We start from the raw sequence: 115343 nt of genomic DNA on the forward strand, positions 1-115343 counted from the left end.
TCAAGGTTCACCAACCGATATTCTTCAAAATAAAGAGAATGTTATTGATAACCCCCACTCTTCAATTCACATAGTGAATAAGGAAAGAGTATATATCAATGGAATAATTCCGCTGTACACACCGGAATTAGGTGATGAATTAGAATTAGATAACTGGTGTGTTATCAGTTATGATAGTTGGAATGAGGCTATAAAAAATAAAAATTCTATTGAAGGGCGATTATTGTATAAAGATGATCTATTTCACATTAAGGCCAACACAAATTTCAAAATTGGTTATGATGAAGAAAAAGATGAATTCTTATTTTTTACTGATCAAGAATCATCTGACCTGTATAGATGGCAATCGAATGGTTTAATAACAAAAGAAATCAAAAGTCTATTTTCTTCCTTTTATCACAATCTAGAAGATGAAGATACAAGAGATCTGTACACCTACGATATTAAAGAAGCGGTAGAGTTTCTTCTAGATAATCAAGGAATTTCATACGTGCATGCCCTACTTAATGATGAGATTATATTTCAGTTGATCGACTCTTCTGGGCTAGAAAAACCTTCATCAAAGATTATTGGAATAGGAATTGATATTCCCATCGATACAACTGATACAATAACAGAATACAAGATTTTAAACTTTAGTCGATTATCAACTTTTGATGTCCATTACATTGAAGGAATCAAATTGTACCAGTATGATTATGTTGATGATATGGGAAAACTAGATAAAGATGTTCGCGACATCGTGACAGAAGTATATGGAGCTACACCAAGTGAAGTCAAGTACAGATTAAATTTCATGACGAAATTAAAATTATAAAATCCGCCCAACACTGCAATCCACGTCAAGCCGCTGTCACTTCGAGTCCAGCAGGGTAGGAGGGTTGATGCCCGGCCACTGTTCCGAACACTCGGATGGCCAAAAGTCCTCCGCAGGCTCCGGAGTTTTGGCCATGCTCGCTTATCGGCGCAGTGGCCTTTCAGTTCCGATTGAGTATCTTAGTGGAGTCAAGGACGCGGCCTGCGTGGGCTGCAATCGTTGGGCGTAAAAGAATAAATATTATGACTTAGAATACGTTCGTTCATCGTCGTTTTGGGTGCGAAAGAAATAAATAATATGAATTAGAATACGTTTGTTTCCTTTACTGGTAGCAATATTGCCGAGTACAATAAATTCGTAGCTTTAGAAAATTACGTTTTATTGTAATCTTCCTGATAAAATTTTAAAGTCAATGGGACTGACATTAAATGCTCCTCGTGATTCAAGACTAAGCGTAGAAAAGAAAATATTAACTCATTATGAACTTAGATGAAAAGAAAAGGCTTGCTTTATTAAAGAGAAAGAATCAGTTTAGGCTAGAGGCACCTAAATATCTAAAGAAGCTTGAGAGTATCTATGGCGCAAATTCTAAATTTGAAATAGTACAATTAGAAGATGTTGAAGAGATTCATCCTCGATTAAGAGCTTTAGGCTACGTCCAGAAGTTCAGTGCTAGATACTATGTAGATGATTGGACACATATAAAATCTATCTTACACGACTTGTCGCCAAAATTAAACAGTACTAACTATTTTACTATTCAAAGCTTATCGAAGTACTGGTTCATTAAAGCGGATACAGCATTCGTTATTGAGAATTTTAAATCCATTTTGGAAATAGATGGAGATGGATTTGAGGTATATGACCTAGGAATAAGAAATGGTCTTCGACTAGAACTATATGAACATTATTATATGTTTGAGAACGAAAAAATTTACGGCTTTGGGTACGAAATAGATTTGTGGGGAGAAGATTGGATCAGCCTTTTAATTGACAAATGAGACTTTACTCTGTCAATAAATTTAGTAGTTGAGGTACAAACTGCTTTGCCCCAATAGAAATTACAATTAAGGTTACAAAATACTCAGTTAGTTTTTATTAAGTCAAAGGGTAGTAGTGAAAGAAAAATTAATCCGCCCAACACTGCAATCCACGTCAAGCCGCTGTCACTTCGAGTCTAGTAGTGTAGGAGGGTTCATGCCTGGCCACTGGTCCGAACACTCGGATGGCCAAAAGTCCTCCGCAAGCTCCGGAGTTTTGGCCATGCTCGCTTATCGGCCCAGTGGCCTTTTAGTTCCGATTGACTATCTTAGTGGAGTTAATGACGCGGCCTGCGTGGGCTGCAATCGTTGGGCGAAACATGCAAAAATCTCGCTATCAAATCAGTCACCAAATTTTTAAAAATTGTACTTTGAGAAAGATCGTTCTTCTAGCCATATTGATCACTTCATTATTGAAATGTAATGGAAAAGGTGAGAAAGGAGAATCGACTAATTTAGTGCAAATTGATGATTTGCAAGAAACAAAAATAGAAACCAATCCTAATAGGTCAATTGATTCTGCTGGGTTTGGTCAGCAGTTAAATTTTATTGAGGCAAATTTTCCATACTCTTTGGCTGATTTAAATTGTTCTAAATCAAATAGCATACTAATACCTGACAGTGTATTACTTATCGTAAATGAAAGTATAGCCGAATATTTTGAGTCAAATGAAAGCGGTCGAGGTCAAGGAGAGTATCTATCAACAGTATTAGTTAGAAGAAATTCAATTCAATTTTATCAGAATATTTTTGAGCACTGGTCAGGTGAAATTAATTCGAATTATTTTCTATTGCTTAATGGTGAAGTAGTCATACCAACTACAAACTTAGATATTCATGCTCTCTATAATTTGGTAGGAAATGAAATACGGATTAGTAATCTAAACCGGAAGTTCTTTAGTAGTTTCAAAGAAGTAAATTTTGATTATTTAGATTTAGACGGACACTTTGCAGCAACTAGGTTAATTCATAACGGAACATATAACGCTTTAGAAACTCATTCATTTAATATTAATAAGATTCGAGATGGATTAAAGGTGGACACAATTAATATGACGACAAGAAAATTTGAGAAGTCATACTCTAAATCCGATGAAAAGTGTATTAGCAAGAGTTACATTTCTCTATTCATGTCAAACGAAATCAATACACTGCCAAGTGGAGATTACGACGGCGATGGAATTAGCGAATCATTGCTTGTAGAGATGTTTCTGGATGCTCCTAAGAAAGACACTACAGTAATAATTTCTAGAGGAGTTGACTATGGCGTTGTTGCATGAAGATTTAAGACAAAGCTTGCGCTCATAAAATATTTAATTAAGCATTTTTTAGTTGAGAAATCGGCATGCCATGGGCTGTCATATGATTGAGTGCTTTGATTTTAATTTTGTTTTCCTGCGTTTGAGTTTCAAGTGATCGAGAGTAGTGGGTTGGACCAAAGATGGTTTTATAACGGTACATCGCCGTCTCAGATAAACTTCGTTGGTGGTAATCGGCTTCTTTTTTCCATTCTGCCCTTCCGACTTCTTCTATGCGTTTAATAAATTGATTGCGAGGATAGTCATCGGCATCACCCGGTTCCTCCCAATACCATTTCACCGCGCCTCTCTGAGGTGGAATGACAGGCCAAATATCTCGCTCCAATAAACCATCGTAGCAACTCTGTGCATCATAAGCACCATCAAGGTAGACCTCATCGATTTCGGCTTCGACCTGATCGAGAAGATCATTTACCTGAGATTCATCGCTCTCGGAGTTAGTCGTCGTGATATGGCAATGAATAAAGCCAGTGCAAGGATCAACACCCAAATGAAGTTTACGCCAGGTACGACGCTTGCTCCATCCGTGCTTGCGGCATTTCCACTCGCCTTCACCGTAAACCTTGACTCCCGTCGAGTCTATCGCAATCGTGATCGGGCCGCTAGCTGGAATCGCAAAAGGACTAATGTTGAGAGTGCGAAAACGGCGGTTAACCTGTGTAAAACTTGGTACTTTCAGGTGCGCTAGGTCCATGAGTTGAAGCAGACCCACGGTAAAACCACGAGACTGTCGATAGGGTAACCGAAAAATAGTCTTGATCATCATAATGGCCTCGATACAGGTATCACTATAAGTTTCTTGAGCACCTCTCTGGGCTGGCGAGTCACTATACCAATTTTGGGTGACCGACTCGTCAATAATAAACGTGATGTTACCACGATTTTCCAGGGCTTTGTTGTACTCCGCCCAGTTGACTACCCGGTAATCCTGCTTATCTTTTACTTCAAATCGCTCGTCCTTCTTTATCTTTGACATGGGCTGGAAATCTATTGATTTAGTTGTCGTAAACCAAAGATATGGGCTCCAGCCCAAATTTATACTAGCCGTTTATGAGGGGAATCAGGCCCGATTCATGCAACAACGCCGTTGACTATTATGGAATACAAAAGTGGGCTGCCGAAAACACACCCACATTATCTATCTCAAGTGACAACAGTAATGTCAATTCACTAAACATCTTAAATAGATCATTTATTTCAGGTGTTTCTTATTCATGCAATGTAGGAAATGTTGATGACAGAAAAGGCGACGAACTAGTAATAGTGTTTTACCAACCAGATTATTCAAATTTGGCGACTATGTATTTATTCTCTTACTTCAATGAAGAATGGGACGTCATAAGTAAGTGGACTGTAAGAGAAGACGATTTGAATGGTCACGATCATGTAACAAGAGGAGATAATTTTGGAGAAATAGAAATAAGGACGCTTGATTTTGAAGCGATAGTGCATGACACAGTCATCAAATTGAAAGACTTTGATTCTCGGAATTTGCCTTTCGAAATCAAAAAATAAAATTCGCCCAACACTGCAGCCACGCCAAGCCGCTGTCACTTTAAGTCGAGCAAAGTAGTAGGGTAGTTGCCCGGCCACCGGTCCGAACACTCGGATGTCCAAAAGTCCTCCGCAAGCTCCGGAGTTTTGGCCATGCTCGCTTATCGGCCCAGTGGCCTTTTAGTTCCGATTGATTAACTTAGTGGAGTTAAGGACGCGGCCTGCGTGGGCTGCGTTCGTTGGGCGAAATCGAATTAATACTATGACTTAGAATACGTTCGTTCATCGTCGTTTTGGACGCAAAAGGAATAAAATTAAAGATTATTAATGATATGGAAAATAGTGATCAGTTGTTTTACCAAGCACAAGAAGTTGTTCAAAGAAAAAATGACGATGGACAATTAGAACAACTAATCAAACAAGGCTTAGATGTCAATAATATAGATGAGTACGGAATGTCCTTAGCGGAAAGGGCAACCTTTGGTGCTATTAATTATAACGCATTGTTTACACTGTGGAAAGCCAAAGCAACTCCTACTACGGATTACATCAAGGAAATTTTTGATCAATTCGAAGATGGAAAATCAGTTGCGGATTTATATGATGAATCAGAAATGAGCATAAAGATGCAAAGTGCATTGGAATTAAGTGAAAACTTTTCCGCGAGAAAGTTGAAGATCGAAAGTGCATTGCTTACAATCCATGAAGAAAACAATAACTCTCAAAATTCAGATCTAATATTAAGTATTGTGCTAAAGCCATTCCTTTTTGAAGGTACAATAATTGAGACCACGATGGAGTTCGTTACATCTGTTCACGACGAGATGAAAAAGAATCTATTTGTAGGAAATGGCTATAGTTTTATTGGAGAGCCTATATCATCATCAATTTATATCCAAAATGTTCATAATCCGGTTGACTTACAGAGGCTTTATATTAAGAGAGGTAAAAAGTACTACACTGTTTCCGCCGATCTATACTTTGATTTTGCGTTTGAAAATGCAACCTACCCAAACGAGTTAGTCACTTTCAAGTTTAAGACTCCACTATAATATCCGCCCAACACTGCAATCCACGTCAAGCCGCTGTCACTTCGAGTCGATGGCTTTACTACGTCCAAAGCCCGGCCACTGGTCCGAACACTCGGATGTCCAAAAGTCCTCCGCAGGCTCCGGAGTTTTGGCCATGCTCGCTTATCGGCCCAGTGGCCTTTCAGTTCCGATTGAGTATCTTAGTGGAGTCGAGGACGCGGCCTGCGTGGGCTGCAATCGTTGGGCGTAACGTGTGCTCTGAATGGAACTACCAACTATTGATTCAATCAAATAATTTCAAGAACCAATGCTGTGAGTAAGATGATGGTATGGCCCATCACTGGCGATTTACAGGAATAGCCAGTAAACTACCCCGAGGTGCTTTGATAGCAATTGATAGGTGCTGAACGTCGTGGGAGAAGGTCCGACAAGATCGGATCATGTGAGAATAGAGAAGATGAACGAAAGTGAACCTTTGAAGAAGCGTCGAGAGAACCAAACTCCATCACAACTGTCGGTCTGTTGCTGCCGAAGGATTAAAGTATTGCGGGTTACCTGTTTACTAGCGTACGGTGGACGGTGTATAGAAGGCATGATCTCTATTCAGGCTTATTCACGGAACAGAGGAAGCCAGAGTTGAATGTTAAGAGGAAGGCACAAGTCGGTAGAACATCGGCAAGGTCGAATATCGAAGTCAGCTGCTGGTGGCGGATTCAGTCGTAGTAGTGATGAAGATGCTGTAATGGCATTGGAGCGAAGGGCTGGACGTGTACAGTCTGGTAAAAGTATGACAACGCCGTCGGGTCGCAAGGTCCGACATAGGAAGATCAACTGGCACCGGACACGAGGACTATCTAAGTTAACCCCAAAACACTTTCTGGATGCTTATCAAAAAGTAAGGCGAAACGCAGGAGGACCAGGAGTTGACGGTGTGACGTTGGCAGACTTTGCCCTCGATCTGACCGGTAACCTGTATACTCTGTGGAATCGAGTAACCTCGGGTAGCTATCATCCGGCTGCCGTAAGACGAAAAGGAATACCGAAAGGGAATGGACAGACTCGCTATCTGGGCATCCCGACGGTTGGAGATCGAATAGTTCAACAAGTTATAAAGGACCGCATCGAGTACATACTGGAAGCCGAATTTATGGATTGTTCGTACGGGTATCGTCCAGGGCGGAGCCAGCATGATGCGCTCCAAGTGGTTCGGTTGGGCGTACGGCAAACGAGTTGGGTTGTGGATCTGGACGTGTCCAAGTTCTTTGATGAGATGCCGCACGACCTGTTGCGCAAAGCATTAGACCGGCACATCACCGACAAACAGACACGGGACCTTATCGATCGCTGGCTGGAGGCACCACACCAAGATGAGGAAGGACAATTACACTATCCGCAAGGAGTTGGTACTCCTCAGGGTGGGGTAGTGAGTCCGCTGCTATCCAACTTGTTCCTGCACTATACGCTGGACAAATGGATGGCGATTAATCGACCGGAGGAAAAGTTGGTACGCTATGCCGATGATGCCATTATCTTTTGCCACTCCCGGACAAGAGCGGAGATGGTCAAGAGACTGGTCGAGGAACGCTTCCGAGCGTGTGGTCTGAGGTTGCATCACGAGAAAACGAGGATAGTATTTTGTAAGAGGAGTAACAATGCTTCCTCCCACGAGAATATTAGCTTCGACTTCTTAGGCTATCGGTTCAAGCCTTGCTCAAAGAGAACCCAAAGCGGGAAACTGTTCACTTCTTTTGATGGGGCGATGAGTCCTAAGAAGAAGAAACTAAAGACCGCTGAGTTCCGAGCGATGAAGTTCCACCTGTGGAACACGACGACACTGGAAAAGATAGCTGAGGTGCTGAACCCGATCTTACGAGGAATACTCAACTACTATGGCCGGTTCAACCCGCACGGGATGGAAAGTGTGATGATGGCGGTTAATGACCGGTTATGCAAATGGGCTAGCCGGAAGTATAGGAAAGTAGGCAAATCAATCCACCGAGTGAGAAAATGGCTGCGGACTACTGCCACCAGGCGGCCGGAGTTGTTCGCTCATTGGCAGTGGGGATTTACCTATATTTAGCTTCGGTACGCGAAGAGCCGGATGATGGGAGACTATCAAGTCCGGTTCTGCGAGAGCCTCGGGGGGAAGTGCCCCGGGGCTACTCAACAAAATAAATACTATGACTTAGAATACGTTCGTTCATAGTCATGTTGGGCGAGAAAGGAACAACAACTGTTATCTGAATTAACTTTACAGGATATAATGGATTTCAATCTTTATCAGTTTTGGGATAGCAATAGCACAAGCAACTCAAGATTGACTAACAAGTCAATCAAAATGGCTGAACAAGAACTAGGTGTAGATCTTCCTGAATTATTTATAGATCTACTTAAGGTCCAAAATGGAGGATACACAAAGGGGTTTGCCTATCCTATGACTATTGAGACTTCATGGTCGAAAAATCATATTCCTCTCTACGAACTGTTTGGTATTGATTTATACCACGGGCCGGGAAATTCTTCAAATATTTTGTACTCAACCTACATGATTGAAGAATGGGGCTTACCTGAAAAACAGGTTTTGCTATCAGGTGATGGACATTGGTGGATAACGCTGGACTATCGTAAATCTACTATACCTTCTGTAAATTGGATTGATTGTGAATGTAGCGAAGACATACATGTTGCAAACAACTTCACAGATTTTATTAGGATCGACTTCGTTTATCTACCAACCTATTCGCCTAACCTGAACCTAATCGAGCGCCTGTGGCACTTTATGCGGGTTAAGATATTGAACTCAACTTATTACGAGAAGTCTAGTGAATTTAAATCGGCCATCGTTTCATTTCTGGGTGGGATAAAATTGTATAAGGAAGAATTACGTAGCCTACTGACTTTAAACTTCAGGACAGTAGGAGGCACTTCCGTGCATTTGTCCCAAACCTCTTCGTGATGCGTATACTCTGCGACATTGGAGACAAACCAAATTTCTTAATTGATGGTCACGGGAAATCAGTGGACTTCAACGAAATTGAAAAAAGCGAAAACCTAAATAGAATTTATCGTTTTCAATTCAAACAAGCACCAAAAAACGGACAACTCGACCGAGTAATTTCGGCTATTAAAAAGCGACCTGAAATAGGACTTCGGTTCTACGGAGACTATTCCGAAGAATTAATTGATTGGGACAGTCTGATTGAAATTGAAAATCTTCAAATTGATTTGTGGGAAACGAATGACTTAAAAGAAGTAAGCAGACTTAGGAATTTAAAAAGACTTGGAATAACTAAGAATGTAAAATCAAAGGTTTCATTAGAAATCCTTGAACCCCTGCAAAACTTGGAGACTTTTTATACCTCAATTTCCAAGAACATTGAAACAATATCAAAGCTTCCAAGGCTTGAATTTTTAAGTCTAAATGAAATCAAAAATGACAATCTTGATTTTCTGACAAAGCTGAATAACCTTAAAACCCTATGGTTATCATTGGGTAGCTTTAAGGACTTCTCGGGATTATCAAAAATCGAGAAATTGCAAAAGCTTCAAGTTCATCAAGTTAGGGGTTTCGAAAGTGAAGTTATCAATCCAATACTTAAAGACTGTTCACAGCTATGGGCTCTGAAACTTGACAACTTAAAGGGAATCAAAAACCTTGACTTCATCCCGAGTATGCCCAAAATAAAGTACTTATCAATGGAAGGGATAAAAAACCTTGACACCTATGCACCAATCAGAATTTCTAAGACAATGGAAACCATAGCAGGCTACAATTGCAGACCAGCTGATAAATCCCTTAATGGATTAAAAAGACTAAAAGAAATTTGGTTAGGAGACTTATATACAAAAAGTAAAATCGACAACTTATTGAATGACAAGGACGCAGAGAATATTTGGATTAGGGGTAAGAACTTGAAAGGTTTGGGTAAGCTTAAAAATCCGTTTGAAATAAAATAAAAAAAGCACGATTGCCCAACATTGGCTATACGTAATGCGGGTTTTGGTACTAAATTAAATGTAAATAAATATTAACAAACACTCGGCTAAAATGAATGTGAAGTCCATTTTATCCCACACTACGCATAGCCGAGACCGTTGCTCGAGAAAGACTAAATATTATGCCGTAGATGATACTCGAAGAGGCTGGTGTTGAGTACAAAAAGAAGACTAAATGACGATGAATTTGGAGTTATCCGACGATATTGTAGAGTTGCAATCTGGTATGGTAACTATATGGATCTTAGGCGGATACAGAGTGAAGTTGAATAACTTTGAGGTCCATATTATAAACATGAGAACCAGACACATTGCAGTAGCTACTGTAGCGATGTTAAAAATTCAATGGATTAAGAATGGAAGGAAGGCGAAGCGCATGCTGAAACCTAAAATACAAGAAGACGGTATGCATCAGATTCAGCTTCATAATGTTGATAGCGTCGAAGTCCGTAGATCAAATCTCTTCTTTACCTCACTTTTTCAGAAGCCGCTCCGGAAAGATCAAATTAGACTTGTAATTGAATAATGAGTACAAGGCTACCTACGCCATCTTACTAATCATGGTAAGGCACAAAGCCTCAGGTTGAGCGAAGAAAAAAATACTTTAAATACGGAGACCTTTAAAATAATAGTAAATTTCACACTGTTTTAAATTATGGACTGGAATAAGAACACCCTGCACTTTCAGAACAGCGACTTGAGAGGAACAATATCCTTAGTTCGAGAAGCTGGAAGAAGAACACCTATCTCAACCGGATACGCATCGCATTGTCAAATTGATTGTTCAAAGATGCAATACTCGTACGTAATCTATTTGATCGACCGGGATGAGTTACGCCCTGGGGAATCTTGTTCAGCTCTGCTTAAGTTCAAATTCGGCTCAATCAGCGAGTTGGGGTTAAATGTTTCCGTGAAATCCAAGTTACAATTGAATGAAGGTAAAAGAATTATAGGCATGTTGGATAATCTAATACTCTGCATAGAATAACCTAGGACAATCAATATTATAATCACCCTATACTATGCAAAATTGCTAAAGTAAATAAATCAAACTTGCTAGTTTCATCATCTTGAAAATGATAATATTACTCGCCCAACATCGCAGCCACGCCAAGCCGCTACCACTTCGAATCAATTAGGGTAGGGGGTGGATGCCCGGCCACTGGTCCGAACACTCGGATGTCCAAAAGTCCTCCGCAAGCTCCGGAGTTTTGGCCATGCTCGTTTATCGGCCCAGCGGCCTTTTAGTTCCGGTTTAGTATCTTAGTGGAGTCAAGGACGCGGCCTGCGTGGGCTGCAGTCGTTGAGCGTAACAGAATAAAGTAAAACGCTCGATGACGTAAATTGATCCATGTGAGTCGAAGAGACGCCATACATAAACACCTCGGGATATTCGGTTTTGTGAACTTTAGTTGTCGTCGAATATAGCTAAAACTAATAGTGACATTTGTTGATGAAGTTGTTGAAGATTAATCTAGGTCAACGGTATGTTGTGTCCAAGAATTGTGGACATTTGAAATTAGAATGCCATTGATGTACAGCAACCTGAACCTACAATTTATTTCGTAGATAGGCGTTTATATAGAAACAAATTAATCATGATATATAAAGTGATCCTATCTATAATTTTGCATTTTGTAAGCATAGGGCTTTACGCACAGACCATAGTTCTACCACAAGTATTTACTATTAAAAATAATATTGATACGATAATTATTACGGAATATGGTACCCAAGTGAAGATTGAGAGGAACTCTATCGAAACATCTGATACTTCGATGAATCTTGTAGATGAATACAGTATTCACATACGAGAAGTTATTGATAATCTAGGCGCGGTTGTAAATCAAGTATCGACAAATAGCAATCGAGGGATCCTTATATCCAATGGCATGTTATACATTACGGCTTATGTAGGCGATCAAGAACTTGAATTGAGATCGGATCGAAAAATTGAAATTAGAACACCAGTTAGTGCTGGCAATTTTGATATGGGATTGTACTCTATTTCATCAACTGACGAGTGGACTAAAATGACAAGTGAAATCTCTCTTGATACCTGTCCTTCTTTTATTATGACCGTGTTGACATACGATTCTATAGTTGATAAAAATTCCTATCGCGTATGGCAAAAGAAAAACAACAGGGTCGATGGACTGTTTGGAGGAACAAACCGACCTAGACAGCAAGTTTATACTATACCTATCCCATACGACACAGTGTGGAATTGTGATAACAATGAATTATCTTACTATAATTTTAATATTCAAGATTTTGGTTGGTACAACATCGATAAGCTTGCCAAAATTAGAAAGCCAAGAAGTATGTCAGTTGTTTGTAGAGAAGGAATGAGAGTAATCGCACTTGTAGATAAGAAAAATATAGTAATTAGGTTTAATGAAAGTAAAAGCGAAGTATACCACTTGTCAAATTACCCATCTACATTAGGATCGACGGTGATTAGTTACAAAACTGTAGAAGATGACAAGGTTTTGTTTAGTGTTTATTCCATGAAGAAATTTAGATCTAGATTAAATATGCCGGAACCAAATGTGGTATCTAATGCTGAATTTAGGAAAATAATTAGACAATTACATTAAGAATATTATTTAGAGATAAACACTAACTTCTATACTCTGTACAGCACCTCAAGATATATGGAAGACGCTACTTGACTTTATTAACTCAACTCGTTAATAATTAATATAATCCGCCCAACACTGCAATCCACGTCAAGCCGCTGTTACTTCGGGTCGAAGGCTCTATCATGTCCAATGCCCGGCCACTGGTCCGAACACTCGGATGGCCAAAAGTCCTCCGCAGGCTCCGGAGTTTTGGCCATGCTCGCTTATCGTCCCAGTGGCCTTTCAGTTCCGGTTTAGTATCTTAGTGGAGTCATGGACGCGGCCTGCGTGGGCTGCGTTCGTTGGGCGAAATCGAATAAATACTATGACTTAGAATACGTTCGTTGATCGTCACGTTGGGCGAAAAGAATAACAATTGGCATTGGATGACGTCCGTTCATCTTTCTATTTAACGGATTCTGACTATACTTGGGCTTTGTAGATCGTCGTTATTAACTGCTAGAGTTGGGTGGGAACTTTAAAAGCACATTCAAGCTATAGCTTATGAGAGTAATTGTAATTCTATTGACCTTGTTTCCTTGTATGTTAATTGGACAAAGTGATTTCTATGTACAATGGATGTCAACAGGTAAGCCAGTTATGGGTATGTATAATTACTTTAAATTGTATGGAGGAGATAACTACCGATATGGGCAAATTTCACCCAAAATTTATGCTGCGGACTTCGTTTCTTTGGATACTATAACTTACGAATCAAGATATAGATTCAAAGAACTCAAAGTTACATTAGATACTTCCGGGGACTACTACAGATTCACAAACAACCTCAGTGACGTCATTAAAATTGAGATTGTAGATGAACAAAACAAAATTCTTTTTGAAGAACTTTTTGAAAACTCTCCGTTATCGGCAACAGTTTCTTTAAACGGAAAGCATAGGAGTACTTCAGATATAGATACGATTTCGTATCAAAGATTGATTCAGGGGCAAGGACTCACTGCGACTGTAGACCGTGATGATATCAATGCTAAATGCTCTATCTTACGCTTTAATCTAACATTGAGTAGACACAATTTAAATACAACTTATGAATTCTGTGATAGGAATTCTTTCCGGAGTTGGCTAAACAGACTAAATAGGGATGAACTAATAGGGTCCGTTATTATAATCCATAATATCTATTATTCTTGTTCAGGTGCTGATGATAGTCAGAAAGCTAATCCCCTTATATTGTATGTCAAGAGGTGAATCAAAAGATAGTGTAAACATGAACATACATAATCTTACAATAGGAGTAAACCCTAAGGTTATTAAGACACTATCTGTAATTATACCTGTTATCAGACCTTTTTAAGTAATTATGTTAATTTCTGCATTTCGCGGCGGGCAATAATTTATAACAGTCCGAAAAACTTAATTATTCAATCAACTTCCTAGCTATCACGGCTCAATAATAAATAATATTACTCGCCCAACACTGCAATCCACGTCAAGCCGCTGTAACTTGGAGTCAAGCAGAGTAGGAAGGTTGATGCCCGGCCACCGGGCCGAACACTCGGATGGCCAAAAGTCCTCCGCAGGCTCCGGAGTTTTGGCCATGCTCGCTTATCGGCCCAGTGGCCTTTTAGTTCCGATTGAGTATCTTAGTGGAGTCAAGGACGCGGCCTGCGTGGGCTGCAATCGTTGGGCGAGAAGGAATAAATACTATGACTTAGAATACGTTTGTTTATCGTCGTGTCGGGCGTAAAGGAATAAATTCTATGACTTAGAATACGTTCGTTCATCGCTGGTAATTACGATATAAAGTGAGTAATTACGTTTACAATCTTTTATTAAATCTATCACTATGTTCTGGAAGCGAAAGCCAAAGTGTCCAATAACAGAGCAGGATCGGCTCTGGATTGAAGAGAGACGCGGCCTGCGTGGGCTGCAATCGTTGGGCGCAATCAAAATAGAATATGAATAGAATAATTGAAAATAGTTTAAAGGAAATTTCAATTAGAGGTAGAATGGCACTAGGTATAAAGTGCTTGGAAATAGTATTAGATAAGAATAACCTCATTCACAAAAAAGATATTAAAGAATTACTTACAGTTTTGTGGGGATTCATAAGTTCAGAAAGGTTGGACTTATGGAGTGAAGAGATAATTGATTACGACCCAAAATCATTAATTGAGGACTATGAAAATAGTAACTTTGAGGATTTTAGATTTCTATCTGAAGTAGAAATAGAAAGAATGTATTGTATTTATAAGAATTCAAAAAGCGAGGTTTTGGAGTTAATCGAATTGGTCATTGCTATCGGAACTGGAAACTTATATGGCGGGACTGGTGAATACAGCAAAATGACGTTGATTCCCACGATTCAAGTTTTGAATATAATGGCAAGGAATAACTACCAAACTCCTAAATTAGCAAATTTTGAAAAGTCAAAGTACTCAGAACTCCATGGCTGGGGCACTAAAAGGGAGAAGTCATTCTTTGATTAACTTCTGGAATGAATAAGAATAGGTGGTTAAGTGACAACTATGAACAATTTATATCTTCTGATTTGCTAAGGATATCTGAAGATATGTCTAAAAATGGAATTTGACAGAGAGTGACTTTTTATGTAAGCAAAATAATATATGTAAGCGATGTAAATGATGTGATATGGTTTAACTTTTCAGTTATATAGCCATATATTATAGTTTAATCCATGCGTGTTCAATGTGATGAATTGTAATCTTATTCACCCAATTCTTGCAAATGAAAATGTTGATCCTAGCTCATGTGGTGAAATACTAAAAAGTACACTGAAATACAAAAAGAGTACTATAGAAAATTACATGAGCCAATCTGGCCACAATTATGTTAATAATCTTGTAGAAAAAGTGTTCGATGATTCAACAAACATTGAATTATAGCTCGGTCGAACTGGATATTTAGGACAATCATTGAGATAATACTGGATTAAAATAAATTTAATTGAAATTATCTCATCGTGTTTAGTTGGAATAGAAGATTAATTATAATTATTCTTGACTCGCCCAACTTCACAGCCATTAAGGCTCCTTAAGAAATAAAATTATTCGCCCAACACTGCAATCCACGTCAAGCCGCTGTCACTTCGAGTCGATTGTAGTATCACAACCAAAGCCCGGCCACTAGCCCGCACACTCGGATGGTCGACAACTATGAACAATTTATATCTTCTGATTTGCTAAGGATATCTGAAGATATGTCTAAAAATGGAATTTGACAGAGAGTGACTTTTTATGTAAGCAAAATAATATATGTAAGCGATGTAAATGATGTGATATGGTTTAACTTTTCAGTTATATAGCCATATATTATAGTTTAATCCATGCGTGTTCAATGTGATGAATTGTAATCTTATTCACCCAATTCTTGCAAATGAAAATGTTGATCCTAGCTCATGTGGTGAAATACTAAAAAGTACACTGAAATACAAAAAGAGTACTATAGAAAATTACATGAGCCAATCTGGCCACAATTATGTTAATAATCTTGTAGAAAAAGTGTTCGATGATTCAACAAACATTGAATTATAGCTCGGTCGAACTGGATATTTAGGACAATCATTGAGATAATACTGGATTAAAATAAATTTAATTGAAATTATCTCATCGTGTTTAGTTGGAATAGAAGATTAATTATAATTATTCTTGACTCGCCCAACTTCACAGCCATTAAGGCTCCTTAAGAAATAAAATTATTCGCCCAACACTGCAATCCACGTCAAGCCGCTGTCACTTCGAGTCGATTGTAGTATCACAACCAAAGCCCGGCCACTAGCCCGCACACTCGGATGTCCAAAAGTCCTCCGCAAGCTCCGGAGTTTTGGCCATGCTCGCTTATCGGCCCAGTGGCCTTTTAGTTCCGATTGAGTATCTTAGTGGAGTCTAGGACGCGGCCTGCGTGGCTGCAATCGTTGGGCGTAACAGAATAAATACTGTGCCTTAGAATACGTTCGTTCATCGTCGTGCTGGGCGCAAAAGTATAAATACTATGATTTAGAATACTTTCGTTCATCTCTGTATAAGGCTAGAACGAAGCATTAACAACGATGGCTTGAAAAGTCTAAAATATTTTGATTCATCGATTATAAAATTGTGCGGATTCCTTTGGTCGTAGAAAATTGTATTGACATCAAAACTTTAAGGCATGTCAAAATTATGATTAAAGAGTAATCTTTTGTTTCAGAAAATGATATCCAGTATGCATAGTTGCTTAATAAGATTCTACGTAATTTTTTTGATAATAATTGGATGCTGTTATAATTTGAAATGTTGTAGTTGTCTACAACCTACAGTTAACCTTCCACTACCAAGTAAATTTCTTGATGTTATTGTCCCGCCTCAAATTTCGCAAAGCAGGGAAACACAAGAGTTAATTGTTTTCCATGGTACTTTGGTTGACTATTACATTTTAGATGATAGTAAAGTGATATTGAAGTATTCTATCAACCATGTATATACTGATACGGCGATAAAATCAATAGAGGTTGTAACAAATATTGGAACTGATGCTTGTGGTTACTTTGATGAAATTGGAGGGGAATCAATCATAACAGCTATGCTGCAAGGTGACAGATACTATACCGCCCGTGAAGATTGCGCTAGGAATATTTCAAGAAGAGCTAACCCAACGATTTTCAAGTATTGGCTAACACTACTCAATACCTTGACTATGGGCAAAGATGGAGACTATCATTTTAGACAAAATAAATCAACGCACGATGAAATAAGAAAAGACCTAAAGCCTAACTTACCTGGCATATTATTTTCGATCAAAAATGGAAAGCTGAATGGAGGATTCCAAGTTTACAGTCTAAAAGGCGATTTGCTAGTTAAGGGGAGATATCGGAATGGTGAGAAACATGGAAGATGGTCTTATTTTGAAGCTGGGCTAACCTGGGATTTATCGTATTGGTATTCAACTCTCACAAAGATTAAGTACAAAGGTGGACAGCTAATGAAATCAACGACAGATATGGAATATACTCCATTTCAAATGTAAACATTCGTCCAACTTGATAGCCATCAAAGCCAACACAGTTCCATAACGAATAGAATTATTCGCCCAACACTGCAATCCACGTCAAGCCGCTGTAACTTCGAATCAAGTAGGGTAGAAGGGTTGATGCCCGGCCACTGGCCCGAACACTCGGATGTCCAAAATTCCTCCGCAGGCTCCGGAGTTTTGGCCATGCTCGTTTATCGGCCCAGCGGCCTTTTAGTTCCGGTTTAGTATCTTAGTGGAGTCAAGGACGCGGCCTGCGTGGGCTGCAGTCGTTGGGCGAAACAAAAAAACGAGTGAATGATTGAAATCCTAAAGATTTTTGTAATAATTAGTATGTTGACTTCTTGTGAGGATAGATGTTACGGTAATCACCTTAGTCTAACCGTTCAGGGTAAAGTCGATAGCTTAGAATTTAGCTACTGCGAATCATCCGTTATGTTCAATCATCCGTATTATGATTCAGTTGACACTATGAAATCCCATTTCGAAGGAAATATTGAGCCAGATTATGCTAGAGATAAATGTATGACTTCTTTTAAATTATTTTTTGAAGGTAACATAGAAACTATCAAAGGGGATACTTTCAGTAATTTTAACGCAGATGGTAATCACCACTATATCATCCTCAATAATAAAGTCATTTACGAATTTAGTAGCTAATCAATTAGGTATACATAATGCATCTATTATTATTACTCGTTTGACAGGCAACAATCGTTATGAAAATTACAGAGAACATTCTGATAGCCAGGGAAGCAACATTTCTATTTGATTTTACGCAAGACTATAGAAATAGGCTTAGCTGGGACACTTTTCTTAGAAAGGCTATCATTCTCAATAATGCACAAGAAGTGGGTCTTGGTGTCAAAACATATTGTGAATCCGCCAGCGGAGTGGGAATAGAGACAGAGTACATTTCATTTAATAGACCAAATGTTACAGCTGTGAAAATGACGAGTTCGAATTTAATCTTTAAGGCATTCTCTGGTTCGTGGCGCTTCAAGAAGGTACATTCATCAAGCACTAAGGTGATCTTTACGTACTCCTTCGAATTCAGATGGCCTTTTAAATTAATAAGTAGGTTTATAGGGTATATTCTTGCGGCTAATATGCGCGGAAGGCTTTCAGATCTTAAATTATATGTTGAGAGGGAATATCAAAGTAAGGCTACAACCAATTAAAATATATCATCCGCCCAACACTGCAATCCACGTCAAGCCGCTATCACTTCGAGATGATGGCACTATTACGTCCAAAGCCCGGCCACTGGTCCGAACGCTCGGATGGCCAAAAGTCCTCCGCAAGCTCCGGAGTTTTGGCCATGCTCGCTTATCGGCCCAGTGGCCTTTTAGTTCCAGTTTAGTATCTTAGTGGAGTCAAGGACGCGGCCTGCGTGGGCTGCAATCGTTGGGCGAAACGAATAAATACTATGACTTAGAATACGTTCGTTCATCGTCGCGTTGGGCGAAATCGAATAAAAACTATGACTTAGAATACGTTCGTTCATCAATGTGCTGGACAAGAAGGAGTAAAAACTATACAAAAGATAACGATTTTTGATCTTAATCTTAGTCGATACAAGAAATGCATATAACTTTAATCAGCATTTAGGAAATATCTAGATCATGACCAATAAGTTTAAGTTCTTTAGTGTCGTTTCAATCGTCGTTACTATTGTTATCTCTCTACTCGTCACTAAACTCTATTCAGATGAACTGAATAATGGTGGAGATGTGATGATCGTCTTCATTGTACCAATAATAGTTATTTTAGTAGTTTTAGTTGTCGGTATGTTAGTATTAGCTTCTCGGTATACGAACGTACGAAACTCACTACTACTAACTCTACTAGTGATTTTAATCCCTTGTACTGCTTTATTGGTCACGAGGTACAGAGAGATTTCCCGTAACGATGGAGTTCTGATTTCTACATTACAATATACACATCACTATGATTTAAGAATGCTATTTAAAAATAATGGATCGGTCAAGCTATATAATGAACACATGCTGGGAACGGACTATAAGTTCTCAAAGTATACTGTTCAAGGATCAAATATTATTTTGCGAAAACCGGTTAGAATAAATAGTTATATAATTGGAGATACAATTAGAGTAGGCCCAGATTATATTTATTTACAATTCCATAAGTCTGACGGCACATTAAACTTTGAGGACTCAATTGATGTTTCTTGGAACGTAGATGTGAAGAATATGGTTGTTCAATAAAATATAAATAAGTCAGTTTAATAACGTAATTGAAGACTATAGTCGACTGTAATTTCACAACAAGATAATTGCGAGAGTTAACGAATCATTCGCCCAACACTGCAATCCACGTCAAGCCGCTGTCACTTCGAATCAAGCAGGGTAGAAGGGTGCAGGCTCGGCCACTGGTCCGAACACTCGGATGTCCAAAAGTCCTCCGCAAGCTCCGGAGTTTTGGCCATGCTCGCTTATCGGTCCAGTGGCCTTTCAGTTCCGATTGAGTATCTTAGTGGAGTCAAGGACGCGGCCTGCGTGGGCTGCAATCGTTGGGCGTAACGAATAAATACTATGACTTAGAATACGTTCGTTCATCGCCGTGTTGGGCGCAACGAAAAAAAACTATGAATAAATCAAGTCAAGGACTCGCATCATTAGCTCTATTTAGAGAACTGTACGAAGCTAAAACAAATGTTTACGAAGTTATTAAGCACTTTGTTTTGAGTATTTGTAAGCGTCACAATCTATATCAGTTTTCAGAATTTCAAGTTGGAGAAAAATTAAATTCTGATTATGGATTTGACATTCCAATTGCAGTAGTCAAAACATCCATTAAAAGGATAAAAGGGATTGAAAGAAATCAAGGTAAATTTATTTTACCGAAAAACATTAATATAGATGGAAACAATAATAAACTTAAAAGTATTGGTAATACCCATGAAGTAATATTTAATAGGTTAGTTGAGTTTATACAAATCAAAACTGACGAAAAATTAGATGAGAAAGAAAAACAAGAACTGATTAATGGATTCACAGAGTTCTTATTAGAAGATTCTACGTCTTCTAAGTATGCATCATACATTGGCGCTTTTGTATTAGAATGCTCGCAGGAGTTGAGCTTGTTCAAACAAATGCAGAGAATTAAGGAAGGAGTGATTTTATACTCTGGTTTGAGATTTAATACAAACTTGAATGAACTGGGCCAATGGAAAAAGCCTATACTTGTCTTTCTGGATACTGAAATTTTATTTCATGCCCAAGGTTTGAATGGAAAAATGTTTACCAAGCAATTTAACGATTTCTATGATTTTGTTAAGGAGATCAATTCAATTAAGAAATTAGTTAAATTATGCTATTTCCCCGAGACTAAGCGTGAAGTTGAACATTACTTTGCAACAGCATCTTTAATTGTAAGAGAAGGAAGTGCAAAGGGACCAATGAAGCCTGCAATGGCCGAAATAGTTAATGGCTGTGAAAATAAGGCAGATGTTTTGATAAAAGAGTCAAGTTTTTTTGAGAGATTAAAAGGTTTGGGGATTTATGAAGATGACTATGAAAACTATTATAATGTTGACCATCAAAAATTTAACATAGCTAGTACTGCCTTGTTGACTGAATTGCAAAAGAAATCAGATAACCCGAAACTTGAAAGAGCCGTAGAAACTCTTAACAAGATTTCAATAAGAAGAGGAGAAAAAAATCCTGTCATCTTCGACAATTCTGGATATGTGCTTTTAACGGGTAACAGAATGACGCTAAATATAGCTTGGGATGAAGAAATGAGGCCAAACCATACTGTTCCACTCGCTACAAACTTAACTTTTATAACAAGCAGATTCTGGTTCAAGCTAAATAAAGGATTTACTTCATCAGCTCCATCCTCTTTTAGTGTTATAAACAATGCTCAAATATTATTGTCAAGTAGATTAAATGATTCTGTTTCAAAAACGTATCAAATGCTTAAGAATCAGCATAAAGCGGGAACTCTTAGCGACGATCAAGTTATTAGCGCAATTGTTAAATTAAGAACTGAAACTAGGAAGCCGGAAGATATTTTAGTAGATGAAGTTAATGATATTTTGGATACGATTAAAGAATCTGACATTAGTAAGTACGTTAGTGAAAAAGAACAATTAGAAATTGACATTAGAACTAGAGACTCAAATATTAACTTTCTTGAAGAAAAATCATCTCAACTTCAAAACGAAAACCTAGGGATGAAGGCTAAATTTGAGAGTAGTCTAAAGAGTGTTAGTGCAGAAAAGAGAAAGTTATTAAAAGAGAAGGAAGAGAGATTAAAAATATTAAACTCAATTAAAGTGGCGGCAGATATTGCCGTTGAAGATTGGACTCAAAGAGCAGATAATTTGATGATATCTGGCTTAGTAATTTATATATTGGTACTAATCGGAGCAGTAGTATATTTTGGTTGGGATATAATGGAGCCAGTAACTTATTTGATGGGAGCAATAGGCGTAGTTGGTCTAGCAATATATTTAATTAAGACGGGCCGAAACTTCAATGTTTTTAAGACTAGAGATAAATATCTTGGAGTTAAGTTTGAGGATGAATACAAGAAAAGAGATTTTAACTTGAAGTCTTTAGAGGATTTGAAAAGTGAAATAGACCAGTTGAAAAATGAATTGGAATGAAAATGCGCAGAACTTCACAGCCATCAAGGCTTTTTAAAGAATAAAATCATCCGCCCAACACTGCAATCCACGTCAAGCCGCTGTTACTTCGGATCGAAGGCTCTATTACGTCCCAAGCCCGGCCACTGGTCCGAACACTCGGATGTCCAAAAGTCCTCCGCAGGCTCCGGAGTTTTGGCCATGCTCGCTTATCGGCCCAGTGGCCTTTTAGTTCCGATTGAGTATCTTAGTGGAGTGAAGGACGCGGCCTGCGTGGGCTGCAATCGTTGGGCGTAACCGAATAAATAATATGTACAAAACTACGATTGTCTAGCATTTCGTAATACCCGACAAAATCAATGGGCGAACTGTTTATAATTAGTCATAAAGTTTTAACCGCCGTTACCTAAGTGTCTTACGATAATTATCTAACTCTAAGTATAAGTTACTATGAAATCTTTCTTTCTGGCCACTTTTTTTGCTTTCTGTAATATTAATATATATTCTCAGTCTACAATTCAAACGGGAGATACACTCTATGTATGGGCAGGTGAAAACCTTCTACTTAGAAGTGAACCTTCAGCAGATTCTGAAGTACTACAGAGGATGAAGTTGGGCGATATTCTTATTGCAAAAGAAAACTATAATTTCAACAGCGCTGCAGATTTTAAAGTTAGTACTCTTGTGGAAGGTGTTTATTTAGAAGGAGGCTATATTAAAGTCACCATTGATGATGAAATAGGGTATGTTTTCTCAGGTTATGTTTCAGACAAGGAAGCGTATGCAGCTATTGATAATGTAGACCATCTTCATTATGATGACCTGGCATCTTATATCTCTAGAACTTGTGAGATGACTGATTCAAGTAGTCAGAAAAATGAATTCGGAACAATTGTGAACACCAAATTTGGCGAGAATGTAGAAATTAGTAGAATCTGGAATAGAGCATCTTCTACAACCTACATTCTAAAAGATTGGACTGTAAATGAGGTTCTTTTGTTAGTACTTAATTCATATAGATTAGACCAAAACGATGTCTCTTTGCCGAAATTGATTTCTTACAAAAGAACGGATGGATTTACTATCATTGAAATTGATTTAGGAGAAATCGAGAACACGTTTACAATTTTTCGGTCTGGTCCGGTCATTTTAGTAACTCACTATTTGTCTTGTTAAAAGTGTTTTACATGAAATTGTGACGTCGAAACCGACACAATTCTTTAATAGGATCATCCGCCCAACACTGCATCCACGTCAAGCCGCTGTCACTTCGAGTTCAGCCTTTTATTACGGTTCATGCCCGGCCACTGGTCCGAACACTCGGATGGCCAAAAGTCCTCCGCAAGCTACGGAGTTTTGGCCATGCTCGCTTTTCGGCCCAGTGGCCTTTTAGTTCCGATTGATTATCTTAGTGGAGTCAAAGACGCGGCCTGCGTGGGCTGCAATCGTTGGGCGAGAAGGAATAAATACTATGACTTAGAATACGTTTGTTTATCGTCGTGTCGGGCGTAAAGGAATAAATTCTATGACTTAGAATACGTTCGTTCATCGCTGGTAATTACGATATAAAGTGAGTAATTACGTTTACAATCTTTTATTAAATCTATCACTATGTTCTGGAAGCGAAAGCCAAAGTGTCCAATAACAGAGCAGGATCGGCTCTGGATTGAAGAGAAACTTAAATGGATAAATCTGAACTTTATTAATCTTCAAAAGCAGCCTACATTTCTTTTGAATTCTCAATACTTTCCAGTAGAATTTGATGGTACCTACGAAAGTGCCGAAGAAACTCTCAATATACTGTGTGATTACTTTCAAATTAGTTCGCACCGAATTAAATTCGGAATTTATAAAGATGATCCAAATGAACCTCGAAGTAAAATAATCGTCAATCGTGATGGTGGAGGGTCAGCAGGTCTATATTATCAAGATGATAATATTGGCAATATCTTACTAGAAGAGAAAGAATTGTTAAATCCTACATCTATGATTTCTACGCTAAGTCACGAACTGAGTCATTATGTCATTATGGAGGAGAAGGGATATTACTTTCAAGAATCAGAGAATGAAATACTAACCGATCTCTTATCTATTGCGTATGGATTCGGCTTATTTATGGGAGCAAGTCGATTTACTTTTAGTCAATGGCAATCCGATGATGGATGGGGCGGTTGGTCTACATCAACTAAAGGCTATCTTCCATCACAAATTATAGGTTACGCGCTTGCTGAATTGCAGAATTATAAGGATGATTTTCATCCAAATTGGCTTAGTGAGGTCAGTGGTAGCTTCAAGAAAGACATCGTAAAGGGGCTAAAGTACATTGAATACAATAGGCAAATTTGAATAGATAGAAGAATGTAAACATCGAACAAGTAGAATTAAGCAGAAAAGTAAACTCGTAGTATCAGGTCGTAACCTAATAAACATGGTCTTATTATCCGCCCAACACTGCAATCCACGTCAAGCCGCTGTCACTTCGAGTCGATGGCTAGTCTACGTCCAAAGCCCGGCCACTGGTCCGAACACTCGGATGTCCAAAAGTCCTCCGCAAGCTCCGGAGTTTTGGCCATGCTCGTTTATCGGCCCATTGGCCTTTTAGTTCCGATTGAGTATCTTAGTGGAGTCAAGGACGCGGCCTGCGTGGGCTGCAATCGTTGGGCGAAATACAAACAGTGAGTTAGTATGAATGATGATTATAATAAGATTGAGCAAATGAAAAAAGATGGACAATCCTTACTAGAGACTGTAAAGTATATTAGGAAGAAGTATAGATGTTCTATTAACGATGCGAACGAAATTGTACTGAATTCACCTGCGTGGATACACTATAAAGATGAATTTTATTCATTACAAGATAGTTTTCATAGCTTACTTGATCAAGTAGCTGATGAAATTGAAGAAGAAGATGGAAAAGTTTCATGGATCTTCAATATAGACCAAGACAAGGATTAGACTCTACGGACTCTATCATCCCTAAATGGGATAAATTTTTTATAATGAAAATAGAAGTATAATCGTACATTTTGCATCATTTTTTTCGGTCTACACCAGTGAATATATTTACTTGTTGGGCGAAACGGAATAATGATGAGCATTCGAAGTCGGTTGCCGCACTAAGTGTTTGGATAAACAAAATACTTTAAGTACCGGCTAATTTCTGCGGCACCAATATTTCGTTTCAAAAATTAGAATGAAAATATGAGGCAAACAATACAACTTATTTATTTAGTCATACTCGTTGTGATTTCTATGAATCTAAATGGTCAATCATCTGAAATAGTTACGCTGGATGAAAAGAATTCCTACCAATATAAAAGCTATTATAAAGATGGGAGCTTGAAATCAGTTATAGACTTTTATGCCAAAAAACCATATTCGTCGGTCGAAACATTTGAACTCAAATTAGAAGCATATAAAATAAAATATCATGGAGAAAGTAAAGAGTTTTATGAGAATGGGCAACTTAAAGAAATCGTGGTTTATGAGAGAGGAAAGGTAATCCAATTTATGAAACAATATTTTGAAGATGGGGAGGAACTTTCGGTACATACAGAGTCATTGCCAGAATTTCAATTTATTATTGAGAAGCAAAACATTTGGCTGAACAATAAAATTAAAGAGACTGAGGAAAAATATAAAATTGATCTTGAAGGGCAGGGTGTGATACTACTTGAAATCAGTAAAGACGGCACAATCAAGACAGTAAAAGCCAAGACAGCCATCGAAAGTCATAGGAAATATCTCATTGAGATTGGCGAGCAAATTAAGGTTACAAAACCGGCTATGAAGAATGGAGAACCGATCGGGACAAGATTTGCTTTTCGTATAGCAATGTAGAGGTGTTGAATGCACTATATGTGCAAAGGTGTCACCTTGGTAGAGGCTAATATGATTTGCCTAACAGGACAGCGGTTACGCCTCGTTAACAAATAAAAGTACTCGCCCAACACTGCATCCACGTCAAGCCGCTGTCACTTCGAGTCAATGGCTCTGCTACAGTTCGTGCCCGGCCACTGGTCCGCATACTCGGATGTCCAAAAGTCCTCCGCAAGCTCCGGAGTTTTGGCCATGCTCGCTTAGCGGCCCAGTGGCCTTTTAGTTCCGATTGAGTATCTTAGTGGAATTAAGGACGCGGCCTGCGTGGGCTGCAATCGTTGGGCGTAACGAATAAATACTATGACTTAGAATACGTTCGTTCATCGTCACGCTGGGCGAAACAGGATAAACACTATGACTTAGAATACGTTCGTTTATCGTCATGTCGGATCCAAAGGAATAATGCTAAATCACTAGATTGCGTTTATTGATCTTCCTATAATGCCAAAGGTATTTTTGAGCTGAACGGACAATCGTTGAACTTTCGCCTACAAGGAGTAACGAATAACTAGTATCACTGTATAAGATATGATGATAGATACATTGACAAGAATAGGAAAGCACCACACTAATCACTGTGAAGATTCATGTGGAAATTTTCAAATCGATGAAAGTCGGTTCCTAATCGCGGTTTCCGATGGTTGTTCGATGGGTACTGAAAGTCACTTTGCGTCGACTTTATTCATGAAAGTGCTTAAGGAGATAGCCAAGGTCCACTATAACTTAAGTTTCATCGGTAAGAGTGAACCAAATATTGATGGTCTTTTAATGGTGATTTTGAAAGGACTTTTTAATAAAGTCAAAATGATTAGAGATACACTTCAGCTTGATAAATATGAATTATTGGCTACCTTGATAGTAGCGGTGTTTGATAGTAAGACCAAAGAGGTATCTGTTATTACAATAGGCGATGGTTTAATCTCTATTGATGACAAGATATATGAATACGACCAATCTAATCGACCTGATTATGTTGGCTATCACTTAGACGAAATCTTTGAGGATTGGTTCAGCGACCAAAGGCAAATCTTGTCTACGACATTTGAAAAATCAATATCAATATCATCAGATGGTATATTTACTTTTTCGGATGACTTCGATGAGCCAGTGAGAAACATCAGGCAAAGACAAATAATTGCGGATTTAATGATACGCGTAAATCCGGATCAACGAAGTATACAAAATAAAATGGATGGATATTTGGATAATGAAAACTTATCAACAAATGATGATGTCGCAGTTGTAAGTGTTTGTCTATAAAGTCAAAAGTAATTATCGACAAAATTCAATTTTGATCTGGTAGATAAGATCCCATCGAGCGATAGGGTGAAATTTACTATCATCCGCCCAACACTGCAATCCACGGCAAGCCGCTGTCACTTCGAGTCGAAGGCTGTATTTCGTCCAAAGCCCGGCCACCGATCCGAACACTCGGATGTCCAAAAGTCCTCCGCAGAGCTCCGGAGTTTTGGCCATGCTCGCTTATCGGCCCAGTGGCCTTTTAGTTCCGATTGACTATCTTAGTGGAGTCAAGGACGCGGCCTGCGTGGGCTGCAATCGTTGGGCGAGAAAGAATAAACACTATGACTTAGAATACGTTCGTTCATCGTCGTGTTGGGCGAAAAAGTAAAAGACAATAACCCTACAATGGAAGATGATAGATTAAATGAAACAATAAAATTACATTCTGCGGGTGCAACTGTTAGACACAATTCGCCATTTGAAGAATTGGAATCTTATAAAAACGAAATTGAAATAGACCAATCATTCCGAGAAGAATGGGTGATTCCTTTTTATTTTGAACTTCATAGAAATGATGAAGAATGGGTTAATAGAATAGTCGAATTGCGCCCTAAAATAAGTGATGAAGTTATCCACAAAAATTTAGGTGATTTTAATTGGCGAACTCGTTCAACAGGTGCATTCTTCGCTGCCGTTAAAGATAAAAAGGAGTACATCGAAATAATCGGAACTCATTTGTTAAAAAGTGAAGTTTGTTATGCAGGAAGAACATATGCAAAAGTCTTAGCTTATTTCAATGACGAAAAAGGAAATGAATATTTAGAGAGATACTTAGAATATTATCTTAAACGAAAAGACCTCTATTTTGATCAAGGCAATATCTTCCAAGCGGTCAAATATTTAGATAAAATAAATGGAACAAATAAACTTGACAGATTTGTTGATGATTGGAAGGAATTCTCGAAAGGAAAATTCCAGAATGAGGATAATGATGATGAAATGGAAACAGATGATTTGAAAAAGCAAATAGATACAATTGAAAAAATAATAAACACGGCAGCCTATAAAACAAGCCGCTAATTTAGCTTCAAGAAAGACATCGTAAAGCAGCTAAAGTACATTGAATTCAAAAGCTAACTTTGAATAAATAGAAGAATGTGATCATCGAGCAAACAACAAGCAAATAGAAAAGTGAACTCATAATATGAGGTCGTAAAGCAATGAAGAAAGTCTTATCATCCGCCCAACACTGCAATCCACGTCAAGCCGCTGTCGTTTCGAGTCTATTATAGAACTACGTCCAAAGCCCGGCCACTGGTCCGAACACTCGGATGGCCAAAAGTCCTCCGCAGGCTCCGGAGTTTTGGCCATGCTCGCTTATCGGCCCAGTGGCCTTTCAGTTCCGATTGAGTATCTTAGTGGAGTCGAGGACGCGGCCTGCGTGGGCTGCAATCGTTGGGCGAAATCGAATAATAAGAATTAAAGGACGTGGACAAATCTCTGAGCAATCTAATAAAGATGATAAGTTTACACATGGGAAGCCAGTACTAATGAATAGACATAATAAGCCGTCGAGTGGAGCTAAGAGTTAAATCACTTGGTATTCAGGATTGTAATATAAAGAATAAGAGTAATTACCATGAAACACAATGATACGATACTGTATAAATGGATTGATTTTTTCTCAGTTGTTTCAGTTGTTTCAATGTTCTTCTGGTACTACAATAGTTTTGAAGGCGGAGCATTCATATATTTATTTGAATATGGACTTCTGCTTTTAATTATGTTTTGTATCTACATTTCGACTTTAATCTTTATAATCTATAGAGTGTTAAATGGCAAAGGTAAAATGATGTTTCTTAGTAAAGTTTTCCATGTTTCTTTTGCTGTTCTACTTCTTACGACGACTATTTATAACTCAGAGCTATTTAAATCAGCTGTAATAATAAAAGCTATAATGGTTGATGACTTATATTCGTACACTCTCGTGTTTAGAACGGATGGTGGAGTGACTACAGAAATTAATGGTATGTTTGGTTATACTGAAACAATTAATGGAAAATACCATCTGAGTGACTCACTAATCATATTCGATATTCAACCGTATGATAAAGGATTTCTAAAAGATACCATGCTAATTGATCCGAGCTCTAATGCACTTTACATGTATAAAGACTCAAACGGACAATTTATAAAAAAGAAAGACTGGCTGTCCAATTTTGACATAATTGAAATGTCCCAGTATTAAACTAACAGGCGAAATTAAAACAATCATTCGCCCAACACTGCAATCCACGTCAAGCCGCTGTCACTTCGAGTCGATTGTAGTATTACGTCCGAAGCCCGGCCACTGGTCCGAACACTCGGATGGCCAAAAGTCCTCCGCAAGCTCCGGAGTTTTGGCCATGCTCGCTTAACGGCCCAGTGGCCTTTTAGTTCCGATTGAGTATCTTAGTGGAGTTAAGGATGCGGCCTGCGTGGGCTGCAATCGTTGGGCGTAAAAGAATAAATACTATGATTTAGAATACGTTCGTTCATCATCGTGTTGGTGGTAAAAGGAATCAAAAAAGTATACTGACGTTCGCTGATCTTTGTGTACTTTTCAATAAATAGATTAAAATATGAAGTCATGGCAATGATCGTAAATAAAATGCTAAGGGTAATACCTAAGAAACATAAAATAAAGGATATCGATTGCCATGCAATTTGTTTAAATTTAGCTGAAACAGGTGGGGAACTTTGGGAAAAAGTAATTTACTTCGTCAATGAAGAGGAAAATTGTTTAGACATAAAATACAAATCTAGAAAAGGTAAAGGCAACCTCGGTATTGAAGACAAATCTAAAGATTTTGACATTTGGACAATCGAAAATTATGAAGGAGGGGTAGATAATATTTACTTTTTAAATTTTAAAGAATATGGACTGAAGATGCCTTTTGAAACTATCAATTTATATGGCTTTGATGAGTTACGGTTAAGGGGTAATCACGTCAACCTGAAACAAGATTTTTACCCAATGTTTTTTCATTTTAATAATGACAAAGCACCATATCAATTAGAAAACGTTCTGAAAAATTGCAAAGATGATTATGTATCATTTGATGTAAATGGTATTTATTCTGCTGGAACAATTTATAGCGTAGGAGAAGAGTTTTCAAGAATTCCTGAATTACAAACAAAAGAAGAATTTCATAAGCCAAGAAGTGTTTCTTATTGGGAGGCAAACTTTTTGATATTGAATTATGAACTTAATAAATTAATACAGGAGGCGGTAAATAATAAGTTTTCTTCTATCGAATGGGATAAGTCAAATTTATCAGAAATTCAATTTTGCTACAAAAAGAGAATTGTGAAGAAAATTGAGATTGGGGAACGATGGAAGTTTTTCAACGCTGAATTCTTTGACAATACGGTAGAAAAAAAACTGGATAGATTACTCTTCATTGTGGAAAAGAGGATTAATTTAATAGAGAATAGTGATGAGGAAAATGTATACCCGTCGTTGCAAGCAAAAATTGGCAATGACGGGTACGCGGAGGCCTTAAGCGACATAGTAATTAATTATGTTAGAATTACTGTAAGATGAATACAGGATTGAATATTATCCGCCCAACACTGCAATCCACGTCAAGCCGCTGTCACTTCAAGTCGATTGTAGTATTACGTCCAAAGCCCGGCCACTGGTCCGAACACTCGGATGGCCAAAAGTCCTCCGCAAGCTCCGGAGTTTTGGCCATGCTCGCTTATCGGCCCAGTGGCCTTTTAGTTCCGATTGAGTATCTTAGTGGAGTCAAGGATGCGGCCTGCGTGGGCTGCAATCGTTGGGCGTAAAAGAATAAATACAATGACTTAGAATACGTTCGATCATCGTCACGTTGGGTGAGAAAGAACAAATACTTTGACTTAGAATACGTTCGTTCATCGTTGTGTTGGGCTAAAAAGAATAGTAAAATCTATAGCTCACTTCTGAATTTAGTATGGCAAAAGTAATTATCCAAATAGCAGTACTTCTAATCCTTATCACTTCATGGAGTTGCGAGAGAAAATTAGACCTAAACGGCCATTACCATGTTGAGAAGCTATTAACTCAAAGTGATTTAGATGTACAACATATTGAGATAGTCAATGATTCGGTAGTCTATTTATATTACTTAAACGAAAGGGTAGGTCAAGGGAAATTATCTCTAAAAGATAGTATAATTTATCTACCAAGTGGCCATGGTATCCGTAAATACGGGATAGAGAATTTTACAACTTTAGAGCTTTCTTTCGAGGATTCAATAGCCTATACGCTTCAGCGAGTAAATAATAGTATCAAGCATCAGAAAATTGATTATTACAATAGCACTGGTTTAGATATCAACTTGCCTTATTGTAGTTATATAGAATCTGATTACCCCGCGAAACAATTATGGTTGCCAACCTACATTGGTCCAGTTACAAATGTTGGTGATACTCAGATAAAATATTCGCACGGTTATAGGGCGAAATCATTAAGTAATATGCATGAAATATGGCTAAAGGTAGCTCAACATAGAGTAAAGCTTCCGGAAAGGCTAAGAGACAGCGTTGCGGTCATATTACACGTTGATGAATCAATTTCTGCTTCTTTAGTTGATAGTGTTGTAAAGCAATATGTTAAACAAGACATTGGAAACTTTTATATGACTTGTCAGGATGAAAATGCAATTGATACATTCAAAACTATCTTGATTAAACATTTTGTCAATGTTGATGAGATTTTGCAACAAGAAATCGAAAGAGCACGAAAAACAGAAAGCCGTAGACAGTTTTATCAAGAAGAATTTATAGATAGACTTGGTTCAGTAACGTTCGGCCATTTATCTCTTTCGGATAACCTTAATTCAGAATTTAGCAAATTCGAACTTCAATTTTACAGCGAATTAGTTAATACTGATATATACGAGTATGAAGTGACTAACTTTCTTATCAAACTTTATAAATACCATTTAGAAAGAGCCCATCAAGGCTACGCTATAAACGGAAACCACGAAAAGTTTTCGAAAAGTTTGATAAATAGATACTTAGCCATGTACGATTTAGAAAAAAAGGAATTTATTTCGTCAGGCATTGTTGAGTACCTTATTAATAACAAATTAGTCACGAATTACGATAGGGCAGAGTATGCTGATCTTGAAGAGACAAAGAGATCGATTATCTTAAGAAGATAACATCCGCCCAACACTGCAATCCACGTCAAGCCGCTATCACTTCGGGTCGACGGCTCTATTACGTCCTAAGACCGGCCACTGGTCCGTTCACTCGGATGTCCAAAAGTCCTCCGCAAGCTCCGGAGTTTTGGCCATGCTCGCTTATCGGCCCAGTGGCCTTTCAGTTTCGGTTTAGTATCTTAGTGGAGTCAAGGACGCGGCCTGCGTGCACTGCAATCGTTGGGCGCAAAAGGAATAAATACTATGACTTAGAATACGTTTATTCATCGTTGTGTTAGGCGAAGAAAGTATAAAATAACGCACTTGATGACATTCGATGATTTAGGTGTTCGACTAAATAAAAGAGAAAGAGTATGGATAATATAAAAGAATATTTAGATCAGTACGTTCAATCAATTAGGCCACCCGCCGAAATTAGGCCTAACCTCGATATTAATTACAGTATTGAGAATCATTCAGTTTATATAAATGAGGTACGACCAAGAGACTATGGGAATTTAGCCGATTACCGTTCATATCCAAATGTAAAATTCACATATGTTAAATCAAGAAACATCTGGAAAATCTACTGGATGAGGGCAGACTTGAAATGGCATGCGTATACACCGGCGAAAGAAGTGAATACTATTGAGGACGCTATAAAAGTATACGATGCGGATGAATATGGCTGTTTCAAAGGTTAAAACGCAAACGTTACTTGGAAGTCTCAGAGATGTGGCTCTGCTTCCGTATGCAGATCAAAGCATAAGCGAATAACAATGAAGCCAAGCAAGCAATGTTTCTTATCAATTAGCAGAGACAATTCAAAGAAAATTTCCGAATCTATATTTTTATTATGCCGGAATTATTCCTACAATTGATAGTGAATTCAGGTCTGATTTGACACCACAGAATTCTACAGTCTTTGCCCAAACTGGAGGGGATAGTGTATATTACAGTTATCTAGAAGTGTCATCTGATTGCACGTTGATAGTACTGACAGTTCCATGCAATTATACTGAGGATATTAGCGAAGCAAATATCATTTTAGCCGAAAGCCTTACCGAATTCTTAGGATTGTAATATTATAAGGGGTGGTTTAGTCTGGAGCAGATTTGTTACAACTTTCAAAAGCAGAATCGTACTATTGTGAATCTTATTTCGACGGAAACATACCTGAAGATGGTGAGATTCGATTTATCAAAATGCTAAGGGAAAATCTTGAATACGAACACGTCAAATTAATTAAAGAAAGACTCGAATTCTTAAAGTCTAATTATTTCAGCATGCTTGCATTTAGATCTGACTATAGAAATAGGCATAAGGAGTTGTAGTCACATGACGTTATTCGCAAAGCCGACCGCTGTATGAAAAGTAAAACAATGACAAGAGTCAGAATAACTTACGAGAAATAAAAATCCGCCCAACACTGCACTCCACGTCAAGCCGCTGTCACTTCAAGTCGATTGTAGTATTACGTCCAAAGCCCGGCCACTGGTCCGAACACTCGGATGTCCAAAAGTCCTCCGCAGGCTCCGGAGTTTTGGCCATGCTCACTTATCGGCCCAGTGGCCTTTTAGTTCCGATTGAGTATCTTAGTGGCGTCAAGGACGCGGCCTGCGTGGGCTGCAATCGTTCCATGCAATGTAAAAAACAGAGACAGTGAAAAGAAGCTATTATGATGATCAATTTAGTGAGTTCAAGAAATTAGAAGTCAACCATATCCTGGGCGAATTAAGCCTAAATCATTCATTTGATCTAAACGATCTACAAAAGAACGCATGGGTTTCGCAAATTCAACTACTACAGGAAGCTATCGATGATAATATTAGAGGTAAAATTTATTTTGAGTTTGGAATTCCCAGAATGGGTAAAAGAGTTGATAATATTTTAATTATCAATGGCATAATTCTGGTCGTAGAATTTAAAATCGGTGAAAAGTCTTACCCAAAACATGCCGTTGAGCAAGTACTCGATTATTCAATTGATCTACAGAACTTTCATGAAGGGAGCCATTCTGCACTTCTAATTCCGGTACTAGTCTGTACGAAGGGGTACGAGGAGAGTTTCTCTTTAGAGTTCATCAAGAATATTTCAAATGTAGTGAAGTTGAATGCTGAGAACCTAGGTCCATTTATTAAATACATAGATGGATTAGATGTTAGTTCTTGTCTAAATGTAGGGGCATGGGAAAATTCTAGCTATAAGCCCACTCCAACAATCGTCCAAGCAGCTCAGGCATTATATAAAGGGCATAATGTCGACGAGATATCAAGGTCTGACTCCGGAGCGATAAATTTATCTAAAACAGCGAACTGTCTTAGCTCAATAATAGAATCCTCGAAGCAAAGTAGACAAAAATCGATATGCTTTGTAACAGGGGTTCCAGGAGCAGGTAAAACCTTGGCTGGTTTAAATATTGCAACAAGTCGAATGAAAGTTGATGAGGATGAACATGCAGTATTCCTTTCTGGAAACGGCCCTCTAGTCGATGTATTAAGAGAAGCGTTAACGCGCGATGAAGTCAGAACAGGAAAAAGCTCGGGAGTAATCATCACAAAAAAAGAAGCAGCAATAAAATCGAACGCTTTCATCCAAAATATTCACCACTTTCGAGATGATAATTTAAGGTCAATTAAGCCGCCAGTTGAGAAAGTCGTAGTATTTGATGAAGCCCAACGTGCATGGACAAAAAAACAAGCTTCTGATTTTATGTCTCGTAAGAAGGGAGTTTCAGATTTTGATATGTCAGAACCGGAATTCTTAATCAGCGTAATGGATCGGCATAGTGACTGGTGTACCATAGTTTGTCTCATCGGTGGTGGACAAGAGATAAACACTGGTGAAGCAGGATTAGAGGAATGGGTAGCTTCTCTAGGTAATTCGTATACTGATTGGAAGGTCTATTTTTCGGAGCAGATTGTTCAAGATCAAAATTACTTGAGGACCACCGAGTCTATATCGTGGCTAAAGTACAACGGAAATAGAGAGACTAACTTACATCTTGCTGTCTCAGTTAGATCATTTAGATCCGAACGGGTGTCAGAATTCGTACAAAGCTTACTTGATGTTAACCTGCTACGATGTCAGCAAACTTACGAATCGATTCACAAAGAATTTCCTATCGTGGTGACTAGAAGTTTAAAGAAAGCAAAGCAATGGTTAAGATTCCGACGAAGAGGAACAGAGAGGATCGGAATAGTATCATCGTCAGGAGCTAAAAGGCTAAGAACTGTTAGCGTGGACGTTGCTCATTCAATAGTACCTTCCAATTGGTTTTTAAACACAAGTTCTGACATTAGGTCGTCAGACTTTCTAGAGGAAGTTGCAACTGAGTTTGATATTCAAGGTCTAGAAATAGATTGGACTTGTTTAGCATGGGGAGCAAATTTATTTCTTGATGAAAATAATGAATGGAATTTCAGAAAACTGAGTGGGACCAAGTGGCAGAAGATCAAGAAGGATGTTGATCAACAATATTTGTTGAATTCATACAGGGTGTTGCTGACTAGGGCGAGACAAGGTATGATCATCTTTATTCCAGAAGGCGACTCAAGAGATCAAACACGAGATATTCGTTTCTATGATGGAACATTTGCTTTCCTAAAAGCAATTGGCTTACAGGAAATTTAGATGCATGGAACACCGCAGCCGCGTCAACCCACGCGGATCGCCGGTGGGGTGGAGCCTAAGTTTCGGGGGAGGGACCATCTTGTGCTTTGCCCTATCTTTGGTGGTGCGCGCGGGCTGCGCGACTGCAAACGTTGGGCGTAACAGAATAAATACTATGACTTAGAATACGTTCGTTCATGGTCGTGTTGGGCCAGAAAGAAACAAACACTATGCCTCAGAGGACGTTCGTTCACTGTTGTGTTAGGCGGAAAATGTACAGACTCCTGACAGGCGAAACTTAAAAATGGCCTAACCTGTTACTATCGATTAGAAGACAAAAGATGTCAAAATGGTACTAGAATCACCACTAACTAACGTACAGCTTGAACTGATGAAGATGTTTAGTCATGATCTTGATGATGATGACCTGATCTCTCTTAAACGGACTTTGGCAAATTTCTTTGCTGAGAAAGCCAGCGCTGAGATGGATAGGCTTTGGAAGGAGAAAAACTGGTCTGATCAAACTATGGAGAACTGGCTAGAAGGAGATAAGGAATTCAGCGAGCAGTGAGAGTTGTATTAGATACAAATAGCCTGATCGTTTCAATTGGTCGAAAATCTAAATTCCGTCCAATATTTGATTCACTTCTCCACGGTCAAATCACTTTGGTCGTTTCTAATGATGTTCTTTCCGAATACGTTGAAATACTAGAGCAAAGAACAAATGCAATAGTTGCAGAAAACATTGGTAACTTCTTGATGAGGTCGCCTGACGTGAATAAGATTGAAATATATTTTAAATGGGCCGCAATATACGCGGATGCGCATGATAACAAATTTGTCGATTGTGCACTCAATGGAAATGCTCAATTCATTGTGACTGATGACAAGCACTTAAATGTTTTGAAGGAAACTGAATTCCCAAAGATGAAAGTCATCAGAACCAGAGACTTTTTGAATATGATTAGTGAGCAGGATGGATTATAGGCAGGGCTTCATCACGATCATCCATTACCGATGGAGTGTTGAGTAATCGAATCTAGATAACTAGGCTCCTTAACCAGCAAACATATACGGATAACCAAATCTATATGGGTGAGTAGATCTATGATTGGTCTAATTAATAAAATCTGCCCAACACGGCAATCCACGTCAAGCCGCTGTTACTTCGAGTCGATTGTAATATTAAGTCCATAGCCCGGCCACTGGTCCGAACACTCGGATGGCCAAAAGTCCTCCGCAAGCTCCGGAGTTTTGGCCATGCTCGCTTACCGGCCCAGTGCCCTTTTAGTTCCAATTGAGTATCTTAGTAAAGTTAAAGACGCGGCCTGCGTGGGCTGTAATCGTTCTGCGAAATCAACAAAACAAGCTATTGAAATATAATTTTCCCCTCTTCCTTAAAAAACTGATGACTCCAATCGACCATCAATTGTAAGAGTGGATTTAAACTTTCCCCAAAATCGGTTAAACTATATTCTACTATTTTTGGCTCCTTACTTTTAATCTCTACTCTAACTATTAATTTATCTTTTTCGAGTTTTTTCAGTTGATCTGTAAGAGTTTTGTCAGTGATTTCGGGAATCAATTTTTTGATTTGGTTAAACCGAAGCTTCTCCTGACTAAGATACCAGAGTATTGGTAATCTCTATTTCCCACTAATGTATCGATTGACTAAATCCATAGAGCAATGAAAGCTCTCATTTCTGACGGATAATCTAATTTCTTTTCCTTCAAATTTCATAAGACAAGTTTATACTATCCATGTGGATAGTTATTGTGTAGGTAGTTTAAGAAACATAGTTTTGCGCTTCACTAAGAAACAAACCATGAAGACAGCTATCATAATTGGATACGGACCTGGGGTAAGTCACTATGTAGGTCATCTATTGGGAGGCAGAGGTTATCGACTAGGCATCATAAGTAGAAGTAAAGATAGACTAGAAAAATATTCCAGCTCCAACATGATAAAAGGAGTTTCTACTACGTTTAGGGTGGCAGATGCATATGATACGGACAGATTACTGCAAGCAGTTAGTGAACTTGTCGCTGAACTTGGAGGTGTTGATCTCATTATCTATAATGCTGCTGCGTTAAAGATGCGTGGTATTTTAGAGGATAATATATCAGAAATGTTAGATGACTACAAAATTACTGTTTTGAATGGTCTTGAGGTAGTTAAAAGTAATATTCAACATCTATCTGACAAGAGGGGTACAGTAATTTTCACAGGTGCTGTTTTTTCGGAAAATCCTAGTTCTGATTTTGGTTCCCTGTCTTTAGGAAAGGCTTCATTGAAAAATCTTGTCTACCAACTTAACCCATTATTGAATAAGCACAATATAAATGTGGGCTTGATAACTATCATGGGCCATATGCATGAAGGTGCAGATAAATATCACCCGAGTAGTGTCGCAGAGAAGTATATTGAGTTACTAGACGACCCCTCAAAAACTGAAATTATTTACTAATGGATATAATAATCACTTTTATAGAAGGTTGGAACTCTCCCCACTCAGACAGAAGAGGTGAACTAATTAGATTGTCCACCTCTAAAGATATCATTTATAGTGATACTCATGTTCCTGAAGAAATTATTGGTAGAGATAAGCTAGTTGGATTGGTGACTTTATTTCGAAGTAGAATAAGTCATAAATTAACTATAGTTGATGACATAAATTGTCACCACAACCGCTTCTATTTTCGTTGGAGGTTGATCGAAGATCATCATACGCTATCAGATGGTGTCTACTTTGGAACGATAGATGCTTCCGGGAGGATTTCTGAACTCATTGGATTCATTGATAACTTTTATGGATTCAGATGACCTACAATAGGCTCTATCAGAAAATAGGGCAGACCGTAAATCCAACTTTATTGACAAAATAAAATTCGCAGAACACCGCAGCCGCGTCACCCCCCGCGCGGATCGTCGGTGGGGCGGAGCCGAAGTTTTGGGGGAGGGACCATCCTTTGCTTTGCCTTATCTTAGGTGGGAGGCGCGGGCTGCGCGGCTGCAAACGTTGGGCGTGACGAGGTCGGTCAACAGACAAACTTGACAACGTACAAGAGACATACTTGACACTTTTAATTGGCGAGATTTGATTAAAAATCATGCCATTTAAAAGCAGTTCATCGATGGACCAACAGCAATCATTCATACGTGATTGCCTAACGGACGAATATTCATTTTCAAGTCTTTGCAGAGCCTACAAGATTAGCCGCCAGGCGGGGTATAATCTCGTAGCTCGATACCAAGCTGAAGGAGATAATTGCTTTGCACAGCGATCTCGTCGTCCATCATCCAGTCCGAATGCGACGCCGGATTATATAATTGACCGAATCAAGTTCTGGCGTTTGCGAAAGGATAAGAATCAATGGGGAGCCAGGAAGATTCGGGTCAAACTCTTAGAGGAGTATATTGAAGAGGCGGTGCCAAGTACAACGACTATCAATAATATTCTGAAACGTGAAAAGCTGATTACTCCTAATAAGAGAAGGCGTTTAGTTGAGCCCCAGCGTCCGGTGTTTGATCCTTGCGCAAACAATGAGATATGGTCCGTAGACCATAAGGGTAAGTTCTACCTGGGGAATGGCAGAAGATGCTCTCCAATGACAGTGTGCGACTCTAAAAGCCGCTACCTACTCTTAGCTAAAGGACAGTACAAGGAGACATGGTGGGATACTCAGAAGGAGCTCTAAGCTCTTTTTCAGCGCTATGGACAACCTGAGTATCTACACAGTGACAATGGTAGTGCTTTCGCTAGTATCCAGAGCCCGCGGGGCTTTGGCTCTCTATCTTATTGGTTGTTAGATCACGATATAGTGCCAGTGTTTAGCGATCCTGGGAGCCCTTCACAAAACGGGCGTCACGAAAGAATGCACCGAGATTTAAAGGCGGAATGCTGTAGTCCAGGTCAGGTCGACCTAAGGACTCAGAATCGCTCTATGAACTTATTTGTGAAGGAGTATAACGAGATGCGGCCTCACGAAGCATTAGACATGCGGACACCCGCTGCAGTACATGATTGGTCGTCGAGACAGTATAAGCAGAAGGTACGTGCTCCTGAATATGGAGCGGACATGTCAGTGCGTAAGGTGTCATTGAGCGGCGCTTTGCGCTGGAAGTCCTACGAATACCTTAGTATCTGCAACGCACTAGCGGGGAAGTACATCGGAGTAAAGTCATTACCTAATCGAGTATACGAAATCTACTATCGGCAGGAATGCTTAGGATGCTTTCAAGAGGGTAGTGAAGTGGTCAATGGTCGATATTACCTGTTGAGTTCAGATCGAGATTTACCGGAGCGCTATCGGGACACGAAGGCTCGGAAACGTCGATAGTAGATAGAGAACGTCTGATGGCTATGTATCTCTCTGAAGCTAATTTAGGCGGCAAAAAAATCTTTATCAGGGTAGGGTCAAATGAAGGAAAAGAGATGATAACGGATGCGGAAGCAATCTTTACTAAATTTGAATCTCAAGCAATGGATGATAATTCATTAAATTTTGCAATCATAGCAGGAGGAAAATCCAATGGTGGGCACTGGAATATGACTTGGAGAGAATCTTTTGCATTATGCTATCCTTGGTTAACGGAATTAGAATAAACCCGTGTCAAAAAATTGATACACACCTACAAAAACAATCCCATTCGTCAGTCCTTACTGCGCACCTGCGGCAGCGCCTGCTTATCTTTAATATGTATGTGATCAATGATTTTAGAGGCTTACTTCTTTCGTTCTATTTGTCGCTTTAATTGAAACTTTTCACGTATCTTTCATCCGCATCAGCTACACCCCTATGTCCGTCAAAAACTGGAAAGATTACCTTTTACAAGTATCCCTGATCATTGTTTCCCTATTCATCGCCTTCGGGGTAAACCGCTGCGGCGATAGGGCACGTGACAATAATAAACTGGAGATATACCAGGATGCCATCACGGAGGAAATCGCCTACGAGATCGACGCCACGCAGAGCAATATCGCCGACGCACTTAACGACCTGGAAGACTTAGGGACGGGTATCGATCTGCTTAGAAACAAAAACCCGGAATCCCTCCCTCAAGCCCTCGAAGCCATCGGAACTGTTTTGCAGCGCGGCGTCTTCCGTGGCTTCGAGCCGATGGTTTACGAACAAATGTCCGCCGCCGGCGACCTGCTGCTTATTGAGGACCTTGAATACCGCTCCTCCCTCGCGTCGCTGTCCGCTTTTCGTCGTGATTACGTCCAGCAAGACCTAGCCCGTCACGACGCCATTACGCTGGAAACCATCGCGGAGATCGCCGAGTACGTCGATCTCATGTGCCTGCGAAGCGTCGAGCCCAGCAATATGCGTCAGTGCCTTCCGGACCCGGAGCGTCTATACCGTGAAATGGGTTCCGACTTGGCCAAACTCACTCGCCACGCCGAACTCCGCGCCTTTCACCTTAATCTTTATCTGAAGTCCTTGCAGAATATGGAAAAGCGTATTGAGTAGCAGAGGGCGCTGCCGCAGGTGCAATTAAATGGGGATGAACCAGCCAGGCAAACTGATTGGCCAGTTGATTTATACGGACTTCTATCGAAATTAATGGCTACTGGCCGCTCCATGTGTGAGCCGTATTTGCAGCGGTATCAACTTGTCCCTAGTACTGCTTTTCGGCAATTACCACCTGAAGGGTCCACGGAGGCCCACCTTGCAAAAGTCATATTGTTTTCCGAAATTGCTGTTACCACGCTTTCTTGGGACGATTCCTCGTCCCTTCAACCAAGTCAGCGCGAGTTTTCAAGCGATTCATCCTTAGTGGAACGGTAACTAGTTAGATTGCCAATTTAGAGCGATTTCCGTGGATCCACCTCAATGCAAAAAAAATCACCGGCAGTGGGGGCAAATAATGAAAAGAATACACCGATGCGGGAAAGCGATGCAAGTATTGACACAATCAAGGCCAAGTCCAAAAAAGGGTCATCAAAGAAAGCGTTCAAGAGCAAAACCTTAGATACGTATCTGAAGAACCAGAGTCGTTTGTTGATGAGCTCAATCTCCATCGCGGACAAAAAGGCGTCCATTTTGATCAGGTTGAATACTGCATTGGTATCAAGTTTGATCGTATTTGAAAGCTACTTTAACGTCAATCTGAGTTTGAATCAATACTTCGTTCCAGTTTTGATCATAGGCTTATCCATCTCATTGCTGTTCGCGATACTCGTTGCCAAACCTTTCAGTTACAAACTTTACGCCGTCCTGAACAAAGTGGTAAAGAGTAGCTACCCGAAACTTGAAGAGAATAACTTCTTCTTAATCGACGACGTCTCTTTCAGCGACTACGAAGCGTCGATGGAAAAAGTCGTTGAGTCTCAGGACCTCCAGATAGGTAACTTGACACGGTTTAATTTCTTCATGAGTAAGAGTATATCCCAAAAGTTTGTTCTGCTAGAAATAGCCTATACGATCTTTTTCCTGACTCTGTTCAGTGTCCTCGTTTTATATTTATTTTCCAAGTTTGCTTGAGGTTTGGGACTAGCTATCACATCAGAATGAAATGGAGGTTGAGAAGTGAATTGGACCTGTAAGGAATTGGTAATACAAGACTGATTAAAGCATCGAATCATCACAACTGGAGCAATTAGTGATACGCAGTATCGAGAGAGCCACTTGGCATCGCTGGTTTTATTTAAAGTAACCTAACAGATTCAGTTAAAGTGATCATAATAAAGGACTGGCTGGCATACTTGCTGGACTTTCCACGATGTCCCATCTTTATTTTCACTGTCGAATTTACACCAGCAAACACCCAACCATGAAAACCCTAACTCTGCTATTCTTCTTTTCCCTAAGCACCATGCTATCTGCCCAACCACTCTCTCAACAGTTAGGTGGCATCAAGACCGATTTTACCATCTACTTCCAGAGTCAACAAGTGGAGGTGCTCGACCAAGTAGTTATCAAACGCGGATTAAGCAATTACCAGTACGAAACGGATGGCATCTTGGAACACGCGTACGGTTTCGGCTACGGCTTGCAGACCTACCGCTTGGAAGTGATGTCTCCGGTTGATTTTGAGATCGAAGAGCGACGTAGAAAGTCCCATTACCGGCTCGTTTTCTTCGGGGAGGACGGCACTAAACTACTCAGTCGTTATCTCTCAAGATCCCACCTTTTCGTACTGAAGGGTGACGTCAATTTCTATTCCATTAACCTGGAGGATATTCCAATGCTGCTGCTCGACAACACCGCGAGTATTGATATTGAATTCGTCTACTAGATTCAAGGATTCGAGTTTGAATCGTTATTGCACATCAACCCCTTTCTCGGTCCTTACCGTGCACCCGCGGCAGCGCAAAATTGCCAGCTCAAACATAATCATGAGCCCAAAATTGCACGGACTCATTTCACACCAACTACCGGCTTCGTCCAAAACAGGCCAGGGTTATGCGTCCGGTAGGTAGTTACGTTGACGTTATCCGCCCAGGTCTCAACTGCTTTGGCTGGTAGCTCCTGAGCTGTTCCGGCCGGCCGGAGTTCTACGTAGACACGTTGCTTATTCGTTGCACTAGTTTCGTACCCATAGGTGCTGTGTAGTGGCGTAGCAAAACGATACAGATTTTTGGCCATGTAATACCCGAGGTACCATTCCTTGTCGGTGGTGGCGCGGTAGTTCCAGTTTGCGTCGGGGTTGATGAGCAACGGTTCGTCGTTGATAAGCCGTTCGCGTACTTCCGGGATGCTTAATAAAGTACCCTCTTCGTTCATGACGTAGGCGTTTTGCGTTGGGTCCAACCAGACCCATTTATCCAGGTGTTGGGAATAGGCCGTGTTGATCACGTGGCAATCAAAATCGGTGGTATCCCGGGGAAGGCACGTCACGAAGCGGGAAGGAATGCCCATCGCCAGATACACTTCATTCAGTACGACGCCGAGTCCGCGGCAATTCAATGTGCCTTTGCCCGCCCCACAGGTGGTGATCAGGGCGTCTGCGTCCATGGTGGTGGGATTATTTTTGCCTCCATCGTGTTCAACGGCGTTGTGCACCCACCGCATGAGGTTAAGCATTTGGGATATATCATTGCCCTGGCCGGCAATAGAATCCAAATGGTATTTCTCTCGCAAGGCCAGCAGGTAGGGGCTATCGGCAGATGCATAGGTAAAGTTGGGGATATCCATCCGTTCATCAGTATCGTAGGCTGCGTAGGCTTTCAATACCTGAAGTTTGGATACCTCGTAGACGATACGGGTAAAGGCAGAGTCCGTTCCGCGAACCACCACGAAGTCAAAGGCTTCCCCTTCTTTCAACGTGTAACTGATGGAGTCCAGGTCAGATATGAACGTGACGCTTTCGCCCAGTTTACTGGAGGAAAATTGGTCCGGGTACAGTTCAGGAGCCAGTCTCCAACTTTCTGTCTCTGCATCATCTCCATTCCTCAGGGAAATAACCGTGTCGGTGGAGTAGAGGACGGGTAAGTTGGCCTGGCCGTTAAGCACAGTAGCAAATACGACGGCAAAAAAGAGGAGTAAATAGCGTGGCTGCATGGTGTAAGGTTTAGATGGTCGTGCCTTAAGGGATTGTTCCAGCACGTTAATAGGATCAGGTGGAAAGTGATAGCTCCCCATCCGTAGACGGTCTAACATCCGGATTCCGTGAGTGATAAGCAAGGTAAATTAGTTGGTAGGCGGGATTTCGGACAACTTTAGTGGGCTAACGGTAACGCTCAATTATCTATAAAAATAAAAGAGTATCAATGCTTAACAAACCACCAGGGCCGAAGGTCCGATCCACCTTAGCGTAGGATGGAGTAGGCCGCAGGGCCACGGAATCCTACGTATTCGTTCAATCCCACCGCAGGGCCACGGAATCCTACGTGTTCATTTACCACCGCAGGGCCACGCAATCCCACGTATTCGTTCAATCACATCGATCGGCCTCGGATTCCACGTGTTCGTTAAATCAAATATCACATATCACCAATCCAATATCACATATCCACCGGGCGCTGCCGCAGGTGCAAAGCTAAGGATGGAGTGCACAAAGACATATCCGAGATGATGTGGACAAATGAGAATAGGAGCGTAAGAAACTCCTTACCTTAACCGACAAACAAGCTAGGCTGATCAGCCCCGAAGTCAATGACCACACCTTCCAAGAAGAACCAAACCCGAATGACGCGAATGATGAGGGTGTACGCTGCCGTACTACTCTTCCTCTTCGTCGGCCACCTCGACGCGCAGGCCTATTTCGACGATCCGGACGACCTCGTAAGCGCCGTCAACCGATCTACCGACGGCGGCACCTTCATCGTTTCCGACGGCACCTACCGAGATTTTGAAGCGACCGTACAGGTAGTGGGCACTGCGGATAAACCGGTCATCATCAAGGCGGAAACGGTGGGTGGTGTGACCCTAACTGGAGAGTCCAAGTTCGTGCTGAAAAAGTCCGCTCACGTCGTGCTACAAGGATTTGTGTTCGATGCGAAGGGAGACGAAACCCTGGTGAAGCTGGAGGGGTGTAACCACATCCGTATCACCCGCAATGTATTTGAGTTGGAGACTTCGGAATCCATCAAATGGGTATTCATCGGGGGCGTCTGGAACGATAATGTATTCCCCTTCGAGTACCCCAGCCACCACAATCGGATCGACCACAATACCTTCCAGAACAAGACTTCGCCCGGCCACTTCATTACGGTGGATGGTTCGAATGACGCGACCGGTTCCACCAAGGTCTACTACCAATCTACCAACGATACGATCGACCATAACTACTTCCGCAATAACGGACCGCGGGCGGTCAACGGTCAGGAATCGATCCGGGTTGGATGGAGCCAAATGTCCCTCAGCAGCGGCCACACCATTCTGGAACGCAACCTGTTTGAGGACTGCGACGGCGACCCGGAGATCATTTCGGTTAAGACGTGCGATAACGTCATCCGCCACAACACCTTCATCGCCAGCTACGGGACACTTTCCCTCCGCCACGGCAACCGGAATAGGGTAGAGGGCAACTACTTTTTTGGCGACGATAAACCCATCAGCGTATCCGCCACCGGGTCGCTGTTGCAAACTGGCGGTATCCGAATCTATGGTACTGATCACCTCATCATCAATAATTATATGGAGGGTTTGACCGGCACCCGCTGGGACGCTCCTATCACTCTCACGCAAGGAGATGCTATCGATGGGGAGAGCTCCAGCCTGTCCAAACACTTCCGCGCGGAGCGGGTGACAATCGCGTACAACACCCTCGTCAATAATAGCCACGGGATTGAGATCGGCTTCGATAACGCCAATCGATACAATAAAGGGCTAAAGGACATCACCATCGCCAACAACCTCATCACCGGATCGGAAAATAGCCTGGTGGCCATCGTCGATCCCAACAACGACCAGGGAGATGAGATCACCTGGTCCAATAACCTGATGTACCCCACGGGCGAAGCTTCCCTACTTACTGGCGCCACTACCACCACCTTTGATGAAACCGCGGTTGTAAATTTAGACCCGAACTTGACCTTCGACGAATACCTCGGCATCTGGCGGTCAACCCAAAATACCCCCACCTTCGACCTTACTAACGGGATGGACCCCGTCGCACAGGATATCGACGGCCATGCCAGAACCTCCCCGAGCACCGTGGGCGCTGATCACTACTCCCTCGAATCCATCCGCTACCCACCCCTCACCCCTGCGGATGTGGGCCCCAACGCTTACGAGGAATCCACCACGTCAACCTCTCCTGAAACGACCGTCTCAACAATTAATGCCTATCCCATACCCGCCAATAACGTCCTCCAATTGGATAACCTGGATATCCGCACGACGAGGATAGACATCCTAAACCTCAACGGTCAGATCGTCCTATCCACCAACCTCCCACGCACCGCAGGTGCCGCCAATTTAAATACTGCCCTCCTACCAAACGGCATTTACGTCCTAACTGCCTTCAACGGCCCCCAACTATTACAATCGAAGAAGATCGTCATCCACCACTAAACAAGGGCCGAAGGTCCGGTCCACCTTAGCGTAGGATGGAGTAGGCCGCGAGGCCACGAAATCCTACGTGTTCGTTCAATCCCACCGCAAGGCCACGGAATCCTACGTGTTCGTTCAATCCCACCGCGAGGCCACGGAATCCTACGTGTTCGTTCAATCGAATTTCGCATATCACATATCGCATATCGCATATCACCTATCCAATATCCCCACCTTAGCCAAATACATTCCACCCCACCGAAGGATTCCCACCTACCTTGCGGTCCAACCACCAAACCCAACCCACACCATGATAAAACCCATCTCCGGGCTCCTCTTCGCCCTATCCCTGTGCACCCTTATTGCTTGTAACGACGACGACGGCATGGCCTGCACCGAATCCACCTGGTACCAGGACGCCGACGGTGACGGCCTCGGTAACCCGGACGTAACCGAATCCGCCTGCGAACAACCCGAGGGTTTCGTGGCGGATAATACCGATACCAATGATGCCGGTGGCGCCGTAGGTACCCCCATCAGCGCCTTCGATGAGTTTAACCAGGACGCAGTTACCATTTCTTTTGATGGCGACGAGATCAACATCGAAACGACGGGAATCCCAAACCATACGTCTCCCTACTTCGAGGAGACGGACCCTCTGTACATTTCACCAGTCGTGGCCGCAGCCCAGACGCCCGGCCGGATTGGCGAGCGCAACCTGTCGGTCACCCTACCGGCCTCGCCGGAATTGGCTGCCTCCAGCACGGCTACCGGCCTCGGACCAATTGGTATATCCGTAACCGGTGTCCCCATCTTCAACGATACGGAAGGCCCCAACCGCCCCCTAGAACTTGAGATCGCGGAAACCTTCGATTACGCCGGTGCGCACAACGGCCCCTCGGGCTACCACTACCACGTCGAGTCGATGGACGTACCGGAAAATACCGTGCTGTCTCACGACGACGAGAAGCTCGTTGGCATCATGGCGGATGGCTTTCTCATCTACGGTCGCCGCTGTAGCGCCAGTAGTGATTACCCCGGTGATCTGGATGAATCCGGCGGCCACAGTTCCGCGACCCAGCACAGTAGCGGCCAGTCCTTTTACCATTACCATATCATCAACGAACTGTACATCGGTAACCTGATCGTGCTGTTCGGGGTAGACCTGAAAGGAACGCCCAGTACAATTATGTAGGGTGGACAATGCGTTCTGCCCCTCCGCCATCTTGATTACCGATTTCCACGAATGCTGCCAATGACGGGCCAGGTTTCCCTCTTGCTATTACTCACCTTGTTCCTTTCCGCTTGCGGTATGGAACCCGCTGTGGTAGCCGTTACCTCAACAACCGAGCCGCAACCCGTCGAGGCAGTGATCCCGGATACCACCGTCGATAAGGCACTACTTACTTACAACCCTCAAGGAGCGGTGTGGCTACTTGATGCGTCACCCTATTCAGGCCATGCGGTAGTTGCCTTCCCCGATGGTTCACTTGAAGAACGGATGGGTTTTATTGCCGGCAAGAAACACGGTCCTGCTTCCCGCTGGTTTGCTGATGGCCACTTGCGGCAGGAAGCCCACTTTGTCCATGGAAAATTACACGGTGATAAGAAAACCTGGGCCAAGGAATCCGGCCACGTATTGCTAGCTCACCTTCACTACGAGCGGGGTAAGGCCCACGGCGAACAACGAAAATGGTACCCCACCGGCGAATTGTATAAAGTCCTCCATCTCGAAATGGGTAGAGAAGAGGGTCTCCAGCGCGCCTTCCGTAAAAACGGTGAATTATACGCCAATTACGAAGCCAAAAACGGCCGGATCTTTGGCCTGAAAAAAGCCGCCCTCTGCTACGGCCTGGAGAACGAAACCGTGGTGTATGGTCAATAGAATGCTGATGGTGCTCGCCATGCTCCAGTTACTATCCTGTAACGTCGACTCTGAGGTCAACGGTAGTAGGGTAGACCGCCTTCCCTTTTACCAGGAAGCTACGTTCACTCCGCTCTGGATGGAAGCAGGTGTTGCTCCGCCCGATACCTTTCACCGCATTGGGCCCTTCGAACTCCTCAACCAGGAAGGCGAAACCGTAACCGAGCAAACATTTGCCGGCAAGATCTACGTCGCTGATTTCTTCTTCACCGTTTGCCCCGGCATTTGCCCGAAGATGACGGATAACATGAAACTCCTCCAGGACGAGTTTCTCGACGATGACGAAGTGCTCCTGCTTTCGCATTCCGTCACCCCCAAATACGATTCCGTCCCGGTCCTGAAGCGCTACGCGGAGGAGAAGGAGATCGTCTCACGCAAATGGCACCTCGTCACCGGCGACCAGCAGGCAATCTACAAACTCGGCCGCCACGACTATTTCGTCGAAGAAAGCTTGGGGCTCAAAAAGGGTGAGGACGATTTCCTCCACACGGAAAACTTCGTCCTGGTGGACAAGCACCGCTACATCCGGGGCATCTACAATGGCCTCAACAAAACCTCCGTCAACCAACTCATTGCGGACATCCGTACCCTGAAATACGAGGAGTAGACCGTCAAGCAACGAAACCCTATGCGTTCGTTAAATCACCTATCGCCTATTAAAGTCCTAGGGCCGAAGGTCCGGTCCACCTTAGCGTAGGATGGAGTAGGCCGGGAGGCCACGAAATCCTACGTGTTCGTTCAATAACGTGAGGCCACGAAATCCTACGTGTTCGTTTAATAACGCGAGGCCACGGAATCCTGCGTGTTCGTTCATTCCAACTGCAAGGCCACGAATTCCCCCATGTTCGTTTAATCCCATCAATTACCCCGCACCCGCGGCAGCGCCCAAACGACCTATTTGTCAAAACACCAACAATCATTTACCTTAGCCCCACCTACACACGTCTTCGCAGCATTCACCTCAATTTTCCAAACCGGCAACGCAGATTGCCGCAGATGTTTAATGCTGTCACCTCATGTTTTCATACTATCGCACCCTTGCCACTACGTTGGTGATCACTGCCCTGATGGGGCTACCTGTTTACCTCACCGCACAGAACGTCGATTACGAAGCATTGGTAAATAGTTACCAGGCCCAAAACATGTGTAACGATCTGTTCGGAGACGAAGACTATACCTGGAAATCGTGGTTTAGCGACGATGAATTCACAACGGAAGTCGGCGGTGCCTGCACTACGCAGGACGCCAACGGGAGCACCACCGTATCTGGACAATTCACTCGTATCGTAAGGAACAATATTGCCGCTACGGAACTCCGGGCAAGATTAGATGCCTGGGAAAACGATGAAAACCCTCGGTGTGAATTCGACAACGGGGATGACTGCCGCACGCAAACTACATGCGTCTATCCCTTTACGGACCCGTTGGAAAATACCTGGCGTATCGGTAATGAAACCTGCGGTAGCGGCAATTACAGCATGGGCATCAACTATCGGTACCGCTATACGACAATCGACCTGCGATTAGCAACCGATTTCGTTGATGAGCAATTACTTGCCGGCGGTTCAAGACCCTTCTGGGGCGCCGTCGGCAACTGGGCTAACGGGGGGAGCGACTGCGCCGCCTCCGGTACCATCGGAGACAACGCTCACTCCAACCTGCGCTTCACTACCAGGTGTAAAGAGACGCTCACGTTCGACTGGCGCGTCTCCTCTGAGGTCGACGGCGACTACCTTCAGTTGTACAAAAACAACGTCCTCGTCCGGCAGATCTCCGGGCAAACCAGGTGGGCTACGGTCACCATCCCGCTCGATGCCGGGTACAATATTATTGAATGGCGCTATCAAAAAAATGGTAGCATCAGTGCGGGCGAAGACCGGGGGTGGATCGATCATATCCGCCTTCAGGATGCGACCTCCCTTAATCCCGGTTCTATAAGTGGCACGCAAACTATTTGCTCCGGCGGCAACCCAAGTAATTTGGCCTCCACCGCTGCCGGTGTTTCATTCGGTACTAATATTTTATATCAGTGGCAGATTAGCATCGATCAAGTTAATTGGCGCAACATCGGTACGGCTACTAACCTTAGCTATAACCCGCCTGCTGGTTTGTCCCAAACGGTTTACTACCGCCGCCGTGCTACCGATAATTGCGGCATAACTGGTTTTTCCAACGTAGTCACCGTAACCGTCAAGCCACTCCCTAACGGCAGCCTTACCGGAGACGCGACCATCTGTGAGGGCAACTCCGCCAACCTCACCTTTACCGCGACTTCCGGTACGGCGCCCTTCGACCTCGTGTTTAACGGTACCAGCTACCAGAACCTCACCTCCGGCACCCAAATTCCCGTCACGCCAACTACGACCACCATTTATTCCCTTAGTTCCGTTGTAGACGATAATGGCTGCGTTCGCACCAGCGGTCTGGGTACGTCGGCAACGGTGACGGTAGAGACTAATTCCACCCCGCCAACAATCGCGCCGGTCTCCCCGGGCGTCTGCCCCAATACCAATATCGTCCTATCTGCAAGCGGTGGCATCGTCGGGACGGGTGCAGTAATTCGCTGGTACACCGGTCCGAATGGTACGGGCTCCTTGCTGGGTTCGGGGCCGACGGTCACTGTATCGCCTACCGTTGAGACCACGTATTACGCCCGTCGCGAAGGCAACTGCAACACGACGGCCGATGCCTCGGTCACCGTCTCACCAGCGCTCTTCGGGTACATCCCGGTCGGTACGGAAACGGCGACTTCCAGCTGCACGGACAACGATGGTTGGACTCATTTCGTCACCGGCGGCGGCGTAATCATCCTTTCGATTAAGGGTGACTTTGCCGGCGCCACCGTGCTCCCACAGGTCAGTGTCAGGAACAATGGTACGTTCTACGTCGAGTCCACCGAAGCTGGCGATTGTACCCAGGGTAACTCTCCCGGCGAGCGCCGCTACGAACTGCCCCGCTCCTGGAACGTCGATTTCACCGGCACGCTCAACGGTACCTATGACGTTCGCTTCTACTACCCAAGCAGCGAGCGCATGGCCATGGAGACTGCCGCCGACGAGTATATCACCGCCAATCCGGATTGCAACTACACCTACAAATACGCTACGCCGAACGGCTTCCGCCACTTCAAGAATGTAGGCGGTCCGTACGTCGCGCCACAATACGATGAATCCATTTCGCTTGCGAGCACGAGCGGCTTGGTAGCCGGCATCGAGTACGCTGAATTCACCGGCATCACCAGCTTCTCGGGCGGCTCGGGCGGTATTGTCCTCTCCTCCGCCGTCGTCCCCAACGACGTGGCTTTTCTGGACGACGCCACCAACGGCTACCCCTCCATCCAGGCCGCCATCGATGCGGCTACGGACGGCCAAACGCTGTTCATACTCGGCGGCAACTACAATGAGACCACCGATTTTGGCACCAAAATGCTAACCGTAAAAATCGGAATGCCCCCCACCAATAACTAGGGCCGAAGGTCCGGTCCAATTTAGCGTAGGATGGAGTAGGCCGCGAGGCCACGGAATCCTACGTTTTCGTTCATTTCCACCGCAACGCCACGTAATCCTACGTATTCGTTTAACAACATTACGAGGCCACGTAATCCTACGTGTTCGTTCAACATCGCATTCCCCATTCCCTCGCACCCGCGTCAGCGCCTAAACGATCTAATCAGGATCAGGGCGCTGCCGCAGGTGCGAAGTTTTTTAGGATGAGCGAAAAAGGGGGCACAGGCCAACTCCAAGTGCTGCCTTAATAAGTTAGAGGTATTTTACGGCCGGGGAGGATGCCAGAGCAGTTCGACGGGCAACCATCACCTAAGCCCATACCAAATGGAGACCGTCACCATTGACATCAGCCGCGCCCTGCGGGAGCAATTCATCGATCATTTTGCGGGCGTAGCAACGGAAGAAGGTTTCCTGCTGCACAATCACCTCGTGACGGGAACACTGCAAGACTTGTCCTTCGGCGGAAAGGCCACCGTACTCTCGTTCAAATACGGTATTGAGCAGGCCTTCATCTTTTCATCCGTGAATCCGGTCAATAGTGAGTCTATCCTGCTGAACGTGAACCTTTCCGCCAGTGAAATGGCCAAGGAAATAAATGGGGAAACCGTGGTGTCTTCGGTCCGAAACGATAGCGCCATGGTGTATTATCCCGAGAACACGAAAGTGCGCCACCGGCTAAATCGTGGGGAACGCGGAGAAAATATCATCATCCAACTGCACGCCGATTTCTTAAAGACGTTTTTCAGCGAGCATGAAATAGCTCGGTATTTGCGTGCCTCGTCCTACTACAGTTTGTGGCTCTCCGTTCACCAGGAACAACTGATTCGCCAGCTTTTCATTGTAGAGAATAAGCTTCAATCCTTTACCAAACTGTCCGCCTTCCTGGAGACCTTTTTCAAGGCGCTGGATAAGCGGATCGACGGTCTGGCGGCCCTGAAAGTTTCGGACGATGACGTGGCGCGGATCCGCATCAGTCTTGAAACCCACGCTGCTAATGGGAAACTATTTACGGTTAAGGTTTCCGAACTCGCTAAAGCTGCGGGGATGAGCACGACGAAGTTTAATCACGCATTTAGACTGCTTTATGACCGGTCGCCCAAGCAATTTCTGATGAAGGTGAAAATGGACTTGGCACTGGAGAAATTGAAGAATGGTACGGATAGTATCGCCAATCTCAGCTACGAAATCGGGTATGCGGACCCGACTAAATTTACCCGCGCTTTTAAAAAGTATTTCGGATATGCTCCGAATAAAATTAAAAATCAAAAGGGTAAGTAAAACGACCAAAAGGGTAGGGGAGCCGGTCCATGCCCACCGGATCTTTGCCCTATGGAAAAGCATAGATCAGTATTTGTTACCGGTGGTTCCGGGTTCGTAGGTAGCCACGTTATTCCCATTTTAGTAGAGCGTGGTTTCGTCGTTTATGCCCTGGCCCGAAGCCCTAAGGCGGTTCAAAAAGTAGTAGCGCTCGGTGCCGTGGCCGTGGAAGGCGATCTACTCGCGCTATCCGGGCAGGTCGAAGCAGCACTCAAAAAATGCCGTTACGTGCTGCACGTAGCGGCCTACATGAACATCACCGTGGACCCGGCGCCTTACTACGCCATCAACGTGGAGGCGACCAGGGACCTGCTGCGCAAAGCCGAAAAGAACGGCGTTGAGAAATTCGTCTACATCAGTGCGGCCCCGGTCATCAGCGGCTCCCCGATCATCAAAATGACGGAAGCGGCCGCCGACAATTGCCTGCCGCCGGAGTTGTACCCCAAAACGAAGGCCATTGCCGAACGGTACGTACTCGAACGGAATGCTGCACATTTCTCTACCATCGCCCTCCGCCCGCCCGCGATCTGGGGCCCGAATAATCCTCATTATGATGATCTTCTCGAAAACGTCAAGAGCGGTAAGTGGCGGTGGGTGAATGGGGGTGAACACGTGTTGTCCACCATCCACGTGAAGAATTTGGCCAGTGCGATCCTGGCGGCATTTACCAGCCCCGAGAGCGGAAAGGCCTATTTCGTAACCGACGGTGATCGCCGACCCCTTAAAACATTTTTCACCACCTTGTTGAATGCAGAAGGCCTGGACCCCGGCGAGAAACGTCTCCCGCTCTGGATCGCTACGGCCGCGGCTCATACCTTTCATCAGACGTATAAGCTTTTCGGCCTCAAGTCTAAACCGCCCGTCGCCCCACTGATGATCCGACTGATGGGTAAGGAATTCTCAGTGGACGATAGCCTGGCTCGCGCGGAGCTGGGGTACCGCAACGCAATCACATTTGAAGAAGGGATCGAGGAGATCAAACGTTTAAAACGGGAAGCACAGTTGGCAGTTGCCAACGTAGTCTAACCAACTACAAGGAGAACGCTATTTTGCGGAGGATTAAGGATTTTAGTCAACCCAAATAAGCTGACTTAGTAATGACCTTGCAACTCACCTACGAAGCCCACCTGCTCCCCCAGGATTTGAAGAAGTTTGGAGCAGAACTTGCCGCCCTTTCTCAACACCAATTTTCAGATCAGGACCTCCACAAATACCTCGATGATAACCTGCCAGCGGTAGAGATTACGGGTTCAAGGGTTCAATTCTCTTTCGACCCCAAGCAACAGCGTGTACTGACGCTCGTGGAACTGGACATTCCTGGTCAGATTTTGGACGAAACCGTAAAAGCGGTGATCGAGGAAACGAACGCGCAGCTTTCGGATGGTTGTTACGAAGAGCCGGAACGGGTAGCCTTGCCCAGCGGAAGCCTCGAAATTTTTCTGGCCGACCCTGGTAGACCCGTGCACCCAATTAAGGTATCGAAGTTGGCTGGTGCCCCGCTCCCGAGACTAAAGAAGGAGAAGAGCAACGCCAAGTATGGCAAAAAAATAGAAACCTACCTGACCGCCGGCGACTTAATGGGAATCCGCCAATACTACCAGGATGGAGGTAACCTGAACGCCAGCAACAAGTGGAATACACCACTGTTGCTAGCCTCCATTCTAGGCCCGAATGAAGAGATAGCTCTCTTCCTGATGCGCCAAGGTGCCGACGTTCACCTTGTCGGCGACGATGGAGAATCCGCGCTTTTCAAAACCGGTTTCACCGGCTACGTGGAAGTGGCCCGGCAACTCCTCCAAATGGGCCTGGACGTCAACCAGAAATCCCCACAAAGTGGAATGACACCCTTAATGGTGGCCGCCAACCGCAACCACCTGGACCTGGTAAAACTACTGGTGGAGAACGGTGCTACCATCAACGTATCCTGCGACAACGATCACACGCCCCTCACCTACACCTCCTCCCCGGCGGTAGTGGAATATCTCCTCAAACAAGGTCGCACCACGTTTAGTGCAAAAGATATCTCAACAGCATTAGAAAAGGCAAAGTGGGAGCTGGAGGACGTCAAAGACTACCAGACGGAAGAGGTAATCAAAGAACACGAAGAGATTGTGGATTTGCTGGCGGGGTTTACCAGCTGACAATCATCAGTTCATAAATACCAGCCCCAGCGGGGCGTCTATTGTAGCGTGGGTTAGAGTTACCGTAGGTAACGGAGGCCCACGTTTTCGTTGCCGCAACCTAGGTCAGATTTACCCTAGGCTATTGCGCCCCACGTTTTCGGTACCGCAGCGTGAGTCATAATTACCGTAGGCTATGGCGGCCCAAGTTTTCGTTGGCCTGAAAAGGCATTTACCCACCCACCAAACTCCCCCAATCCCGCATCCACCCAGCAATCCCCACCAGTAATTGCTGACTGAATGTTTAGACTGACCGCCTCACTGTGTTTCCTATTCTTGTTGTCACTTCAATCTTGCTCCAAGTACGAGCCGGTCACTTTTGCAAGTCCGTACAGTAGTTCGGAGGCGATCCGGCAGGAGGTAGCTAGCGACACGGGGAACATCTTTCGCTTTGAGCCGGCGGCGAAGCAATACGCCTTCATCGGCCAGGAGGAACTGGCCATCGCTATGTGGGACAGCAGCCGGTCAGCACTCAAGCGGGCCTACGGTTGGGAAGACCTCGATACCTTTTCTACCGATCAGGTGATGAGGGATTTCCCCAATACCATCCCCGCGAAAAAAGTTATTCTTGAGCAATCAGCGAGCCATCGGTTTACGATACTGAACGAAGCGCACCACAACTCCCAGCACCGCGCTTTCACGCATTCCCTGCTGGAGGACCTGTACGACCAGGGGTATCGCCACCTCGGCGCGGAGGCCCTGATCGTAAACGAACCGGCGGGATTTATTGATGATCCCCAACAAATATCAACAGAGAGCGGAACGTACGTGCAGGATCCCGAATTTGCCGAGATGCTTAAGCACGCCGTCGAGTTGGGGTACAAACTCTTTGAGTACGAAGCCAACGATACCATTTACGGTGCCGACCGGGAAAGGGTGCAGGCCGAAAACATCCTGCGCTACGCCGAACGGTTTCCGAATGACAAGTTGGTCATCCACAGCGGGTTCGGCCACCTGATTGAATCGGAGACCAACAAGTACACCGAATGGCCACAAATGGGTAGACAGCTTCACCTGCTCGGTGGCGTGGACCCCCTGACGGTCGATCAGGAACGCTATCATCCGGCATCCAGCCCCGCATTCGAACAGGCGCTCTACCGATCGGTCAGACCGCAGGAAGCCGTCATCCTCACGAATGGGGCGGGGGAGGCCTTCGGTACCAATGGTGCGGACCTCAGCGTATTTCATCCTCCAGTTGGTCTGACTTCGCCGTTGAATAAATTCCGTATTGACCGGAGTATCGCGCTGGACTTTCCCGTTCTGGTCCACGCTTTTCGGGATACGGATGACCTGTCCGTTGCCATTCCATTTGCCGTGGCGGAGGCCACCAGCCATGAATTCAGTATGTCAACCGCATTAGACAAATCATCCGTCATCATCCTCCAGCAGGCTGATGGTATTTCCATTCGGCTCATGCGGAGTGGGTATCAGGCCTTGAATTAGGACATTACATTCATTTTATGTGATACAACAGTCGTCCCACACTCCACACCAAATCTAGCCAAAGGGATTCATCTATCGCCACACCGTACTCATGCTTACTGCAGGGTGATATCTTATCCTTGCCCACCTCCCAATTCCTTCGCACCTGCGGCAGCGCCCAATTGTGCATATAAATTGGTTGGAGGAGCAAATATTTACTTGCGCTCGCAAAGGACCCGCTCGCCGTTCATCACGCGATCAATGACGCGCAGGCTACCGTCTGTTTCCTTTTCGAAATTAAATTCAATGGGGTAGACGCGGGCGAAGATGGCCGTTTCTGAAGCTGGGTACAGCTTGATGGTCGGCGCCCCCTTCGCCTCGCCGTAGAGCTGACTACCGCGGAGAACGATGCTGGAGACCCCACCATCCGGATAGGCATAAGTGCCGGTAAATTGCTGCAGTTGCGCGGTCGATAATTGGGTGATGGGGCGGAGGGGCTCATTGAGGGTTTCCGGCGACAGGGCCGTGCGGCCAAGCTGGTAACGCAGGCCACCGATCTCCATGTCAGCCCCGGACGTATTGCCAATAATGGCCACGACCACGCGCGCATCGAGGTAAATCGTGAGGTAGGTGCTGGTGCCAGACTGGGCACCACCGTGGCGAACCACGCGACCGAAATCCGCGCTCTCATGGACGTACCAACCCAAACCGTAGGGCGTGTCGTGCCGCGCTATGTCGGGATACTTTCGCATACTTTTTAGTTCGGCCTCGGTGAGTAATTCGTTATCCAGAATTGCCTGGCCAAAGCGTAGCAGGTCCTCCGCCGTGGAGTGGATGCCGCCGCCGGCGTACTTGTTGCTGAGGTTGTCCTGAGGGTCATCCTGGAAGTCTCCGGTGGCCGTCATCCCGTAGAGGCTGGATTTGTTGGGATAAGATTTGCCGGCTACCTCGATATCCGTATTAATCATGCCCGCGGGTTCCCAGACATTTTTTCGCATATAGGCGGCGTAGCTGTCTCCGGTGACGGCTTCGATAATTGCACCGAGTACCGTATAGCCATAAGTCGTGTACTGGAATCCCTTCCCGGGCTTGAATCGCAGCTTGCGGGTTTGGAATATATCCATGGCGGCCGCGCTGTTCGGGTATTCCACAAAATTCACGAACTCCTTTTCCGAAGCGTATGCTTTGATGCCGGAAGTGTGGTTGAGCAGTTGCCGTACGGTGATCTTATCCTTACTCCGAATCTTACTGTCAGGTAGATAGGTATCAATCGAAGCGCCGAGGTCCAATTTGCCGGCGCGGGCGAGTTGCAGGATGGCGACGGCCGTCATCGGTTTGCTGATGGAGGCGATGCGGTGAAGCATATCCTTGGTGGCGGGCGTCCGTTCCGCTACGTTCAGGTAGCCGCCGCCGCCGGCCCACCGGATCTTGTCATCGATGAAAATGCCCGCTGAAAGGCCGGCGAAATCCCTGGCTTCAACGCTCTGGGCAATGATCGCATCGGCCTTGGCCACGAGCTCATCCTGCCGATCGAGCGGTGTCTGTGCTTCCAGGGAAACCCCAACGAGGAAGAAAAGCAGGAACAGGGTAGCGACGAGGCTGAATTGGGTAAGCAAATGGGGTCGGGACCCGGAAGCGCCTCCGACGGAGTTTTGGTCGTGATCGAGTTGGCACTGGAGAAGGGTAGCGGTAGTATTTTTTGTAGTCTGCATGGTAGGTTTCTTTGTTGGTGATGCAGTAAAACTAGGTGCCCGAACCCGGCCAACAAGGTATTAACTTGCCAACTGCACCGGGGCTTTGCCAACTGCACGGATGACGCAACGACGCTCCTTTTCTTTGCTGAAACGGAGCCGTTCTAGTCACGTGACAACCGGCGATATCTACTTATGAAAATCAGTTGCCCACCATTCATCTTGCTCTTCTTTCTAGGGCTACTGCTGTGTTCGTGCGACGTACAGGAGGTGCAACTGTTCCCGGTAGAGCGATCCATCAAACTGGGTGACGATGCCACTTGGTCGGACCCTGACCTGGACGATGCGGACTGGATCAGCGCGTCCGGCGTCGAGGGCCACACCAACTACTGGGTCCGCTTTCGCACAAACTGGACGGCGGAGCAACTGGCTGCCATCGAAACGAAGGGGCTGCGCATCGTTTCCATCGGCACCTACGAAGCGTACTGGGATGGTGTCGCTATTGGCGGTTCGGGCGTCGTCGGGACGGATGAAAATACCGAAGTACCCGGCCGCTTCACCTCCTATCTCCGGCTGCCGGATTCACTGGATCTGGCCGGTGACCACGTGCTGGCCCTGCGGGTGGCTCACTTCCACGGCCCGCCCTACGCCAGTTGGCACACTTTTTATCTCGGGGAGTATTTTCAGCTGGGCCGAACGGGCCTGCTGGTAGCCGCCTGTATGCTGATTCTCGGCGGCATGTTTCTCTCGGCCGGTATCTACTATTTACTGCTGTTTTTCCGGGGGCGCGACCCCGCCCGACTGATCTTTGGGCTGATGTGCCTGCTGTTCTTCGGCTTGCTCATCATGGAATACTGGAAATTTCTGTACGCCTACGAATACACCTTTCACTACACGCGCTTGCTGGCCATAGGTATTATGACTTTGATCCTGGCGCTGCTCACCCCCTGGTTCTTTCTGGTCTATTTCGATACGCCGAAAAAGCGCTGGTTGCTGCTGTTGTACGCCGCTAGTCTGGGCCTTTACCTCACTACGGTAGAACTGCGCTACGATACGACGGTTCAGGCCATGAGCATTGTTGCCTGGCTGGCGACCATCCTGATCACGGCCTTCGCGGTATGGAAGAAGCTACCGGAAAGCCGGCTGCTGCTCTTGATCTTGCTGCTATTTTACGCTATCCCGTGGGTCGTTGCCCAGCGCACGTTCAACCTGCTGATCTTTGACTACGACATCAGTCTTTTCCTCAGTTTTGCGCTACTGGTGATCGTCCAGCTGTACTTACTCGCCCGGCGTAGTCAGACCCAGCAACTTGCCTACGAAGCTGGTTTGACGCGCGCGAGTAGGTTAGAAAATGAACTCTTGCGCAAGAATATCCAGCCGCATTTTCTGCTCAATACCCTGACCTCCCTCATCGATTGGGTGGAGGAATCACCCGCGAAAAGTGTGGAATTTATTGAGGCATTATCCGAAGAATTCATGCTCTTTCACTCGGTCGCGGATAAGGAAAGTATTCCGCTTAGCCAGGCCCTGTTGTTGTGTCGGTCCCATTTGCGCGTCATGGAATTCAGGAAGGAGATCAGCTACGAATGGACCGAAGCCAACCTCGACCCCGAAGCCAAGCTGCCACCGGGCATTTTGCTCACGCTAGTGGAAAATGGCGTTACCCACTCCAAGCCAGATGAGCAGGGGAGGGTGCGCTTCCATTTACGCGCCGAAACCGCCGCGGGTTCCGGGGCCGTCACTTACGAGCTCACCGTCTTCGCGCGCCCGCACGCTACCGCCCGGAGTACCGGCACGGGTACCGGCATGGCTTACATTCACTCCCGCCTGGAAGAAAGTTTTGGCAGCCAATGGTCCCTCACCGACGGGCCAATTGAAGGCGGATGGCGTACCACCATCACCTTTCCAATCACCTGATTATGCACCTGTTGATCATTGAGGACGAGAATCGCATTGCCCGCCGCGTGCAACGCATGGCCACCGACTATTTTGGCGACCAGCTAACGGCGCTAGCTCACCGTGATTCCGTCAAGACCGGCCGCGCCTATCTGGATGAACATCAGGTTGATCTGTTGTTGCTCGACCTCAATCTGAACGGCGAGGATGGCTTCACCGTCCTGCAGGAGATGACCTCTCTTTCCTGCCACGTCGTCATCGTATCCGCCTACCACGACCGCGCGCTGGAAGCCTTTGAATACGGGGTGCTCGATTTTGTCCCCAAGCCCTTCAATGCCGCGCGGCTTTTCCGTGCCTTCTCCCGCACCAGTGATCGGACCGCCCAGCCGGATGCCCCGCTGAAGTATCTGTCGGTCCGCAAGAAGGGTGCCATTAATCTGCTCCCGGTAGCCGAGATCAGCCACGTGCAGGGCGCCGGTGTGTACGCGGAGATCGTCCTCCTGAATGGCACCACATTCCTGCACGGCAAGAGCCTGGATAAACTGGCTACCTTATTACCTACGAGTTTTCACCGCGTCCACAAATCCTACTTGGTCGATTTGCAGCAGATCCGTCAGATTCGCATCGAAGGTGGCGGCAAATACACGGCCGTCCTCCAGAGCGGTACGGAATTGCCCGTAGGTAGGACGAAATATAAAGGTCTTCGTGATTTGGTGGGTTAGGGGGAGTTGTTGGGTATTACGAGATCAGGAATATCTGGGCGCCCCGACAAAGTACGGGACTTACTGCGTGGCGCTGCCGCAGGTGCGATGTTTTGGGATGGAGAAATAATGGATGGAGTCGAACCAAGGTGCCCACCCAAGGCCAGGGGCAAAAAATTGTACATTTGGACTAAAACCCAGCTAACGTGTCCGCACCCCATTTCCACAAACTACTCTTCGTATTCTTAGGTGTATTTGCCTTTCACCTAAATGGTCTCCAAGCCCAGGAAGCCGAACTGACCGAAAGCCAGGGCAAACTGATCGACCTACTTTATACGGTGGAGGATTTTCAACAACGCTTCGGTGTTGCCTTGCAGAATAATCCGGACTTCCAGTTTATGGAAGAGGATGCTTATTTCATCAAAGTAGCTAGCCAGGAGGTTCCTAATTCTGCCCTTTCCCGCCACTATGAGGCTGTTAGTGCCGCCGTCGCCTCTATGGCTCCAGCGCGGATTGATAGTCTGATTACACTGATGGAATCCCCCCATGGCGCGGCCATCCGCGAGCTGTTTTTGGCGGATAACCACTACGTAGAACACGGTATGGCGACTTACGTAAATGATCTGGTCAATTTTGCTTGGGAAGAAACGAATAGACGGGATAGTGTCCTCTTCGAAAAGGAATTCCCGTACCCCTTGTCGGAAATTTCTGATGGTACGTACACAAACGTCATTGCACCGGGAAAAATAGCTCAAGTGGAAAGGAATGGCCCAGTTCAGACCGAAAGATTACAAGGCCAGGAGGTGAAATTGGAGTTGAAGTGGCTCAACAACAGCCGTTACGAACTGAAGAATCCTGCCGGTAGCCTTTTCCCGAATGGCGAGCCCGTAACGGCCAATATTTTTCATATCGATGGAGACGAATACCACTTCATGGTGCTACTGCCCAATGGGATTTACTTAGAAAACATTTTGCAACGCAAGTCCTATACTTCCTACGCCGACGAAATCAAGTCATTCCAGTGGGGATTGAATGATGAGTATTACGACGAGTTCACAACCCCGTTACCACAAGAAGATATTGCTGACTTTAGGGCCGGAGGTGGCCACGGCTTCTTCCCCGTCAGTGAATCAAATAGAGTGACCGCCAAGTTCTCGCAGAACAGTAACGCCGACCAAATTGTCAGCATGGAAACCAGCAGTGGGGAGCAGAAGGAGTACCAACTGTACGGTACCGCAGCCTTCCAGTTAAGTGGTAAAGACCAGGAGCTCCAGGTCTTCAAACCCACCGCCCCGGAAAGTGACTATCTCTTCATCCCCTTCACCGATCTAACCAATGGTAGCGACACCTACGCCGGTGGCCGCTACATCGAGGCCAAACTACCCAGCGACGGCAATATCGTCATTGATTTCAATCAGGCTTACCATCCTTACTGTGCCTATACGACGGGTTATTCTTGCCCCATCCCACCGGCCGCAAACCATCTGGAATTCAAAGTAGAAGCCGGGGTAAAACTGCCGATTAAAGAATAGAATTGCCTGTGCCTAGGAGGTAAGGAGCCCCAGCGGGGCGTCTATTGTAGCGTGGGTTAGAGTTGCCGCAGGCAACAGAGACCCACGTTTTCGTTGGCGGGTTAGACCGGCCGCAAGCAACGGAGGCCCACGTTTTCGTTGGCGCAGCGTGGGTCAGAATATCCTCAGGCAACGGAGTCCCACATTTTCGTCGCGTCCTGCGTTCCCATTATACGCCACCCATGCGTTGTCATTCTTGTTACAATCACCCCAACAATCTACCTTAAAAGAGACGTTTTCACCACTCCCCACCTTTCCAGTATAAGGATCATATTGCCTGAACTCCTTCGTAATTAGTACACCCGCCCACCCATGACCACCCAAGACCTCCAAACCATACTAGAAATCCAACTCCCGGATGACTATCTAGCCTTCCGTGGTGATGATGTCAATACCGCCACCACAATCGAATTCCGTTTTGACGATTGGACGTTCTGGCCACTCGAAAAATGCGCCACGCGCACGCAGGAACTCAGAAAAAGCAAGGCAATTCCCGAGGTAGCTTTCGCCTTCGCCGACAACGACAATGAGGAAGTGCTTTTCTATTCTGATCCGGATAAAACGACGACCGCTATCAAGCACCTAGATAGTGACGGCGACCTCTCTTTCTACGCGTTCTCGTTCTGTGAGATCACTCTTTACCCCGTCACGCAGCGACTCATCGATGAGATTGACGATGACAATTGGGAGCAACAAGACTTCAGTGCACTCGAGCAGTGCCCCGGGAGTCTGGTCGATTACGCCAATGCATTGATGACCTCGGAGTACGACGAGTACTTCTCCGTGGATCGAAACGAATTTGCACTGTCCATCTACCTCAGAGCGGCGGCACACCACCATCCGGAAGCCGCGCACGAGATCGCGAACTACTATTATTACCAGGATGAAGTAGACGTTGAAGCCGTAATCAAATGGCGGAAAAAAGCCATAGCTTGCGGCAATACGGAAGATATCTACGAATTGGCTGATTTCATCATCGACGAACAGCCAGAGCAGATAGAGGAAGCGATCGCGCTATTGGAAAGCTTACTCACTAACCGTTGGTATCAGGAAAGGGCGCTCCTAAAATTGTCGAGAATCTATATGAGAGGGACTGGTGGGCAGCAGGATTACCAGAAAGGAATTGCTCTAGTAAATAAATGCGTGGACCTCGGCAACGATAACGCGCTGGCGGATCTGGCATTCTACTACTTTAAAGGAGTAGGCGTGACCAAAGACGTCAAGAAAGCACACCAAATGTTGACTCAAGCGGAGGAGAACGCCCTGAGTAAGACGGGTGTATCGGTTTATAAGGATTTCATCGATATCCTCGAAAAGGAATTAAAAAGGTAAGGTGTAGCCGGTATACAACTAGCCAACAACGCACTTAATTTCCTGTTAATCACTCATTTGGCTTCTTTGCCAACCGACTCCTACGACCTATATTGAGGGCAACACCACACACCAAACCCATGAAATACACTTACTACCTTTTGCTCCTCGCCCTACTCATCAGCGCCTGCGAAGACGAAGACATGCTTAGCCCCGACCCCGGATTACCTGAGGAGGAAGAAGAAGTCGTCAACGTCGTTGACTCTTTCGAGCTTAACCTAGTTGAACTACCTGTCATCAACGAATCGGGCAACTTTAGCGTGTTGGACTTCACCACCCAGATCCCGGGCTTTATTTGGGGGACGACCTACCGCCGGGAGGCCGAAAAGAACGTGCTGTTCTCCTACAACATTAGTGACGAAACCTTTCAATACTTCACGCCGCCCGGTGATCTGGGCATTCTATCACCCCGGTGGACCGTCGCCGGGCCGGACGGAAAATTGTACCTGTACTCCACTGGCTTCATCTACAGTGAGGTCGCCGTATTCGAAATTGAAAGTGAGACCTGGTCCAGCATCACCATTCCGGAAGGCGTGAATCGTGTGATTGCGGATCTTAACAAGAAGGATGTCTGGATCGCCCACGGCGCCGGCGTATCACGTTACCGAAACGGAGAATTACTTACCTACGACGATACGAACTCAGGTTTGCAAAAGGTAACCTCCGGGGCTAACACTTCCTTCTTCGGCGGCCCTATGGCGGTGGACTCCGACGGTGTAGTGTGGTACGCCAACCAGGGGAGACTCTTTCAATTCCGGGACGAAGCGTGGACGGAACACCCCAACTCACCTTTCACGGATATCACGAGGATCTCCCAAATATCCCCAGCGGAGTCAGGTGGCGTATTCGTCAAGGTATCCTTCGGCGCATTGACGCAAGTTAAATTCAATGAAGTGGTGAATACGTACACCAACGAAGAACTGACTGTACCCAGCCGCCCGGCGTTCGACATTATTGAACGCGGTAGCGACGAAAGTATCATCTACTCCCACACCAACGGCTTTTCTTACTACAGCCTTTCAGCGGATACCCTCATTATTATCGACAATACGAATAGCGAACTTCCCCAGGGTCAATTGAACCTGTACATGGAGCGGGACGCTAACGGGGTGATTTGGTTCGGCGGACACAACGTTTTTGGTACGCTACCGGATGAGTGGTAGTCTTGCATCCATCGCTACATCTAGCTCATTTTTACTACAGAGCGACAACCTATCCTTGCCCACCTCCCAATTTCTTCGCACCTGCGTCAGCGCCCCATATTGAGTTTGGTATTGGATTGGGGGTCAAGCAGTCACTTCCGCTTGCAAATGACCCGCTCGCCGGTCGTCACGCATTCAATGGTACACAAACCGCCATCTTTCTTCATCTTTAAACCGTTAGGCGCTGCCGCGGGTGCGATGTTTTGGGATGGAGGTGCTAATGGGGACTTAAGGTATTAGACCCTATGTCTATGGCTCACCCCGCCCTGGTGATAAAAGGCTATCGAATTTCGCCTAAGCTTGTCCCGAACCAACCTAAACGTAAGAAGAACTGACTTATCGTATGATCAACTCTGCTGTACGGCTTTGCCCTTGTACAAGTAGTTCTACAAAGTAAATTCCCCGCGCCAGGTGGGATACATCCAGCTTGATTGTTTGGGTTCCCGTTGTCGTCCTCGTCGCTTGTCTTCGCACGAGGATCCCTTCTGAATTGTAGACTTGTAGTGATACTTCCTCCGGGGATAATGATACGAAACGAACGTTCACGAATTCCGCCGCTGTTGGATTGGGGAAGAGAGAATAGTCGATAGATAGATCTGAGGCGGTTGAACCAACGCTATTTACTAAGCCAACATTTCGGTACAGTTTTGCAGTGAGCTGCTTACCGTTAAAATCAACGGATCCAGTGATGAGTACGTCTTGGGCCTCGTCACCATCTACGTCCGCAAAAGCGATGGAGCTGTACCATACGCCGGTTAGCGCTTCATTCTGGGCCTCCGAGAAAATTGCGTTTCCATTGTTAAGGTAAAGTTTTGCGTGTGACTCGTTTATTCCACCAGTTACGATAAGATCCTGATCGCCATCACCATCAATATCCGAGCAGGCTACGCTACCATAGAAATGGCCTTCAAAGGGCAGACCGGAGAGCAAGGTGAAGTTGCCCGCAGCGTCGTTGAGGTAGATCTCGCTGATTGGCTGGTTCATTCCGTTAGATGAAGATGTACCAGAAATTATCAGGTCCGGTGCATCATCACCATTTACATCTGAGAATACGACGGTACTGTAGTGAAGATTGGTGATGGCAGTTCCCGTCTTTTCCGAGAATCCCCCATTCCCATCATTCAAAAACAGTTTGGTACTGGATTGTAGGTTCGCGTCTCTTCCTGTAATTAAGACATCCAGGTCATTGTCTCCATCTACGTCCGCAAAGGCAGTAGCACTTGAGGCTACCCCGGTGAACGGGGTGCCCTTTACCTCGACGAAGGTCCCCATTCCCTCGTTCTTGTAAAGTTTTGCTATTCTCTCATTTTTGGTGGATCCGGTCAGGAGTAGGTCTTCGTCTCCATCTCGGTCTACGTCGCCAAAAGAGACCGCGCTTGAGCCAACACCATCGAATGGGGTGTTGGACTTTTCGGTAAAGACACCCGTTCCGTCGTTGAGGTACAATTTCGCGATTGGTTCTGTTCCATGCCCAGTAAGGAGAAGATCTTTATCCCCATCACCGTCGACATCAGAAAATGCGGTGGCACTGAATTGTACCCCCTCCAAAGTGGTGTTTTGCTGCACGGAGAAATTCCCTTCACCGTCATTGAGATATAGTTTTGAGATGCCTTCTTCGTCATTATTCCGACCGGTGATGAGCAGGTCGAGATCGCCGTCTGCGTCCACGTCCTCGAAAGCTACCGAGCTTTGTATTACGCCATCAAAGGGCGTAGATGCAAGTTCTCGAAAGTACTGTGCTTGCAGTGAGTATGTGGTCATCAGCATCGACAAGATGAAGCAGTATTTAAAATTCATGGCCTCGATTGATGAATTAAAATAGTAGGTGGATCATTGGGTTCGCGCTCTCGCACGTGGCGGCTTTGATTGCGTACGCCCTAAGCCTAGTGGAAGTGAATTTACAAATGACCACGGTGATTTACCAAGTTTAGGTGTAGGATTGCTGGGAGGTAGATTCTACGGCCATGCGGGATGAAACGAATACGTAGGTTCCACGGCCATGCGGGATGAAACGAACACGTAGGATTCCACGGCCTCGCGGGATGCAACGAACGTGTAGTTACCCACGGCCTCGCGGTATAAAACGAACACGTAGGATTCCACGGCCTCGCGGCCCGTTCCATCCTACGCTAAGGTGGATCGTCCCTTCGGGACTGGTGCCTTACATTTAAGCCATGACACCCGATACACCATCATTCGTTCTCGATTTCATCCTGGGATTGAGCGTAGACAAAAAGTGGCAGGATTGGGCTTACCGGAACTATACCTCCGGCCACGAGCACGAATCCTTAATGGAGCTTATCGTGCTTCAACAGCCCATTAACCAGTTTGAAGCCAAAGAGATAGTTCAACAAATATTCACGGATATGAAGGTTGATGCTGATGACGTTGATTATTGGGTGGCCCAATACGTACGCTACATTGAAAGTAGACTAACTTATACTTCCATGGAAGACGTTGTGAAACAGCTCTTCCCCCTACACCAATTGTATATTGATTTACACCTGCCACCAGTTGGGCTGCAAGAATTTTATATGCTTTACAATGGCTTGCAGGATCTCATTTCCGATGGAGTGCAATGGTATCATGATCAATTGACTGAAGTCAATTATGAGGATGTGGCGCGGGCTGCATTTGCGCGGTTTAGGTTGAGGAAAGATGCATAATTAATAGGATCCTAGTAAACAAACCCAAACATGCAAAAATTAATATTAGGGTGGTTAATCACAGTCTGTATAGCCGTCTCCGGGCATGCGCAAACCGTAGACTCATGTACCGGCCGGGGCAAAGTAGTGGTAGATTCTTTGCTGCCGAAATCCAAAGCGTCTTATGCGGATCACACATGGCGAGACGTATCGGACTCGCAAATACAAGAGGTTGCTAGGTATTGCACTTTAGGAGATAGCGCATTTATGAAGTTGATATATTACGATTATCTTTTCGGCTATTTCGTCGATTTAGGTGTTGACCTAAATACACGCTGTGTAACTGCCAAATTTGTAGAATCCTCGGATATAGAGGATGGAATCGATAGCACCGTCGTGATTGAAACTCTTTTGACAATTGATAAAGCTATTCGATCTGGGCAGACCATCTACGGTGAAGTTGTATTAGACTTCCTTGAATACCGTCGTAGCGCCTATAGATTCGGAAAACCAAATCCGGAACCTCGCTCATTCAAGATTAGATTTGAGGCAATCCATAGCGATAATTGTCAGGAATTAGGAGTGCGTTGAGTTATCTAAAGTATTCGCCTGTCGAATAAAGTGTTAGTTGATGATTTTTACAATTAAGTTGATAAATATGAATTTAGACCATAGCAAGTTTGATTAACTTCCCTACAATGCCCCTCTTCACCGCCGACCTCATCAACTCCTCAAAATTCCACAAATACCTTCCCCTCCGGTATGGTATCTATGCGCTGCTATTTGTTTTGGTATGGTTGCTAATCGGCGCCCCAGCGAGCTGGTTCAGTAATCAAGGGGCTGACTTTATATGGGCAGATAAACTGGGCCTGGATGTCATCCACTTGCTTATTGCATTGGTTGTCACGGTAGGCATCGCCTATGCTTTGCACGAAGGACATCGTGATGTCCGTAGCCTGGGCACTTTAGATATTTATCAGGATAAACTGCGTGTTCACTACGATGGCCATCCGTCTAAAGAATTCCTATACACCGACGTTACCAATCTGACGATCCGCCGCCGTTCCTCCTGGCAACATGAGGGGCGAAAGGAGAACTATCTCGTCGAATTCGGTAGCGTGGTTGAATTTCATACCATCCACGACACCTATTCCTTCGAGTTCCACTTACCATCGGAGACCAAGAATAAAGAGTTTGAGGCCATGATACACACTCTCCAGCAACGCCGCGTAAAATTCTTATATACCTCCGTGTAATCCAGCCCCAGCGGGGCGTCTACCGTAGCGTGGGTTAGAGGTGCTGCAGGCAACGGAGGCCTACGTTTTCGATGGATCCATTAGCAGAAGTCCCGAAGGGACGGTCCAACTTAGCGTAGGATGAAACAGGTCGCGAGACCGTGGAATCCTACGTATTAGTTTATTCACGCACGGCCCATGCGCTCCACAGTATTCGCTGATTCACCCACCAACAACGGACCTCTACATCCTCAGCCCCCTAAGACAACCGATCCTTCACCTCCTCAATAATCTCCACCGCCTTCGCCCCCGCCTTCACCAACCACCGGGCGCTCGGGTCAACGGCCACGTGGTGGACTACAATTTTCCATCCGTCCCCAACCAGGCGGAAGTGGTCAGTTACGATTGAGGTGGCAATGGAGAGAGGGGCAGCCTGAGCCTCCATCACCAGCAGGACGTAGGTAACCTTGACGTCGCCTTCCACCTCCCCGGGGAAGAACCGTACGTTATTCACCAGATGCCGCTTTAGCGTGACTTCGGATTTGAAGATATTGGGTAGGTCTTCCCGCATCGCGGCGTGGCCCTTTCCCGTACTCAGGTCGCCGGTGATTTGGCCTTCTTCAACGTAGTAGGTCAAGGTTTCTTCCACGTCCTTTTTGTCCGCCGCCATGTTGTAGGCGTGGATGACGTCGAGGATTTCAAAACGGGTGTCGGCGGAGATTTGCATGTTGTCATTTGTTTGTTCGTACGTTTTAATTGTCGATAACCCATCTTGTTTGCGGCTGCGGATTGTTTTGACGTTTATCATTCCATATTTGTGAAACCCAATAACTGCTCCTAACCATTTGCATCGCACCTGCGTCAGCGCCAAATAAGGCTAAGTCGGGCGCTGCCGCGGGTGCCAGGAAAGGATCGAGTAGAAGGACTGGCGGTTGACCGATTGACCCTACCTTAGTGTCTAGACACCACTTGAAACTTGATGACTGAGCAACAACTCCTGAAAGAAGCGACCGATCTTTACCACCAGGAAGGGCGCGAAGCCGAGGCCATCACTGCCTTCCGAAAACTGCTGGCGGCCTACCCGAAAAACTCGGAAGCTTGGGCCCACCTCTCCACGATGTGCCGGCAAATTGGGGATTACGACGCCGCCATCTCCGCCATTGACAGGGCTATCTCACTTGCGCCGGAAGATGCTTGGCTCAACGAGCAAAAGGGTAGTCTGCTCGCCAGTATCGCGAGGATGCCGGCGGAAAGTCAGCACTATTTCGACGAGCGTACGCGAGAGGCCTTTCTGATCACCGCGTACCCCACGAAAAGCCACTTATTGCTAGCGTTGGACCGGACCCTGGAACACCTCCTCCACCTGATGGAAAAGGCTGGGAAACCAACTTTCAAGCCGCGCCTGAAGCTGGCGATGAGTAAAACAAATATCGGAGCTCACAAAGATGCTATCACCATCCTCACCGGTCTGCTCGACGGCCCCCCGCCACCCCGGATGAACCCTGCACGCTGGCAACGGCAACGCCTGAACCTGGACAACCACATAGCCAACAATCTCGTGGCGCTTGGCCGGTACGCGGCCGCGGAAACCCGCTATCAATCCGTAATGACCAACCAGAAGGACAACTACCTGACGGGCCTGCAATTGGTCAAACTTTACGAAGCCAGCGCCGAGCCCGCGAAACGTAAGGGCCTGCTTCAACAACTCTATAGCGACAATGAGGCGCGCTTTAAACGATCCCCCGAACCGGCGTTTCTCTTTCGTAAAATAGCGCTGTTGCGTGCCCTGGACGAACCAAACCGGTTAAAGGAGTTGGAGGCAGATTTTGCCGCCCTACCCACTGACCGGGAATACAATCAGCAGGCTATCAAGGAAATGCGCGCTACCATCAACGAGATCCTAGGTGATGCTGAGTAGGGGGGGATTGCTAGCCCTGGAGGGGCGTCTATTGTAGCGTGGGGATGAATTCCCCACGTTTTCGTTGGTTGTCTCGTGGATGGTTCCCCACGCTTTCGTTCGTCGTGTTGTGGATGTAGACCGACGATTGCGACTGTTGTAGCGCGGGTATCTCCCTAACTCCCCGCCACCCGCTCCCCCTGACCCGACAACTCCACCACCTTCGCAATCCGCCGCGCCCGCGTATCCGCTCCTTTGGCCAGCTTGATCCACCGCAACGCGAAGCGCATCCGGGCGGGGGAGAGGGCGTTAAAGAACTCCTCCGCTACGGCGTTCTGGGCGAGGGCGGCCTTGAGGTCATCCGGCTGTATAAGCGCATCGACATCATTCAAAAAATCCCACAAGCCGGACGCTTTGCCCCGGGCCACTGCCGCCCGCCCCGGTTCGGCCATGCGCCCTTCCTTCTCCAGTTTGGCGACGCGATCCTTGTACGTTTTCGACCAGTGCTCGACGCGGCGGGGGGAGATGAGCTGCATCGTCCGTTCGTCGTCGAGCTTCATGCGCCGCCCGTCCATCCACCCATAGGCGAGCAGTTCGTCGAGCATCTCCGAATTGGAGAAATACTTACTTGGCGTCGATTTCTTGTAGGTGACGAGCCACACGGAAGCTTCCTGGGCGTAGTTGGCGGCGAGCCATTCGCGGAGTTGGGTGGGGGAGGTGATTTCGATGCGGTTGGGTGGGGTGGGCATTTGGGGAACGGTATTTGGTGGGGTAACGGTGAATGATGCCGGAGGTTGTTGCGTACAGTCCCGGAGGGGCGTTTATTGTAGCGTGGGGATGGTTCCCCACGTTTTCGTTCATCGTTAGATGGGTCAACCCCCACGTTTTCGATTAATATTCGACGTATCAATCCCCACGTTTTCGTTTGTCATTGGGCGGGACCAATCCGCGTTTTCGATGATTCCACGGTCAAACATCGTCAAACGAACGCGTAGGGTTTCACGATTTGGCATGATTGAACGAACACGTAGGGTTCCACGGTCTCGCGACCTGTTCCACCCTACGCTAAGGGAGACCGTCCCGTTCGGGACTAGTATTCGTGAAACGACGGAATTGTCGAGACAGGCCTACCTTACCAACGCGCGTCAATTCTCCCCCAAATGCCAAAAACAAAAATCTTCACCGCCACCTCCCTAGACGGCTACCTAGCCGGCCCCAACGGCGAACTCGACTGGCTCGAAACCACTCCCAACCCCACCCAAAACGATATGGGTTTCGTCGCCCTCATGAACGAGATCGACGCTGTCGTCATGGGCCGCACGACGTTTGAGACCGTCCTCGCGTTTGGGGTGGAATGGCCCTATGCCAAACCCGTATTCGTCCTGAGCAATACCCTAAAAAAGGTGCCGGCGGAGCTAAGGGATAAAGTATCTCTAACCCGTGGCACTCCTATGAAAGTCGTAGATCAACTCCATCAGGCTGGCTACGAAACGCTCTACGTGGATGGCGGCGCCACCATCCAATCCTTCCTCCGTGACGATTTGGTGGATGAATTATGCATCACGACCATACCCATCCTGCTGGGTGGCGGTGCCTCCCTCTTCGGCGAATTGACCGACCGCCTAACCTTCGATCTCGTCAAGGTCGAGGTATTCCTGGAACACGTGGTACAAACCACCTACCGCCGCACCCGGTAATAGTCCCGAAGGGACGGATCACCTTAGCGTAGGGTGTAACAGGTCGCGAGACCGTGAAACCCTACGTATTCGTTTCCCAACGCAAAAATCCCAGCCCCAGCGGGGCGTCTACCGTAGCGTGGGGGTCAACCCCCACGTTTTCGTTACGGCCCACGTTTTCGTTGCCCCCCACGTTTTCATTACCGCCCACGTTTCCGTTGCTTCCCGCGTTTCCGTTGATCGAAACATGGTCGTCAATCCCGCCAATTTCGATTCCCAAAGAAACCCCTCTCCCAAAAAATCCCCCCGAATTTGAACGCCCACCCCCCCACGGGGTATACCACCCCAAAAAACCCCATGTCCCAACGCCTCGCCCTGATCATAATCCTCCTCCTCACCTTCCTCGCCACCCAAACCCTCTCCGCCCATTCCGAACCCCATTTCCCGGCACCTGCGCGAGCGCCAAACTTGTCCCGCATTTTATCGGGAGCAGCGCCCGCAACCCCTAAAACCCTATTACCACTAAGCGCCCCGGAACCATTCGTGAGCTTGCTATTTGAGCAACACAACCCGGAGTATTACGCTAAGCAAGCAGCAGACTGGGAAGCCATCGCCACCGGCGAATGCAGCGACGCCAACGCCATCTGGAACTACTACAAGGCCGCCCACTACGCCAACCGATTTGCGGAGGGGACGTACGACTTGCCCGACATCCTCGCCATGGCCGAAGAGCGGTTAGAAGCGAACAGTTTTGAACTGAATTACCTGCGTTTCGCCGATGCCAAGGACCCAACCCTGCGCCACGCCCACCTCGTACGGGCCAACGCCGCCGACCCCAACCGGCTGGAGGCCGCGACCGCGCTCTCGGCCTACTACACGATCATCGGACAGTGGGCGCGGCGGGACCAAACGCTGATCGATATGCACCGGCGGCGGGCCATTCCGGAAGGGGTGATGGAGTACAACTACAACCAGCTGATGAGCGTAGGCCAGAACGGGGTGTTGCTCACCTACGGCGACGCCGATACCTACCCCAGTTGGCTCCTCCAGAGCGCCTACCGGGTGCGGCCGGACGTACACGTGATCAACTACAACCTGCTGGTGAATTTTCCCGCTTACCGGGAGGTCGTTGTGGACCGCCTCGGCATCAAACTGCCGAAGGGTCGGGAACCGGATACCGACCCTTTTGCCCTGCTCGCCCGCCAAGCAAATGACGTGTACGTCGCCACGACCGCCCGCGAAACCCTACCCGCCGACCGCGCGAAGGACTTTTACCTGACCGGCCTCACCCTCCGCATCAGCGAAAAGCCGCTCGATAACCTGGACCGGATCGCCCAACTCTACCGCCACACCTGGCGGCTCGAACAGCTGCGCTTTCCCTTTGCCGAAGGGCCGCGGCAGCGCGTCGCCGACCAGCTCAACCAAAATTACCTGCCCGCTCTGCTCACGCTCTACGAAGCCGAACCGAAACTGGCCGATTTGAAGGATTTGATCTCCGGCATCGCTGACCGCGCCGGGGTCTCCGAAACAGTCAATAAAATCATCGCGCCGGAAGCCGCGCTGCCCGCCCTCGCCGGGGCCGACGTGGACCTGCGGGCCAAGGATATCGCGAAAGGATTTTCCTACGTGCCCTCCGGAAATTATACGGATGTTCGCGATAAATCCACGACCAGCATTAACGGCTTTTACGCGGGTGAAACGAACGTCACCAACGCGGAATACCAAAGCTTTTTGGAGGACCTCCTGCGGCAGCGCGATTTTGATCTGTTGAGTAGGGTAGAGGTCGCCCGGCCCAACCTGGATACGCTGAAAAAAGCCTTGCTGGAAACCGCGGATGCGGAATCGTACGTCAATATGATCATGGGTGTCGACCCGCGCTACGCCGCCCACCCGGTGGTTAACATCAGCTACGAGGCCGCGGAATTGTACGCCATCTGGTTGGCCCAGGTCTACAACAGCGACCCGAAAAGGCCGGACGGGCGCAACGTTCGTTTCCGGTTATTTGAGGCCACGGAATACGCCTACGCGGCGCAGGGCGGCCGGGAGTACGCGCCCTATCCGTGGGGCGGGCCGTATTACCGCAACTCTAAGGGCTGCATCCTGGGAAATCTGAATATGCTGCACCCGGTTTCGCTGGAAGAGACCAAGATTTTCCGCGAAAAGATCTCCGTTTCCACTTATCTCTCTCCCAGGAAGCGGGCCGAAATCCTCGAACGAACGAACGTGGAGTGTGAGTACGACGACGATGGCGGCTTTTTAACCGTGCAGGCCGATGCCTATTACCCCAACGACTACGGTTTGTACAACATGGCCGGAAATGCGGCCACCATGGTCCACCCGGAAGGGACTGCCGCCGGAGGAAGCTACCTCGACCCCGCCGAACGCATCAAGGTCGGCTCCACCCAACAACTTGCTTTGCCCCACCCGGGCGTCGGTTTCCGGCTCATCATGATGTACGTAGATTAGCCAATACCTTGACCGACCGCCAACTACTCATCGCCGCCAGCCAGGGAGACCAGGCCGCTTTCACCGATCTCTACCGGAGGTACGGAGCGCGCCTCTACGCCTATTTCCTGCCCCGCGCCGGTAGCGATGCGGCCCGCGCCGAGGACTTGCGCCAACAAGTTTTCCTGCGCCTGTTGGAGAGCCGGGCCTTCCGGGAGGCGCGCGACAATGCTGTTTCCGCGCCCGACGATCTTGGTCCGCTACTCTTCCACATCGCCGCCAATTTGCTTAAAAATGAGTACCGAGGGACGGAGCGTCGCCTCCGCCGACAGGGGGAATTCGCCGCCCGGCAACCCCTTTTTGAGCAGCGAGATTCGGAGCCGGATAAACAAGCCTTACAACGCGCCATCAGCCAATTGCCCGAGCCGCAACGGCTCTGCGTCGACCTCCGTTTCCGCCAGAATTACTCCATTGAGGAGATCGCCGATGCCCTTGATTGCGCGCCCGGCACCGTCAAAAGTCGCCTCCATTACGGCCTCAAAAAGCTCGCCGCCATCCTCCGCCCTACCACGACCAACAAATAATTATGGATTACCTCGATTACCTCGCCGACCACCGTTACGATGAGTTGCCGCCCGCCGTCCGCGACCAAATCAGCCGTGAGGAGTACGATGCTCACCGGGAGCTCAGTCAGCAGTTGAGTACAGGTCAGTCCTCCGCGTTACCCGGTCCGGCGCTGCTCGCTGCCTTCTCGAATGCAACGAATGTGGCGCCGCTCCCGATAAAAGGCGGGACGAGTTTGGCGCTCGCGCAGGTGCAGGGAAAAGGGGAAGGGCAACGCAAAGAAAGGACCTCCATCTGGCCCTTCGTCGCCGCTGCCGGCTGGTTGCTGTTCCTGCTGGCGGGAGGTCTGTACGTATCCCGCCCAACCGAATTGGTGGAACTTGCCGCAGTAGTACCTCCCCCCGTCATCAGGACGGATACCGTACGCATCGCCCAAACGGATACCCTATACCTACCGAAGTATAAATACGTGACCCGCATCGTCCGCGATACCGTCTACCGGCCATCTTCGGAACCGATCTACGTCACCGTCCGCGATACGGTGTATCGGGCCGCCCCGCCGGCGGAGGTGTACCGGGTTTCCGGGAGTAAGAATTTGGAAGGTAGGGAAGAGTTGTTGCGGTTGATGATTTCGGCGGAGTGATAGTCCCGAAGGGACGGTTCCCCTTAGCGTAGGGTGGAGTAGGCCGAAGGGCCACGGAACCCTACGTATTCGTTTGCCGATATATGCAAGCCAGCCCCAGCGGGGCGTCTACCGTAGCGTGGGGGTCAACCCCCACGTTTTCGTTGGACGTTACATGGGTTTCACGATTTTACGTGTATTATCAAATACGTCGGGTGCCACGGTTTCGGATGATTACACGAATGCGTAGGGTTTCACGATATGGCGTGATTGAACGAACACGTATGATATCCACGATATGGCGTGATTGAATCAACACGTATGATATCCACGATACGGCGTGATTGAACTAATACGTAGGGTTCCACGGTATGGTGTGAATAAACGAATACGTAGGGTTCCACGGTCTCGCGACCCGTTCCACCCTACGCTAAGGTGGCCCGTCCCATTCGGGACTGGTATTCGTTCATTAACTAGTAACCATCCAGCCCCGGCGGGGCGTCTATCGTAGCGTGGGGGTCAACCCCCACGTTTTCGTTTATTGTATTGCGATTGTCAACCCCCACGTTTTCGTTTATTGTATTGCGATGATCAACCCCCACGTTTTCGTTTATTGTATTGGGATGATCAACCCCCACGTTCTCGCTTTGTCGCAGCGTTACGGTCAATCCCTACGGTTTCGTTTATCATCCCAAGCTCCATTACCCACCTCCACCGCACCCGCGGCAGCGCCCTTGAAATCGGTGAATGAACGTACATTGAGATTTAATTTTTGTACATCATGCGCCACCTATATAAGCTCTGCCTCGTTCTGCTAACCCTCCCCGCGTGCGCTCAGCAGTCTGCGTACCAAATCAACTCCTACCAAACGGAAGGTCGCAAGGCACCCAACACCCACTACCTCGGGGAAGCGTGGTTGAACCCGTTGATCCACGACGATGAGGATTTGGGGTATAACATTACGAAGGCGACCTTCAAAGCCAATTCGACGCTGGATTGGCACCGCCACGCCACGGCCCAAGTGTTGGTTATCGTTGAAGGAGAGGCCTATTATCAGGAGCGGGGGAAGGACCCAGTCATCTTGAGAGAGGGCGACGTGATAAAATGCGACAAGGAAACCGAACACTGGCATTCCTCTACCAAAACGAGTGACGTGACCTACCTGGCGCTCTACGGTGGCGGCGCACCTACTACCTGGACGGAGGTGGTGACGCAGGAGTATTACGATGAGGTGGCAGCGCGACTTTCAAAGGAGTGAAGGTTGGAATGATATTAACCAGAATCCGATAGATTTTACCAGACGAGGCAAAGGACCAACGATGGTTGAATTGTATTTTGGTGTCTTCATTGCACCTCGTTATCAACTCATCCATGCACCACCGGTTTCAATTTGTGAGTACAATCCTGCTACTTTGCCTACTCTCCTGCCAAACCAACCCCGCTCCTTCACCCAATGACCCGGCACCTGCGCGAGCGCCAACCTCGTCCCGCATTTTATCGGGAACAGCGCCCCCTGAATATGCTAAATTGGCCGCTGAGGTACGCGCGGAAACCGAACGGGTATGGGCGGCCTACGAACGGTACGCCTGGCCGCACGATAATTTACTGCCGCTCAGCAAAAGCTATCGGGATTGGTACGCGGAGCCGATCTTCATCTCGCCGATTGACGGTTACAGCACGCTAAAGCTGATGGGACTCGACGAGCAAGCTAACCGTATTGAAAGGTACGTGGCGGACTCGATCAGTTTTGACCGGGATATCGACGTGAAGGTATTTGAGGTAAATATTCGCGTCCTGGGCGGTTTGTTGGCGATGTACGCCGAAACAAAGAACCCCGCCGTACTGGCCAAAGCAGCCGATTTTGGTGACCGGATGCTACCCGCCTTCGACTCACCAACGGGAATGCCTTACTACTACGTGAATTTAAAAACGGGAAAACCGAGCGGTGCGATAGTGAATGTGGCCGAAGCGGGATCGTACTTGCTGGAATTGGGCCTGTTGAGTTATTACACGAACGACGCCAAATACTACCAAACTGGAAAGCGGGCGACGCTGGCCCTCAATACCCGCCGGTCAGTAATCGGATTGTTCGGCCGCGACATAAATGTGGAAACGGGGGAGTGGACGGAAACCAATAGCATGGTGGGTGCCTACGCGGATAGCTACTTCGAATACTTATACAAAGCTTATCTACTGTTTGGTGACCCCGAGTTGAAGGAAATTTGGGACGACAACATCAGCGCCATCCAAAACTACCTGCCCGACGAGCAGGATAGTTTGCTTTGGTACCCGCGCGTCACGATGGAGACTGGCGAGGTCACGCAAACGGAAATTACGCTGTGGGATGCCTATTTCCCCGCCCTACTGGTATTAGCGGACGACGTGGATCGCGCAAAACATGCGTTTAATGCATGGGACGTCGTCGTCACCAAACACGGAATGACACCAATGGTGTACAACTATGCAGCAGATACCGTCGTGAATGGCTACCACCAATTGAACCCCGAAGTAATAGAATCCGCCTATTACCTGCACGCCGCCACGGGCGACGAAAGGTACCGGACTTTTGCCCGAGATTACTTTACCCGGTTAAAGGAGTGCTGCCGTACTGAGGTAGCATTCACCCACCTCAAAGATGTGCGCACGGGCGAGCGGGATGATGAAATGGCGACGTTCTTCGTGGCAGAGACGCTCAAGTACTTCTATTTGCTCTATGGTGGCAGTGAAACAGTTGGGCTGGATACCCACGTGTTCACCACGGAGGCACACCCGTTTGCTAAGAAAGACATTATTAAGGCTGGGGAACGTTTGGGCTTTTAAAGTTGAGAAAGTTGGTATGGTCTACGTTAATGAAGCAACCATCGTTTGGCCCTAAATTTTTCTGCTTCCGAGCATTTTGTATCTTAGTCTGGCAATACATAAATATGAGACAAAGCGACGAAGACCTCTACGAAAAGGCCGCGGAGAAGGTGAAGAACAAAAAAAGCTTCTTCTACCACCTCTTCGCCTACGTGTGTACGCTCGGACTTTTCTACGCCTTAATGTACTTCGAGAACAATGGAGAGATCCTGCCCGTCCTCATCATCGGGATCACCTGGGGTATTGGGCTGATCTCTCATTATTACAGCGCTTTTGGAGCCGAAAATCTGGGCGTCCTCGGTATCGATGAAGATTGGGAAGAAGATGCCCTGGAGAAGGAAATTGACCGGTTAAAGCGGAAGCGAGAGTTGCGGGAGGAATTGCGGCGTGAAAAGGAACTAGCCCGTGAGGAGGAGCAACTTAAGCTCCGGGAGCTTAACGAGAATTACAACCACAACGATCTGATCTAATGCCTGCGGCGGAACTGAAGACCTTTTGCTGTGCCATCCGACCCCATAAACAGTTTTGATGAACGTCTCCGCGGCGGCCACCCGAATTCCCTCGGCAATACCGTGGAAATTGTCGATGAGGTGCTGGCCGACCAGGCATTATTCAGCGATCTATTCGACTGCTATTTTAGTGACGACGAAACGGTCCGTTTGCGGGTTTCCAATGCTATAAAGCGTATCGGCAAGGAGGACAAATCCTTGCTAATTCCCTACATCGATCGTTTGCTGGAGGACGTCTCCCTGATTGACCAGGCTTCTACGCAGTGGACGCTGTCTCAGCTCTTTCTCTTACTTCAAAAGGACCTGAACGAAGACCAGCGGACGGCCGCCATTGGCCTCATGAAGCATAACCTGGAAACGCACACCGACTGGATCGTCCTTTCCCAGACGATGAATACGTTGGCGGAATGGGCAAAGAAGGATGAGGACTTGAAAGCCTACCTCATCCCTCAGTTGGAGCGGCAGGTGGAGGATGAGCGGAAGTCGGTATCGGGTAGGGCGGGGAAATTGTTGGCGAAATTATCGTGACTTAGAGTATAGACATTTAGCTGAACGGAGCAGCAAATAATATGGAAAACTACCTAACTAGCGTCCGCAAACAGTTCGAGTACTACCGCACCCTCGGCGACCGGACCTTCGATCAACTTACCGAAAGCCAACTACTCCATGTACCGGGTAGTAACAGCAACTCCATCGCCGTGATGGTAAACCACCTGCACGGCAATATGAAATCCCGTTGGACGGACTTCCTCAACTCCGACGGGGAAAAGGAGTGGCGCCACCGCGATCAGGAATTCGAGGAGGTCATCCGCACCAAGGCCGATCTATTGAATAAGTGGAATGAAGGTTGGGATTGCCTTTTTAGGGCCACCGATTCGATTACCCCGGATAAGTACACAGCGACCATTTTAATCCGCAACCAGCAACATACTCTGACCGAAGCCTTCAACCGGCAGATGATGCACTACGCTTACCACGTTGGCCAGATCGTCTACGTAGGCCGTATGCTGAAAGGGGAGGAGTGGGTGAGCCTGTCCATACCGCGCGGAGCGTCCGTTACTTTCAACCAGAAGAAGATGGGGCAGGGCACCCACGGTGGTCATTTTACGGATGATCTGAAGTGAAGCCTACTACTCAATCCCAAACAACCAGTACGCTTCGGGGATCGCGAACCAGCGAAAGCCATTCGTCAAACCGAAGATTGTCGCTCCGGCAATTATCACGCCTAGTGCCAAGATGGAATACCCCTGACCCTGCGGACTTATCCCAATAATCTTCCCGGTCATCTTCTTCCCGTGGACGGCACCCAAGTGACCAAAAAATGCCACAATGGCCAAGGCGTAGTACGGAATGAAGAACAGGAATAGCGGAAAGGTATTGAGCCCGGCCGCTCCGAAATAGAAGTTGGTGTCCAGGTCAAGAATCCACCTTCCGGCGAGTACAGCACTTAGGTGAATGAGGAAAAACGAGGCCAGATAGGCTCCGCTCCACCGTTGGATACGGTCCAGACCTCGCCAATTAATCCGGCGGCCATGCCACACCATTTGAATACCGGAGTAAATTTGGAAGCAGACGGCCAGTAGCAGCGGGACTTCGACCAGAGGGTGGCGGTACACGATCCGCAGTCGCTCCATGAATGCAAGGTGTGCTGCTGGCCCAACGTAGATGTAGGCGTGGTTGAGCAAGTGCGCCAGGATGAAAATGGTGATGACGATACCGGAGAGGCGGTGCAGCGCTTTCATGTCGGTAAAGCTACGGCGCTGCCCTCACGTACACGCGTTGTTTGTTTTACCGCTAGTTTTGTAACACCAGCGCCCTCCGTGCATCTAAACCTAAAACAACCGATGCAAAATCCCCTTACCGGACAGTATAACGAAGCGGAAAACCGTCAACTCGTCGAAGCGGCGGTATCGGGCGACCGCAGTGCGCTAGACCAACTAGTGAAGCTCCACCAACCCTTCATTTACAACGTGGCCTGGAAGATGGTCCACGACGCCAACGATGCCCTGGACCTTACCCAGGAAACCTTACTCAAGGTCATCACCAAGCTCGCCCTATTTCAGGGGAAGAGCAGCTTCCGTACCTGGCTCTACCGCATCGTGATGAATGAATTTCTAATGGGAAAGCGCCGCAAAACGGAGGACTCCTTCAGCTCCTTCGCCGATTACGGTGCCCAACTCGATGCCGTTCCCAACAGCGAACTCACCCGTGAGGAGGAAATAGCGCAAGAGGAGTTGAGCAGGGAGATGAAGATCCGGTGCATGTCCGGCATGCTCATGTGTTTGACCCGCGAGCAACGCCTGATTTACATCCTCGGCGACAGCTTCGGGATCGACCACAACGTCGGCGCTGAGATCTTTGAGGTCTCCCCCCAAAACTTTCGCGTCAAGCTCCACCGGGCGCGCAAGGAACTGTACAATTATATGAACAATAAGTGCGGGCTCGTCAACAAGACCAACCCCTGCCGCTGCCCGAAGAAAGCGCGTACCCTGAAGAAAATGGGCGCCCTGGACGAGGGCAACATGCAGTTCAACGTCGGTTTCAAATCCAAGATCGCCGCCTACGCGACGGAACACCACGCCGTGGCGGGGGATGCCTTCGAGGAGAAGTATACCGAGCTGTTCCGCGACCACCCCGCGCGCCGGGATTTTGACAAGCAGACCGTTATTGATGAAATCCTGGAGAATGATGAGTTGATGCGGTATTTTAAATAGCGTACCCTATTTCAACACATCCCCAATCGAAGGGTCCTTATCGAACACACTCTTCGCGTAGGGGCAGAGCGGCATGATCTTGATGCCGTTGGCCCGCGCGTGCTCCACCACCTTATCGAGCAGCTGCCGGCCAACGCCCTGGCCCCGTAGCGACTCACCCACTTCCGTGTGGCTGATGATGATCAACTGCGGTCCTGCGATGGAAAACTCCATGTGGGCAGTAGGGTCCGAGAGTGGGCCGACGTGGGCGGTGCCTTTAGTGTCTTCGATGGTGAGGGTGACTTCCATAGGGCTAAGGTTGGGTTTGCCGCAAGCTAGGGTGACGAATGCCAATGTTCAAATAAATGAATTAAATCTCGTCCCTTTTGTAACACCCATTCATTCTCCGCATCCAAAGCGTAACCATCTAATAAAAGAACCATGGAAATCAAAACTACTTTCACCGTCAACAAACCCATCGATCAAGTTTGGGACGTCCTCGGCAACGACTTCGGCGGCGCCGCCAAATGGGCTTCCGGGCTTTACCACTCCGAAGGCTACGGTGCTCCCCAAATCGAAGGGGCTGCGTGTAACAACCGGGCATGTGACACGGACTTCGGGAAGATCAAGGAGGTCATCAAAACCTTTGATGCCAAGCACTACCACCTTGCCTACGCCGTCATCGAAGGCTTTCCTGGCTTCGTAAAGTCCGGCGTCAACAACTGGCGCCTTACGCCGAAAGGCAACCAGACGCAGGTGGACATCCACTTCATTGGCGAGCTGCAGGGTGTAATGGGGTTTCTCATGAAGCCGATGATGAAGATGAAACTTGGCGGCGCTATCAAGCAGGCGGGCAAGGATTTCAAGCACTACGTCGAGACTGGTAAGCCGAGCGCTAAGAAGGCCAAGGAGTTAAAGAAGCGGCCTTTGCAGGCGGCCTGATCATCCCTTGGTATTTCCTTCCCTGATTGTTTACTCTAAAACGTCAGGGTGAGGTTCCGCAGCCTCCCGTTACCCATTTTAAACCAATTTCATTGTACCCGCGTCAGCGCCAAAACCATACGGCGTTGAGACGGACAAACCATGCCATTATGCAACGTACATCACGTATTTATTCAATATTTATCCTTGCCGCCATTATGCTGGCTTCTTTCTCGCTTTCGGCGCAGAGTATGAGTAAGGATTACCGCAAAATGACCATTACCCGCGTCATTGACGCGCCCGCCGAACGGGTTTGGGAAGCCCTCGTCGGTGACTACGGCGAGATATCCAATTTCTCCCCATTCATCTACACTTCGGATTACGTATCCGGCTCATTGAAAGGCGCCGTGGGCGTGGAACGGAAATGTAGTTTTAATGCCAAGGGCAGCCGCTGGACGAAGGAACGCATCGCCGAACTCGACAACGAAAATATGGTGATGAAGAACGTCATCATCGACGCCCAAAAATTCCCGCTCGATCTCGACAACAGCTTCGCCATCTACTCTGTCGTGGACAACGGCGATGGCACCTCCACGGCTGGCTACGAATTTTCTTTCCGTACCAAACCTGCCTTCATGGGCGGCATGGCAGCCAGCTCCTTCAAGAGCAGCCTCAACGAAACCCTCATCGGTCTGGACCACTACCTGGCTACCGGCGAACACGTGACGGGTGGGTCGGCGAACGCCAAGAAAGTGCTTAAGGATTATAAGCAGGCGGGGGAGTATGGTGATTTTAAATACCGGTTGGTGAAAATGGAGGGGGCGGCGAAGTAGGCAATGCCTTCCCTTACATATTTTATTTAGTCAGAGCCGTTGCCTAATGATGGGTTGCGGCTCTGTTTTTAAGTTGTATTTTGAATTTGTTCTAACTATCCAATATCCTATTGATTGATTCACCCTGTCCCGAAGGGCCGGCTTGAGTAGCGATGGCACACCATCAGGTGGCCCATTCTACTAATAGTACCCCATCTCGAATTCAGCGATGGGGTATTCCAATTATTTAATTACTTATTCCGCAAAATCGGGTAATCCACTACAATCTGCCAATCTCCTTCACTAACCTCCGTCAACAGAAAGGTTGCCTGCATGATGGTATTTGGGCCATCAAAGGTGACCATCAGGTTGGCATTGTAATCGATGACTGTAGTTTGGTCGTAGGTCACGGTGTAGCGCTCGCCACCAATCTTCTTGCTACCGATGAGTTGAATGTAGGTGTCCCGGTCCAGTACCGAATTCTTATCCGCCGTAGGGTAGCGGGGGATGATCACGGTGAAGTTAGGATGGAGGATGGCCTCCAAAGCGGCGGCATCGTTGGTAGCGATGGCGTCCGCAAAGGCGGCAATAACGGCTTGAGGAGCAGCATTCATGCTATCATTATTTGAAGGCGTGGAGGAAGTAGCGCAGCTAACGAAGGTGAGGGCGCCGAGTAGGAAGAAAAAAGAGGCGAAACGCATAGTTGAAGGATTTTTGTTTCCACAAATTTCCGCGTACTGCTCGGGTTAGCGTGTGACATTTGTCACATTCTACCTCCTCATCAATCCATCGAATTATTTCTTCCGCCGGACCCGGCTCAGGGTTTCTCTTGTCATACCCAGGTAGGTAGCCAGGTGTCGTAAGGTGATCCGCTCGAGTAACGCTGGCTGGTGCTCGAGCACGTATTGGTAACGCTCCACCGCACTCAGCGTGCTCTGTCGAACGGACAACTCCGTACGGCCAACCAAAAGCTGTTCCAGCACCTTGCGGCCCAGGTGTTGGAAATTACTGGATTGTTCGTACAGCCCAAGCAGGTCTTCCCGCCGTATGTACTTGATGGTACTACCCTCCACTGCGCGCAAGAACAAACTACTCGGCTCCTGGCTGACGAGGCTGCTTACATCGGTAGCAAACTGGCCGTCTAGAAAAAAGTCCTGGTATATCTCCTTACCGTCGCGTAAACCGTACAAACCCACGACACCTTGCTTCACGAAGTATAGACCCCTGCACACATCGCCCGACCAAAATAAGTGTTCCCCTTTGGCATAGGACCTCTCGTGGCAAATACCCTCTAGTTGTTCAAGTTCTGCCTCGGAAAGTGGATGAATACTCGTGACGGTCTTGCGCAGCATATCGAATTTAATTGACAGGCACGAATGTAAGGGCTGCGCCATTCACTTCGTCCCGAAGGGCCGGCCTACGTAGCGATGGCACACCTTCAGGTGGTCCATTCTACAATAATAACCCACCAACAAATCATTCCCTAGGCTTACTATCCCCATAAACTGGCAACCCATCCAAAGGATACAACACCGCTTTCTCAAACGTATCAAACTTAAAATCCCGAAAGGTAAACGTGTACACATCCTTCTCAATATCCTCTTTCGGGTGCCCAAGCTGGATAACCGTCGTAGCCGGAAGGTGAGCACCGATGGAAGTCTTAACACGCTCTGGAAAACGCACGGTCGCATTCTTCATGCCACCCGGCATTGGGAGAAAGAAATCAGTGATGGTCAATTCTGTCAAGTCCGTAAATCCGGTGGCTTTGTTGATGTACAATAACCACTGGTCGTACTCTTTCTTCTGCGTGCCGTCTCCCCAGGTGACGAAGACGAGATCGTAATGCTGCCCATCAAACTCACGCTCACCTGCGTACCGGATAATGTCGGCCCCCAGCAAGCGCATTGGGGCTTCGGCTAGGTAGTGGTACGTAGCCAGTCCCCAGGGGTACCGTTTGCTGCCCAGGCTTTCAACGGCGGCCGAAGCATCATCCCGCTGATAGCCCTCCCAACTCTGGATTCCCATGATCTGCCCCTGTTTGCGACCCTCAAGAAATTCCACCTGGCCATCAAAAGTATTCGCCGCGAAACGGAATTGAATGTCGTTTCCCTTTGCGCCCGGCAACGAGTTCATGGGCATGGAAGACCATACGGGAGACCAGGTGAATTTGGAGGTCACTTCGTAAACCTCAACGTCCTGCAGGGCATCGTAACCCATCTTTTCGTAGGTTATTTGCAGCAGTTCGCGCCCCTTGCTTTCGGCGTTAGCGACCTGATTATCAGCCAGCACATCCGTTTGCAGATTGGCGATGGAACAACTGGCCAGCAGGGTGGCGAGTACGGGAAAGAGGAAAAGTCTGGTAAGCATTTGTGGTTGTTTTTGTTACCACAAAGGTCCGGGCGGTTGGGGCGGCGGGCTTGGTCGTTCGGGTCCGATATTTGTCGTTTCGGGTCACGGAGTTAGGGCGCGGCCGCAGGTGCCAGGATAGAATAAAAGAGCAAGAGGATGGGCGTCGCTTTAACTCATTCTTTCTTTGGGATAACTCCGATCGCGTTGAAATCTACTTAAGCGACTCACCCATAGCTTTTCCTAATTACCGGTCTTCCGCTCTAACGACCAGCACCCAGTCGTTCCCCGGAGCCGGTTCAAAGGGTGGGTCGAACAGTAACATATCTTCGGTTTGAGCTGCTTTAAAAGGGATGGAATTTCCGCTTCGCGGGTCGAACCAGGAGCAGATTACCTTTCCCGGCAGGCGATCTCGCCGTATCTCCAGCCGGTCACCGTAAGGGGTATAGGCGATCACCAAACCTGTGTCCTGTGTCCTGACGACCAGGGTTTCGCGGCCCGAGCTGTTAGGTATGGCGGTAAACAGGTCGGCGTCCGGGCTCAGCTCCCAAAAGGGCAGACCTTCCATAAGGCGCCGCAGGTAACCCATCTGCCTTACGCCGGGGTACCGTAAGGCCGTCCGCCAGTCGGTCCGGGCGCTGGAAATGGGCGCACGACCGGGTTGCCACATCTGCCAGATACTGTGGTTGCCGAAGGTATGGCCGGCAGTGCCGGCCAGTACGCTCCAGTAGGCAGCGCGGCGGGTGTCGAAGTCGGTGAACCAGCCGTTGACCGGGCGCCAGTTGATGGGGTGATCCTCGTAGCAAGGCTCACCATTGATGACTGGTTTACCGGGTGCCTCGGCCAGGACCTCGGGGGGAAACTTGTAGTCCAATTTATTGCCGCTGCCGCCGTGGCCCGACTGGAACATGTGAAAATCCAGCCAGTCGTCGTTCGGGAAGTAGTCGCTGGATTTGTAGCCCCCCTGGGGGTGGTAGGTAATCAGTTGTCGCCGGTCGACGGCGGCGCGCAGACCGGCCGCCATTGCACGGACAATGGCAAAATCCTCCGGTTCTTCCGGAATGCGGTCCCCACCCAGGATCCAGATAACGTTGTTGTTACGGTAACGCTCACCGAGGAAGCGGCCGAAGGTCCGGGCGTTCTCCGGCGTGAATACCTCTGGGCCGACGCCCCATTTCTTGTTAAACTTATCGCCCCAGGTCGGCAGGAGTCCCAGATAAAGCCCCAGGCTATCTGCCAGCCTGACCACGGCATCCACGTGCTGAAAGTATTCCTCGTTCGGCCGCGCGGGGTCGAGGTTCCGGAGCGGAAGGTGACCGTTGGCGGACGGGACGGTCAAGCCTTCGAGCTCCGCCAAGATGACGGTCTGGATAACATTGATGCCCTTGGCGGCGCGGTCCTTGAGGTACATCCTACTTTCCGCTTCGTCACAGCGGTGGAGCAACTCCCAGGCCGTGTCGGCGAGGTAGAAGAAGGGTAGGCCGGCGCCCGTCACTAGGTGGCTTCCGTCGGCGCTTACGCGCAACTCCCTTTGAGTTTTATTCTCCGGTGGAGCGGACTGCGCTGATACTGCTTGGTAGCTAAGCACAAGTAGAAGGTAGAGGAGTGAATTCAGCAGACGTCGCACGGCAAAAAAGTTTTGTTATGTGGAACTGAATGTAGTGTATTCCGTCGGCTTAGGGCGTCCTGATCCCCAATTGCCTTTGCACCTGCGTCCGCGCCAGAAAAACTGATCTCCGGGTACATGCTAGACAATTGTCTTCAAGTAATTCTTACGTTCTCTCACCATCCCCGGTACCCCGGCGGCACCACCCTACACAAACGTAAATAGACAACCACCTGCCCCCGGTGGTGGGAGAGGTGGTTGTCCATTACCTGTAAAATGAATTCCTTAGAACGCTTTCCGTAAAAGACGGGCACAATTTCATCAAGTGCACCTTCGTCCGCTTCCTTCAAGTAGGCGAGCAGGGCATCAAAGAATTCCGTCAAGTGCCACAGAATATCTTCTCGAGTCTTCACCGAGGGCTTTTCCATCGTCACTCCGGTCACGAAGCGGCTGTGGGTCCGCATCCAGGTGGTCAGGTGGGCAAACTGCGACCGGAAAGATTTAACCTCAGGTGTAGGTTTAAAATCCCAATACTCGTCGGGCATGGCGCTAATCAGTTTCAGGGTGTAACCCTTGTTACCCTTCCACTTCTGCAGGAGTTCACTACGGTTCATGTGTACTAAGCTAAGGCAAGTTCCCCAAGGCCGGCGGCCGCGGCGGCGTACATACCTTTAATATTAGGCTCGAGTTGGGCGAAGAGTTCTTCACTCTCTACGCCGAAGTCGACGTCCCAGTGCAGCAGGCAATTATTAGCGTCAACGGCTTCGACGCGCATGGTTCCCTCGATGTCAATGACGGGCATCATGTCCTGCTTCTGGATGGAGTAGCGGAAGGTCATGGCCTCGTCGTTACTCTCCTCGATGGTTTCTTCCAGGCGCGCCTCACCGGCTTCGCAGTAACGGCGGTTACCCTCGACGCGGCAGGCGGTCACGGGCGGAAGCCACTTGTCGACGCCTTCGCCAGTGCGTAGGTTAGCCCATACTTCGGAGGCGGGGGCGGAAATCGGGTTGGTAGTAGTGATGTGCTTTTTCATGGCAGTATCGGTTTGGTGATTGAATGGAACAAAGTTCCGCCTTACCCGCTGTTACCGTTTGGCTGCCCCGTCCAGTCAGTTGGCAATCTGGTTCAGACCTTTAGTTCACGGCCTCCAACCTCTCCACCAACTCCCTCACCCGCACCCCCTTCGCCGCCATCGACGAAAAATCATCAAACCCATCCCCCGCAAAACCAACGCGCGTTCGGTGGATCCAGAAACGATCCGAAAGCGGCTCGTCGAAGAGGGATTGAATGGCCTCCCGCCCGTACATAAACCCAAGCAGGCCGCCCCAGGTCGCTGTCGGGTTGTCGCTATCCCAACCGGCCAGGGTGCCAATTTTGACGGTCTCCACGAAATCGCCATCTCCGTAAAATAGAGAAACCAAGGAGGCCGCAAAGTTGATACCCGCCGCAAAGCACCCGTTGCAATAGAGCTTCCTTGAGGTGACGTCGTAGCCATCTGCACCCGTCACCTGATACCGCTGGTAGATTTCATCACGGCACTGTTCCCAGGGGATCCCAGCGGCGTGGCGGGCTTTGACGAATTCGTACATCGCCCGTGGGTAGTGGCCTTCCACTAGCTGGGTTTTGGCGGCATCCGCCAGTTCCTGCACGGGGGCTTTTTCACCGGCGGCCAACTCAGTATCCGCCGCCAATGCATACAACGCTACGTAGAAGCGAGCAATTTCCGCTGCTTCCTCCGCCGCGGCGACGCGGATCGGTAATTCCGCTAATCGGAGTGCGAGGTCGACGTCACCGGGTGCGTAGAGCCCGAAAATCTCCGTCGTTAATTGCGCGTCGATCATATCGTAATGCTCATTATTTGTGGGATTCGACGTTGCCGGTGGTAAGGTGCCATCTTCCATCAGGCGCAGAGCGCGTTCATTGCTTACCCACAAATAATTTTCTTCATCCGATTTAATGTGTCGCAGCCAACCATCACGGATTTGCGTCGGGCTCAAGAGGGCAGTATCGTGACGCAGCAATAGCTCCTGGTAAATATATTCGATATCCGTATCGTCATCCGCTCCCCACGCCGAATCGGGTTTAACCAACACAAAATCGATCGTCGGAGAAAGGTGGCTAATGGTATCGCCGGACCAGATATTAGGTTGGTCCGGACCACCCCAATCCTCCCTGGTGTAGAACGCCCCGGTCTGGATATCACCAATATTCCCCACCTTGTCCATCTCGGTTACCAGGCCCGTCCAATTAGCAATGCACTGCCCCAACCAGAACCCGGCAAATTGGTCTTCAATGGACGGTTTGGTCGTCGCCACCACGGTGGTTTCCGGGGTATTACAAGCAAAGAAAATTAGCAGTACGGGTAAGTATCTGAACATACCCGAAGATAGCGCCGACCCAATAATTTGCCGAACCCCAATATTCCATTTCAGTAGCTGGCGCTGCCGCAGGTGCAGGGTAGGGGGGCAAAAGAGCGGAGTAATGCGGTTGGTGGGCAAGGTATTGCAGGAGAGAACTACCCAATCTAATGACCCCGTCTCCACTCCGTAGGCGAGACCCCGTAAACCTTCTGGAACGTCCGCGAAAAGTGGGCCAGTTCTTTAAATCCGCAGTCGTAAGCCACGTCGGAAATTCGCCCATCGGTTCTGCGAAGTAACTCCGCCGCCCGCTCCAGCCGTCGCTGACGGATGAAGCCAGCGGGTGCATCGCCGTAAGTCTTTCGGAAGGTTCGTTTAAAGGTAGAGAGGCTCATCCCGCAAAGGTGGGCGAGTTCCTCGGTACTCAAATCTTCGTAGAGGTTGACCTCAATCACGGACTGAAAGTCATAAGTAGTTGGCGTAAATAATCCGGCAATCAAGCGGCGGACGTCGGCAGCCTTCTCCGTTCGGGCCAGCAGGAGGAGTAATTCCTTGATCTTCAGCTTTTGCAACTCATCATTGACCAGGGCGGGGTTATCGAAGTAAAACTGTAGTCCATTGATGTAAGCAGTAATGAGTTCTGACGCTACCCGGTGTTCAAAGTGGATGGGCTGCACCCGGTCGATTTCCGCCAGGAAGTCCGGAAAGTCACGGTCGTAGATCATCCGGAGCGTATCCGCGTAGAGGTGGATGGCCACGGCTTCGAAACGGTCACTTCGATTGCTCAAAAACTCCGAAAAGTAATTTCCGCAACGTAGAACCAGCCCCTCATCTGCTTGCTGCTTCACCGTCCCCGTAGGGGTGTAGGATCGGCTATCGCCTTCAATTACGTAATAAAAGCAGGCCTCGTCGGGCATGACAACCGGGACGCGTAAAGGCGGGCACCCAACGACGCGCTCAAAAGTTTTTTTACCGGCCAGTTCAAAGGCGTGGTGCTGGGTGATCATGCTACTTGTTTACCTAGATTCTTCAGCGCTTTGCTCATCACCCCCGGCATCATGATCTGGCGGGCAACGAAATTCATCGCGAAATTACTGTTGGGGTAAAAGTACTGCGTCCAGATGACCTCCGTCCCGGAACCCTTTGGTTGCAGTTGGATGTAACCGACGTGGTCCTTCACCAAGTGCATATCGGCGATCTGGTAGGCGTAGCCGTAGGGGGCGTCCCAAAAAACGATCTTTTCTTTTAGTAGGTCAGGGCCAAATTGACATTCCCGTTCGCAGCCTTCGGTGAACTCGCCGTTTGCGTTGGGTTTAGTCAACTCCACGTGGGAGATCATTGGCATCCATTCCGTCATCCCGCCGTGGTTGGCGACGACATCCCACACTTCTTCGATGGGAGCATTAATTAATCGTGTCTTACGGAGCTGCTGGGGAGCGTTGGTGTAGTCTTTAGCGTTGAAGATTTTCTTCGTGGAAGTCATGGTGGTTGTTTTGTTAAGTACAAATTTCCTCCAGCCAGTCGGCCTTCACTTGTCTAATCAGGTCAGGTACTATGAAAATTGGGTCAGCATCCACTTTGTCCTCCGTCCTATTGCTTCGCACCTGCGGCAGCGCCCTCAGGGTACGGGATAGAAGAGCAGGTGTGCATAGCGTACAGTACGAATGTAGTATTACATAGATGCTGCTATATGAACAGGTTGATTTAGTGGCGCCTATAACTTATAAATTGCGGGTATTTGCGGAGCCAAGCTACCCATATACAAAAACAAAAAACCCAGAACCAAATGGCCACGCCATCCAATTCTGGGTTAATGCGAATCTCTTCAGATCATGCTGAGGTGCTTCGAATATCAGGTCATTCTAGATCCCCAACGCCTGGCCACCACCTACCTGGATGGTCTCGGCCGTCATGAATGCAGCGTCTTTGCCCGCCAGGAAAGCGACTACGCCGGCTACATCCTCGGGTGCACCGAGGCGGCCGAGCATGATGTTCTTCGCCCAGGAAGCAAAGACCTCGGGCTTCGTGGATTTGATCTGCTGGTGAAAGGGCGTATCAATCGTGCCGGGAGACACTGCGTTAACGCGGATACCGTACTCCGCCAAATCCTTGGCCAGTGCGCGGGTAATGGCGTGGACGGCAGCTTTGGACGTACCGTAAATGCCCGCTCCGGGGCCACCCGCATTCCAGGCTGCGTTGGAAGTGAAGTTGATGATCGTCGGGTGCTCTCCCTTTTTCAGGTAGGGGATGGCGGCGCGGGACGCAAAGAATACGCTGTCCAGGTTCAGGGCCATGACTTTACGGAAGAACTCCGTGGTCATTTCCTCGAAACGGCTGCGGCCACCAAGGCCACCAGCGTTGTTCACCAGTACGTCGATGCGGCCGTATTCTTCGCCGATGGCCTTGATGTGCTCACCTACGGCTACCTCGTCGGTAACGTCGAAGGCACGGAAGGTGGCATCGTGGCCGGCAGCCTTTAGCTCTTTTACTTTGGCGTTGCCAGCTTCTTCGTCGCGACCGTTCAGGACTACCCGGTAGCCGTCTTCGCAGAGGCGTTTGGCGACTTCAGCGCCGATTCCACTCGTAGCGCCGGTTACGATGGCTACTCTTGCGGTTGAATTACTCATGGTATATTTATTTTAGTTCAATTAATAAAGGTACTCTGGGGAAAAGGGTTGGTTGACTACCGGTCAAGGAAAATAGAATCCTCTTTTGCGTTTAATGGAGCGATGCGCGGGCACAGGAACCAAATACTCGCAATGGCGATCAGGGCCATCACCGCACCAATCACGAAAACGGTAGTATAGTTACCGCCTTGAGTCAACCAAGGCACCAGGGCCGTCATGGCCGCACCGGTTAACTTGGCGGCGGTACCAGCGATTCCGGATAACGTCCCGACCGTCTTGCCACCAAAAAAGTCACTGGGCAGGGTCTGCACGTTACCAATGGCCGTCTGGAAACCAAACAGCACGACGGCCATAATCAGGGATGCCGCCAGTGGGCCACCTGGATTGGAGAGCGCCAACAGGCTAGGAAGCATGATGAGACAACCAAGGGTGATGACGAGCTTGCGCGTGTAGTCCACCGTCTTACCTGCTTTAATGCGGTTCTGAGCCATCAGGCCTCCGAACCAGGCGCCAAACATCGCGCCAACGTATGGGATCCAACCGAAGTCCTTGATCTCCTGCGTGGAGATGCCGTAGGACTCAAATAGGTAGATGGGAATCCACACAATGAATAGCCACCAGATGGGATCAATCACGGCGGTGGCCAGGATGACGCCCCAACTCTCGCGGTGGCTAAGCAACTTCCCAAAACTCGGGTTATAGCCTTCATCGAATGCTCCGTCTCGATCGAGGTCCTGATTCTGCTGACCAGTGAGGATGTACTGTCGCTCCTCTTCGGTTATCCAGGGGTGTTCACGCGGTGGTGCTTTCACCAGAATCAGCCAGGGGATGAGCCAGAGCAAACCAACTATACCCACCAGGATAAAGATCGTCTGCCAGCTATAGGTCGCCGCCAAAATAGAAATGATGGGTATCGAAATGATTCCACCAATCGCCGCACCGGAATTGAAAATTCCCTGCGCAAAGGCCCGCTCCTTAGTTGGAAACCACTCCGCGTTCCCCTTCGTAGCTCCGGGCCAGTTGCCGGCTTCGGATATGCCGAGAATGGAACGGAAGATGGAGAAACTCGCCACCCCTTGGGCCAGGGCGTGCGCGGCGGTTGCCAGCGACCAAACCCCAATTGAGAGGACAAAACCCAACCGGGTACCGATCCAATCAAAAATGCGACCGAAAATGGCCTGCCCAAAAGCGTAGGAAAAGATGAAGACCACGCTGATAAAAGCGTACACCTCCTTCCGCTCATCCGCCGTATAATCCGGATACAGCTCCTGAGAAATGTCCGGCCACAGCACGCTGAGCGACTGCCGGTCGATGTAATTGATGACGGTAGCCAGGGCGATCAAACCCACGACCCACCACCTTAGTCCTTTGAGTTTCATCTAGTGCTTGATTGAATCGACGAAGTCCTCACGGTGGGGGCTGAATACGTCGATCAGGACGCCGGCTTTCGTGCATACGCAACCGTGCATCACGTGGGGGGGTATGTAGTAAGAATCTCCACCTTTGATGGTACGGACCTCATCCCCAATCGTCATCTCAAATTCGCCACTTTCGACGTAGGTGACTTGACTGTGGTAATGCTCGTGTAGCTGGCCGACCGCGCCGGGCTCGAAGTGCACCTTTACGAGCATGATCTTGTCGTCGCAGCCGTGGATCTGCCGTTTGAGTCCAGGGCCGACCTCTTCCCAGGGGATCTCGTCGCCGTAGAGAAATTCTTTACTTGCTTTCATTGTCTGTTTTTATGAGGTGATGGACGCCCTTCCAGCTGAAGGTCTGCCCGTTGATTTTTAATTGGTGTTCGGTAGTCCTGTCGGGATCCTGAAGCGCGAGGGTGAGTACCCACGTTGTTCCGTCATTATGCGTTAGTTGAAGGGCTACGTAGTCCTCCGTATCTATCACCAATTCCAGATTAGCAACTTCACCATAGGGGCGGCGGGGCACCTCTTCCCGAGGATCGTAACTACCGTGCGTTTCCAGTACGGAGGCGAAGGTAGTTGTGGCTGCCGTACGACGGAGTAGGAAGCCCGGGTCACGCCGAAGGTTGAACTCGGGGTCGTTAGCGCCCAGTCGCAGGAACAGGATTTCGTCACCCGGCTGCGTAGCCATGGTTTGGGTGTAGAAGGTGCCTTTGTGTAGCCAGTTGATGTGGGCTACGCCGGGCTTCGGTACGCCGCTGGCTTCCGCGTACACGTGCTGATAGCCGTGTCCGTTACCCAGAGGTTGGAGCCGGTTTCGGGTAGCGTAAGGGAAGTTCGTTTGCAGTAACTCACCCAGGTACCAAGTTGGGAGATCGTGCTGGGCGTTTTTGGTTCCAGCGGAACGAAATACATCTACCATCAGCGGTTGGGTAAACGCATCGATTGTCACCAGTAGGTTAAAACGTTGCAGATCACGACCCGGATAGGCATTGTCGGTTGTGGCACTTACTAATTGCTGATCCGTATTGGCTACGTCAAAAGTATAAAGGTCGGGGTGAAGATCCTCCGCGATGCTGATCTTGCCTTCGTACTGAGAGGTTTCGTCGATCACCAGGGTGTTGTGCGCCAGCGTGTGCTTAGCCCAACTGTTGTTCTCCTTAAGGTAACGACCGCCGCCTTTCTGATCGATGTTAACCCACCGGGCCGCGCCGTAATCCTGGATCACCTCCCCCTTTTCGTTGTAAAGCGAGTAGGCCAATTTGTCGTAGTGACCGTGGCCCATTCCCTGCGCGGAGTACTTCATTACGAGGCAAGTTTGGGCGTCGTCCGATCCGTAGGCCCGGAGGACGCCCACGCCACCTTCATCACCTTCGGGGCCATCCATAAAAGCTACGGGGGAAGGTTGGTAGGGGACGGCTTCACCCGCCGCAATAGCGTCGGCAACGGCCGCCCCTTCAACGTCGAGGGTAAATGCCCCCTGTTGCTCGGCCAACGATAGTAACATCGGGTCGCGACCGAAGTGGTACCACGCGTAATCAACGGCCTTCACCACTTCCGGCGAGTAAACGGACATGCCCTTCTGGCTGTCGTTGATGGGAAAAAAATCACCGGTCGGGTCCGCTTGGTTGAGCATACCGAGGACGGCCTTTTTAAGGATGCCATCCCGGTAATCCAGCACGCCAATTTCGGGGCGTTCGGTGGCCAGCGCGCGGCCGAACAGTAAAAAAGGTGACAGTGCGTACCGCAAATAATAAGGCCCTTCCGTGAAGTAGCCATCCGGAGAAAAGCTGAGGTCGAGCTGCGCCAGGAAACCAGCGCGCCCGTATTTGTCTTTGATCTTGCCCGTATCGTCATCCCGCAGGTCATCTGGTAACACGTCCGGCGGTAAGCCGTAGAGGGCGCGGTTGACGAGGGAGTCATCTTCCATTACCAGGCCGATCATCCCCACCGCAGCGCTGCCCCAGGTGGAATGGTTGTGGATTCGGTTGAAGAATTGCGGGTTCTCAACGGATAGGAAGTCCGCCATCGGCCGGAAGAGTTCGTTGTCCAGTTTCTGGCGGTTGTCTTCATCGAGCCAGTCGTAGATATCGTTATAGCCCTGGCTGACGTACACCAACCAATTGGCGTCATTGAGGCACTGCCAGAAGATCTTCCCGGTGGCGTAAGACCGGTCCGTCGGGTGAGTGGGCCACGTCGGGTAGCGCTCGGCGTACAGCAACAGCGCATCCCGTAGGAAGACGGCGTAACGTTCGTCGCCGGTCAGTCGGTACAGCGCGCCGGCATCCCGTAGGGTATACCAATTCTGTTTGTGGATTTCGTGCGTCGGCCCACCGGCCATGTCCTTTGGCGTAGGCACTTCAATCCCAGCCTGCATCACCTTTTCTACTTGCACCTGCGTCAGCGCCAACTGCTCCTGAAAAGCGGGCGCGTATTCTTCGCTAGCAACAGACTTTCCTGCCTCATTTTCGCAAGAGAACAGCAGAACTAGTATAAGCGCCGCTGTTGTGATTGACGCAAGCTTAGTAATAACAGCCGATACATTGCTCACATCTATCACGTCTATCACGTCTCCCCTCTCCTTCGGAGAGGGGCCGGGGGAGAGGATTCCAACACCAACCAAAAGTTTCCACATAATCATTCCAGCCTAGTACCGATCGCCCGGCCGTTAAGAGAAGTCATCGGTTCCGTCAAATCACGTTTGAGCCCCGCCGTGCGGTAGGGTTCGCCGTTGTCTACGAGTTTCGTGCCGCCGGAGAAGACGGAATTGGTAATGTCGACCACCGGCTCACCGACCACCAGGTGGAGGGCAACCGGTTTGGAATCGTCGAAAATGCAACCGTCAATCTGTACCACTTGCGTGCCGTGGAGGCGGATCGAAGCCCCCGTGCGGTTGCGTTTGTCGCCACCAATTTCGTCGAAAGTGCAGTCCTTGATGGTCACCATCGGGCCCAGCGTGCTTTCATCGCGGCCGCCCCGGTGGATGTGGATGGCTTCCTGACCGATATCATCAAACAGGCAGTTTTCAACGACCACTGATTGGGCATTATACACGCCAATATCATCCGTTTCCCGGTCGAGGGCGAGCACGCTGCCGGAGACGTTTTCAAAGCGATTATTGCGCAGCACGATCGAGTCCGCAAAGGTGTTCTTGTATACGCGCAGGACGTTGAAGCTGTGGTTGATGTCCAGGTCCGTAAAGTCGCAATCCTCAATGAATAGCTTGTAGTTCCTGATCATGCTGTAGCGGCTGGTGCGGACGACGGCGTTCAGTGGGCGGTCGCGGCAGGCCTTGCCATCCACTTTGACGCCACGGAGCATTAGCGAACCCCCGTTTTCGATGTTAAAAAGCGTTGTTTTTTCGAAGAGCAGCGTCGGCTTTTCCGCCAGACCCTCCGCAGCGATCACGCTGATGGGGTGGGGGAGATCGATGGATTTCGTGGTACGGTATTCCCCCGCGGCGGTGAGGCGCAAAACGTCACCGCGCGAAGAGCTACGCACGGCTTCCCAGATGGTGTTGGTACCTGGGCTGACGTCGATCGTTTTTCCGGTCGCGAAGAAGGGTTCCTGTACGTCCATCTCGTAGTAGGAAGCTCCCGTATTTTCGGCGGTCGCCATGAGGTCGATACCCCGGCGAATACTGTCCGACACCGCTAAACCGCTGGGTAATAGAATGCCATTTCCAACATCTTCGAGGTTTATCTCACGGCTCTCAAAACCGGTAGATTGTAGTGGTTTCAAGCCATCGCTGAGCAGATTGCCCCGGAAGGTGATGCCGGAGAGGTCGTCAAAAACGTTGAATAGAGAGCCACCGGATTTGCGGTAGAATACGTTGTCGGTGAAGGTCGTCCGGTCCGGCGTTGCGCTGCGTTCGGCGTCGCTACCCACCGCGAGGCCCACGTTCGCACATTCCACCAGTATGTTGCGGCTGATATCCGAATCCGTGACCTGAACGTAGCGGTTCAACGGGGAATTGGGTACGCCATTCATCACCGTCAACGCACTGCGAAACCGATATCCCTGGAGGCCACTGAGGTAGTTATTCACTACGGTTTGCTTAGCGTTGATCACGCGGATACCGCCCGTGTGAGCCAATCCGGAACCGAAGAAGAAGTTATTGTTGATGGTCGTCTCATCACCGTGACGGATCGTCAGCGTGCCGCGGCTATTCCTGAAAGTGTTGTAGCGGTAGATGTTCTGGCCGGACTTATTGGAAATAATCTCCACTTCGCCGTTGCACTGCTCAAAGAGATTGGCCTCCACGAGCGTGTTAGAGTTGAACATGCAGTAGTGCGAGGTACCGATGCGCAGCGTCTCCCCGCCATTCGAACCCAACGTACCCCGATAACCGAAATAGTTGTGGTCAACCCGGTGGTAGTTCTCGCGGTCGGCTTCATCGCCAAGGCGCACGGCCAGTAAAACGCCCTGGTTGCGTTTCCCGACGAAGCTATTGTGATCTACGCGGTTGTTGCGCCCGTAGAGGGCCACCCAGTAGTCACTATCAAAGCGCTCATTGGGGTTGTAATTGTCGACCACGCACTGCGTCACGCGGCAATGATTACAGACGCCTTCTTCCGTCCGAAAGCTAATCACTTCACTCGTTGGGGTGAAACCGTTTTGGAAAACGAAGCCTTCAACAATGATGTATTCACCGGAAATGGCCAAACTGGATTCACCTTCCAAAATGACACCGCCATCCGTTTCCGCGACCAGGTAGATCGGGTTCTCTGATGTTCCCATGGCGTGTAGCGCAAATTCCTCATCTGTGTACGTTCCGTTGGGCACGACGATTCGGTCCCCCGGTCCGGCGGCGTCCAGTTGTGCGCGAAAATCTGTCGGAGCAGGTGCTTCGCAACCAAGAGCAGCTATCAAGAGCATTAGACAGACTAACCACCGCAAGGAGGTTGATGTGGGCGCTGCCGCGGGTGCAGAGTGAAGGATAGGGTGCAAAGAAGTGTATTTTGTAGTGCTGATCGGCTGCCGCTAAAGAGGGTAGGTCAAGGTTAGCAACGGACAAGTAACTGACCGTTAACGCAAGAGCGTATTCGCAAAACCATAACCAAGTTATCCCTCCAAACCCATTGGTAGAATTGGGTTATTTCGGTGGTGGCCGGCGCTTAAAATTTGCCGGCCTCAGTAGTGAAAGTATTTTGAATCGACTTATAAGAAAGTGAGCGCCAAAGCTGGATTGGTGAGAATCAGCTCGGGCGCCCGATAGCTTTTAGGTTTGCAAACCCTTGCTGAAGTTCACAACGTCCTTCAGGTGGCGGCGCATGGCTTCCTCGGCACCCTCCACGTCCTTGCGGCGGATGTGACGTAGAATCTCTTCGTGCTCCAGGTGAGCTCGGAATTCTGTTTTATCGTCACAGACGCGGTAGTTCATGTGGTACCGGATGATATCCGGAGTGATAACCATCATCAACGACTTGAGTACGCCATTTTTACTCGCGTCAGCGATACTGAGGTGATACATTAAATCCTCTTCGATGGAGGACTCACCCGCAGCGGTCTTGACTTCATAAGCCTCAATGGCGCGTTGGATCTCTACGAGATCTTCGTCCGTCCGGCGCATGGCAGCCAGCTTAACGCACTGAATTTCTAACATCACGCGGGTCTCTACGAGGGACGCAAAATCGCTTTCTTCAAGTTGGAGGACGTCCGTGATCAGTCCTTCCAAAGCGGCAATACCCAGACCTGATACAACGGTACCGCTTTGGGGGAGGGTACGCAGAATACCGTAGAACTCCAACTTGCGTAGTGCATCCCGCACGTGGCCGCGGCTGACGCCCAATCGTTCGGCCAGCTTGCGCTCCGCCGGCAGCCGATCTCCGGGGGAAAGTTGCCCTGAAGTGATGAGCGCCCGCATCTGTTTAATGATCATGTCGACGGGGGAGTCCACCTTGATCTGATTAAAGTTGTGTAACATGTGTGATGATGATGTCCGGGTAGTCAAAGTTCTGCCCCAAAGATAGCAAAGTTAATTGGTTGACCAAATATTTGGTTGACCAATCCGATGGCAAGAAAAGTCGCTTGTTTTGGTATGGTGTGGAGACACGTACGATGCTTATAAAGTATCGTATTTGATTGGTAGGCAAGGGTTTATAAAATAAGTAAATCCATATGCGTAATTGTGCCGCGCTTGTGCCATTCTGTTGGCGTTAGAGATTGCTAATGTGTGCTAGTGGGTTGGCAATGGGGCGTGTGGCTATTTGGTTAACCAATTAATTGGGGAATTATATCTGGGCTGCCGGAAAGGTGGCATCGCTATGTAGATCGGGGTTTTTAGGTTGGGAATTAACGAAAATCCAGGGTCGTCGGTCCTACGGACCTTGGGACCCTGGGCTACCGGGGATCCTTTCAGGATCACTTATTTGACAATAGGCCGTCCAAAATGCCGAATGCAACGTCCAAAAAGCAACGTCCAACGTCCATATCCACCGTCCAAAATCCAACGTCTAAAATCCAACGTCTATAGATCAAACACCTCCCGCACCCGCTCATCCGCCACCAACTTTCGGAACCGCACCGCCCAGTCCGGGCCATCGTAGTAGGGGTGTTGCCGGTACAACTCTACGTAGTCATCCGCTAGCAAAGTGTCGACGGGGCCAACGGCGGCTTTAGCTCGTTGAGCCACCGTCCGCAGGGTAGGGCGGGTGAATTTGAGTTGTTGCGGATCCACCCAGCCGGCGGCGATGAAGGCGGTGGTTTTGGCCCGGCAACGGCAGGGGTTAGCTTTGTTGATGAGCCCACACTTCGCATTCATAAAGTTGCGTAGATCACGGCGGGCGCGTTGCAGTCGTTTACGGTACGTATCCGCCGGAACGCCAAATACCTCCGCACCCACGGCGGAAGGCACCCCGAAAAGGTCCCCCAGAATAAAGACCAGGCGTTGTTTGCGGTCCAGACAGAGGAGCATTCCGAGCATACAACCTAGTTTAGCTTCTTCGACGATGAGGCCGGCATCCGGCTCGGTGTCCGCAGGCAATTGTAGTGGCTGCAAGAGCATACTATCGAGCGCCTCACCATACTGTTCAAAACTAGTGATCTCACCTTCCAGCGGCGTTTTCTCGGCATCCAGGAAAGTGTTGACGACTATCCGGTACGCCCAGGTGCGGAAGGACGATTTGCCGGCAAACTGGCCAATGCGGGTGACGATTTTTACCAGCGCCTCCTGCGATAAATCCTGCGCATCCTGCGGGCTGAGGGCGTAGCGTAGCGCCACGTTGTAAATGAAGGCCTGGTGCCGCCGGATCAATTGATCAAGGGCACTCAGGTCGCCATTCGTGGCCATCTCCACCAATTGCTCATCGAGCAAATCGCTGTTATCGGTAAGCATTGAGCTAGTTAAGTTTAATGATCGGCCCGCCGTCGGTACCAGCCGCCGCAAAAAGGCCGAAGACCTTCATTTCGGAAATGCTACTAAAGTACGGACCGAGTTCGGGTAATCCCATCAGGGCGGCTGCGGCCAGTTCGTGTTGTTCCTTGGATTGCCAGATGGCCAGGTCGCCCAGCACATCGGCATCCTTGTCGTGGCGCAGCATCGCGTGGTGATGGCACCCTTCCCGTTGCGACAAGAGGCTATGCAGTTTTGGGTGGATGGCGTGGCTGGTGGCGGGGTCTTTAGTGGAAAAGAGGGCCAGCTCCAGTAGTCCTGATTTCGTTTCCATAGTACCTCGAAGGTCTGCCGCGTTGACGGACGACCGGTAGTGCCCCATGTGCTGAACGGCCGCAATGGCGGCGGAGAAGAATTGGAAATCAGGGTCCGCCATCACCATTTCTGCGGCGGCGAAGGCGGAGTCGAGACCATCCCAACAAACCACGTCGGCACGCATCTGTCCGTCCTCTCCGACCCAGTGGCTCCACCACCGTAGTCCGGAGGCCTTGTCCCACAGGAGCTTTGCGGCCTTGCTAACGACAGGTAGAAAAGTGTCCTGAGCCATTTCCGTTGGCGTGTAGACAACAATTTCAAGAAAAGATTGAGTATCCATAGTATCTGGTTTTATACTTGGACGATCTCAGCGTCTTCCCGTGACCGAAAACCCAGTATTTTTCCAAACTCTTGCCCCAAATGGGTAACAACAAGCCCATGACTCTCCACCGTCAGGTGGCGGACCCATACCTTTCAGTAATATTCCAAAATCCAAAATCCAAAATCCAAAGTCCAAAGTCCAAAGTCTAAAATCCAACGTCTAAAGTCCCAAAATTTGCGCCCCCACCTAACCCTCCTCTTCCTAACCTTCTCCCTGGCCCTCACCGCCCAGCCCGACCGCAACCAAAAGTTCGCTGCCGCCGCAATGGTCGGCCTCAACATGTCCCAAATCCACGGAGATCGGTACTTCGGGTACCGCAAGCCGGGGATACGATTTGGGGTAGAGACGCAGGTACTTTTTCGGCCGGAGCTTTTTCTTACGGTTGGGGTAGGGTACTCCCGCGAAGGAGCGCAGCCCAACGCGGAGGAGATCCGCATCGACGGGGGCAACGGCACCCAGCTCAACCTGTCCATGATCCAGGTACCCATACTACTGAACTACCGCATCGGTAACCGCAAGGCCACGGGTAAGCGGGACAATTTTGCTTTGTACCGAAGTCCTATCCTCCAGGTCGGCGCCAAGGTCACGCGGCTCATCAAATTCAGTACTGCCAACCGTGGCTTTTTTGATCAACTCCGCGCCGCGCCACCCATCAACGAAGTCGGCCTCGAATTTCGCGACATCGACGTAGCCATCATCGCCGGAGCTACCGCGCCCATTGGCCTTCGCTACGCGGTCTTCGTTCAACACGCCCTTTCCGTCCGCGGCCTCTACGATCCGGACGCATTAATTCCCTACGAAGGCACGCGCCTTGAGGTAAGCCAATTGCGCCCCTATGCACTTTCCGTTGGACTAAAGATCAATGTCTATTGATTCGAACGCAAAAAGGTCCATCTCAAATAGAGATGGGATCAGGTAGCAGAGTTGTACAAAAAATTAAAAACTAGATCTACCATTCTTACGCTGTACGAACGCAGTGAGCATATACTTGCGGTAGCCATTCAGTCCTCACTAATCGAGTATCGAGTATCGAGAATCCAATTTTGAGAATCGAGAATCGAAATTGAGCATCAATTTCGCCCATGTTTTCCCCAACCCAGCTTATCGCCCTCTCCGATTTCGCCCTAGCGGCCTGCTGCTTATTCATGTCCGGCTGGCTCTTCGGTAGGCTGTCCGCTCCGCATTCCCGCCCCGGGCTGCTTTGCTTTTTCATGCTCTTTGCCGGTGCCGCACCGTTTCTGGGTGGGGTAGACCACGGATTTTTCGAGCCCCTTGGCGCCCGCTTTATCCCTCGGCTCATCACCTACCTGATGATCGCCGCCGGCACTTTTTGCCTCTTCCGCTACACCATTCTCACCTACCTGCCAAACGCCCGGAAAGTACTCATGCCCATCGCTTTTCTCCAACTGGTAGGTTTTGTTGCAGCGTCCTTTCTGACGGATAATTTCCTGCTCGTCATCGGCAATTTCACCCCGGTGCTGGTCCTTTTCGTCGCCATGAATCTCCTTCAGCGCAAGGCCGGCCCAGGCCGCACCTGGTTGGCGACATACGGTGTGGTGATGACGGCCGCCTCCCTCATCCAGGCCCTCGGCATCGCCATCCCCGGCCTCCTCGACGCCGATACCTTCTCCCACCTTGTCGCATTAGCCAGCTACGCCTTTTTCTTCCTGGGTGCCCGCGATGTTATCCACGCTCATCAAGCCGTCCCGAAGGGCCGGCCTACGTAGCGATGGCACACCGTCAGGTGGCCCATTCTACTTGGCATGGTGGTCCATTCTTCACCGCACGTCGGCTTATTCACTACCGCACGTTGGCCCATTCTACATAGTCAGGTCACCCTTCACAAATTCTCCGTTCATTCCTATCTTCCACTCAACAATCAGGGCGCTGCCGCAGGTGCAAAGCCAAGGAACAAGAAACAATAGGTAAGGCCCGGTTTACTCGCCCATCTCCCTGGCACCCGCGGCAGCGCCAACTTGTGGATGTCTGAATGTAAGGTGAACTGATATGGAAAAAATCACCCTGGATTGGGCAAAAGCGGAACTAGTAAAATGGGCCCGCGAAGACCTCGCGCTACGGGATGCTCTCATCGCGGAAGGCAGGCTGGGGGAGGGGTATGATGTGGCTATGGAAGCCCTGCACGTTAAGAATGCGGACCGTTTGGAGAGGGTGATTTCCCAGTTAGGTTTCCCCACCGAAAGTAGGGTTGAGCCCGAAGCCGCCGAAGCTGCTTGGCTCATCGTACAGCACGCGATCAGCCGGCCAAATTTCATGCGAGCGTGCCGCGATGTACTGAAGGCGGAACCAGCGGCTAACCTGCGCGAACGCGTCCGCCTAGCCTACCTGGAAGATCGCATCGCCATCTTTGAAAACCGGCCGCAGACCTACGGCACCCAATTTGATTACGATGCAAACGGCGAACTCTCTCCTCAACCAATCGCTGACGCGGACGGGGTGGATGAACGGCGTGCCGCTCTCGGACTGGATTCACTCGCCGAAAGAACTAAAAAGATGAGAGATCGCGCGCAAAGAGCAAGCGATTACCCCAGGGTAGGCCACGCCGAACGCAAACTGCAATATGAAAAATGGAAACGGCGCGTCGGTTGGCTCAAGTAGTCAGCACCTCGGTAGGATTAATTCAGTAATCTCTTCAGGCTTCTCCGAAAGATGAAGTTTCTATTTGTCGCTTATTTTGCGGCATGAAATACACCCCCAATCTACTATTACTTGCCATAGCGCTTCTACTTCCCATCATCTCGGTATCCGCCCAAACCCTTGCCGTGACCGAATACGGAGACACCATCTTCGTCTACGACAACGGCACGTGGAGCTACGACATGCTCGACGAAATGCCCGAGCAGGAAACGGTGTTTGACTACCTGAACCAGGAACTCGACATCGTTGAAATTGAAGCGCCCTTCACCACACCCGCGAAGGCCCAAAAGGTACTGACGGCCCCGAACGATATGTTCGACGTCAAGTACGACGCCAGCGTTTGGAAGCGGGTACCACCCGCCACGCTCAATGAAGATGCGACCTTCGCCATTCAGGGCAAGGAAAGAGATATTTGGTGTGTCGTCATCGCCGAGGAGACAGAAATCTCGAAGGACAAACTCTTGTTGATAGCCAAGAACACACTTGACGAGAGCTCTGGCAAGAAATCCGAAATCCTATCCGTGGAAGCGCGCAACGTCAACGGAACGGACCTGCTGCGTGGCGTCCTCAAAGCGGACCTGAATGGTCTGGTGATTGTCTTCGACAGCTACTACTATTCCAACGATGCCGGCTCCGTGCAATTCGTTACCTGGACAACCGAAACCGTTTGGAAGCGCAACCAGGAAATGATTCACGATTTACTGAATGGCTTCGTGGTGAAGTAGGGTACCGCCTTTCGGCTATTTCACCAAAGTCATCTCCTCCACCAAGTGTGGCGCACCGCCCAATTTATCAATCAGGAAGAGCACGTACCGAACGTCGACCATGATATTCCGGCAAATGGCGGGGTCGTAATTAACGTCGCTCATTGTGCTCTGCCAGGTACGATCGAAGTTGAGGCCGACGAGGCGACCGTTGGCATCCAGGGCGGGGCTACCGGAGTTGCCACCGGTGGTGTGGTTGGAACCGAGGACGCAGACGGGTAATTTGCCGTCGGCGGTGGCGTATTGGCCGTAGTCCTTTCCCTCGTGCAATTCAATGAGTTTGGCCGGTAGGTCGAATTCGTAATCGCCGGGGACGTACTTGTCGATGACGCCGTCGAGGTAGGTCATGTAGTGGTTGTCCTTGCCGTCGAGACCCTCGAAGCCTTCGAATTTGCCGTAGCTGACGCGGAGGGTGGAGTTGGCATCCGGGTAGAATCTTTTTTCGGGGAACATCGTCATCAAGCCCTTCATGTACTGGCGTTGGAGGGGTGCTAGGCGCTGTTGGTACTCATTGTAGATATCGACCACGTGGGTTTCGTTGTGCTTATTGAGCTGAAGGACGAATTGGTAGGCCATGTCGCCCTTGATCATGTCCACCGCACCCTGAGGATTGGTTTCCAGCAAGTTGATCAGCCGGTCCCCGCGGGTGAGGTAGCTGCGGTTGAAGAGGTCCTGAATAACGCGGCTCTGGCTACCGGCGAAGTCGGCCTGATCGCGGACGTACTGGCTCTGGTACTGCTCCGGTAATTCCTCGTAGTAAGCCGGCAACAGGGCTAGCGCGACCCGCTTGTCGATCTCCGCATTGTAGCCCTTGTAGAAATTCTTCAGGTAGTTCACGATCCGAGGCACTCGGGCGGTGAAGGCTTCGATGCCGTTGTTATCCGCGACCCGGAGTTGGCCACGGAGTACGCTGGCGATGCGAAATAGATCGACGTTGTAGTTGATCTCACTGACGTAGGCGCGTGCTTTTGCGACTTCTTCCCGCTTCGCGATGATGCTATTGATCTCTGGAAGTAGGTTGCCGTAGGCCTGCTTAGCGTTAGGTTTGGCCGCCAGCCGCTGATTGTACTCGGTTTCCATGGCGGACCGATTTTCTATCCCATCAAAGGTGGCTACGCCTTCGCTTTCGCCGCGCCACTTTTTCCAGGAATTAGCGATGCGGGCCTGCTTACTGGCGTAATCGATTTTTACCTGTGGGTTGGCCCGCATGGCGCTATCGATGACGGCTAGGCTCTTGTCCCGCATGCCGATGCGGATGGGGTTGACGACCTCCGTCCGTTGGCGCATGGCTTCGGCGCTGAGGTACTGATCCGTGCGGCCGGGGAAGCCAAAGATCATGGAGAAGTCGCCGGGTTTGACGCCGGCCATGCTGATTTCGAGGTGCTTTTTGGGCGTCATCGCCACGTTCTCAGGAGCGTAGTCGGCCGGGCTGCCGTCGGGGGCGGTGTAGATGCGGAAGAGGCTGAAGTCGCCGGTGTGGCGGGGCCATTCCCAGTTATCGGTGTCGGCGCCGTATTTACCAATGGAAGAGGGTGGGGTACCCACCAAGCGCACGTCGGTGTACTTTTTGGTGACGAAGGCGAAGTACTGGTTACCATCGTAGAAAGGCTTGACGAGCACTTCCTCGAACTTGTTGAGTTGGTAGCCTTCTTTAAGGGCATCGATGTTGCCGGAGATCAATTTGTCCCGATCAGACTCGCTCAGCTCATCCGTCACCCCTGCGAGCACCTGGTCGGAAACGTCTTCGATGCGTTCGATGAAGGTGACGAAGAGCCCGGCGTTGGGTTTTTCTTCCATCTTGTTCTTGGCCCAAAAGCCATTTTCCAGAACGTTATCCTCCAGCGTTGAATGGCTCTGGATGGCCCCAAATCCACAGTGGTGATTGGTGAGGACGAGCCCTTGATTAGAGATCACCTCTCCGGTACAGAACCCACCGAAGTGGACGATGGCATCCTTAAGGCTGCTGTTGTTGATATCGTAGATATCCTTTGCGGAGATCTTCATCCCCATGGCCTGCATTTCCTCTTCGTTGAGGTTCTCCAGGAGGAGGGGCAGCCACATTCCACCTCCAGCGGAGAGGGAGATGGTGACGAAACAGGTAAGAATTAAAGAGAGGAAGGGGCGGATGAGCATACTGGTTTATTTGGGGAGGGTAAGGTAGGGATTTAACGAAAATGTGGGGGTGGGTGGTGGTGGTTACCGTCTGCTGTTTGTGGAATTGGCCACCGGCCTCGCTTGGTAGAATGGGCCACCTGACGGTGTGCCATCGCTACGTAGGCCGGCCCTTCGGGACGGGTTGATTGTGGGCGTAAGCGCCGCAGGCCTCCCCAACCTCTCCTGCTCATGCGAAATAGCTAAACATGATTTGTAGAATGGGCCACCTGACGGTGTGCCATCGCTACGTAGACCGGCCCTACGGGACGGATTGATTGTGGACGTAAGCGCCGCAGACCTCCCCAACCTCTCCTGCTCATGCGAAATAGCTAAACATGATTTGTAGAATGGGCCAACTGACGATGTGCCATCGCTACGTAGGCCGGCCCTACGGGACGGATTGATTGTGGACGTAAGCGCCGCAGGCCTCCCCAACATCTCCTGCTCATGGGAAAATACCTTAGAACAAAACAGGTGAAATTTACCAAACTCTTATTCTCCAAACCTCTACCTCTCATGCGAGCACGAAGTACTGCGAAGCAAAATAAGCGCCGCAGGCCTCCCCAACCTCCCCTGCTCATGCGAAATAGCTAAACATGATTTGTAGAATGGGCCACCTGACGGTGTGCCATCGCTACGTAGGCCGGCCCTTCGGGACGGGTTAATAGTAGACGTAAGCGCCGCAGGCCTCCCCAAGCTCTCCCGCTCTCCGAAATACATAGTGTGATATGCGAGATAGAATCCATATATTGTTGCCAGGCGCCATAATTGGTGCACCTTAATTTTTCACGGTCCGACCCTAGTTTACGTTGCGTTAAGCGAATTGTCAGCAATCACTAAAGAGCGAAGATTTACTGCGGGGAGGGCCTAACCCCATTTAAATGAAACACCTCAACCTGTTCCTACTTCTCCTCCTGATCACAACCGGACTGTGCGCCCAGGACCGCGAACCACTCGATATTAAATACGGGAAACTCAGCGCGGGAGAATTCTCCTACATGCCCACCGGCCGTGATTCTTCCACCGAGGCTTACGTTCTGTTTGACCGGATGAGCCTCGAAATCAATTTTGATGCTTCCAATACGCCCCGCCGGACACAGCGGGTTCACCGTCGGGTGAAACTCATTCGGGAATCCAGCTTTGACCGCGCGACGGTAGAACTGTACTACCGCCCCAAAACTGAAAGCATGACCGATATCAATGCTTGCATTTTTATTCCCGGGGAGAAAGTGGTCAAGCTGAAGGGGCGGGACTTCGTACGGTCCAAGTATAGCGATGACGTGAACCTGATTAAGTTTACTTTCCCCGGCGTGAAGGAGGGGGCGATCATTGAGTATCAGTATAATTATTCTACCGAAAACATTGTCGTTCCCAGTCGTTTCCAGTTTCAGGAGGATATTCCGGTGCGGTACGTAGAGTACAGCTCCCGCATTCTGGACATGTTCGAGTACGTCAACATTGGGACGAGTACTAATTACGACGTCAAGCAACACCGTAACACTACGCAGCAATTAGGGAGTAGGACGCACCAGATCAACATCAACACTTTTGGGTACTACGACCTGCCTTCCTACGAATACCAGCCGTACGTCAATAACTTTTTGGATTACCTCCCGTACGTCCAATACCAGCTACGGAACTTCTACCCACCGGACGGTACCGTCCGCAAGATCTTCACGGATTGGCCGCAGACCATCAAGGCGATGGACGGCTGGACGGAGTTCGGCAAAGCCTACAAGCAAGGTGGCCTTTCCAATGGCGTTTGGAAAGTGGCCGAACCCAAATTAGCCGGCCTCACCACCGAAACGGAAAAGGCACAGGCGCTCTACGATTTCGTGATCAACAACGTCGTCTGGAATGAGGTGCACGACTGGACGAGCGACCACTCTCCCGATCGCACTTTTGAGGCGAAGGAAGGCGACAGCGGGGAGATGGCCTTCATGCTCCTGGCCCTCCTGCGCCGTGCGGATATCGAAGCGCAACCAGCGTTGGTATCCCTTCGCGACCGGGGAGCACCGATCCAGGTCTTCCCCATCATGGCCCAATTCGAGCACGCCATGGTGTACGCCAAACTAGACGGCGAATGGACGTTCCTGGACCCTAATGACCGCCGCCGGCCAATGGGATTGCCCCGGTCCTCCGCCCTCAACGGCGCGGTGATGATTGCTGACCCGGACAATCCACGCTGGGTGGAGCCGACTACGCCCGCCGCAAAGAGCACCATCATGGTTACTGCAGATTTACAAGATGATGGTACCGCCACCACTGAGATCATCGCCAAAAGCGATAGCTACTTTGCTTACTCGGATCGAATCCGTGTTGCCAATATGGAAGAGGATATGGAATTTCCCATCGCAGAAAACATTGCAAAGCGTTTTCCTGAGGCCTCACTCGTGGATATGGAGGTGATGGACGGAGACGTCAAAAGTGGCGACATGAAATACTCGATGCACCTCGAAGTACCGATGGCGGACGTGGTCGATGACTACCTCTATTTGCAGCCAATTCTCGTTACTGCACTGGATAAAGAACTTGTGGACACGGAACGCCGGCTCTACCCAATGGATTTCAACTACCCCTGGGTGAAACGCTACATCACGACCATCAATTTGCCGGAAGGGTACGTCGTCGACGAAATTCCGGAGTCCTTCATCGTGAAGTCTGAGGATGGGTCGATGGTCTCGCTGTTCCGCGTCCTCGGGCAGGAAGATGGGAAGATCAACCTGGAGCACCGCGTCAGCATCAACCGGACGGTTTATTCGGCCGCGGAATATCCCGTGCTGAAGGAGTTGTTTGAGCTGGTCATCGAAGCGCAAGAATCCGTCATCGTACTAAAGAAGGCTAAATGATGCGTGCAGTTATCCTATTGTTACTTGCCCTTTGCTCCGCACCCGCGGCAGCGCAAGATTTTCAGTATTCCATTCTAACGCTCCCCGAGAAATTGAAAGAAAACGCAAACTCCGTGGTGCGTGATTTGACGTACGATTACGTGGTGTACTCCGATCGAGAATCGACCGTAACCGTGACGGAGACAATAACTATTCTCAACAGTAAGCACGCGTCGCTGTCGGACGTTTCGGCGAGGTACGACAAGGGTACGTCGCGGGTCACGAAATTGGAAGCAGAAATATTCGGTCCGTTGGGGGAGAAACTGGGGAAGCTCAAGAAATCAGCCATTAACGACTTTCGGGCCGTAGATGGCTTTGACGGTAACGGCCGGGTGATGTACGCTTCGATGGAGTACGCCAAGTATCCGTACACAATCGTCAAGACTTACGAAAAGAAAATGGAGGGAATCGGTATGGTAATGGGTGCCCCTTCCGTGGCGCCCTTGCAATATGATCAGTCACTCCAGCAGGCGACGATTCGAGTGACGGTGCCGGCATCCGTCGGTCTGAATGTACAGGGTAACAACATTCCGGAACCCACCATTTCTGGATCGGACCCCATGGTCTACGAGTGGAAATTGGCGGACATCCCCGCCGTAAGTCACGAAGTGCTGGCTCCGGTCTTTAGCCAGCAAATGCCCTTTCTGATCACTACTTTTAAAAAATTCAACGCGGATGGGTACGAAGGGAGTTTTTCAGACTGGAACCAACTGGGCCAATTCATGCAGCAACTCTACGTGGACCGCGACGTGCTTACCCCGGAACTCAAAGCATTGGTACACCAAGTAACCGACGACAAGGAGACCAATTTTGCGAAGATTGACGCATTGTACCGCTTAATGCAAGAGAGAACGCGCTACATCAGCGTCCAGCTCGGCATCGGTGGTTGGCAACCTTTCCCCGTGAGCTACGTGGAGGAAAATCGCTACGGCGATTGCAAAGCGCTGAGTAACTATATGGCCGCGATGCTCAACGAAATTGGAATTGAATCCTACCACGTACTCGTGGAAGCCGGCGATGAAGTCCGGATGCCTAAATCGGAGGAATTCGCAAACCCCTACTTCAACCACATGATCCTTTACGTCCCCGCCGAGGATATGTACCTGGAATGTACGAGCAGTAATAATCCGACGGGCTACCTGGGCAGCTTTACCGAAGGGCGAACGGTACTGCACGTCACCCCCGAAGGCGGCCGGCTAGCGGAAATCCCCCGAACCTCACCTGCTGAGAACGGACAACTACAAACCCTCGCGGTGACCGTCCTGGAAGATGGCGGCGCGGAATTGGATTTTCACAACCACTACTTCGGTACTACCCACGATCGGTACCGCAACCTGCAGGATGAATTGCCAGACCAGCGGGAGCAGATCAAAGCGCTCCACCGTACGGGAACGATCCCGGACGTCCACGGTAGTACCTACGAATTAAGCGTAGTACCGGACGCACCCGAAGCTAAGCTACACTACCACACCAAGTTGAATAAGTACGCCCGCTCCATGGGCAAACGGATGTTTATCCCCGTCAACAAGTATTCGGCTTACGGCGTCCCCGAAAGGCTGGAAAAGCGCCGCACGGAAGTTCGGAGCGAAGAATCCCGTTTCTACGTGGATACCGTAAGAATCACCCTCCCCAATAATATGGAGATCGAAAGCCTCGGCCCCGAACGGATTGATCTCGATCACGCTGCTGGCGAATACAGGTCCACCATCGCCGTCAAGGGTAACCAATTGGAGTGGGTGCGGACGCTCAAGCTAGTACCCTTCAACATCCCCGCCACCGAGTACGATAGTTACCGCGAATTCTTCCTAGATGCTGCGAAAGCGGACGGCCGCCAGGTAGTAGTGAAGGAACGACGAACGAAGTAGGTACCACCGCTACCGCCTAAGTGTCCCGGAGGGACACGCAAGTTAGCCCAGGGTCAAGCAGCCGCAGGCTGACGACCCTGGGTTTTCGTTATTGAGGCCCGGGGTGAACACGATTTTGATTTGTCGTTATTGACGCCTGGTAGAATACGATCTAATTCATCGTTATAGACGCCTGGTAAAACACGACCCTAGGTTTTCGTTATAGACCGCGGTTAGGCAAGTCTTTTATTCATCGTAATAGAATACCGATTGTGCAAGACCCCGGGTTAAAAGGTCGGTACTACAACTCCTCCACCGGCACCGCCGTATTCTCCACCCGCCGTTGCTTCAGGTAACGGTAAGCCAGCAAACCGGCCGCACCTAGTATAATTAACAGGCTACAGATGTAACTCAGCGTTACCCCAAGATTGTAGGAACCGGGGTTGAAAACCATTTCAATTTCGTGTTGTCCGGCCGGTACCCGAAGGCCACGTAGAATGTAATTGGTCCGGATTAACTCAGCTGGTTTACCGTCGATGGTGGCTTCCCAACCCAGGTCGGGGCCGTACCACATCTCGGAAAACACGACCAATTGTTCTGAGGGTGAATCGAAGGCGTAGGTCAGATTATCGGGGATGTACTTAGTGAGTTGAATACTGCCCTCGCCACTTGGGCTGATACCAGCTACCACGTCCGCAAAATCTTCGTGGACAATAGCGGTCTTCTTCAGATCCTCTACGGTGCCCAAGGCTTCGAATTCAGCGGTATTACTGCTCACCACTTCGACTTGATTCACCAACCAAGCATTACCGTAGGCCGCCGGATTTTTACGGGCTTGCGGCGTGTTATTTTCACCGGGGACGATAAAGTACTTGGTGTTGAGCATGTTCAACACATCCTGATCGCGCTTCAGCAGGTAGCCGTCGATTAGATCCTGGTAACGGCGCATTTTGACGGCGGAGTAGCCACCAATGCTTTTGTGGTAGAAACTGGTGGACGCGTCGTTGAAGGTGTTGACCGTCAAATTCAGTACCCGGAAGTTGGGATCTTTATCGGCGAGGATCAGATCATCTGCCGGAGTGGTAGGTGGCCTGGTCCCTAATTTTCTTTTCCGTACCCAAGCGTCCTCTCCAATGTATTCTTTATTGATGCCCGAGAAGTCGAACACTACCAGGGCAGCCAGGATGAGTCCCGCAATGGTGGGGTTGACTAATTGTTTAAACCAGGCAAACAATAGACCGAAGGTGAGGCCAACGTAGAGGAAACTCCGCCAGGCGCTGTCGGAGTAAGCTTCCTGGCGGGTATCCTCTAGTGCCTGGAGCAAGTTTGCGCCCACGTCAGCACCACCGAGCATTCGGCTTAGGGTAGGTGCATCATTGGCGCCCGAAAAGGTGATAAAGCTTGGCAGAACTACGGCTACCAGAAAACCTAAGGTTCCGGCAGTGATGCCAGCGTAGAGCAATTGCTTCCGCGCTCGCTCAGGAGATTTTGTCAGAGTTTTCGACCAACGGGTAATTCCCAAGATCCCCAGGGATGCCATCATGAATGTGGTGATGGAGAGGGCGGAATTAGGCGTCCGGAATTTATTGAGGAGGGGGACATTGTCAAACAGAAATCGGTTGAACCCTTCCAGGTTGGAGCCCATCGCCATGAGCATGATGAGGAGGGTGCCACCGCCCAACCAGGCAGCCTCGGGCCTTTTTGCCGTGAAGAGCCCGAATATGAAGATGGCCCACACCACCGCACCGAGGTAGATCGGCCCTTCCGTGAAGGGCAGGGAGCCATGGTACAGCGGCGCCATAAATTGGCTGCGAATATTGAAGCCAGCCCGTTTGATCGCTTTTCCAAAGGATGAGGTAGAGGAAACCGTCTCTCCACTTCCGCCACCTGCTGCCATTGGGGCGTAGGTGGCAATCGCGTCCTTGAAGCCATTACTCCACTGCATGGCGTAATCCCAATCAAGTCCAGAACCAGTGTTTGCGCCGCCAGATGAGCTGGCTACTGGCTTTTCCAGGACCTGCCCACCCCGCATAGTTGCTGCAGCATATTCCCGGGTTGGAAGCACGTTACTCGCACCCGCGCCCAGGGCAACAATAAGTCCTACTAGCAATGCAGCACTAGCTAAAGCGAATTCCTTTAGTTTTTTCTGCCTGATTGCTTGTACCAGTTTTGCAATACCGAAAATCGGTACCGTGATCCCGAAATAGTAAAGCATCTGCGGGTGATTC

General features: G+C 48.4%; 100 protein-coding genes (1 of these 100 only partly in view). 72 read left to right on the forward strand and 28 right to left on the reverse strand.

Translation table 11 applies throughout. The features are described 5' to 3' along the window. The first annotated feature begins 73 nt into the window (after positions 1-73). The 3 genes from A3850_RS13660 to A3850_RS13670 all read left to right on the forward strand — a co-directional run bounded on the left by A3850_RS13660 (position 74) and on the right by A3850_RS13670 (position 3137). Positions 74-817 carry a hypothetical protein gene (locus tag A3850_RS13660; RefSeq protein ID WP_068217477.1) on the forward strand — a complete coding sequence of 248 codons (744 nt, stop codon included), beginning with the start codon at positions 74-76 and terminating at the stop codon, positions 815-817. A 479-nt stretch (positions 818-1296) separates the two neighbouring features. Beyond that, positions 1297-1818, forward strand: a complete 522-nt coding sequence (locus tag A3850_RS13665) for a hypothetical protein (RefSeq protein ID WP_068217480.1) — start codon at positions 1297-1299, stop codon at positions 1816-1818. 359 nt (positions 1819-2177) lie between these two features. Further along, the gene (locus A3850_RS13670; RefSeq protein WP_157501182.1) at positions 2178-3137 is read left to right on the forward strand and encodes a hypothetical protein; all 960 of its coding nucleotides are present in this window, start codon (positions 2178-2180) and stop codon (positions 3135-3137) included. Between the two features lie 37 nt (positions 3138-3174). Here A3850_RS13670 and A3850_RS13675 read toward each other — a convergent pair whose 3' ends face one another. Next, positions 3175-4152 carry an IS5 family transposase gene (locus tag A3850_RS13675; RefSeq protein WP_082921635.1) on the reverse strand — a complete coding sequence of 326 codons (978 nt, stop codon included), beginning with the start codon at positions 4150-4152 and terminating at the stop codon, positions 3175-3177. Between the two features lie 74 nt (positions 4153-4226). On the opposite strand from A3850_RS13675, the gene A3850_RS20230 reads away from it, so the two are divergent. The 26 genes from A3850_RS20230 to A3850_RS13805 all read left to right on the forward strand — a co-directional run bounded on the left by A3850_RS20230 (position 4227) and on the right by A3850_RS13805 (position 36813). Continuing rightward, positions 4227-4691, forward strand: coding sequence for a hypothetical protein (locus tag A3850_RS20230; protein ID WP_157501185.1), 465 nt, complete (start codon positions 4227-4229; stop codon positions 4689-4691). Positions 4692-4963: 272 nt separating this feature from the next. After that, positions 4964-5722, forward strand: a complete 759-nt coding sequence (locus A3850_RS13685) for a hypothetical protein (protein WP_068217489.1) — start codon at positions 4964-4966, stop codon at positions 5720-5722. Positions 5723-6488: 766 nt separating this feature from the next. Further along, entirely contained in the window at positions 6489-7781 is a 1293-nt protein-coding gene (gene ltrA, locus A3850_RS13690; protein WP_068217493.1) for a group II intron reverse transcriptase/maturase, read from the forward strand. Between the two features lie 258 nt (positions 7782-8039). Beyond that, positions 8040-8657, forward strand: a complete 618-nt coding sequence (locus tag A3850_RS13695) for an SMI1/KNR4 family protein (protein WP_197494058.1) — start codon at positions 8040-8042, stop codon at positions 8655-8657. Next, positions 8657-9658: a hypothetical protein gene (locus A3850_RS13700; protein ID WP_068217499.1), complete on the forward strand. Its 1002-nt coding sequence runs from the start codon at positions 8657-8659 to the stop codon at positions 9656-9658. The genes A3850_RS13695 and A3850_RS13700 overlap by 1 nt, the downstream gene beginning before the upstream one ends. A 1637-nt stretch (positions 9659-11295) precedes the next feature. Beyond that, positions 11296-12297 (forward strand): hypothetical protein, encoded by a 1002-nt coding sequence (locus A3850_RS13710; RefSeq protein ID WP_068217506.1) that lies wholly within the window; start codon positions 11296-11298, stop codon positions 12295-12297. 528 nt (positions 12298-12825) lie between these two features. After that, on the forward strand, positions 12826-13530 hold the full coding sequence (locus tag A3850_RS13715; RefSeq protein ID WP_068217511.1) for a hypothetical protein: 705 nt from the start codon (positions 12826-12828) through the stop codon (positions 13528-13530). A 710-nt stretch (positions 13531-14240) separates the two neighbouring features. Continuing rightward, entirely contained in the window at positions 14241-14771 is a 531-nt protein-coding gene (locus A3850_RS13720) for a hypothetical protein (protein ID WP_157501188.1), read from the forward strand. Positions 14772-16734: 1963 nt separating this feature from the next. Continuing rightward, positions 16735-17304 carry a hypothetical protein gene (locus A3850_RS13725; protein ID WP_157501170.1) on the forward strand — a complete coding sequence of 190 codons (570 nt, stop codon included), beginning with the start codon at positions 16735-16737 and terminating at the stop codon, positions 17302-17304. Positions 17305-17604: 300 nt separating this feature from the next. Further along, positions 17605-17967, forward strand: coding sequence for a hypothetical protein (locus A3850_RS20450; RefSeq protein WP_157501191.1), 363 nt, complete (start codon positions 17605-17607; stop codon positions 17965-17967). Positions 17968-18026: 59 nt separating this feature from the next. Next, positions 18027-18488, forward strand: a complete 462-nt coding sequence (locus A3850_RS20610) for an SRPBCC family protein (protein WP_068217518.1) — start codon at positions 18027-18029, stop codon at positions 18486-18488. 444 nt (positions 18489-18932) lie between these two features. Then, on the forward strand, positions 18933-19535 hold the full coding sequence (locus A3850_RS13735) for a hypothetical protein (protein ID WP_068217519.1): 603 nt from the start codon (positions 18933-18935) through the stop codon (positions 19533-19535). A gap of 380 nt (positions 19536-19915) precedes the next feature. Beyond that, positions 19916-21943, forward strand: coding sequence for a hypothetical protein (locus tag A3850_RS13740; RefSeq protein WP_068217522.1), 2028 nt, complete (start codon positions 19916-19918; stop codon positions 21941-21943). Between the two features lie 429 nt (positions 21944-22372). Beyond that, entirely contained in the window at positions 22373-23098 is a 726-nt protein-coding gene (locus tag A3850_RS13745; RefSeq protein WP_076639953.1) for an SH3 domain-containing protein, read from the forward strand. A gap of 435 nt (positions 23099-23533) precedes the next feature. Continuing rightward, complete coding sequence (locus tag A3850_RS13750; protein ID WP_068217528.1) at positions 23534-24268, forward strand: hypothetical protein; 735 nt, start codon at positions 23534-23536, stop codon at positions 24266-24268. 339 nt (positions 24269-24607) lie between these two features. After that, positions 24608-24877 carry a hypothetical protein gene (locus tag A3850_RS13755; protein WP_068217531.1) on the forward strand — a complete coding sequence of 90 codons (270 nt, stop codon included), beginning with the start codon at positions 24608-24610 and terminating at the stop codon, positions 24875-24877. A gap of 246 nt (positions 24878-25123) precedes the next feature. Continuing rightward, the gene (locus tag A3850_RS13760; RefSeq protein WP_068217534.1) at positions 25124-25762 is read left to right on the forward strand and encodes a hypothetical protein; all 639 of its coding nucleotides are present in this window, start codon (positions 25124-25126) and stop codon (positions 25760-25762) included. 570 nt (positions 25763-26332) lie between these two features. Further along, positions 26333-27061 (forward strand): protein phosphatase 2C domain-containing protein, encoded by a 729-nt coding sequence (locus A3850_RS13765; protein ID WP_231915353.1) that lies wholly within the window; start codon positions 26333-26335, stop codon positions 27059-27061. A gap of 351 nt (positions 27062-27412) precedes the next feature. Continuing rightward, entirely contained in the window at positions 27413-28123 is a 711-nt protein-coding gene (locus tag A3850_RS13770; RefSeq protein ID WP_157501194.1) for a DUF6000 family protein, read from the forward strand. Positions 28124-28682: 559 nt separating this feature from the next. Next, entirely contained in the window at positions 28683-29291 is a 609-nt protein-coding gene (locus A3850_RS13775) for a hypothetical protein (RefSeq protein WP_068217543.1), read from the forward strand. A gap of 381 nt (positions 29292-29672) precedes the next feature. Then, positions 29673-30629 carry a hypothetical protein gene (locus A3850_RS13780; RefSeq protein ID WP_068217546.1) on the forward strand — a complete coding sequence of 319 codons (957 nt, stop codon included), beginning with the start codon at positions 29673-29675 and terminating at the stop codon, positions 30627-30629. Positions 30630-31020: 391 nt separating this feature from the next. Continuing rightward, complete coding sequence (locus tag A3850_RS13785; RefSeq protein WP_068217447.1) at positions 31021-32235, forward strand: hypothetical protein; 1215 nt, start codon at positions 31021-31023, stop codon at positions 32233-32235. A gap of 353 nt (positions 32236-32588) precedes the next feature. After that, positions 32589-32918 (forward strand): DUF3024 domain-containing protein, encoded by a 330-nt coding sequence (locus tag A3850_RS20615; RefSeq protein WP_068217548.1) that lies wholly within the window; start codon positions 32589-32591, stop codon positions 32916-32918. 958 nt (positions 32919-33876) lie between these two features. After that, positions 33877-35847, forward strand: coding sequence for a DUF2075 domain-containing protein (locus A3850_RS13795; protein ID WP_068217551.1), 1971 nt, complete (start codon positions 33877-33879; stop codon positions 35845-35847). A 328-nt stretch (positions 35848-36175) separates the two neighbouring features. Continuing rightward, complete coding sequence (locus A3850_RS13800; protein ID WP_068217383.1) at positions 36176-36397, forward strand: hypothetical protein; 222 nt, start codon at positions 36176-36178, stop codon at positions 36395-36397. Beyond that, a complete protein-coding gene (locus tag A3850_RS13805) occupies positions 36394-36813 on the forward strand; it encodes a putative toxin-antitoxin system toxin component, PIN family (RefSeq protein ID WP_068217554.1) in 420 nt (139 codons plus the stop codon). The genes A3850_RS13800 and A3850_RS13805 overlap by 4 nt, the downstream gene beginning before the upstream one ends. Positions 36814-37195: 382 nt before the next feature. Here A3850_RS13805 and A3850_RS13810 read toward each other — a convergent pair whose 3' ends face one another. Continuing rightward, positions 37196-37462 carry a helix-turn-helix domain-containing protein gene (locus A3850_RS13810; protein ID WP_082921817.1) on the reverse strand — a complete coding sequence of 89 codons (267 nt, stop codon included), beginning with the start codon at positions 37460-37462 and terminating at the stop codon, positions 37196-37198. 190 nt (positions 37463-37652) lie between these two features. On the opposite strand from A3850_RS13810, the gene A3850_RS13815 reads away from it, so the two are divergent. The 7 genes from A3850_RS13815 to A3850_RS13835 all read left to right on the forward strand — a co-directional run bounded on the left by A3850_RS13815 (position 37653) and on the right by A3850_RS13835 (position 43069). Next, on the forward strand, positions 37653-38294 hold the full coding sequence (locus A3850_RS13815; RefSeq protein WP_076639954.1) for an SDR family NAD(P)-dependent oxidoreductase: 642 nt from the start codon (positions 37653-37655) through the stop codon (positions 38292-38294). A 667-nt stretch (positions 38295-38961) separates the two neighbouring features. Then, a complete protein-coding gene (locus A3850_RS20620; RefSeq protein WP_197494059.1) occupies positions 38962-39525 on the forward strand; it encodes a helix-turn-helix domain-containing protein in 564 nt (187 codons plus the stop codon). Between the two features lie 129 nt (positions 39526-39654). After that, positions 39655-40167 (forward strand): integrase core domain-containing protein, encoded by a 513-nt coding sequence (locus A3850_RS20625; RefSeq protein ID WP_369916980.1) that lies wholly within the window; start codon positions 39655-39657, stop codon positions 40165-40167. Positions 40168-40184: 17 nt separating this feature from the next. Next, on the forward strand, positions 40185-40433 hold the full coding sequence (locus A3850_RS20240; RefSeq protein ID WP_157501197.1) for a hypothetical protein: 249 nt from the start codon (positions 40185-40187) through the stop codon (positions 40431-40433). Between the two features lie 193 nt (positions 40434-40626). Next, positions 40627-41301, forward strand: a complete 675-nt coding sequence (locus A3850_RS13825; protein WP_068217564.1) for a hypothetical protein — start codon at positions 40627-40629, stop codon at positions 41299-41301. Positions 41302-41664: 363 nt separating this feature from the next. Then, entirely contained in the window at positions 41665-42315 is a 651-nt protein-coding gene (locus tag A3850_RS13830) for a hypothetical protein (RefSeq protein WP_068217566.1), read from the forward strand. A gap of 289 nt (positions 42316-42604) precedes the next feature. Then, positions 42605-43069, forward strand: a complete 465-nt coding sequence (locus A3850_RS13835; RefSeq protein ID WP_068217570.1) for a hypothetical protein — start codon at positions 42605-42607, stop codon at positions 43067-43069. A gap of 122 nt (positions 43070-43191) precedes the next feature. Here the strand turns inward: A3850_RS13835 and A3850_RS13840 are convergent, their stop codons facing one another. Then, positions 43192-44334 carry a transglutaminase family protein gene (locus A3850_RS13840; protein WP_068217573.1) on the reverse strand — a complete coding sequence of 381 codons (1143 nt, stop codon included), beginning with the start codon at positions 44332-44334 and terminating at the stop codon, positions 43192-43194. 594 nt (positions 44335-44928) lie between these two features. Here A3850_RS13840 and A3850_RS13845 point away from each other — a divergent pair. From A3850_RS13845 to A3850_RS13885, 9 genes are all read left to right on the forward strand, one after another. Further along, on the forward strand, positions 44929-46791 hold the full coding sequence (locus tag A3850_RS13845; RefSeq protein ID WP_082921819.1) for a chondroitinase-B domain-containing protein: 1863 nt from the start codon (positions 44929-44931) through the stop codon (positions 46789-46791). Between the two features lie 289 nt (positions 46792-47080). Further along, positions 47081-47965 (forward strand): YHYH protein, encoded by an 885-nt coding sequence (locus A3850_RS13850; protein ID WP_068217580.1) that lies wholly within the window; start codon positions 47081-47083, stop codon positions 47963-47965. Positions 47966-48016: 51 nt separating this feature from the next. Next, positions 48017-48655, forward strand: coding sequence for a toxin-antitoxin system YwqK family antitoxin (locus A3850_RS13855; protein WP_157501200.1), 639 nt, complete (start codon positions 48017-48019; stop codon positions 48653-48655). Further along, positions 48645-49301, forward strand: a complete 657-nt coding sequence (locus A3850_RS13860) for an SCO family protein (protein ID WP_068217586.1) — start codon at positions 48645-48647, stop codon at positions 49299-49301. Before A3850_RS13855 ends, A3850_RS13860 begins: the two co-directional genes overlap by 11 nt. A gap of 409 nt (positions 49302-49710) precedes the next feature. Next, complete coding sequence (locus A3850_RS13865; protein WP_157501203.1) at positions 49711-52161, forward strand: hypothetical protein; 2451 nt, start codon at positions 49711-49713, stop codon at positions 52159-52161. A gap of 363 nt (positions 52162-52524) precedes the next feature. Next, positions 52525-53478, forward strand: coding sequence for an AraC family transcriptional regulator (locus tag A3850_RS13870; RefSeq protein WP_068217592.1), 954 nt, complete (start codon positions 52525-52527; stop codon positions 53476-53478). 51 nt (positions 53479-53529) lie between these two features. Then, positions 53530-54543, forward strand: coding sequence for an NAD(P)-dependent oxidoreductase (locus A3850_RS13875; RefSeq protein WP_068217595.1), 1014 nt, complete (start codon positions 53530-53532; stop codon positions 54541-54543). A 71-nt stretch (positions 54544-54614) separates the two neighbouring features. Then, complete coding sequence (locus A3850_RS13880; protein WP_068217598.1) at positions 54615-55658, forward strand: ankyrin repeat domain-containing protein; 1044 nt, start codon at positions 54615-54617, stop codon at positions 55656-55658. 279 nt (positions 55659-55937) lie between these two features. Next, the gene (locus tag A3850_RS13885; protein WP_157501206.1) at positions 55938-57140 is read left to right on the forward strand and encodes a hypothetical protein; all 1203 of its coding nucleotides are present in this window, start codon (positions 55938-55940) and stop codon (positions 57138-57140) included. Between the two features lie 194 nt (positions 57141-57334). On the opposite strand, the gene A3850_RS13890 is transcribed toward A3850_RS13885, so the two are convergent. After that, positions 57335-58831, reverse strand: a complete 1497-nt coding sequence (locus tag A3850_RS13890) for a serine hydrolase (RefSeq protein WP_068217605.1) — start codon at positions 58829-58831, stop codon at positions 57335-57337. A 201-nt stretch (positions 58832-59032) separates the two neighbouring features. Between A3850_RS13890 and A3850_RS13895 the strand changes: the two genes are divergently transcribed. From A3850_RS13895 to A3850_RS13915, 5 genes are all read left to right on the forward strand, one after another. After that, positions 59033-60727, forward strand: coding sequence for a histidine kinase (locus tag A3850_RS13895; RefSeq protein WP_197494060.1), 1695 nt, complete (start codon positions 59033-59035; stop codon positions 60725-60727). Positions 60728-60729: 2 nt separating this feature from the next. Then, positions 60730-61428, forward strand: a complete 699-nt coding sequence (locus A3850_RS13900; RefSeq protein WP_068217611.1) for a LytTR family DNA-binding domain-containing protein — start codon at positions 60730-60732, stop codon at positions 61426-61428. Between the two features lie 185 nt (positions 61429-61613). Continuing rightward, on the forward strand, positions 61614-62939 hold the full coding sequence (locus A3850_RS20035; protein WP_082921820.1) for a DUF1684 domain-containing protein: 1326 nt from the start codon (positions 61614-61616) through the stop codon (positions 62937-62939). A 351-nt stretch (positions 62940-63290) separates the two neighbouring features. Beyond that, complete coding sequence (locus A3850_RS13910; protein ID WP_068217614.1) at positions 63291-64310, forward strand: tetratricopeptide repeat protein; 1020 nt, start codon at positions 63291-63293, stop codon at positions 64308-64310. A 119-nt stretch (positions 64311-64429) separates the two neighbouring features. Next, the gene (locus tag A3850_RS13915) at positions 64430-65512 is read left to right on the forward strand and encodes a hypothetical protein (RefSeq protein WP_068217617.1); all 1083 of its coding nucleotides are present in this window, start codon (positions 64430-64432) and stop codon (positions 65510-65512) included. 375 nt (positions 65513-65887) lie between these two features. Here A3850_RS13915 and A3850_RS13920 read toward each other — a convergent pair whose 3' ends face one another. Further along, positions 65888-67312 (reverse strand): FG-GAP-like repeat-containing protein, encoded by a 1425-nt coding sequence (locus tag A3850_RS13920; protein WP_197494061.1) that lies wholly within the window; start codon positions 67310-67312, stop codon positions 65888-65890. Between the two features lie 413 nt (positions 67313-67725). Between A3850_RS13920 and A3850_RS13925 the strand changes: the two genes are divergently transcribed. From A3850_RS13925 to A3850_RS13935, 3 genes are all read left to right on the forward strand, one after another. Continuing rightward, a complete protein-coding gene (locus tag A3850_RS13925) occupies positions 67726-68217 on the forward strand; it encodes a hypothetical protein (RefSeq protein WP_068217622.1) in 492 nt (163 codons plus the stop codon). Positions 68218-68247: 30 nt separating this feature from the next. Beyond that, a complete protein-coding gene (locus A3850_RS13930) occupies positions 68248-68787 on the forward strand; it encodes a hypothetical protein (protein WP_068217625.1) in 540 nt (179 codons plus the stop codon). 107 nt (positions 68788-68894) lie between these two features. Continuing rightward, complete coding sequence (locus A3850_RS13935) at positions 68895-69452, forward strand: hypothetical protein (RefSeq protein ID WP_068217629.1); 558 nt, start codon at positions 68895-68897, stop codon at positions 69450-69452. Positions 69453-69690: 238 nt separating this feature from the next. Here the strand turns inward: A3850_RS13935 and A3850_RS13940 are convergent, their stop codons facing one another. After that, positions 69691-70158, reverse strand: coding sequence for a nuclear transport factor 2 family protein (locus A3850_RS13940; RefSeq protein ID WP_068217633.1), 468 nt, complete (start codon positions 70156-70158; stop codon positions 69691-69693). A gap of 252 nt (positions 70159-70410) precedes the next feature. On the opposite strand from A3850_RS13940, the gene A3850_RS13945 reads away from it, so the two are divergent. Continuing rightward, the gene (locus A3850_RS13945) at positions 70411-71349 is read left to right on the forward strand and encodes a lipopolysaccharide assembly protein LapB (protein WP_068217636.1); all 939 of its coding nucleotides are present in this window, start codon (positions 70411-70413) and stop codon (positions 71347-71349) included. 155 nt (positions 71350-71504) lie between these two features. On the opposite strand, the gene A3850_RS13950 is transcribed toward A3850_RS13945, so the two are convergent. After that, positions 71505-72077, reverse strand: a complete 573-nt coding sequence (locus tag A3850_RS13950) for a YdeI family protein (RefSeq protein ID WP_068217639.1) — start codon at positions 72075-72077, stop codon at positions 71505-71507. 411 nt (positions 72078-72488) lie between these two features. Here A3850_RS13950 and A3850_RS13955 point away from each other — a divergent pair, with 411 nt between their 5' ends. The 9 genes from A3850_RS13955 to A3850_RS14005 all read left to right on the forward strand — a co-directional run bounded on the left by A3850_RS13955 (position 72489) and on the right by A3850_RS14005 (position 81127). Continuing rightward, positions 72489-73025, forward strand: coding sequence for a dihydrofolate reductase family protein (locus A3850_RS13955; RefSeq protein WP_068217642.1), 537 nt, complete (start codon positions 72489-72491; stop codon positions 73023-73025). Between the two features lie 336 nt (positions 73026-73361). Further along, positions 73362-75470 carry an SUMF1/EgtB/PvdO family nonheme iron enzyme gene (locus tag A3850_RS20630; RefSeq protein WP_157501211.1) on the forward strand — a complete coding sequence of 703 codons (2109 nt, stop codon included), beginning with the start codon at positions 73362-73364 and terminating at the stop codon, positions 75468-75470. An 8-nt stretch (positions 75471-75478) separates the two neighbouring features. Next, positions 75479-76033, forward strand: a complete 555-nt coding sequence (locus A3850_RS13975) for an RNA polymerase sigma factor (protein ID WP_068217654.1) — start codon at positions 75479-75481, stop codon at positions 76031-76033. A 2-nt stretch (positions 76034-76035) separates the two neighbouring features. Continuing rightward, positions 76036-76656, forward strand: coding sequence for a hypothetical protein (locus tag A3850_RS13980; protein WP_068217656.1), 621 nt, complete (start codon positions 76036-76038; stop codon positions 76654-76656). Between the two features lie 760 nt (positions 76657-77416). Beyond that, positions 77417-77893: a cupin domain-containing protein gene (locus tag A3850_RS13985; protein ID WP_068217659.1), complete on the forward strand. Its 477-nt coding sequence runs from the start codon at positions 77417-77419 to the stop codon at positions 77891-77893. Between the two features lie 113 nt (positions 77894-78006). Continuing rightward, positions 78007-79455 (forward strand): glycoside hydrolase family 47 protein, encoded by a 1449-nt coding sequence (locus A3850_RS13990; protein WP_082921822.1) that lies wholly within the window; start codon positions 78007-78009, stop codon positions 79453-79455. A gap of 104 nt (positions 79456-79559) precedes the next feature. Then, a complete protein-coding gene (locus tag A3850_RS13995) occupies positions 79560-79964 on the forward strand; it encodes a 2TM domain-containing protein (RefSeq protein ID WP_068217666.1) in 405 nt (134 codons plus the stop codon). 30 nt (positions 79965-79994) lie between these two features. Beyond that, positions 79995-80531, forward strand: coding sequence for a hypothetical protein (locus A3850_RS14000; RefSeq protein WP_068217668.1), 537 nt, complete (start codon positions 79995-79997; stop codon positions 80529-80531). A gap of 41 nt (positions 80532-80572) precedes the next feature. Continuing rightward, complete coding sequence (locus tag A3850_RS14005) at positions 80573-81127, forward strand: DUF1572 family protein (protein WP_068217671.1); 555 nt, start codon at positions 80573-80575, stop codon at positions 81125-81127. A gap of 6 nt (positions 81128-81133) precedes the next feature. Here A3850_RS14005 and A3850_RS14010 read toward each other — a convergent pair whose 3' ends face one another. Beyond that, positions 81134-81745, reverse strand: a complete 612-nt coding sequence (locus A3850_RS14010; RefSeq protein ID WP_068217674.1) for a hypothetical protein — start codon at positions 81743-81745, stop codon at positions 81134-81136. A gap of 102 nt (positions 81746-81847) precedes the next feature. Here A3850_RS14010 and A3850_RS14015 point away from each other — a divergent pair, with 102 nt between their 5' ends. Next, positions 81848-82717, forward strand: a complete 870-nt coding sequence (locus A3850_RS14015) for an RNA polymerase sigma factor (RefSeq protein WP_068217677.1) — start codon at positions 81848-81850, stop codon at positions 82715-82717. A 6-nt stretch (positions 82718-82723) separates the two neighbouring features. Here A3850_RS14015 and A3850_RS14020 read toward each other — a convergent pair whose 3' ends face one another. Beyond that, positions 82724-83005, reverse strand: coding sequence for a GNAT family N-acetyltransferase (locus A3850_RS14020; protein WP_068217679.1), 282 nt, complete (start codon positions 83003-83005; stop codon positions 82724-82726). A gap of 132 nt (positions 83006-83137) precedes the next feature. On the opposite strand from A3850_RS14020, the gene A3850_RS14025 reads away from it, so the two are divergent. Both A3850_RS14025 and A3850_RS14030 read left to right on the forward strand, forming a co-directional pair. Next, the gene (locus A3850_RS14025) at positions 83138-83638 is read left to right on the forward strand and encodes an SRPBCC family protein (protein WP_068217682.1); all 501 of its coding nucleotides are present in this window, start codon (positions 83138-83140) and stop codon (positions 83636-83638) included. A gap of 149 nt (positions 83639-83787) precedes the next feature. Further along, complete coding sequence (locus A3850_RS14030; RefSeq protein WP_082921823.1) at positions 83788-84450, forward strand: SRPBCC family protein; 663 nt, start codon at positions 83788-83790, stop codon at positions 84448-84450. Between the two features lie 230 nt (positions 84451-84680). Here A3850_RS14030 and A3850_RS14035 read toward each other — a convergent pair whose 3' ends face one another. The 17 genes from A3850_RS14035 to A3850_RS14115 all read right to left on the reverse strand — a co-directional run bounded on the left by A3850_RS14035 (position 84681) and on the right by A3850_RS14115 (position 102768). Further along, positions 84681-85130: a nuclear transport factor 2 family protein gene (locus A3850_RS14035; protein ID WP_068217686.1), complete on the reverse strand. Its 450-nt coding sequence runs from the start codon at positions 85128-85130 to the stop codon at positions 84681-84683. A gap of 93 nt (positions 85131-85223) precedes the next feature. Further along, entirely contained in the window at positions 85224-85823 is a 600-nt protein-coding gene (locus A3850_RS14040; protein ID WP_082921824.1) for a Crp/Fnr family transcriptional regulator, read from the reverse strand. 82 nt (positions 85824-85905) lie between these two features. After that, positions 85906-86796, reverse strand: coding sequence for a hypothetical protein (locus A3850_RS14045; RefSeq protein ID WP_068217689.1), 891 nt, complete (start codon positions 86794-86796; stop codon positions 85906-85908). A 226-nt stretch (positions 86797-87022) separates the two neighbouring features. Then, entirely contained in the window at positions 87023-88300 is a 1278-nt protein-coding gene (locus A3850_RS14050) for a DUF4038 domain-containing protein (protein WP_231915327.1), read from the reverse strand. Between the two features lie 257 nt (positions 88301-88557). Then, the gene (locus A3850_RS14055; protein ID WP_068217696.1) at positions 88558-88995 is read right to left on the reverse strand and encodes a DinB family protein; all 438 of its coding nucleotides are present in this window, start codon (positions 88993-88995) and stop codon (positions 88558-88560) included. A 5-nt stretch (positions 88996-89000) separates the two neighbouring features. Beyond that, positions 89001-89414: an SRPBCC family protein gene (locus tag A3850_RS14060; protein ID WP_068217699.1), complete on the reverse strand. Its 414-nt coding sequence runs from the start codon at positions 89412-89414 to the stop codon at positions 89001-89003. Positions 89415-89514: 100 nt separating this feature from the next. Further along, positions 89515-90759: an ADP-ribosylglycohydrolase family protein gene (locus tag A3850_RS14065; RefSeq protein ID WP_068217701.1), complete on the reverse strand. Its 1245-nt coding sequence runs from the start codon at positions 90757-90759 to the stop codon at positions 89515-89517. Between the two features lie 146 nt (positions 90760-90905). Beyond that, positions 90906-91745, reverse strand: a complete 840-nt coding sequence (locus A3850_RS14070; RefSeq protein ID WP_068217704.1) for an AraC family transcriptional regulator — start codon at positions 91743-91745, stop codon at positions 90906-90908. Next, a complete protein-coding gene (locus tag A3850_RS14075; RefSeq protein ID WP_068217707.1) occupies positions 91742-92221 on the reverse strand; it encodes an SRPBCC family protein in 480 nt (159 codons plus the stop codon). Before A3850_RS14075 ends, A3850_RS14070 begins: the two co-directional genes overlap by 4 nt. Before the next feature lie 379 nt (positions 92222-92600). Beyond that, positions 92601-93365 carry an SDR family NAD(P)-dependent oxidoreductase gene (locus A3850_RS14080; RefSeq protein WP_068217710.1) on the reverse strand — a complete coding sequence of 255 codons (765 nt, stop codon included), beginning with the start codon at positions 93363-93365 and terminating at the stop codon, positions 92601-92603. A gap of 56 nt (positions 93366-93421) precedes the next feature. Then, positions 93422-94744: an MFS transporter gene (locus tag A3850_RS14085; RefSeq protein WP_068217714.1), complete on the reverse strand. Its 1323-nt coding sequence runs from the start codon at positions 94742-94744 to the stop codon at positions 93422-93424. Further along, on the reverse strand, positions 94745-95095 hold the full coding sequence (locus A3850_RS14090; protein ID WP_068217717.1) for a cupin domain-containing protein: 351 nt from the start codon (positions 95093-95095) through the stop codon (positions 94745-94747). Next, positions 95082-97415, reverse strand: coding sequence for a heparinase II/III family protein (locus tag A3850_RS14095; protein WP_082921928.1), 2334 nt, complete (start codon positions 97413-97415; stop codon positions 95082-95084). Before A3850_RS14095 ends, A3850_RS14090 begins: the two co-directional genes overlap by 14 nt. 2 nt (positions 97416-97417) lie before the next feature. Further along, entirely contained in the window at positions 97418-99658 is a 2241-nt protein-coding gene (locus A3850_RS14100) for a chondroitinase-B domain-containing protein (RefSeq protein ID WP_076639957.1), read from the reverse strand. A 343-nt stretch (positions 99659-100001) separates the two neighbouring features. After that, the gene (locus A3850_RS14105) at positions 100002-100706 is read right to left on the reverse strand and encodes a FadR/GntR family transcriptional regulator (protein ID WP_068217722.1); all 705 of its coding nucleotides are present in this window, start codon (positions 100704-100706) and stop codon (positions 100002-100004) included. A gap of 543 nt (positions 100707-101249) precedes the next feature. Then, positions 101250-102116: an RNA polymerase sigma factor gene (locus A3850_RS14110; protein WP_068217725.1), complete on the reverse strand. Its 867-nt coding sequence runs from the start codon at positions 102114-102116 to the stop codon at positions 101250-101252. A 4-nt stretch (positions 102117-102120) separates the two neighbouring features. After that, positions 102121-102768, reverse strand: a complete 648-nt coding sequence (locus A3850_RS14115; RefSeq protein WP_157501214.1) for a hypothetical protein — start codon at positions 102766-102768, stop codon at positions 102121-102123. A 216-nt stretch (positions 102769-102984) separates the two neighbouring features. On the opposite strand from A3850_RS14115, the gene A3850_RS14120 reads away from it, so the two are divergent. The 4 genes from A3850_RS14120 to A3850_RS14140 all read left to right on the forward strand — a co-directional run bounded on the left by A3850_RS14120 (position 102985) and on the right by A3850_RS14140 (position 106190). Then, the gene (locus A3850_RS14120; RefSeq protein WP_068217731.1) at positions 102985-103683 is read left to right on the forward strand and encodes a hypothetical protein; all 699 of its coding nucleotides are present in this window, start codon (positions 102985-102987) and stop codon (positions 103681-103683) included. 209 nt (positions 103684-103892) lie between these two features. Continuing rightward, positions 103893-104537 carry a hypothetical protein gene (locus tag A3850_RS14130; RefSeq protein WP_157501217.1) on the forward strand — a complete coding sequence of 215 codons (645 nt, stop codon included), beginning with the start codon at positions 103893-103895 and terminating at the stop codon, positions 104535-104537. 280 nt (positions 104538-104817) lie between these two features. Then, positions 104818-105426, forward strand: a complete 609-nt coding sequence (locus A3850_RS14135) for a DUF6624 domain-containing protein (RefSeq protein ID WP_068217740.1) — start codon at positions 104818-104820, stop codon at positions 105424-105426. A gap of 83 nt (positions 105427-105509) precedes the next feature. After that, positions 105510-106190, forward strand: coding sequence for a hypothetical protein (locus A3850_RS14140; protein WP_068217742.1), 681 nt, complete (start codon positions 105510-105512; stop codon positions 106188-106190). A 15-nt stretch (positions 106191-106205) separates the two neighbouring features. Here the strand turns inward: A3850_RS14140 and A3850_RS14145 are convergent, their stop codons facing one another. Continuing rightward, entirely contained in the window at positions 106206-108362 is a 2157-nt protein-coding gene (locus A3850_RS14145) for a S46 family peptidase (RefSeq protein WP_082921826.1), read from the reverse strand. Positions 108363-109264: 902 nt separating this feature from the next. Here A3850_RS14145 and A3850_RS14150 point away from each other — a divergent pair. Together A3850_RS14150 and A3850_RS14155 are read left to right on the forward strand one after the other, a co-directional pair. Then, a complete protein-coding gene (locus A3850_RS14150; RefSeq protein ID WP_068217745.1) occupies positions 109265-111232 on the forward strand; it encodes a DUF3857 domain-containing protein in 1968 nt (655 codons plus the stop codon). Beyond that, positions 111229-113136, forward strand: a complete 1908-nt coding sequence (locus A3850_RS14155; RefSeq protein ID WP_082921827.1) for a DUF3857 domain-containing protein — start codon at positions 111229-111231, stop codon at positions 113134-113136. The genes A3850_RS14150 and A3850_RS14155 overlap by 4 nt, the downstream gene beginning before the upstream one ends. 280 nt (positions 113137-113416) lie before the next feature. On the opposite strand, the gene A3850_RS14160 is transcribed toward A3850_RS14155, so the two are convergent. After that, positions 113417-115343, reverse strand: partial view of a YfhO family protein gene (locus A3850_RS14160; RefSeq protein WP_068217752.1) — the 3' portion only. The gene runs 554 nt beyond the window's last position; only the last 1927 of its 2481 coding nucleotides appear in the window; the start codon falls outside the window, past its right edge; its stop codon occupies positions 113417-113419.

Source organism: Lewinella sp. 4G2 (assembly GCF_001625015.1).
Classification (GTDB): domain Bacteria; phylum Bacteroidota; class Bacteroidia; order Chitinophagales; family Saprospiraceae; genus Neolewinella.

Excerpts from the sequence above, each read along its gene's own strand:
- A3850_RS14105 (WP_068217722.1), bottom strand. The coding sequence starts at position 100,706 with ATGTTACACAACTTTAATCAGATCAAGGTGGACTCCCCCGTCGACATG.
- A3850_RS20240 (WP_157501197.1), top strand. The coding sequence starts at position 40,185 with ATGGCTATGTATCTCTCTGAAGCTAATTTAGGCGGCAAAAAAATCTTT.
- A3850_RS13950 (WP_068217639.1), bottom strand. The coding sequence starts at position 72,077 with ATGCCCACCCCACCCAACCGCATCGAAATCACCTCCCCCACCCAACTC.
- A3850_RS13920 (WP_197494061.1), bottom strand. The coding sequence starts at position 67,312 with ATGACCACATACTCACTGCAAGCACAGTACTTTCGAGAACTTGCATCT.
- A3850_RS13830 (WP_068217566.1), top strand. The coding sequence starts at position 41,665 with ATGCAAAAAAAATCACCGGCAGTGGGGGCAAATAATGAAAAGAATACA.
- A3850_RS13985 (WP_068217659.1), top strand. The coding sequence starts at position 77,417 with ATGCGCCACCTATATAAGCTCTGCCTCGTTCTGCTAACCCTCCCCGCG.
- A3850_RS13825 (WP_068217564.1), top strand. The coding sequence starts at position 40,627 with ATGTCCGTCAAAAACTGGAAAGATTACCTTTTACAAGTATCCCTGATC.
- A3850_RS14020 (WP_068217679.1), bottom strand. The coding sequence starts at position 83,005 with ATGGAAGTCACCCTCACCATCGAAGACACTAAAGGCACCGCCCACGTC.
- A3850_RS14065 (WP_068217701.1), bottom strand. The coding sequence starts at position 90,759 with ATGTTCAGATACTTACCCGTACTGCTAATTTTCTTTGCTTGTAATACC.
- ltrA (WP_068217493.1), top strand. The coding sequence starts at position 6,489 with ATGACAACGCCGTCGGGTCGCAAGGTCCGACATAGGAAGATCAACTGG.
- A3850_RS13870 (WP_068217592.1), top strand. The coding sequence starts at position 52,525 with ATGGAGACCGTCACCATTGACATCAGCCGCGCCCTGCGGGAGCAATTC.
- A3850_RS13885 (WP_157501206.1), top strand. The coding sequence starts at position 55,938 with ATGTTTAGACTGACCGCCTCACTGTGTTTCCTATTCTTGTTGTCACTT.
- A3850_RS13710 (WP_068217506.1), top strand. The coding sequence starts at position 11,296 with ATGATATATAAAGTGATCCTATCTATAATTTTGCATTTTGTAAGCATA.
- A3850_RS14030 (WP_082921823.1), top strand. The coding sequence starts at position 83,788 with ATGCAACGTACATCACGTATTTATTCAATATTTATCCTTGCCGCCATT.
- A3850_RS13980 (WP_068217656.1), top strand. The coding sequence starts at position 76,036 with ATGGATTACCTCGATTACCTCGCCGACCACCGTTACGATGAGTTGCCG.
- A3850_RS13785 (WP_068217447.1), top strand. The coding sequence starts at position 31,021 with ATGGCAAAAGTAATTATCCAAATAGCAGTACTTCTAATCCTTATCACT.
- A3850_RS13955 (WP_068217642.1), top strand. The coding sequence starts at position 72,489 with ATGCCAAAAACAAAAATCTTCACCGCCACCTCCCTAGACGGCTACCTA.
- A3850_RS14095 (WP_082921928.1), bottom strand. The coding sequence starts at position 97,415 with ATGTGGAAACTTTTGGTTGGTGTTGGAATCCTCTCCCCCGGCCCCTCT.
- A3850_RS14150 (WP_068217745.1), top strand. The coding sequence starts at position 109,265 with ATGAAACACCTCAACCTGTTCCTACTTCTCCTCCTGATCACAACCGGA.
- A3850_RS13855 (WP_157501200.1), top strand. The coding sequence starts at position 48,017 with ATGCTGCCAATGACGGGCCAGGTTTCCCTCTTGCTATTACTCACCTTG.
- A3850_RS13930 (WP_068217625.1), top strand. The coding sequence starts at position 68,248 with ATGCAAAAATTAATATTAGGGTGGTTAATCACAGTCTGTATAGCCGTC.
- A3850_RS13735 (WP_068217519.1), top strand. The coding sequence starts at position 18,933 with ATGACCAATAAGTTTAAGTTCTTTAGTGTCGTTTCAATCGTCGTTACT.
- A3850_RS13995 (WP_068217666.1), top strand. The coding sequence starts at position 79,560 with ATGAGACAAAGCGACGAAGACCTCTACGAAAAGGCCGCGGAGAAGGTG.
- A3850_RS14140 (WP_068217742.1), top strand. The coding sequence starts at position 105,510 with ATGAAATACACCCCCAATCTACTATTACTTGCCATAGCGCTTCTACTT.
- A3850_RS14090 (WP_068217717.1), bottom strand. The coding sequence starts at position 95,095 with ATGAAAGCAAGTAAAGAATTTCTCTACGGCGACGAGATCCCCTGGGAA.
- A3850_RS14130 (WP_157501217.1), top strand. The coding sequence starts at position 103,893 with ATGTTTTCCCCAACCCAGCTTATCGCCCTCTCCGATTTCGCCCTAGCG.
- A3850_RS14085 (WP_068217714.1), bottom strand. The coding sequence starts at position 94,744 with ATGAAACTCAAAGGACTAAGGTGGTGGGTCGTGGGTTTGATCGCCCTG.
- A3850_RS14040 (WP_082921824.1), bottom strand. The coding sequence starts at position 85,823 with ATGGCGCAGCCCTTACATTCGTGCCTGTCAATTAAATTCGATATGCTG.
- A3850_RS14060 (WP_068217699.1), bottom strand. The coding sequence starts at position 89,414 with ATGAAAAAGCACATCACTACTACCAACCCGATTTCCGCCCCCGCCTCC.
- A3850_RS20615 (WP_068217548.1), top strand. The coding sequence starts at position 32,589 with ATGGATAATATAAAAGAATATTTAGATCAGTACGTTCAATCAATTAGG.
- A3850_RS20610 (WP_068217518.1), top strand. The coding sequence starts at position 18,027 with ATGAAAATTACAGAGAACATTCTGATAGCCAGGGAAGCAACATTTCTA.
- A3850_RS13750 (WP_068217528.1), top strand. The coding sequence starts at position 23,534 with ATGTTCTGGAAGCGAAAGCCAAAGTGTCCAATAACAGAGCAGGATCGG.
- A3850_RS13670 (WP_157501182.1), top strand. The coding sequence starts at position 2,178 with ATGCAAAAATCTCGCTATCAAATCAGTCACCAAATTTTTAAAAATTGT.
- A3850_RS13900 (WP_068217611.1), top strand. The coding sequence starts at position 60,730 with ATGCACCTGTTGATCATTGAGGACGAGAATCGCATTGCCCGCCGCGTG.
- A3850_RS20620 (WP_197494059.1), top strand. The coding sequence starts at position 38,962 with ATGGACCAACAGCAATCATTCATACGTGATTGCCTAACGGACGAATAT.
- A3850_RS14045 (WP_068217689.1), bottom strand. The coding sequence starts at position 86,796 with ATGCTTACCAGACTTTTCCTCTTTCCCGTACTCGCCACCCTGCTGGCC.
- A3850_RS13875 (WP_068217595.1), top strand. The coding sequence starts at position 53,530 with ATGGAAAAGCATAGATCAGTATTTGTTACCGGTGGTTCCGGGTTCGTA.
- A3850_RS13745 (WP_076639953.1), top strand. The coding sequence starts at position 22,373 with ATGAAATCTTTCTTTCTGGCCACTTTTTTTGCTTTCTGTAATATTAAT.
- A3850_RS14145 (WP_082921826.1), bottom strand. The coding sequence starts at position 108,362 with ATGCTCATCCGCCCCTTCCTCTCTTTAATTCTTACCTGTTTCGTCACC.
- A3850_RS13860 (WP_068217586.1), top strand. The coding sequence starts at position 48,645 with ATGGTCAATAGAATGCTGATGGTGCTCGCCATGCTCCAGTTACTATCC.
- A3850_RS14010 (WP_068217674.1), bottom strand. The coding sequence starts at position 81,745 with ATGAAAGCGCTGCACCGCCTCTCCGGTATCGTCATCACCATTTTCATC.
- A3850_RS13740 (WP_068217522.1), top strand. The coding sequence starts at position 19,916 with ATGAATAAATCAAGTCAAGGACTCGCATCATTAGCTCTATTTAGAGAA.
- A3850_RS13675 (WP_082921635.1), bottom strand. The coding sequence starts at position 4,152 with ATGTCAAAGATAAAGAAGGACGAGCGATTTGAAGTAAAAGATAAGCAG.
- A3850_RS13850 (WP_068217580.1), top strand. The coding sequence starts at position 47,081 with ATGATAAAACCCATCTCCGGGCTCCTCTTCGCCCTATCCCTGTGCACC.
- A3850_RS13945 (WP_068217636.1), top strand. The coding sequence starts at position 70,411 with ATGACTGAGCAACAACTCCTGAAAGAAGCGACCGATCTTTACCACCAG.
- A3850_RS13720 (WP_157501188.1), top strand. The coding sequence starts at position 14,241 with ATGAATAGAATAATTGAAAATAGTTTAAAGGAAATTTCAATTAGAGGT.
- A3850_RS14070 (WP_068217704.1), bottom strand. The coding sequence starts at position 91,745 with ATGATCACCCAGCACCACGCCTTTGAACTGGCCGGTAAAAAAACTTTT.
- A3850_RS13775 (WP_068217543.1), top strand. The coding sequence starts at position 28,683 with ATGAAACACAATGATACGATACTGTATAAATGGATTGATTTTTTCTCA.
- A3850_RS13915 (WP_068217617.1), top strand. The coding sequence starts at position 64,430 with ATGAAATACACTTACTACCTTTTGCTCCTCGCCCTACTCATCAGCGCC.
- A3850_RS13715 (WP_068217511.1), top strand. The coding sequence starts at position 12,826 with ATGAGAGTAATTGTAATTCTATTGACCTTGTTTCCTTGTATGTTAATT.
- A3850_RS20630 (WP_157501211.1), top strand. The coding sequence starts at position 73,362 with ATGTCCCAACGCCTCGCCCTGATCATAATCCTCCTCCTCACCTTCCTC.
- A3850_RS13835 (WP_068217570.1), top strand. The coding sequence starts at position 42,605 with ATGAAAACCCTAACTCTGCTATTCTTCTTTTCCCTAAGCACCATGCTA.
- A3850_RS13800 (WP_068217383.1), top strand. The coding sequence starts at position 36,176 with ATGGTACTAGAATCACCACTAACTAACGTACAGCTTGAACTGATGAAG.
- A3850_RS20230 (WP_157501185.1), top strand. The coding sequence starts at position 4,227 with ATGAGGGGAATCAGGCCCGATTCATGCAACAACGCCGTTGACTATTAT.
- A3850_RS13755 (WP_068217531.1), top strand. The coding sequence starts at position 24,608 with ATGAATGATGATTATAATAAGATTGAGCAAATGAAAAAAGATGGACAA.
- A3850_RS13890 (WP_068217605.1), bottom strand. The coding sequence starts at position 58,831 with ATGCAGACTACAAAAAATACTACCGCTACCCTTCTCCAGTGCCAACTC.
- A3850_RS13815 (WP_076639954.1), top strand. The coding sequence starts at position 37,653 with ATGAAGACAGCTATCATAATTGGATACGGACCTGGGGTAAGTCACTAT.
- A3850_RS13695 (WP_197494058.1), top strand. The coding sequence starts at position 8,040 with ATGGCTGAACAAGAACTAGGTGTAGATCTTCCTGAATTATTTATAGAT.
- A3850_RS13925 (WP_068217622.1), top strand. The coding sequence starts at position 67,726 with ATGACACCCGATACACCATCATTCGTTCTCGATTTCATCCTGGGATTG.
- A3850_RS13880 (WP_068217598.1), top strand. The coding sequence starts at position 54,615 with ATGACCTTGCAACTCACCTACGAAGCCCACCTGCTCCCCCAGGATTTG.
- A3850_RS14100 (WP_076639957.1), bottom strand. The coding sequence starts at position 99,658 with ATGCTCTTGATAGCTGCTCTTGGTTGCGAAGCACCTGCTCCGACAGAT.
- A3850_RS14110 (WP_068217725.1), bottom strand. The coding sequence starts at position 102,116 with ATGCTTACCGATAACAGCGATTTGCTCGATGAGCAATTGGTGGAGATG.
- A3850_RS13760 (WP_068217534.1), top strand. The coding sequence starts at position 25,124 with ATGAGGCAAACAATACAACTTATTTATTTAGTCATACTCGTTGTGATT.
- A3850_RS13910 (WP_068217614.1), top strand. The coding sequence starts at position 63,291 with ATGACCACCCAAGACCTCCAAACCATACTAGAAATCCAACTCCCGGAT.
- A3850_RS14025 (WP_068217682.1), top strand. The coding sequence starts at position 83,138 with ATGGAAATCAAAACTACTTTCACCGTCAACAAACCCATCGATCAAGTT.
- A3850_RS14155 (WP_082921827.1), top strand. The coding sequence starts at position 111,229 with ATGATGCGTGCAGTTATCCTATTGTTACTTGCCCTTTGCTCCGCACCC.
- A3850_RS14135 (WP_068217740.1), top strand. The coding sequence starts at position 104,818 with ATGGAAAAAATCACCCTGGATTGGGCAAAAGCGGAACTAGTAAAATGG.
- A3850_RS13840 (WP_068217573.1), bottom strand. The coding sequence starts at position 44,334 with ATGCAGCCACGCTATTTACTCCTCTTTTTTGCCGTCGTATTTGCTACT.
- A3850_RS14115 (WP_157501214.1), bottom strand. The coding sequence starts at position 102,768 with ATGGATACTCAATCTTTTCTTGAAATTGTTGTCTACACGCCAACGGAA.
- A3850_RS14015 (WP_068217677.1), top strand. The coding sequence starts at position 81,848 with ATGCAAAATCCCCTTACCGGACAGTATAACGAAGCGGAAAACCGTCAA.
- A3850_RS13935 (WP_068217629.1), top strand. The coding sequence starts at position 68,895 with ATGCCCCTCTTCACCGCCGACCTCATCAACTCCTCAAAATTCCACAAA.
- A3850_RS14075 (WP_068217707.1), bottom strand. The coding sequence starts at position 92,221 with ATGACTTCCACGAAGAAAATCTTCAACGCTAAAGACTACACCAACGCT.
- A3850_RS14055 (WP_068217696.1), bottom strand. The coding sequence starts at position 88,995 with ATGAACCGTAGTGAACTCCTGCAGAAGTGGAAGGGTAACAAGGGTTAC.
- A3850_RS13780 (WP_068217546.1), top strand. The coding sequence starts at position 29,673 with ATGGCAATGATCGTAAATAAAATGCTAAGGGTAATACCTAAGAAACAT.
- A3850_RS14080 (WP_068217710.1), bottom strand. The coding sequence starts at position 93,365 with ATGAGTAATTCAACCGCAAGAGTAGCCATCGTAACCGGCGCTACGAGT.
- A3850_RS13865 (WP_157501203.1), top strand. The coding sequence starts at position 49,711 with ATGTTTTCATACTATCGCACCCTTGCCACTACGTTGGTGATCACTGCC.
- A3850_RS13940 (WP_068217633.1), bottom strand. The coding sequence starts at position 70,158 with ATGCAAATCTCCGCCGACACCCGTTTTGAAATCCTCGACGTCATCCAC.
- A3850_RS13765 (WP_231915353.1), top strand. The coding sequence starts at position 26,333 with ATGATAGATACATTGACAAGAATAGGAAAGCACCACACTAATCACTGT.
- A3850_RS14035 (WP_068217686.1), bottom strand. The coding sequence starts at position 85,130 with ATGCGTTTCGCCTCTTTTTTCTTCCTACTCGGCGCCCTCACCTTCGTT.
- A3850_RS20450 (WP_157501191.1), top strand. The coding sequence starts at position 17,605 with ATGATTGAAATCCTAAAGATTTTTGTAATAATTAGTATGTTGACTTCT.
- A3850_RS13700 (WP_068217499.1), top strand. The coding sequence starts at position 8,657 with ATGCGTATACTCTGCGACATTGGAGACAAACCAAATTTCTTAATTGAT.
- A3850_RS14005 (WP_068217671.1), top strand. The coding sequence starts at position 80,573 with ATGGAAAACTACCTAACTAGCGTCCGCAAACAGTTCGAGTACTACCGC.
- A3850_RS13665 (WP_068217480.1), top strand. The coding sequence starts at position 1,297 with ATGAACTTAGATGAAAAGAAAAGGCTTGCTTTATTAAAGAGAAAGAAT.
- A3850_RS13990 (WP_082921822.1), top strand. The coding sequence starts at position 78,007 with ATGCACCACCGGTTTCAATTTGTGAGTACAATCCTGCTACTTTGCCTA.
- A3850_RS13845 (WP_082921819.1), top strand. The coding sequence starts at position 44,929 with ATGACCACACCTTCCAAGAAGAACCAAACCCGAATGACGCGAATGATG.